The 115,343-nt window shown below is 66.9% G+C and carries 102 protein-coding genes and 3 tRNA genes (1 of these 105 cut by a window edge); 54 read left to right on the top strand and 51 right to left on the bottom strand.

Annotated features, from left to right (window positions below; genetic code table 11):
• Positions 1-67: the final stretch of a PadR family transcriptional regulator gene (locus HF877_RS09790; RefSeq protein ID WP_169620961.1), read on the top strand. Its footprint begins 491 nt before the window's first position; the window shows 67 of its 558 coding nt (coding positions 492-558); the start codon falls outside the window, past its left edge; its stop codon occupies positions 65-67.
• A complete protein-coding gene (locus HF877_RS09785; protein WP_169620960.1) occupies positions 60-1,160 on the top strand; it encodes an inositol-3-phosphate synthase in 1,101 nt (366 codons plus the stop codon). Before HF877_RS09790 ends, HF877_RS09785 begins: the two co-directional genes overlap by 8 nt.
• Positions 1,161-1,244: 84 nt before the next feature.
• Here the strand turns inward: HF877_RS09785 and HF877_RS09780 are convergent, their stop codons facing one another.
• Genes HF877_RS09780 through HF877_RS09770 form a run of 3 tightly spaced genes read right to left on the bottom strand, consistent with a single transcriptional unit; the run spans position 1,245 to position 4,323 of the window.
• Positions 1,245-2,003 carry an SDR family oxidoreductase gene (locus HF877_RS09780; protein ID WP_169620959.1) on the bottom strand — a complete coding sequence of 253 codons (759 nt, stop codon included), beginning with the start codon at positions 2,001-2,003 and terminating at the stop codon, positions 1,245-1,247.
• Positions 2,000-3,073 carry a phosphotransferase family protein gene (locus HF877_RS09775; RefSeq protein WP_169620958.1) on the bottom strand — a complete coding sequence of 358 codons (1,074 nt, stop codon included), beginning with the start codon at positions 3,071-3,073 and terminating at the stop codon, positions 2,000-2,002. The genes HF877_RS09780 and HF877_RS09775 overlap by 4 nt, the downstream gene beginning before the upstream one ends.
• Positions 3,070-4,323, bottom strand: coding sequence for an acyl-CoA dehydrogenase family protein (locus tag HF877_RS09770; protein ID WP_169620957.1), 1,254 nt, complete (start codon positions 4,321-4,323; stop codon positions 3,070-3,072). Before HF877_RS09770 ends, HF877_RS09775 begins: the two co-directional genes overlap by 4 nt.
• A 51-nt stretch (positions 4,324-4,374) precedes the next feature.
• Between HF877_RS09770 and HF877_RS09765 the strand changes: the two genes are divergently transcribed.
• Positions 4,375-4,989: a TetR/AcrR family transcriptional regulator gene (locus tag HF877_RS09765; RefSeq protein ID WP_169620956.1), complete on the top strand. Its 615-nt coding sequence runs from the start codon at positions 4,375-4,377 to the stop codon at positions 4,987-4,989.
• Here the strand turns inward: HF877_RS09765 and HF877_RS09760 are convergent.
• From HF877_RS09760 to HF877_RS09730, 7 genes are all read right to left on the bottom strand, one after another.
• On the bottom strand, positions 4,964-7,099 hold the full coding sequence (locus tag HF877_RS09760) for a transglycosylase domain-containing protein (RefSeq protein ID WP_169620955.1): 2,136 nt from the start codon (positions 7,097-7,099) through the stop codon (positions 4,964-4,966). The two genes, HF877_RS09765 and HF877_RS09760, sit on opposite strands and share 26 nt — an antisense overlap.
• Positions 7,100-7,193: 94 nt before the next feature.
• Entirely contained in the window at positions 7,194-7,388 is a 195-nt protein-coding gene (locus tag HF877_RS09755) for a hypothetical protein (RefSeq protein WP_169620954.1), read from the bottom strand.
• Positions 7,385-8,236: a carbohydrate ABC transporter permease gene (locus HF877_RS09750; RefSeq protein WP_169620953.1), complete on the bottom strand. Its 852-nt coding sequence runs from the start codon at positions 8,234-8,236 to the stop codon at positions 7,385-7,387. The genes HF877_RS09755 and HF877_RS09750 overlap by 4 nt, the downstream gene beginning before the upstream one ends.
• A complete protein-coding gene (locus HF877_RS09745; RefSeq protein ID WP_169620952.1) occupies positions 8,233-9,306 on the bottom strand; it encodes a sugar ABC transporter permease in 1,074 nt (357 codons plus the stop codon). The genes HF877_RS09750 and HF877_RS09745 overlap by 4 nt, the downstream gene beginning before the upstream one ends.
• A 17-nt stretch (positions 9,307-9,323) precedes the next feature.
• Positions 9,324-10,598, bottom strand: coding sequence for an ABC transporter substrate-binding protein (locus HF877_RS09740; RefSeq protein WP_169620951.1), 1,275 nt, complete (start codon positions 10,596-10,598; stop codon positions 9,324-9,326).
• Positions 10,599-10,753: 155 nt separating this feature from the next.
• Positions 10,754-11,827, bottom strand: a complete 1,074-nt coding sequence (gene ugpC, locus HF877_RS09735) for a sn-glycerol-3-phosphate ABC transporter ATP-binding protein UgpC (RefSeq protein ID WP_169620950.1) — start codon at positions 11,825-11,827, stop codon at positions 10,754-10,756.
• A gap of 46 nt (positions 11,828-11,873) precedes the next feature.
• Entirely contained in the window at positions 11,874-13,328 is a 1,455-nt protein-coding gene (locus HF877_RS09730) for an alanine/glycine:cation symporter family protein (RefSeq protein WP_169620949.1), read from the bottom strand.
• Between the two features lie 85 nt (positions 13,329-13,413).
• Here HF877_RS09730 and HF877_RS09725 point away from each other — a divergent pair, with 85 nt between their 5' ends.
• Positions 13,414-14,223: a DUF2786 domain-containing protein gene (locus HF877_RS09725; RefSeq protein WP_169620948.1), complete on the top strand. Its 810-nt coding sequence runs from the start codon at positions 13,414-13,416 to the stop codon at positions 14,221-14,223.
• Positions 14,220-14,744 carry a TIGR04338 family metallohydrolase gene (locus HF877_RS09720; protein WP_169620947.1) on the top strand — a complete coding sequence of 175 codons (525 nt, stop codon included), beginning with the start codon at positions 14,220-14,222 and terminating at the stop codon, positions 14,742-14,744. Before HF877_RS09725 ends, HF877_RS09720 begins: the two co-directional genes overlap by 4 nt.
• A 44-nt stretch (positions 14,745-14,788) precedes the next feature.
• Here the strand turns inward: HF877_RS09720 and HF877_RS09715 are convergent, their stop codons facing one another.
• Together HF877_RS09715 and HF877_RS09710 are read right to left on the bottom strand one after the other, a co-directional pair.
• Complete coding sequence (locus tag HF877_RS09715; RefSeq protein ID WP_169620946.1) at positions 14,789-15,925, bottom strand: acyl-CoA dehydrogenase family protein; 1,137 nt, start codon at positions 15,923-15,925, stop codon at positions 14,789-14,791.
• Positions 15,926-15,935: 10 nt separating this feature from the next.
• Positions 15,936-17,105 carry an acyl-CoA dehydrogenase family protein gene (locus HF877_RS09710; RefSeq protein WP_169620945.1) on the bottom strand — a complete coding sequence of 390 codons (1,170 nt, stop codon included), beginning with the start codon at positions 17,103-17,105 and terminating at the stop codon, positions 15,936-15,938.
• A gap of 137 nt (positions 17,106-17,242) precedes the next feature.
• Between HF877_RS09710 and HF877_RS09705 the strand changes: the two genes are divergently transcribed.
• From HF877_RS09705 to HF877_RS09690, 4 genes are all read left to right on the top strand, one after another.
• A complete protein-coding gene (locus HF877_RS09705; protein WP_169620944.1) occupies positions 17,243-17,887 on the top strand; it encodes a TetR/AcrR family transcriptional regulator C-terminal domain-containing protein in 645 nt (214 codons plus the stop codon).
• 49 nt (positions 17,888-17,936) lie between these two features.
• Entirely contained in the window at positions 17,937-18,716 is a 780-nt protein-coding gene (locus tag HF877_RS09700) for an LLM class F420-dependent oxidoreductase (RefSeq protein WP_169620943.1), read from the top strand.
• A gap of 78 nt (positions 18,717-18,794) precedes the next feature.
• The gene (locus HF877_RS09695; RefSeq protein ID WP_169620942.1) at positions 18,795-19,976 is read left to right on the top strand and encodes an alpha/beta hydrolase; all 1,182 of its coding nucleotides are present in this window, start codon (positions 18,795-18,797) and stop codon (positions 19,974-19,976) included.
• Between the two features lie 99 nt (positions 19,977-20,075).
• Positions 20,076-22,166 (top strand): PhoX family phosphatase, encoded by a 2,091-nt coding sequence (locus HF877_RS09690; RefSeq protein ID WP_169620941.1) that lies wholly within the window; start codon positions 20,076-20,078, stop codon positions 22,164-22,166.
• A 15-nt stretch (positions 22,167-22,181) separates the two neighbouring features.
• Here HF877_RS09690 and HF877_RS09685 read toward each other — a convergent pair whose 3' ends face one another.
• Positions 22,182-23,519, bottom strand: a complete 1,338-nt coding sequence (locus HF877_RS09685; protein WP_169620940.1) for a glycogen debranching protein — start codon at positions 23,517-23,519, stop codon at positions 22,182-22,184.
• 86 nt (positions 23,520-23,605) lie between these two features.
• Between HF877_RS09685 and HF877_RS09680 the strand changes: the two genes are divergently transcribed.
• On the top strand, positions 23,606-24,544 hold the full coding sequence (locus HF877_RS09680; RefSeq protein WP_169620939.1) for a fused MFS/spermidine synthase: 939 nt from the start codon (positions 23,606-23,608) through the stop codon (positions 24,542-24,544).
• Positions 24,541-25,566, top strand: coding sequence for a pirin family protein (locus HF877_RS09675; protein WP_169620938.1), 1,026 nt, complete (start codon positions 24,541-24,543; stop codon positions 25,564-25,566). Before HF877_RS09680 ends, HF877_RS09675 begins: the two co-directional genes overlap by 4 nt.
• A gap of 16 nt (positions 25,567-25,582) precedes the next feature.
• Here the strand turns inward: HF877_RS09675 and HF877_RS09670 are convergent, their stop codons facing one another.
• A complete protein-coding gene (locus tag HF877_RS09670) occupies positions 25,583-27,016 on the bottom strand; it encodes an NAD(P)/FAD-dependent oxidoreductase (RefSeq protein WP_169620937.1) in 1,434 nt (477 codons plus the stop codon).
• Between the two features lie 7 nt (positions 27,017-27,023).
• The gene (locus HF877_RS09665) at positions 27,024-28,034 is read right to left on the bottom strand and encodes a PHP domain-containing protein (protein WP_169620936.1); all 1,011 of its coding nucleotides are present in this window, start codon (positions 28,032-28,034) and stop codon (positions 27,024-27,026) included.
• 84 nt (positions 28,035-28,118) lie between these two features.
• Here HF877_RS09665 and HF877_RS09660 point away from each other — a divergent pair, with 84 nt between their 5' ends.
• A complete protein-coding gene (locus HF877_RS09660; protein WP_240952249.1) occupies positions 28,119-28,724 on the top strand; it encodes a YdcF family protein in 606 nt (201 codons plus the stop codon).
• Between the two features lie 57 nt (positions 28,725-28,781).
• On the top strand, positions 28,782-29,453 hold the full coding sequence (locus tag HF877_RS09655) for an SDR family oxidoreductase (protein ID WP_169620934.1): 672 nt from the start codon (positions 28,782-28,784) through the stop codon (positions 29,451-29,453).
• Positions 29,454-29,480: 27 nt separating this feature from the next.
• Here the strand turns inward: HF877_RS09655 and HF877_RS09650 are convergent, their stop codons facing one another.
• The 3 genes from HF877_RS09650 to HF877_RS09640 are packed head-to-tail and all read right to left on the bottom strand — an operon-like array spanning position 29,481 to position 31,939.
• Positions 29,481-30,539, bottom strand: coding sequence for a DUF6777 domain-containing protein (locus tag HF877_RS09650; RefSeq protein WP_169620933.1), 1,059 nt, complete (start codon positions 30,537-30,539; stop codon positions 29,481-29,483).
• Positions 30,540-30,575: 36 nt separating this feature from the next.
• Positions 30,576-31,556 (bottom strand): alpha/beta hydrolase, encoded by a 981-nt coding sequence (locus HF877_RS09645; RefSeq protein ID WP_169620932.1) that lies wholly within the window; start codon positions 31,554-31,556, stop codon positions 30,576-30,578.
• The gene (locus HF877_RS09640; protein ID WP_169620931.1) at positions 31,556-31,939 is read right to left on the bottom strand and encodes a nuclear transport factor 2 family protein; all 384 of its coding nucleotides are present in this window, start codon (positions 31,937-31,939) and stop codon (positions 31,556-31,558) included. Before HF877_RS09640 ends, HF877_RS09645 begins: the two co-directional genes overlap by 1 nt.
• Before the next feature lie 152 nt (positions 31,940-32,091).
• Between HF877_RS09640 and HF877_RS09635 the strand changes: the two genes are divergently transcribed.
• The 3 genes from HF877_RS09635 to HF877_RS09625 all read left to right on the top strand — a co-directional run bounded on the left by HF877_RS09635 (position 32,092) and on the right by HF877_RS09625 (position 34,343).
• Positions 32,092-32,916: an alpha/beta hydrolase gene (locus HF877_RS09635; RefSeq protein WP_169620930.1), complete on the top strand. Its 825-nt coding sequence runs from the start codon at positions 32,092-32,094 to the stop codon at positions 32,914-32,916.
• A gap of 100 nt (positions 32,917-33,016) precedes the next feature.
• Entirely contained in the window at positions 33,017-33,580 is a 564-nt protein-coding gene (locus HF877_RS09630; RefSeq protein ID WP_206036881.1) for a CsbD family protein, read from the top strand.
• 88 nt (positions 33,581-33,668) lie between these two features.
• The gene (locus tag HF877_RS09625) at positions 33,669-34,343 is read left to right on the top strand and encodes an IF2 family translation initiation factor (protein WP_169620928.1); all 675 of its coding nucleotides are present in this window, start codon (positions 33,669-33,671) and stop codon (positions 34,341-34,343) included.
• A gap of 62 nt (positions 34,344-34,405) precedes the next feature.
• Here HF877_RS09625 and leuS read toward each other — a convergent pair whose 3' ends face one another.
• Positions 34,406-37,288 carry a leucine--tRNA ligase gene (leuS, locus tag HF877_RS09620; RefSeq protein ID WP_169620927.1) on the bottom strand — a complete coding sequence of 961 codons (2,883 nt, stop codon included), beginning with the start codon at positions 37,286-37,288 and terminating at the stop codon, positions 34,406-34,408.
• 104 nt (positions 37,289-37,392) lie between these two features.
• On the opposite strand from leuS, the gene HF877_RS09615 reads away from it, so the two are divergent.
• Together HF877_RS09615 and HF877_RS09610 are read left to right on the top strand one after the other, a co-directional pair.
• On the top strand, positions 37,393-37,797 hold the full coding sequence (locus tag HF877_RS09615; RefSeq protein WP_169620926.1) for an SdpI family protein: 405 nt from the start codon (positions 37,393-37,395) through the stop codon (positions 37,795-37,797).
• 79 nt (positions 37,798-37,876) lie between these two features.
• On the top strand, positions 37,877-38,884 hold the full coding sequence (locus tag HF877_RS09610; protein ID WP_169621081.1) for a DUF1648 domain-containing protein: 1,008 nt from the start codon (positions 37,877-37,879) through the stop codon (positions 38,882-38,884).
• A 7-nt stretch (positions 38,885-38,891) separates the two neighbouring features.
• Here the strand turns inward: HF877_RS09610 and HF877_RS09605 are convergent, their stop codons facing one another.
• Positions 38,892-39,509, bottom strand: a complete 618-nt coding sequence (locus HF877_RS09605) for a YqgE/AlgH family protein (RefSeq protein WP_206036880.1) — start codon at positions 39,507-39,509, stop codon at positions 38,892-38,894.
• A 13-nt stretch (positions 39,510-39,522) separates the two neighbouring features.
• Positions 39,523-40,191, bottom strand: coding sequence for a TetR/AcrR family transcriptional regulator (locus HF877_RS09600; RefSeq protein ID WP_169621080.1), 669 nt, complete (start codon positions 40,189-40,191; stop codon positions 39,523-39,525).
• 143 nt (positions 40,192-40,334) lie between these two features.
• Here HF877_RS09600 and HF877_RS09595 point away from each other — a divergent pair, with 143 nt between their 5' ends.
• The gene (locus tag HF877_RS09595; RefSeq protein WP_169620924.1) at positions 40,335-41,615 is read left to right on the top strand and encodes an MFS transporter; all 1,281 of its coding nucleotides are present in this window, start codon (positions 40,335-40,337) and stop codon (positions 41,613-41,615) included.
• Here HF877_RS09595 and HF877_RS09590 read toward each other — a convergent pair whose 3' ends face one another.
• The 6 genes from HF877_RS09590 to HF877_RS09565 all read right to left on the bottom strand — a co-directional run bounded on the left by HF877_RS09590 (position 41,616) and on the right by HF877_RS09565 (position 50,432).
• Complete coding sequence (locus HF877_RS09590) at positions 41,616-42,695, bottom strand: ABC transporter ATP-binding protein (RefSeq protein ID WP_169620923.1); 1,080 nt, start codon at positions 42,693-42,695, stop codon at positions 41,616-41,618.
• Positions 42,692-43,489: an ABC transporter permease gene (locus tag HF877_RS09585; RefSeq protein WP_169620922.1), complete on the bottom strand. Its 798-nt coding sequence runs from the start codon at positions 43,487-43,489 to the stop codon at positions 42,692-42,694. Before HF877_RS09585 ends, HF877_RS09590 begins: the two co-directional genes overlap by 4 nt.
• Positions 43,486-44,220 (bottom strand): molybdate ABC transporter substrate-binding protein, encoded by a 735-nt coding sequence (gene modA, locus HF877_RS09580; protein WP_240952242.1) that lies wholly within the window; start codon positions 44,218-44,220, stop codon positions 43,486-43,488. Before modA ends, HF877_RS09585 begins: the two co-directional genes overlap by 4 nt.
• A 41-nt stretch (positions 44,221-44,261) precedes the next feature.
• Positions 44,262-44,666, bottom strand: coding sequence for a TOBE domain-containing protein (locus tag HF877_RS09575; protein WP_169620920.1), 405 nt, complete (start codon positions 44,664-44,666; stop codon positions 44,262-44,264).
• Between the two features lie 65 nt (positions 44,667-44,731).
• A complete protein-coding gene (locus HF877_RS09570) occupies positions 44,732-48,796 on the bottom strand; it encodes a bifunctional nitrate reductase/sulfite reductase flavoprotein subunit alpha (RefSeq protein WP_169620919.1) in 4,065 nt (1,354 codons plus the stop codon).
• Between the two features lie 181 nt (positions 48,797-48,977).
• On the bottom strand, positions 48,978-50,432 hold the full coding sequence (locus HF877_RS09565; protein WP_169620918.1) for a CCA tRNA nucleotidyltransferase: 1,455 nt from the start codon (positions 50,430-50,432) through the stop codon (positions 48,978-48,980).
• A gap of 75 nt (positions 50,433-50,507) precedes the next feature.
• Here HF877_RS09565 and HF877_RS09560 point away from each other — a divergent pair, with 75 nt between their 5' ends.
• The 5 genes from HF877_RS09560 to HF877_RS09540 all read left to right on the top strand — a co-directional run bounded on the left by HF877_RS09560 (position 50,508) and on the right by HF877_RS09540 (position 58,730).
• Entirely contained in the window at positions 50,508-51,104 is a 597-nt protein-coding gene (locus HF877_RS09560) for an NUDIX hydrolase (protein ID WP_169620917.1), read from the top strand.
• The gene (locus HF877_RS09555; RefSeq protein ID WP_169620916.1) at positions 51,101-53,521 is read left to right on the top strand and encodes a glycoprotein; all 2,421 of its coding nucleotides are present in this window, start codon (positions 51,101-51,103) and stop codon (positions 53,519-53,521) included. Before HF877_RS09560 ends, HF877_RS09555 begins: the two co-directional genes overlap by 4 nt.
• Positions 53,518-57,324 (top strand): murein biosynthesis integral membrane protein MurJ, encoded by a 3,807-nt coding sequence (murJ, locus tag HF877_RS09550; RefSeq protein ID WP_169620915.1) that lies wholly within the window; start codon positions 53,518-53,520, stop codon positions 57,322-57,324. Before HF877_RS09555 ends, murJ begins: the two co-directional genes overlap by 4 nt.
• A 133-nt stretch (positions 57,325-57,457) precedes the next feature.
• Positions 57,458-57,991 carry an RNA polymerase sigma factor SigM gene (gene sigM, locus HF877_RS09545; RefSeq protein ID WP_169621079.1) on the top strand — a complete coding sequence of 178 codons (534 nt, stop codon included), beginning with the start codon at positions 57,458-57,460 and terminating at the stop codon, positions 57,989-57,991.
• A 67-nt stretch (positions 57,992-58,058) separates the two neighbouring features.
• Positions 58,059-58,730 (top strand): hypothetical protein, encoded by a 672-nt coding sequence (locus tag HF877_RS09540; RefSeq protein WP_169620914.1) that lies wholly within the window; start codon positions 58,059-58,061, stop codon positions 58,728-58,730.
• A 17-nt stretch (positions 58,731-58,747) separates the two neighbouring features.
• Here the strand turns inward: HF877_RS09540 and HF877_RS09535 are convergent, their stop codons facing one another.
• Positions 58,748-59,302, bottom strand: a complete 555-nt coding sequence (locus tag HF877_RS09535) for a TetR family transcriptional regulator (RefSeq protein WP_169620913.1) — start codon at positions 59,300-59,302, stop codon at positions 58,748-58,750.
• 93 nt (positions 59,303-59,395) lie between these two features.
• Here HF877_RS09535 and HF877_RS09530 point away from each other — a divergent pair, with 93 nt between their 5' ends.
• From HF877_RS09530 to HF877_RS09515, 4 genes are all read left to right on the top strand, one after another.
• Positions 59,396-60,595 (top strand): NADH:flavin oxidoreductase, encoded by a 1,200-nt coding sequence (locus HF877_RS09530; RefSeq protein WP_169620912.1) that lies wholly within the window; start codon positions 59,396-59,398, stop codon positions 60,593-60,595.
• Positions 60,596-60,757: 162 nt separating this feature from the next.
• Entirely contained in the window at positions 60,758-61,726 is a 969-nt protein-coding gene (gene trxB / locus HF877_RS09525) for a thioredoxin-disulfide reductase (protein WP_169620911.1), read from the top strand.
• A 45-nt stretch (positions 61,727-61,771) separates the two neighbouring features.
• Positions 61,772-62,107 carry a thioredoxin gene (gene trxA / locus HF877_RS09520; protein ID WP_169620910.1) on the top strand — a complete coding sequence of 112 codons (336 nt, stop codon included), beginning with the start codon at positions 61,772-61,774 and terminating at the stop codon, positions 62,105-62,107.
• Between the two features lie 131 nt (positions 62,108-62,238).
• On the top strand, positions 62,239-63,417 hold the full coding sequence (locus HF877_RS09515; RefSeq protein WP_169620909.1) for an N-acetylmuramoyl-L-alanine amidase: 1,179 nt from the start codon (positions 62,239-62,241) through the stop codon (positions 63,415-63,417).
• A 39-nt stretch (positions 63,418-63,456) separates the two neighbouring features.
• Here the strand turns inward: HF877_RS09515 and HF877_RS09510 are convergent, their stop codons facing one another.
• From HF877_RS09510 to rpmH, 9 genes are all read right to left on the bottom strand, one after another.
• Positions 63,457-64,161, bottom strand: coding sequence for a GNAT family N-acetyltransferase (locus tag HF877_RS09510; protein ID WP_169620908.1), 705 nt, complete (start codon positions 64,159-64,161; stop codon positions 63,457-63,459).
• Positions 64,162-64,221: 60 nt separating this feature from the next.
• Complete coding sequence (locus tag HF877_RS09505; protein ID WP_169620907.1) at positions 64,222-65,427, bottom strand: ParB/RepB/Spo0J family partition protein; 1,206 nt, start codon at positions 65,425-65,427, stop codon at positions 64,222-64,224.
• The gene (locus HF877_RS09500; protein ID WP_169620906.1) at positions 65,424-66,395 is read right to left on the bottom strand and encodes a ParA family protein; all 972 of its coding nucleotides are present in this window, start codon (positions 66,393-66,395) and stop codon (positions 65,424-65,426) included. Before HF877_RS09500 ends, HF877_RS09505 begins: the two co-directional genes overlap by 4 nt.
• Positions 66,396-67,085: 690 nt before the next feature.
• Positions 67,086-67,766: a 16S rRNA (guanine(527)-N(7))-methyltransferase RsmG gene (gene rsmG / locus HF877_RS09495; protein WP_169620905.1), complete on the bottom strand. Its 681-nt coding sequence runs from the start codon at positions 67,764-67,766 to the stop codon at positions 67,086-67,088.
• A gap of 108 nt (positions 67,767-67,874) precedes the next feature.
• On the bottom strand, positions 67,875-68,423 hold the full coding sequence (locus HF877_RS09490; RefSeq protein WP_169620904.1) for a R3H domain-containing nucleic acid-binding protein: 549 nt from the start codon (positions 68,421-68,423) through the stop codon (positions 67,875-67,877).
• A gap of 22 nt (positions 68,424-68,445) precedes the next feature.
• Positions 68,446-69,552: a membrane protein insertase YidC gene (gene yidC, locus HF877_RS09485; protein WP_169620903.1), complete on the bottom strand. Its 1,107-nt coding sequence runs from the start codon at positions 69,550-69,552 to the stop codon at positions 68,446-68,448.
• Positions 69,553-69,620: 68 nt separating this feature from the next.
• Positions 69,621-69,905, bottom strand: coding sequence for a membrane protein insertion efficiency factor YidD (yidD, locus tag HF877_RS09480; RefSeq protein WP_169620902.1), 285 nt, complete (start codon positions 69,903-69,905; stop codon positions 69,621-69,623).
• The gene (gene rnpA / locus HF877_RS09475) at positions 69,902-70,345 is read right to left on the bottom strand and encodes a ribonuclease P protein component (protein WP_169620901.1); all 444 of its coding nucleotides are present in this window, start codon (positions 70,343-70,345) and stop codon (positions 69,902-69,904) included. Before rnpA ends, yidD begins: the two co-directional genes overlap by 4 nt.
• Positions 70,346-70,365: 20 nt before the next feature.
• A complete protein-coding gene (rpmH, locus tag HF877_RS09470) occupies positions 70,366-70,509 on the bottom strand; it encodes a 50S ribosomal protein L34 (RefSeq protein ID WP_169620900.1) in 144 nt (47 codons plus the stop codon).
• Between the two features lie 578 nt (positions 70,510-71,087).
• Between rpmH and dnaA the strand changes: the two genes are divergently transcribed.
• The 19 genes from dnaA (at position 71,088) to HF877_RS09375 (ending at position 93,826) form a co-directional block, all read left to right on the top strand.
• A complete protein-coding gene (dnaA, locus tag HF877_RS09465; RefSeq protein WP_169620899.1) occupies positions 71,088-72,770 on the top strand; it encodes a chromosomal replication initiator protein DnaA in 1,683 nt (560 codons plus the stop codon).
• 508 nt (positions 72,771-73,278) lie between these two features.
• Positions 73,279-74,463 (top strand): DNA polymerase III subunit beta, encoded by a 1,185-nt coding sequence (gene dnaN, locus HF877_RS09460; protein WP_169620898.1) that lies wholly within the window; start codon positions 73,279-73,281, stop codon positions 74,461-74,463.
• Positions 74,464-74,488: 25 nt separating this feature from the next.
• Positions 74,489-75,724, top strand: coding sequence for a DNA replication/repair protein RecF (gene recF / locus HF877_RS09455; protein WP_169620897.1), 1,236 nt, complete (start codon positions 74,489-74,491; stop codon positions 75,722-75,724).
• Positions 75,717-76,274: a DUF721 family protein gene (locus tag HF877_RS09450; RefSeq protein ID WP_169620896.1), complete on the top strand. Its 558-nt coding sequence runs from the start codon at positions 75,717-75,719 to the stop codon at positions 76,272-76,274. The genes recF and HF877_RS09450 overlap by 8 nt, the downstream gene beginning before the upstream one ends.
• Before the next feature lie 213 nt (positions 76,275-76,487).
• A complete protein-coding gene (gene gyrB, locus HF877_RS09445) occupies positions 76,488-78,524 on the top strand; it encodes a DNA topoisomerase (ATP-hydrolyzing) subunit B (RefSeq protein ID WP_169621078.1) in 2,037 nt (678 codons plus the stop codon).
• 366 nt (positions 78,525-78,890) lie between these two features.
• On the top strand, positions 78,891-82,910 hold the full coding sequence (locus HF877_RS09440; RefSeq protein ID WP_169620895.1) for an ATP-binding protein: 4,020 nt from the start codon (positions 78,891-78,893) through the stop codon (positions 82,908-82,910).
• Positions 82,907-83,323, top strand: a complete 417-nt coding sequence (locus HF877_RS09435) for a roadblock/LC7 domain-containing protein (RefSeq protein ID WP_072701130.1) — start codon at positions 82,907-82,909, stop codon at positions 83,321-83,323. Before HF877_RS09440 ends, HF877_RS09435 begins: the two co-directional genes overlap by 4 nt.
• 13 nt (positions 83,324-83,336) lie before the next feature.
• Entirely contained in the window at positions 83,337-83,711 is a 375-nt protein-coding gene (locus HF877_RS09430; RefSeq protein ID WP_072701132.1) for a DUF742 domain-containing protein, read from the top strand.
• A 13-nt stretch (positions 83,712-83,724) separates the two neighbouring features.
• Entirely contained in the window at positions 83,725-84,279 is a 555-nt protein-coding gene (locus HF877_RS09425) for an ATP/GTP-binding protein (protein WP_169621077.1), read from the top strand.
• Between the two features lie 26 nt (positions 84,280-84,305).
• Positions 84,306-85,073 carry an MHYT domain-containing protein gene (locus HF877_RS09420; RefSeq protein ID WP_206036875.1) on the top strand — a complete coding sequence of 256 codons (768 nt, stop codon included), beginning with the start codon at positions 84,306-84,308 and terminating at the stop codon, positions 85,071-85,073.
• A gap of 24 nt (positions 85,074-85,097) precedes the next feature.
• On the top strand, positions 85,098-85,874 hold the full coding sequence (locus HF877_RS09415; protein WP_169620893.1) for an MHYT domain-containing protein: 777 nt from the start codon (positions 85,098-85,100) through the stop codon (positions 85,872-85,874).
• Between the two features lie 178 nt (positions 85,875-86,052).
• Positions 86,053-88,557: a DNA gyrase subunit A gene (gyrA, locus tag HF877_RS09410; RefSeq protein WP_169620892.1), complete on the top strand. Its 2,505-nt coding sequence runs from the start codon at positions 86,053-86,055 to the stop codon at positions 88,555-88,557.
• A complete protein-coding gene (locus tag HF877_RS21290; RefSeq protein ID WP_169620891.1) occupies positions 88,558-90,021 on the top strand; it encodes a DUF3566 domain-containing protein in 1,464 nt (487 codons plus the stop codon). It begins immediately after the preceding gene.
• 74 nt (positions 90,022-90,095) lie between these two features.
• A tRNA-Ile gene (locus HF877_RS09400) sits at positions 90,096-90,169 on the top strand.
• A 138-nt stretch (positions 90,170-90,307) separates the two neighbouring features.
• Positions 90,308-90,380 (top strand) — tRNA-Ala (locus tag HF877_RS09395).
• 137 nt (positions 90,381-90,517) lie between these two features.
• Positions 90,518-91,021: a hypothetical protein gene (locus HF877_RS09390; protein ID WP_169620890.1), complete on the top strand. Its 504-nt coding sequence runs from the start codon at positions 90,518-90,520 to the stop codon at positions 91,019-91,021.
• A gap of 78 nt (positions 91,022-91,099) precedes the next feature.
• Positions 91,100-91,618 carry a copper chaperone PCu(A)C gene (locus HF877_RS09385; RefSeq protein ID WP_169620889.1) on the top strand — a complete coding sequence of 173 codons (519 nt, stop codon included), beginning with the start codon at positions 91,100-91,102 and terminating at the stop codon, positions 91,616-91,618.
• On the top strand, positions 91,611-92,783 hold the full coding sequence (locus HF877_RS09380; RefSeq protein WP_169620888.1) for a Dyp-type peroxidase: 1,173 nt from the start codon (positions 91,611-91,613) through the stop codon (positions 92,781-92,783). The genes HF877_RS09385 and HF877_RS09380 overlap by 8 nt, the downstream gene beginning before the upstream one ends.
• Before the next feature lie 65 nt (positions 92,784-92,848).
• The gene (locus HF877_RS09375) at positions 92,849-93,826 is read left to right on the top strand and encodes a R2-like ligand-binding oxidase (protein ID WP_169620887.1); all 978 of its coding nucleotides are present in this window, start codon (positions 92,849-92,851) and stop codon (positions 93,824-93,826) included.
• A 31-nt stretch (positions 93,827-93,857) separates the two neighbouring features.
• Here the strand turns inward: HF877_RS09375 and HF877_RS09370 are convergent, their stop codons facing one another.
• Positions 93,858-94,958 carry a hypothetical protein gene (locus HF877_RS09370; protein WP_169620886.1) on the bottom strand — a complete coding sequence of 367 codons (1,101 nt, stop codon included), beginning with the start codon at positions 94,956-94,958 and terminating at the stop codon, positions 93,858-93,860.
• Positions 94,959-95,260: 302 nt separating this feature from the next.
• Here HF877_RS09370 and HF877_RS09365 point away from each other — a divergent pair, with 302 nt between their 5' ends.
• Positions 95,261-96,556, top strand: coding sequence for a lipase family protein (locus tag HF877_RS09365; protein WP_169620885.1), 1,296 nt, complete (start codon positions 95,261-95,263; stop codon positions 96,554-96,556).
• 60 nt (positions 96,557-96,616) lie between these two features.
• Here the strand turns inward: HF877_RS09365 and HF877_RS09360 are convergent, their stop codons facing one another.
• From HF877_RS09360 to HF877_RS09350, 3 genes are all read right to left on the bottom strand, one after another.
• Positions 96,617-98,554, bottom strand: coding sequence for an acyl-CoA dehydrogenase family protein (locus HF877_RS09360; protein WP_169620884.1), 1,938 nt, complete (start codon positions 98,552-98,554; stop codon positions 96,617-96,619).
• Positions 98,555-98,804: 250 nt separating this feature from the next.
• On the bottom strand, positions 98,805-99,014 hold the full coding sequence (locus HF877_RS09355) for a hypothetical protein (RefSeq protein WP_169620883.1): 210 nt from the start codon (positions 99,012-99,014) through the stop codon (positions 98,805-98,807).
• Between the two features lie 27 nt (positions 99,015-99,041).
• Complete coding sequence (locus tag HF877_RS09350) at positions 99,042-99,464, bottom strand: hypothetical protein (RefSeq protein ID WP_169620882.1); 423 nt, start codon at positions 99,462-99,464, stop codon at positions 99,042-99,044.
• Positions 99,465-99,568: 104 nt separating this feature from the next.
• Here HF877_RS09350 and HF877_RS09345 point away from each other — a divergent pair, with 104 nt between their 5' ends.
• Together HF877_RS09345 and HF877_RS09340 are read left to right on the top strand one after the other, a co-directional pair.
• Positions 99,569-100,096 carry a peptidylprolyl isomerase gene (locus HF877_RS09345; RefSeq protein WP_169620881.1) on the top strand — a complete coding sequence of 176 codons (528 nt, stop codon included), beginning with the start codon at positions 99,569-99,571 and terminating at the stop codon, positions 100,094-100,096.
• Positions 100,097-100,106: 10 nt separating this feature from the next.
• On the top strand, positions 100,107-101,033 hold the full coding sequence (locus HF877_RS09340) for a rhomboid family intramembrane serine protease (RefSeq protein WP_169620880.1): 927 nt from the start codon (positions 100,107-100,109) through the stop codon (positions 101,031-101,033).
• Here the strand turns inward: HF877_RS09340 and HF877_RS09335 are convergent.
• Both HF877_RS09335 and crgA read right to left on the bottom strand, forming a co-directional pair.
• Positions 101,018-101,473: a PH domain-containing protein gene (locus HF877_RS09335; RefSeq protein WP_169620879.1), complete on the bottom strand. Its 456-nt coding sequence runs from the start codon at positions 101,471-101,473 to the stop codon at positions 101,018-101,020. The genes HF877_RS09340 and HF877_RS09335 overlap by 16 nt on opposite strands.
• 86 nt (positions 101,474-101,559) lie before the next feature.
• Entirely contained in the window at positions 101,560-101,826 is a 267-nt protein-coding gene (gene crgA, locus HF877_RS09330) for a cell division protein CrgA (RefSeq protein ID WP_169620878.1), read from the bottom strand.
• Between the two features lie 123 nt (positions 101,827-101,949).
• Between crgA and HF877_RS09325 the strand changes: the two genes are divergently transcribed.
• Entirely contained in the window at positions 101,950-102,675 is a 726-nt protein-coding gene (locus tag HF877_RS09325; RefSeq protein ID WP_169620877.1) for a DUF881 domain-containing protein, read from the top strand.
• A 20-nt stretch (positions 102,676-102,695) separates the two neighbouring features.
• On the top strand, positions 102,696-103,358 hold the full coding sequence (locus HF877_RS09320; protein ID WP_169620876.1) for an aminodeoxychorismate/anthranilate synthase component II: 663 nt from the start codon (positions 102,696-102,698) through the stop codon (positions 103,356-103,358).
• 66 nt (positions 103,359-103,424) lie between these two features.
• Here the strand turns inward: HF877_RS09320 and pknB are convergent, their stop codons facing one another.
• The 7 genes from pknB to HF877_RS09285 form a co-directional block, all read right to left on the bottom strand.
• On the bottom strand, positions 103,425-105,338 hold the full coding sequence (gene pknB, locus HF877_RS09315; RefSeq protein ID WP_169620875.1) for a Stk1 family PASTA domain-containing Ser/Thr kinase: 1,914 nt from the start codon (positions 105,336-105,338) through the stop codon (positions 103,425-103,427).
• Positions 105,335-106,891 (bottom strand): serine/threonine-protein kinase, encoded by a 1,557-nt coding sequence (locus HF877_RS09310; protein WP_169620874.1) that lies wholly within the window; start codon positions 106,889-106,891, stop codon positions 105,335-105,337. The genes pknB and HF877_RS09310 overlap by 4 nt, the downstream gene beginning before the upstream one ends.
• 1 nt (position 106,892) lies before the next feature.
• Positions 106,893-108,374, bottom strand: a complete 1,482-nt coding sequence (locus HF877_RS09305) for a penicillin-binding protein 2 (protein ID WP_169620873.1) — start codon at positions 108,372-108,374, stop codon at positions 106,893-106,895.
• A complete protein-coding gene (locus HF877_RS09300; protein WP_169620872.1) occupies positions 108,371-109,816 on the bottom strand; it encodes an FtsW/RodA/SpoVE family cell cycle protein in 1,446 nt (481 codons plus the stop codon). Before HF877_RS09300 ends, HF877_RS09305 begins: the two co-directional genes overlap by 4 nt.
• Positions 109,816-111,309, bottom strand: coding sequence for a protein phosphatase 2C domain-containing protein (locus tag HF877_RS09295; protein WP_169620871.1), 1,494 nt, complete (start codon positions 111,307-111,309; stop codon positions 109,816-109,818). The genes HF877_RS09300 and HF877_RS09295 overlap by 1 nt, the downstream gene beginning before the upstream one ends.
• Entirely contained in the window at positions 111,306-111,767 is a 462-nt protein-coding gene (locus HF877_RS09290; RefSeq protein ID WP_169620870.1) for an FHA domain-containing protein, read from the bottom strand. Before HF877_RS09290 ends, HF877_RS09295 begins: the two co-directional genes overlap by 4 nt.
• Before the next feature lie 155 nt (positions 111,768-111,922).
• Positions 111,923-113,263, bottom strand: a complete 1,341-nt coding sequence (locus HF877_RS09285; protein ID WP_169620869.1) for a DUF3662 and FHA domain-containing protein — start codon at positions 113,261-113,263, stop codon at positions 111,923-111,925.
• A 202-nt stretch (positions 113,264-113,465) separates the two neighbouring features.
• Between HF877_RS09285 and HF877_RS09280 the strand changes: the two genes are divergently transcribed.
• A tRNA-Leu gene (locus HF877_RS09280) sits at positions 113,466-113,551 on the top strand.
• A gap of 300 nt (positions 113,552-113,851) precedes the next feature.
• Positions 113,852-114,376: a VOC family protein gene (locus HF877_RS09275; RefSeq protein WP_169620868.1), complete on the top strand. Its 525-nt coding sequence runs from the start codon at positions 113,852-113,854 to the stop codon at positions 114,374-114,376.
• A 234-nt stretch (positions 114,377-114,610) separates the two neighbouring features.
• Here HF877_RS09275 and HF877_RS09270 read toward each other — a convergent pair whose 3' ends face one another.
• A complete protein-coding gene (locus tag HF877_RS09270) occupies positions 114,611-115,240 on the bottom strand; it encodes a DUF2510 domain-containing protein (RefSeq protein WP_169620867.1) in 630 nt (209 codons plus the stop codon).
• Positions 115,241-115,343: the final 103 nt, after the last annotated feature.

Genomic DNA, 115,343 nt, shown 5'->3' with positions numbered 1-115,343 from the left:
CGAACTGATCGCCGCCGAGCAGTCGACAGCAGCACGCAACAAAGAAGGAGAACCCGACCATGGGTGAGAACAGCACCGCGGTGCGCGTGGCCATTGTGGGCGTGGGGAACTGTGCCTCGTCCCTGGTCCAAGGCGTCGAGTACTACAAGGACGCGGACGCCACCGCTTCCGTCCCCGGCCTGATGCACGTGGAGTTCGGCCCGTACCACGTGCGCGACGTCCAGTTCGTCGCCGCATTCGATGTGGACGCCAAGAAGGTCGGATTCGACCTGTCCGAGGCGATCCTCGCGAGCGAGAACAACACCATCAAGATCGCCGACGTACCGCCGACCGGCGTGACCGTGCAGCGCGGCCACACTCTCGACGGCATCGGCAAGTACTACGCCGAGACCATCGAGGTCTCCGAGGCCGAACCCGTCGACGTCGTGAAGGTCCTGAAGGACGCCGAGGTCGACGTCCTCGTGTCCTACCTCCCCGTCGGCTCGGAACAGGCCGACAAGTTCTACGCACAGTGCTGCGTCGACGCCGGTGTGGCGTTCGTCAACGCGCTGCCCGTGTTCATCGCGTCCGACCCCGTGTGGGCCAAGAAGTTCACCGACGCGGGTGTCCCCATCGTCGGCGACGACATCAAGTCGCAGGTCGGTGCCACCATCACCCACCGCGTGATGGCGAAGCTGTTCGAGGATCGCGGCGTCGTGCTCGACCGCACCTACCAGCTCAACGTCGGCGGCAACATGGACTTCAAGAACATGCTCGAGCGTGAGCGTCTCGAGTCCAAGAAGGTCTCCAAGACCCAGGCCGTCACGTCGAACCTCACTGGTCCCCTCGCCGGCAAGGTCCACGACCGCGACGTGCACATCGGTCCGTCCGACTACGTGCAGTGGCTCGACGACCGCAAGTGGGCGTACGTGCGCCTCGAAGGCCGCGCCTTCGGTGACGCTCCGCTCAACCTCGAGTACAAGCTCGAGGTCTGGGACTCGCCGAACTCCGCCGGCATCATCATCGACGCGATCCGTGCGGCGAAGATCGCCAAGGACCGCGGCATCGGCGGACCGATCCTTCCGGCTTCCGCGTACCTGATGAAGTCCCCGCCGGTCCAGATGGCCGACGACAAGGCTCGTAACGAGCTCGAGGCCTTCATCATCGGCGCCGACGCCTGATTCTCACGCTCTACCGGATGTCACATTCGGGCAGTACGACGACTGCCCGAATGTGACATTCTGCTTTTTCGGATCGGAGGAGCGTCACACCATCCGGCGGACCACCGACAGCGGCAGCACCTTCATCGCGAAGCCCAGCGGCACCCAGGGCCACGCGGGCACGTAGGCGCGGGCAGGCTCTTTCTCGATCGCGGCCGCCAGTGCGCGACATCCCGTTTCCGTGTCGACGATGAACGGCACGTTCTTCACCTTCTCGTTGATCTCCGACCGGATGAAGCCCGGGTAGATCGTGCTCACACCGATTCCCGTGTTCGCCAGGTCCGCCCGCATCCCCTCGCCGAGCGACGCCACCGCGGCCTTCGAAGCCGCATAGGTGGTCATGTTCCTCGGCATTCCGCGGAGAGCGCTCATCGACGAGATGAGCGCGACGTGCCCGGCGTTGCGCGGTCGCATGAGTTCGAGCGCGGCTTCGCTCTGCGCGAGGGCACCGAGGAAGTTCGTGGTGGCCGTCTGCGCGTTCGCACGAAAATAGCCGGTGCCCAAAGGTTGTCCCTTGCCGAGACCCGCGTTGACGATCACCCGGTCGAGACCTCCGAGTTCCTCGTCGAATTCACGGAAGACGGTGAAGACGTCGTCGTGCCGGTCGACGTCGAGAGCACGCAGCGTCACCGTGATGTGCGGATGTTCGGCGAGCAACTCGGTACGCAGTGCCTCGAGCCGGTCGACGCGCCGCGCCGCGAGTGCGAGATTTCGTCCCCGCGCCGCGAACTCGCGCGCCATCCCGGCACCGAGGCCGGAACTGGCACCGGTGATGAGGATGTTGCGTCGTTCCGGTCGGCTCATCGCACTTCGCTTTCGATTCGGTCGATCAGCGCGTTGCAGCGCGTATCGAGATAGCCGACGATGACCCAGAAATCCTTGAACGCCGGGTTGGTGGTCTGGCCGTGGTGGTAGCGGTAATAGATCTGCTGCGCGATGACGGCGAGCCGGAACAGGCCGAACACCTCGTAGAAACCCCAATTGTCCACCGGCAATCCGGTTTTCTCGGAGTAGTAGTCGACGATCTCCTGCCGGGTGAGCATCCCGGGAAGGTCGGAGGGCTGCCGCTTGGTCGCGAGCAGCATCGGATCGTCGTCGGCTTGCACCCAATAGGCCAGGGACGAACCGAGATCCATCAGCGGGTCGCCGACGGTGGCCAGTTCCCAGTCGAGAACCGCCAGCGGTGTGCACGGATCGGTCTCGTCGAGCACGACGTTGTCGAGGCGGAAGTCACCGTGGACGACCGTTTGCGCCACGTCGGCGGGCTGTGCTCGATCGAGCCAGGTCCGCACCCGGTCGAAGTCGGGAACGTTGTCGGTGCGGGCCTTCTCGTACCGTGACGACCACCCCGCCACCTGGCGGGCGACATATCCGGTGCCGCGGCTGAACTCGTCCAGTCCGGTCGCGGCCGCGTCGACGCTGTGCAATTCGACGAGCAGATCGACGATCCGCAAGCAGAGGCCGCGGGTCTGTTCGGGCGTGAGTGCGAGATCCGTCGGCGGATTCGTGCGCAGGATCGTTCCGGGTACGCGTTCCATGACGTAGAAATCACTGCCCAGGACGCTGTGGTCGGTGCACAGGCCGATCATCGTCGGGACGTACGGGTAGACAGGGGCGAGCAGCGACTGGATGCGGTACTCGCGCACCATGTCGTGGCCGGAGGACGGTTTCGCGCCCACCGGTGGTCGCCGGAGCACGAGATCGCGGTCCGGGTACCGCAGCAGATAGGTGAGATTCGATGCGCCACCCGCGAACTGGTGGACCGCGGGAACGCCGTCGATGCCGGCATGTTCGGAGAGCCACGACGCCACCGCGGCGACGTCGAATGCGTCTTCCTCACGCACATCGCGCGCGTTGTCGGGAAGAGTCGTCACTTCTGCCGTACCCCGTCCTGCTTGTACTTGCCGAGTTCGCCGCGCGCGATCAATCCCTGATGGACCTCGTCCGGCCCGTCGGCGAGACGCAACGCACGGGCCGCCGTCCAGGCTCCGGCGAGAGGGAAATCGTCGGACAGCCCTGCGCCACCGTGGATCTGGATCGCGAAATCGACGATCTGCTGCGTCACGCGGGGCGCCGCGACCTTGATCTCGGAGACTGCCGACCGGGCACCGGCGAGACCTTGCGTATCGAGCAGCCATGCCGCGTGGAGAACGAGCAGCCGCAGCTGATTGATCGCGATGCGGGCGTCGGCGACGCGCTCACGATTACCCCCGAGGTCGATGAGGGGTTTGCCGAACGCGGTGCGCTCGAGGCCGCGACGGCACGCGAGTTCGAGAGTGCGCTCGGCGAGGCCGACGAGACGCATGCAGTGGTGGATACGGCCGGGTCCGAGTCTGCCCTGGGCGATCTCGAATCCTCGGCCGGGGCCGGCGATGATCGCGTCGAGCGGCAACCGCACATCGGTGAACGACACCTCGCCGTGCCCTGCGGGCTCGTCGTAGAACCCCATGGTCGGCAACATGCGTTCGATCGTCACGCCCGGGGTGTCCACGGGAACGAGGACCATCGAATGCCGTTGGTACTTGTGAGCTTCCGGATCGGTCAGCCCCATGAAGATCAGGACCTTGCAGTCCGGGTGCCCGATGCCGGTGCTCCACCACTTGCGCCCGTTGAGCACCACCTGGTCGCCCTCCACCACGGCGGTCGCCGCCATGTTGGTCGCGTCCGACGAGGCGACACCGGGTTCGGTCATGCAGAACGCGGAGCGAATCTCGCCGTCGAGCAGGGGGCGGAGCCACTGATCCTTCTGGGCTGCACTGCCGTAGTGGTAGAGCACCTCCATGTTGCCCGTGTCGGGCGCGGCGCAGTTGAACACCGCGGAGTAGAACGGCGAGCGTCCCATTTCCTCTGCGAGCGAGGCATATTCGACGTTCGACAGACCGGCGCCGAGTTCCGCGTCCGGAAGGAAGAGATTCCACAGTCCCTGGGCGCGGGCAGCGCGCTGGAGTTCGCGGAACTCGTCGCTCACCGCCCATGCGTCTGCACCGGAAGTGTCCTGGCGCTGGGCTTGGGCGACGCCGCGGGCGGCGTGCAGGCGGGCTTCCACCGGCGCGACCTCGTCGGCGATGAACGTGCGGAGCCGCTCGAGATAGTCGCGGCTGCGGTCGGACTGTCCGAAATCCATGTGCGCCTTCCGTAGGAACGGTAATGAGCAATGCTCAGTTAGGCTAACCGGATGAGCACCCCGCGACAAGAGGTCGGCAAACGCCGACGGCTGCCACCCGAGGAACGACGCCGGCAACTCGTCGCGATCGGTCTGCAGGAACTCGCGACGCGCCCCATCCACGCGCTCTCCATCGATCGTGTCGCCGACATCGCCGGAATCTCCCGCAGCCTGTTGTTCCGGTACTTCCCGACGAAACAGGACTACTACGTGGCGATCGTCGGTTCCGCCTCGCGCCGCCTGCTGCGCGCGGCGGTACCCGCCCCGGGCGACCCCGATCCGCTACGCGCGATTCTGCAGGCGTTCGTGTCGTTCATCGACCGGCACGGCGACAACTACCAGGCCTTCTTCCACGGCGGATACGGGTCCGATCCGCAGATCCGCGAGATCCACGGTTCGATGAAGAACACCCTGGTCGATCGCGTGATCTCCGCGCTCGGGTGCGCGGACGGCTCGCTCACCCGGATGCGGCTTCGGGGATGGTGGTCGCTGGTCGAATCCCTCGCAATCGACCGGCTGCACGAACCGGCGCTCTCCGTCGACGATGTGGTCGACTACGTCAGCACGCTCCTGCCCGCCGTCCTCACGCCGGACGACGAGCTCACAGCCCCGGAATCTGGATCGTGACCCCGGGGAACACCTCGATCTGCGGCGGGACGGGCACGGGTAGCTGAACCGGCGGTGCCGGAATCGTGATCGGCGGAAGATTCGAGAAATCCGGAAGCCGGAACCCGGGGACGGGGGCTTCCGACTCGGGCTCCTCGATTCCCGGGTCGGCCGGTACGCCGGCCTGACCGCCGATCGGTGCCGGCCACGGGAAGCTCTCCACCTCGGTACCGGCGAGGGCGCCGTCCATCGTGCCCTTCCAGATGTCCGCCGGCAGGCTCGACCCGTAGATCGATCCGCCCCAGCTGTTGGTGATGGGACCGGCGTCGGGTGTTCCGATCCAGACCGCTGTCGACAGGGACGGGGTGTATCCCACCATCCACGCGTCCTTGTTGAGCCCGGTGTCGCCGAGCTGCGTGGTGCCGGTCTTCGCCGCCGAGGGGCGGCCCCCGGCCAGTGCATGTCCGCGCGAGTGCGCCGCGATGGGCAGCATCGCCTGCGTGGCATTGTCGGCGACGGCGGGATCGATGCGCTGTTCGGCGGGGGAGGCGGGCCGATCGAGAAGTACCACACCGTCCGCCGTGACGACCTTCTGCACGAAGTACGGCGCGCGGTACGTCCCGGACGCGGCGAGCGTCGCGTACGCCGATGCCATGTCGATGACCCGCGACTCGTACTGGCCGAGCACGATCCCGCCTTCGGGAGGCCCGTTCGTCGTTCCGAGGGTGGTGCCTTCGACGCCGGGAATGGTCTCGGGGATTCCCGCCCGGTGTGCGATGTCGGCGATCTTCTGCGGACCGTCCTTCATCGACATCATGAGCCGGTAGAAGCTGGTGTTGAGCGACCGCTTGAGTGCTTCCGCGATGGTGCACCGCCCGCACGATTCGCCCTCGACGTTGCCGATCTCGAGGTTCCCGATCTTCAGCGGTGAGCTGTCGAACTTCGCGTTCAGACCGATCCCCTCGTCGAGCGCCGCGAGCAGGCCGAACACCTTGAACGACGAACCGGTCTGCAGGGGTGCCTGCGCATAGTCGAACCCGGCGCCGTCCTCACCGCCGTAATAGGCGCGTACGGCACCGGACCGGGGGTCGATCGACACGACCGCGGTGCGGAGGTCGGGGTTCTCGCCTTCGAGCGTGCGGCGCGCGGAGCCGACGGCAGCCTCTTGCGCGACGGGGTCGATGGTCGTGGTGATGCGCAGGCCCTCGGTGTTGAGAACCTGCTCGCTGATCCCGGCCTGAGACAATTCACGCAGGACGTGGGACCGGATCAGTCCCTCCGGTCCCGTCGCCTGGCTGGCGAGTGCGAGCGAGTTCGACGGCACGGTGTCCGGGAACACCTGGGTGGCGCGCTCACCTTCGTCGAGCACGCCCATACCCACCATGCCGTCCAGCACGTAGTTCCAGCGTGCCTCGACGGCGAGGCGGTTGTACTCGGGATCGAGAGTCGACGGGGTCTGGATCACACCCGCGAGCACGGCCCCTTCGGACACCGACAGCTCACCGACGGGCTTGCCGAAATATGCCTGCGACGCCGCTGCGATTCCGTATGCGCCGCGCCCGAAATAGATCGTGTTGAGGTAGGCCTCGAGGATCTCGTCCTTCGACCATTCGCGGGCCATCTTGGTGGAGATGACGAGTTCGCGCATCTTCCGGTCGAGAGTGCGGTCCGCGCCGACCAGGACGTTCTTGACGTACTGCTGCGTGATCGTGGAACCGCCACCGGCGCTTTCCTTACCCATGACGTTGTCGCGGGCCGCGCGGGCGAAGCCTGTGATCGAGAAACCCGGGTTGGTGTAGAAGTTGCGGTCTTCGGCCGACAACACCGCGTCGCGGACGTGCACGGGCACGTCGTCGATGGTGATCTCGACGCGGTTCCCTTCGGGCGGCACGACCCGCGTGATCTCGGTCGTGTCGTCGGCGGCATAGATCCGCGCGATCTGGTTCGTCTTCAGGTCGGCCGGACGCGGAACCTCTGTCGCCGTGTACGACGACATGAAGAACCCCGCGGGCACGATCACCAGAAGCGCGACGACGGCGAGCACTACCCACCGCGCGATCCGCCACCCACTCGAGCGCGCGGACTTTCTAGAACCGTTCCTGCCGGTTGTGTGCCTGTTCGAGGAAGTCACTCGTATCACTTTCTCCGGAATCCGGGCGGGCAGGGCAATCGCACCCGACTAGGAATGGTACGGAAGTGCCCGGCACAGATGATCTACGAGCAGATCAGGAGCCGGTGCGCCGCCACGCCCGGAACGCGAACCACCACGCCACCGCGAAGCCGAGGAGCACCAGCGACGGCACGATCCCCGGCGCCGAAGTACGCATCTCGGCCACCGCGCCGACCACCGCCAGCACGGTGAAGACGGTGAGAAAGCCCAGGAGCATCTCGAGTCGCTGCCGTTTCGGAAGACGTTTCACGACTTGACGCCACCTGCGGTCAGACCCGAGATGATCCGGCGCTGGAACAGCAGCACCATGATCACGAGCGGCACCATCACGAGTGTGCCGCCGGCCATGATCGACGCGTACGGGGTGACGTACGGGTCGGTTCCGGTGAAGCGGGCCATCGCGACCGTCACCGGTGCGGTGCGTTCGCTCGAGAGCTGCGACATCAACAGGAACTCGTTGACCGTCGCGATGAACGCGAGGATCGCGGTGGTGAACAGCGCGGGGGCCGCCAGCGGCAGCATCACGAGGCGGAAAGCCTGTCCGCGGGTGGCACCGTCCATCCGCGCGGCCTCTTCGAGTTCCCAGGGAAGCTCGGAGAAGAACGACGTGAGGGTGTACACGGTCAGCGGCAGCACGAAGGAGATGTTCGGGATGATCAGGGCCTGATAGCTGCCGATCCAGCCGATGTCGGTGAACAACTGGAACAGCGGCGTGACGAGTGCGACGACCGGGAACATCGACGCACCCAGGATGATGCCCGTGACGAAGTACTTGCCACGGAAGTCGAACCGTGACAGTGCGTAGGCGGTGAACACGCCGATGAGCAGGGCGATCGCGGTGGTCGCACCCGCGATGATCACGCTGTTGAGCAGTGCGCGCGAGAAGTTGACCTTGGCGGCGGGATCGAGTGCGTCCGCGAAGTTCTGCAACGTCGGGTTCGACGGCCACAGGGAGGTGCTGAACGTCTCCCGCGGATCCCTCAATGCCGTGACGATCATCCAGTAGCACGGAGCGAGGCCCCACACCACGATGATCGCGACCCCGACGTAGGTGCCGAACGAGCGCAACCGGGGCTTGGACGTGCGCGCGGCGGTCATGCGACCTCTCCCTTCCGCTGTTTCTCCTGGGTATCGACGGCGTTGGCCCCCAGGAACCGGACAAGGACGAATGCGCACGCGAAGATGATGAGGAACGTGATCGTCGACAGCGCCGACGCCGAGTTCGCACCCTGCCGCATCTGGTCCACGACGAGCACCGAGATCGTCGACGTCGCGGGATTGGAGCCCATCATGATCGCGGGCAGGTCGTACATACGCAGCGCGTCCATGGTGCGGAACAGGATCGCCACCATCAACGCGGGCTTGACCAGCGGCAACGTGATCTGCGTGAAGCGTTGCCACGCGTTGGCCCCGTCGACCTTCGCTGCCTCGTACACGTCCGACGGGATCATCTGCAGACCCGCGAGGATGAGCAGCGCCATGAACGGCGCGGTCTTCCAGACGTCGGCGACGATGATGGCGAAACGGGCCGGCCAGGGATCGGCGGTCCACATGAAGTCGGTGCCGAGCAGTTTGTTGGCGATACCGTCGTTGGCGAAGATGAAGAACCACAGCTTGGCGGTGACGGCCGTGGGAATCGCCCACGGCACCAGAACCGAAGCGCGCAGCAGGCCGCGGCCGCGGAACGACTTGGCCATCACCAGCGCCATCGCGAAACCGACGACGGTCTCGAGCGAGACGGTGACGACCGTGAAGAAGAACGTATTGAAGATCGACTGCCAGAACTGGGAGCCGAGCGTCCCCGGGGGACACGGGATCGTGCCGGTGGCAGTCCCACAGGTCTGGGTGATCCAGCGCGTGTAGTTGTCGATCCCCACGAAGCCGCCGGTGACGAATCGACCGGTCTCGGGATCGAGGGTCTTCGCGTCACCGTGTACCGACATCCACACCGCTCGTCCGAGCGGATACAGGATGATGACGGCCAGGACGATCATCGACGGAGCGACGAACATCCAGATCGGGATCGTGCGTCGCTTCTTCACCACGGGTACGGGCGCGTTGGGCCCACGATGCCGCCCACCGACATGCCCGCGGTCGGGACCTGACGTGGTCCCGACCGCGGTGTCGTGTGGCGGATCCGCGGGAATACCGACCTGCGGTTCTGCCATGTACTGCTCCTAGAGCATCAGTTGCCGGCGGTTGCGATGCCGGCCTGGGTGTCGTCCAGCGCCTGCTGAACGGTCTTCTCACCGCGGATCGCGGCGTAGGAGTTGTCCGAGATCGCCTTCGACACGGCCGAGTAGTACGGCGACGCCGGACGCGGCTTGGCAGCCTCGAGAACTTCCTTCAGCGTGGTGAAGTACGGGTACTGCTCGATGATCGCCGCATCGTCGTAGACCTCGGCGAGGACGGGAGCGCCGCCCGCTTCGGCGTAGTACAGCTGCGACTGGCGCGTCTGCATGAACTCGAGGAAGTCACGCGCGGTCTCCGGCGCATCGCTGAACGCGCTGATGCCGACGTTGTAGCCACCGAGCGTGGACGCACCCGGTCCGTCGACACCCGGGAGGACGGCGATGCCGTACTTGCCGGCGATCGAGGAGCTCTCACCGTCGGTGTAGAAGCCGGGCCACGTGCGCAGGAACATCGCCTCACCGTTGCCGAACGCGGTCTGCGACTCGCCCTCGGTGTAGGTCTGCGCCGCAGCCGGGATGATGTTGTCCTCGAACGCGTCGACGATGAACTGCAGGCCTTCGGCGGTCTGCTCGTCGATTGCCGGTGCGAGACCGTCTTCTCCGACGAAGGAGCCGCCGAAGCCGTTGACGATCTCGGTGACGTTGACCGTCAGGCCCTCGTAGTTCTTGAACTGGCCGATGTAGCACGCGATGCCGGCTTCTTCGGCCTTCGGGCACTCGGCCTTCAGGTCGTCCCACGTGGCGGGCGCCTGGTCGACGAGATCGGTGCGGTAGTAGAGGAACGCACCGTTCGTGTTCTTGGGCGCGGCGTACAGGGTGCCGTTGTAGGTGCCCGATTCGACGGTCGCGGGCAGCAGGCCCTCGGTGTCGATCGCGAAGTCGCCCTCGAGGGGGCGCAGCCATCCGTTGGCCGCGAATTCCGCGGTGTTGGTGACGTCGACGGCGATGAGGTCGTACTCGTCGCTGCGCGCCTGCATGCGCTGCGCGATGTCGTCGTACTGGTCGTTGGCCTCGGTCGCGAGCGGCTTGAACGTCACCTGCTCGTCCGGATGATCGGCGTTCCAGTCGGCGATGATGCTTTCGAGCGCCGTGTTCAGGGGATCCTGACCCTCGACGATCGTGATCGGGCCGCGGCCGCCTGCCGGCGCAGCACTGCTGTTGTCGTCGCTGCCGGCGTTGTCGTCGGACGAGCAACCTGCGAGGACGAGCGCAGTGGCCGCCGTCGCGGCGATCGCGGCTCTACGCATCGCCTTCGTGTTGAGATTCATCAACTATCTCCCCATTCGAGGTCGGAAAATATCGCCGGTAACGCGGAGGTAACCGACACCGGCCACTACTGTGGCACGCGCCACCCGGAAAAGTCGGCATTCCGCCCATCCTGGACGGCCGAGTGTCGGGGTTCGCCGGTGCTCACCTCCGGAGGTCAGCCGATGCGCGTCCCGTCCGACGTCCTGAAGATGTGAACCTGCTCGGGGTCGAACCGCAGGTGCACGCGTTCGCCCTTCTGCGGCGGACTCCGCCAGTCGCTGCGCGCGACGATCTGCTGGTCTCGGCCACCGACCACCGCGCGCCCGTAGACGTACGCCTCGGAACCGAGTTCTTCGACGACGTCGACATCCATGGGCAGGCCGTCGTTCGAGATCTCGAGATGCTCGGGACGGATGCCGAGGGTGACCTCCGACTCGGTGACCTGACCGACCACATCGCGCGGTACCGGCACATAGCTCTCGTCCAGCCGGACGCCCCGGTCGATGACCGGCAGCCGGAACAGGTTCATCGCGGGCGACCCCATGAATCCGGCGACGAAGACGTTGGCGGGCTTGTTGTAGAGCACGCGCGGCGACGCGCACTGCTGCAGGACACCCTTGTCGAGGACTGCGACGCGGTCACCCATCGTCATCGCCTCCACCTGATCGTGAGTGACGTAGACGGTGGTGGTGTTGAGCCGGCGCTGCAACTGTGCGATCTGCGTCCGGGTCTGGACGCGGAGTTTGGCGTCGAGGTTGGAGAGCGGTTCGTCCATCAGGAACACCTGCGGCTGGCGGACGATCGCGCGGCCCATCGCGACGCGCTGCCGCTGACCACCCGACAGCGCCTTGGGCTTGCGGTCGAGGAACGGTTCGAGGTCGAGCATCTTGGCGACTTCGACGACCCGCTCCCGGATGTCGCTCTTGGGGTGCTTCGCGAGCTTGAGGGCGAATCCCATGTTCTCGGCGACCGACATGTGCGGATACAGCGCGTAGTTCTGGAAGACCATCGCGATGTCGCGTTCCTTCGGATCCTGCGCGGTGACGTCGCGGTCGCCGATGAGGATGCGGCCGCTGTGCACTTCCTCGAGACCGGCGAGCAGGCGCAGCGACGTGGATTTCCCGCAGCCCGAGGGGCCGACCAGGACGAGGAATTCCCCGTCCTCGATCTCGAGATCCAGCGAATCGACCGCGGGGGTCGTCGAGCCCGGGAACAGGCAGACCGCCTTGTCGAAGGTCACCGAGGCCATCGCAGATCCTTTCCGAAGCGGAACACAGTCTGTGCGGTAGGGGAATCTACCGTGTTCGTGGCGTATTTCCGCTACTCGGTGTGAACTCGTCGTCCTCGCCCCAGACCTGGATCCCGCGGAGGCCGGGAACGTCCCCGCGATGGAACACCGGATCGCGTCCTTGCTTGCGCTGTGCGGTGTAGTTGTGGAACAGCGCGTAGGCGATGCCGGACAGCGGGATCAGTGCTATCAGGTTGACGATCGCCATCACGCCCATCGAGAGGTCGGCGAGCGCCCACACGAGGGGCACCGATCCGATCGCACCGAGAAACACGCAGAGCACCACTGCGCTGCGCAGGTACGGCAGTGCCCTGCGCGTCCCGGTGAGAAATTCGATGTTCGATTCGCTGTAGTAGTAGTTGCCGATAACGGAAGTGAACGCGAGAAAGAAGATCATGACGGTGAGGAAATGCACCGTCCAGTCGCCCAGTTGCAGCGACAGTGCGTTCTGGGTCATCGCGGCACCCTCGAGACCGCCGCCGAACTCGGGCTCGGACAGCAGGATGATGAACGCGGTGATCGAGCAGACGAGCCAGGTGTCGAAGTACACGCCCAGGCTCTGCACCAGTCCCTGCTTGACGGGGTGCGAGACGGACGCCGTGGCGCCGGCGTTGGGTGCCGACCCCATACCGGCTTCGTTCGAGAACAGGCCCCGGCGGATGCCGTTCATGAATGCGGCACCGAATCCACCGCCGACGATCTCCCGAATTCCGAACGCGTTCTCGAAGATCAGCCGGAACATCCCCGGCACCTCGCCCACGTTGAGAATCACGACCACCACACCGATCACCAGATATGCGGTCGCCATGACCGGAACCACGATCTGCGACACCGCCGAGATCCGCCGGACCCCGCCGAAGATCACGGCGGCCACGCACAACGCGACCCCTATTCCCACGACGACCTGCAGACCGAAGGTCTTGTCACCGACCGAACCGGCGACCGCATCGACGATCGAGTTGGTCTGCACCGCGTTGAACACGAACCCATAGGTGATCGTGATGATCACCGCGAAGATCATTCCCATCCAGCGCTTACCGAGCCCGTACTGCATGTAGTACGCGGGTCCGCCGCGGTATGCGCCTTTGTCACGCACTTTGTACAACTGCGCGAGGGTCGATTCCAGGAACGCCGTCGACGCTCCGATGAGCGCCATGGCCCACATCCAGAACACCGCACCCGGGCCGCCGAGGCTGATCGCGATGGCGACCCCCGCCACGTTGCCGGTACCGACGCGGGACGCCGCCGAGATCGAAAAGGCCCGGAATGCGGAGATGCCCTCTTCCCCGTCGGGGAGTCGCTCGGGCTTCTCCACGATCGAGCGCAGCATGTCCGGAATCAGCCTGATCTGGATGAACCGCGACCGGATCGTGTAATACAGACCGGATCCGATGAGCAAGGCGATCACGGCATACCAGAACCGGTCGTTGACCGCGGTGACAAAATCGACTGCGACGTCCATCCTGCCGATCTTGGGCTGTTCACGGAGATCCCGCAGCGCTTTGAGGTCAGCACCCCGCGTCGGTGCGACGGCCTACCCTTCTCTGGTGAGCTCGGACAAGATGTTGACCCGGATCGGTGGCCTGCTGAGACAGGCCGAGTCGACGGACAACGCGCACGAAGCCGACGCCTTCCTGGCGGCCGCGCAGCGACTCGCGACCGCCGCCTCCGTCGACCTCGCGGTGGCACGCGCGCACGCGGGCGCCAAGGAGCGTCGCGCCACCCCGGTGCAGCGACTGGTGACGATCGGGGAGGTCGGGAAGAAGGGTTTGCGCACCTACGCGCAGTTGTTCCTGGCCATCGCCGCGGCCAACGATGTGCAGTGCGACATCACGGCCACGTCGACGGTGATCTTCGCCTACGGCTTCGCCGACGATATCGACGTGTGCGAGGCGCTGTACTCGTCGCTGCTGGTGCAGATGGTCCGTGCGTCCGACGCGTATCTGCGGTCCGGCACCTACCGCAGCGAGTCGACGGTCCGCACCGTGATCGAACGGCGCGGCGGGCGCGACGTCAGAACGCGGGTACGCAAGCCGATCGCTCCCGTCACCGCGAGGCTGAACTTCCAGTCGGCGTTCGCTGCGCGTATCGGTGCACGACTCGCCGAAACCAAACAGGAAATCGAGAAGGACGCCGAGTCGTCGTCTCCCGGGACCGAACTCGTGCTGCGCGGCAAAGCCGTGGAAGTGCGCGACTTCTACCGCAGCACGTCCCAGGCCCGGGGAAGCTGGCGGGGCAACCGTGCTCCGTCGGCACGCTCGACCGATGCACAGCGTGCCGGCGACAAGGCGGGTCGCGCGGCTCGCTTGGGTACGGCACCCGAACTTCCGTCGTCGCCGAGGAGGCTGGAGAAATGACCCGGGTTCGTGACATCCGCAAGTCGGCGGTGTACGACGCGGAGTCGATGGTGCGCCGGATGTTCGATCTCGCCGACGAGCGCGGTCTGCGCACGGTCGAGGTGGCCGGATCGAGTGTGACGCTGCCCGTCGAGCGGCGGTTCGCGTCCCTCGATTCGGTGCAGCGGTACGTCGATGCCGTACTCGCGCTCGACTGGGTGCGTGCCCGCTGGCCTCGCGCCGCGGTGCCCGTCCGGATCCGTGTACGCGCCGGGAATACCGCTGCGCATTACGAAAATGATTGCGCCACGATCGCCCTGCCCGAGCATCGCGCGAATCGCGCCTGGGCGTTCCGTGAACTCGTGGTTCTGCACGAACTCGCTCACCACCTCGATCCCCAGGATCCCGACGATCCCACTGAAGCAGCTCACGGCGCCGGTTTCGTCGATCGCTTCCTCACGCTGGTCGGTGAGATCATCGGCGCGGAAGCAGTATTCGTGTTGCGTGCCACGGGGATCACCGGAGGCGAACAGCGCACCTGACAGGACGAGATCCGTCTCGTGCGCTGTCCGCCCGGACGCAGCGGTCACATTCCGGCGATCTCGACCCGGTCGTAGGACGTCACACCGCCGGCAAGCACCCGAAGGTGATCGTCCATGGTGCCGAGCGTGTGCTCGATCGCGGTGAGTCGGCTCAGGTAGTGGCCGATGGAGTGTTCCGCGGTGACACCGATGCCTCCGTGCATCTGCACCGCCTCCTGCCCGACCTTGCGTGCGGTCCGGCCCACCTGCAACTTCGCCCTCGACGCAATGATCGGATCGACGATACCGTCCGCCAGCGCCATCGTTGCGTACAGGCTCATGCTGGCCGCCAGCTCGTACAGGACGTACATGTCGGCGGCGCGGTGTGTCAGCGCCTGGAACATCGACAGCGGAACACCGAACTGCTTGCGCTGCTTCAGATATCCCGTCGTCAGCTGCACCGACGCGTCGATTGCCCCGACCGCTTCGGCGCACAGCGCGGCTTGCGCGCGGACGACGGCGGCGGTGATCGCGGCGGACGCGTCGACGGCGTCACCGAGGGGTTGCGCCGCCACGCCGTCCAGCACGATCTGCGCACCGCGGCGTTCGTCGTTCGTGCGGTAGACGGTGCGCGAGAGGCCGTCCGCTCCGGCGTCGACCAGGAACAGGCCCACGCCACCGTCGGGAAGCTTCGCGGACACGATGACGATATCGGCACAATCTCCGTGCAGCACAGGGTTCTTACGACCGGAGAGCAACCACCGGTCGCCGTCGCGGGCCGCGGTGGTGGCGACATCGACCGTGGGCCACCGGCTACCGGGCTCGTCGTGCGCGAAAGCCAGCCGGAGATCGCCTTCGGACAACCGCGGTACGAGTTCGGAACGCTGTGCGTCACTGCCGAGTTCGGCGACGAGACCACCCGGCAGGTACACCGCGGCGAGTACCGGTTCGGGTGCGAGCGTGCGCCCGAATTCGGTCATGACCGCCATGACCTCCACCGGGCCGGCGCCCATGCCTCCGTATTCCTCCGCGAAAGGCAGCCCGAGCACTCCCAGTTCGGCGAGCTGCTTCCACACCTCGGGGCTCCACCCCAGGTCGCTGCCGGAGACCCGGTTGCGGGCTTCCACGTCGTATGCCGCAGTGAGCATGTCGCGGACGGTCTTACGGAGCAGGTCCTGCTCGGTGTCGAGTTCGAAGTTCATGTCCTGGGCCTCACAGTCCGAGAATCGAAGAAGCGATGATCGAACGCTGTACCTCGCTCGAACCGCCGTAGATGGTCACCTTGCGGGTATTGAGGTAGGCCGGGGTGGTGAGTTGCGCCCATTCCGGCGAATCGATGTCCGAGGCGCCGGACGGCAGCGAGTCCGGTCCCGCAACGTCGACGAGAAGCTCGGTCGCCGCCTGCTGCAATTCGGAGCCTCGGAGCTTCAGCAGCGACGATGCCGGATTGGGCTTACCGTCCGCAGATCCGGCGACCACCCGCAGCTGTGTGAGTTCGAGAGCGAGCAGTTCGTTCTCGAGTTCGGCGAGACGCGAGGCGAAGATCGGATCCGAGAGCAGAGTGCCGTCTCCGACCGCGATGTCCGCCGCGAGGCTCTTGGCGCGAGCGAGCCTGACCTTGGTCGCGCCGACCCTGGCGATGCCGGTGCGTTCGTTGCCGAGCAGGAACTTGGCCTGCGTCCAGCCCGTGTTCTCTTCGCCGACAAGGTTTTCTGCGGGAACACGCACGTCCTCGAAGAACACTTCGTTGACCTCGTGGCTGCCGTCGATCAGCTTGATCGGCCGCCGGGTGACCCCGGGTGTATTCATGTCGATGAGCAGCATCGAGATACCGGCCTGCTTCTTCACGTCCGGATTGGTGCGGACGAGGCAGAAGATCCAGTCGGCGTGCTGGGCGAGTGTGGTCCAGGTCTTCTGTCCGTTGACGATGTAGTCGTCACCGTCGCGCACCGCGCGGGTCTTGAGCGAAGCGAGATCCGACCCTGCTTCGGGCTCGGAGAATCCCTGACACCACCAGATATCCAGGTTGGCGGTGGCGGGGAGGAAGCGTTCTTTCATGGCCTGCGAACCGAACTGCGCGATGACAGGACCGATCATCGACGCATTGAACGGCAGCGGTTCAGGCACCGACGCGAGTTGCATCTCGCTGAGCCAGATATTGCGCTGCATGGGGGTCCAATCCTGACCACCCCATTCGACAGGCCAGTTCGGGACGGCCAGGCCCCGAGCGTGGAGGATGCGCTGAGTCGCGATGAAGTCGTCCTTGCCGAGAGGTTTGCCGGCGGCGACCTTCGAGCGGACATCGGCGGGGATCTCGGTGGTGAAGAAGGTGCGCAGCTCGTCACGGAATGCGCGCTCCTCCTCGGTGAGCTTCAGGTTCATGGGGGCCTTCCGTCACGGGTGGTGGCAATGGCTCATGAACGCCCGGATCCACGTTTTGCGGATTGTGGCGCCCAACACAATGCAAAACTAACCTTACATCGTTAGTTCGTCCAGATCGGCGTCGAAAAGGACCTTCCATGGCACGACCCAGCACGCCCCTGCTCAACCGATCACTCATTCGCGACACCACGCTCGCGCTGGTGGACGAGTACGGCCTCGCTGCCGTGTCCATGCGCAGAATCGCTGCCGAACTCGGCGTGCGCGCACCCTCGCTCTACAGCCACTACGCGAACAAGGACGAGCTGTTCGACGACATCGCCGACGGCATCGCCGAGACGGTGGATGTGAGCGGATTCGAGGGTGAGGACTGGCAGGAAGGACTGCGGATCTGGGCGCGCTCGTATCGGGCGGCGCTCGCCGTCCATCCCAACCTCGTCCCCTTCCTTGCGTCGAGTCCACGCCAACGTCCCACCGCCCTGCATCATGCGGACGCCGTCCACGGAGGCCTGACCCGCGCGGGCTGGCCCCCGCGCACCGCGACGCTCATCGGAGCGTCGATCAAGTACATCGTCATCGGCTCGGCGATCACGTCGTTCGCGGGCAGCTTCGACCCGCACGCCGAGACCTACAGCACCCGATATCCGCATCTCTCTCAGGCGCATCGGCTGCGCGAGTACGCGGCCGAGATCGATGTGGACAGCTTCGAACTCCTCCTGGAATCGTTTCTCCGCGGACTCGAGGACGAATACCCCGGGATGCCGAAGATCCCGGCGCACGGTTGAGCACCCAGTTGACAGTGTGGAGTCGGCGATGCCGTCCTACGGTGGAACGATGACGCGCACCATTCGTATCGGACTTCAACTGCAGCCCCAGCAACAACCCGACTACAGGGTCATTCGCGACACCGTGCTCCGCGCCGAGGACGCCGGCGTGGACATCGTCTTCAACTGGGACCACTTCTTTCCGCTCTACGGCGATCCCGACGGCGCCCACTTCGAATGCTGGACGATGCTCGGTGCCTGGGCCGAGCAGACCGAACGCGTCGAGATCGGCGCACTGGTCACCGGAGGCGGCTACCGCAATCCCGACCTGCTCGCCGACATGGCCCGTACGGTCGACCACATCAGCGGCGGCCGTCTCATCCTCGGTATCGGCTCCGGCTGGTTCGAAAAGGACTACGACGAGTACGGCTACGACTTCGGCACGAAAGGCTCCCGCCTGGACCTCCTGGCCGAATACCTGCCCCGCATCACGTCCCGGTTCGAGAAGCTGAACCCACCGCCCACGCGGCACATCCCGATCCTCATCGGTGGTGGCGGACCGAAGAAGACCCTTCCGCTCGTCGCGAAGTACGCAGACATCTGGCACAGCTTCGGCGAGTTCGACACCCACGTCGAGAAGTCCGACATCCTCGCGCAACGCTGCGCTGATCTGGGCCGTAGCCCCGACGAGATCGAGCGGTCCACGGACTGGCCGGGCGTCGACAAGGCCGCACTCTACGTCGAGCAGGGCATCACCCAGTTCACCGTCGGCATCGGCGGGCCGGACTACGACCTCGCGCCCCTCGTCGAGGCGATCGCCTGGCGCGACGCGAGCGCCGGTCTCGCCTGAAAAACCCACGACCTGAAAAACCCACGGGTAGGTGCTGTTACGTGGCGCACACGTCTCAGCACCTACCATGGATGGTGCATGCCGTATCTACCGAATCTTCCACCGTGCACCTCCGACGACTGGGACGACGACCGCCGGCGCCGGCGCATGCGCGACACCCGGCTCGGCCACAGCGGGACCCGCTTCGGCCGCGCGCGCATCGTTCTGGCCCGGCTCGTGTACGTGCTCGTACCACTGATCGTGCTGGCCACCCTGTATTGGACGGGGGACGTCGCACCCGTTCGGGAAAAGCTTGCCCTGACACAACCGCAGATCCATCAGGTCTACGACGCGGCGGAGCGAGACGATCTCGATACCGCCGTGGTCGACCTGGTGGGCCTGGGCAACCTCGATGCGACCCCGACCGCCGAGGCGCTACCGGCATTGAGCGAAATCGGGCAGGTGTGGTCGGTCCAATACGACAACAGCGGTCTCGACACCGCTGTCGTCAGCGACCTGATCCTCGAGCGTGCCGGGTGGTCGGGTGTGGAGAACGTCGTCCTCGTCGGGCACAGCATGGGCGGCATCATCGCGCTGGAAGTCGCGCAGCACCTGTACGAGGAATCTCCGCTCGAGGTGACGGGCGTGGTCCTGGATTGCACTCCGGTGGACCTCCACGCGGTGCGGGCCGAAAGCCGCAATGCGGGTGAGGACCTGCTCCGCTGGATCGGCTGGCTTCCCGGCGCGCGCGAGAGCCGGCTGATGCGGATGGCGGTCGAGGTCGCCGCGCGGCAGGATCGTTTCGTTGTGCCGTCGGACCGCTGGTATCGGCGGATCGACACCACCGAACTGCGGAACGTGGTCGACGAGGTGCTGCGCGACAAGATCTTGTCGGACGATGCCGCGAGCAACGGACTGATCGAGGCACAGTTCCGCGCGATCGTCGCGTCGGGCGCCACCGACAATCTGCAGGCGCTCGCCGAACCCCGCGACGACAAGGTCCGTCCCGCCGTCGTCTTCCTGCGGCCCCGGCTCGCGCAGGACGACCCGGTCGTGGACGTCGACTACACGCAGCGGATTCTCCTCGACCAGGCAGGCGGACCCGGCGGAACACTGCTCGTGTCGAAGCTCGGGCACATCGGGCACGCCAACCCGATCCAGGCGCCGGCGGCGTACAACGAGGCAATCAACCGGCGGGTAGTGCCCTTTCTGGACACACGCCCCGGTGCGGTGGACACGAGCGACGGTGCGGCGGACGGCATCGCGCCGGACGGATCCTGAAGGCGCACAACGCTCATCACCCGTTCATCTTCTCGTTCCCTGCCGATCGTGTACGACTCCTACGGTGCTCGGAGCCCCCCGAACCGAGGAGATACACCCGTGGCCCGCACGCACCTGCCCCTGTTCCCGACGCACGACGGCAGTTCGTCCCGCGCGAACATCACCTGCCTGTACAAATGTGGCGACGCATGCTCGCAGAGCGTGCCGAACACCTCCGGCGGTACCTATTTCGGCGATGTCGTGCGCACCGCGCTCACACGCCGCGGGGTGTTGCGCGGCGGCGCGATGGCCGTTGTCGCGGTGGGTGCGGGAGGTGCACTCGCCGGTTGTGCGGACGACTCCGCGGCCGCGAGCACCGGTGCAGAACCCGCCACCGGCCCACATGCGGTAGATCTCGGACCCGCGGCCACCGGAACGGACTTCGCCGCGGTGGCACCCAACACCGACGACGCCGTGACGGTGCCGGCCGGGTACGAATCCGCGGTGGTCATCCGCTGGGGCGATGCCGTTCTGCCCGGCGCTCCCGCGTTCGACATCGATCGCCAGACGGCGGCAGCACAGGAAAAGCAGTTCGGGTTCAACAACGACTTCGCCGGGTTGCTCCCGGTGGACGGGGTACCGAATACGTATCTGCTGGTCGTCAACCACGAGTACACCACCGAGCCCTTCATGTTCGCCGGATACGACGCCGAGAACCCCACCGAGGAACAGGTGCGGATCGGCTGGGCCAACCACGGGCTGTCCGTCGTCCAGGTCCAGGGTGAGCCCGGAACCGGGCGTCTCACACCGAAATTCGGACCGTACAACCGGCGTATCACCGGAACCACCGAGTTCGTCCTCACCGGACCCGCCGCCGGAAGCGAGTTGCTGAAAACCGCTGCGGACCCGACAGGCACGCGCGTCGCGGGCACCCTCAACAACTGTGCGGGTGGCCTGACACCCTGGGGCACAGTGTTGTCCGGCGAGGAGAACTTCAACCAGTACTTTGCGAACGCAGAACGCATCACCGACCCTGTCGCCGCCGAACGACTGGCGCGGTACGGACTGGAAGGCGGCGAAACCGAACGGAAGTGGGAACGCTTCGACACGAGATTCGACATCGCATCCGAGCCCCAGGAGGTGAACAGATTCGGATGGATCGTCGAGATCGACCCGTGGGATCCGCTCTCCGTCCCGGTCAAGCACACCGCGCTCGGGCGTTTCAAGCACGAAGCGGCGACCGTGTACGTCACCGGCGACGGCACAGTGGTCGCCTACAGCGGCGACGACGAGCGTTTCGACTACATGTACAAATTCGTCTCCTCACGGAAGATGCAACCCGGGAACTCCCGGGCCGCAGTACGGCACAACATGACTCTGCTCGACGCCGGGACCCTGTACGTCGCCGAACTCACCGGCGATCACCCCGACGCGATCGACGGGTCGGGCACACCCCCGGAGGGCGGCCGATTTTCGGGCACAGGCCGGTGGATTCCCTTGCTGCGCGCCGAGGAAGACGGTCGGGGAGTCTCGCTGGTGGACGGCATGAGCGCAGACGAGGTGGCCGTCTTCACCCGGTTCGCCGGCGACAAGGTCGGCGCAACCAAGATGGACCGGCCGGAGGACTTCGAGCCCAACCCGGTGACCGGCAAGGTGTACGTGGCATTGACCAACAACACCAAGCGCGGCCCGGACGGTGCGGCCCCCGCCGACGAAGCCAACCCGCGCGTCAACAACAAGAACGGCCAGGTTCTCGAGATCGACGACGACCACGCGGGCACATCGTTCACGTGGAATCTGCTGCTCGTATGCGGTGACCCGAACGAGGCGGACACCTACTTCGGCGGATTCGACCCGGCGCAGGTCAGTCCGATCTCGTGCCCCGACAATCTCGCCTTCGACCCCCACGGCAACCTGTGGATCTCCACCGACGGTAACGCTCTCGGTTCCAACGACGGCCTGTTCGCCGTTGTACTCGACGGACCGCGCCGCGGCGAAACGAAACAATTCCTCACCGTGCCGATCGGCGCCGAGACATGCGGCCCGATCGTGGACGCGGACCGGGTGGTCGTGTGTGTTCAGCATCCGGGGGAGACCGACGAGGCATCGTGGGACAGTCCCGCATCGCACTGGCCCGACGGCGGCAACACCGCACCCCGGCCGGCGGTCGTCGCAGCATGGAAGTCGGACGGGGGACGGATCGGCACCTGACCGGTCTGCGGCGCGCTACCCCAGCCAATCCAGGACGGCGGCAGCGGTCCAGGACTGCTGCATGCTGCCCAGCGGTTCACCGGTGAACGGTTCGTAGTACTCCGCGAACGAACCGTCACTCGCCTGGCGTAAGCCCTCCGCCCGCAACATGTTCGAACGCTCCGCCCAACCGCGCCGGGCGAACGCCCACGAGAACAACCACGTCATCACGGGCCACACGGGGCCCCGCCAGTACTCGCGGGGCCGGAACGCGCCCGAGACGGGCGAGGCCGACGGTGGCACCGCGTAACGGAGATCGGGGTGGCCACAGAATTTCGGGCCTTCGAAGGTCCGGAGCAGCGCCCGCTCCGCCTGCCGGTCGAGACCGCCGCACAGAAGCGGAGCAAACATCGCGAGAGTGTCTGTGGCTACCCATTTTCCACTACGCAGGTCGAAGTCCTTCGCTGCGCCGCTGCGGGGATCGGTCGTCGCGACGACGCCGTGCCGAAACCGTTCGGCCCAGCCGTACAGGTCGCGGACATCGGCGTTGGGCCGGGAGTGTTCCTCGCCGATAGTGGCCAGAACTTCACACGCCAGGGAGAAGATCGCGCTGACGAACACATCCTCCACCGCGAAGCTCATCGTCTTGGCGAGCACGTCGTCCTCGTAGCGCGCCGCCTTCATCTCCTCGAGCAGCCACAGATAGCGGGCGTACTCGCCGTCACTCGGACGCTCGGCGGGATCGGCGACGTGGTTGAGATCCTCGCGGCGGAAGAGCGGAACGTTACCGGCGGTGACGTTCGAGTAGGCGAGATCCCACCGCGGCGAATTGTCCATGCCCGATTCCCACCCGTGGTAGAGCGCGATGCGGCCGTTACCGTCCAGGTCGCGGGCATGGGCGAGCCAGCGGTGCCACCGCATCAGATCGGCCCACCGGCGGTCCAGGAACTCCTCCGCGACCGCTCGGGTGCTGCGGCCGTGCCGCCGCGAGTTCTCGAGGATGCGTTGCACGGCGATCGCGTGCACGGGCGGTTGCGTGATGCCCGACGTCTCCACTCCCACCGGGGCGTTTTCCGCGAGTTCGGACACGGCCCATCGCGCCGGCCCGGGGAAATATCCGTCGACACCATTCGCGAACACGATGTGCGGGATCATGCCGTTCTTCCACTGCGCCGACAGCAGGGTGTCGAGTTCCACGACGGCGCGCTCGACGCTGAGCGGCGCGAGCCCGACCGCGACGAACGCGGCGTCCCAGCTCCACATGTGCGGATACAGCCTGGGTGCGGCACTGGTCATGGATCCCAGGTCGTTGCCGCGCAGCAGGTAGGCGGCGCGCGCGGCGAGCTGAGTCGGGGTGAATCCTCGGTCCGGCATCGTCTCATTCTCCGGCTTCCCCGCCGATCCGCACGCCGGGCACGCCTGTGTAACACGCGCGATACATGCGGGACTACGCTCGAAGTATGGGCAGGCAGCGAGGTGGCCGGGCTGCATCGACGCCGCGCCGGGTGAAAGCGACAGATGCCGCGAAGGGACCCGTGGAGGGTCTGTACGACATCGACACCGGTACATGTGAGCTGGTCAAGGACCGGTATCTGCCCGACGGCTGGGTGCTCGAGGTCAACGGGGTGCCGAGTTCTCATATCGACCTGAGCGATCCCACCCTGCTCGAGTTCGAGTACATGCGCTGGATCGCGCTGCTCGTGGAGAGCAGATTCTCCACCGGCACCCGGCTGCGCGCGCTGCATCTCGGTGGCGGCGCGTGCACGATGGCGAGGTATTTCGCAGCCGTGTATCCCGACGCGCGCCAGGTGGTCGTGGAGATCGACGGCCGGCTCGCCGAGCTGGTACGCGAGTGGTTCGATCTTCCGCGCGCACCGCTGCTCCGCATCCGGGTGGGGGAGGCCCGTGCGGTCCTGACCGGCCTCTCGGACGACAGCAGGGACCTCGTGGTGCGGGACGTGTTCGCCTTCGACCGGACGCCTGTTGCTCTGACGACGGTCGAATTCACGCGTCACGCGCGGCGGGTGCTCTCGCCCGGCGGCATCTACGTCGTCAACTGCGGGGACACCCGCGACCTGACCACCGCGCGGCGAGAAGCCGCCACGATCGGGTCCGTGTTCGAACACCTGGCTGTGATCGCCGATCCCGCGATGCTCAAGGGCCGAAGGTACGGCAACATCATCATCGCGGGAAGCGATACGCCACTGTCCGATACCCCTTCGCTGGCAAGGGAATTGCTCGGGGGTGCGGTCCCAGCCCACTTGTGGGACGACACCCAGGTACGGCGGTTCGCGGCCGGTTCGCGCGTGATCGACGACAGTGAGGCCCCGGTCCGGAAGTCCGGCACACCGGTGGACGCCGGAACAAACGGGAAGACGCAGGGGTTGCACGAATCATGACTTCCGTGGACTCGCCCGTATTGCAGGTTTTCCCTCTGGGCTCCCCTTGGCAGACGATCGATCCGTTCCTGTTCGTCGCCCATCACGTCGACGCCTACCCGGCAGGCAACCCCGACCTCGGTCCCGACGCTCCGCTCACCGGTCGTCCGCTCGGTCAGGACTTCGGCAATCCCGAGGGCTGGAACATGTACCACGGCACGACCGTCCCCGGATTCCCGCAGCACCCGCATCGCGGTTTCGAGACAGTGACGTTCGTCCGGACCGGCATCATCGATCATTCCGACTCCGTGGGGGCCACAGCGCGCTTCGGTGAGGGCGATACGCAGTGGCTCACGGCAGGCAACGGCGTGGTGCACAGCGAGATGTTCCCCCTGCTGCACCGTGACCGCCCCAACCCCCTCGAGTTGTTCCAGATCTGGCTCAACCTTCCCCGCGAGTCGAAAACCGCGGAACCTCACTTCGCGATGCTGTGGAACGAGGTCACGCCCACCGTCGTCGCGACCGACGAATCGGGTCGATCCACGCACGTCCGCGTCCTCGCGGGTGCGCTCGGTGACGCGACGCCTCCACCGCCACCGCCGGCGTCGTGGGCGTCCCGGCCGGACTCCGACGTCGCGATCTGGAACATCGACCTTTCTGCCGGATCGGAGTGGACACTTCCGCCCGCCGCGGGCCCCGACACCCGCAGGGTCCTGTACGTCTACAGCGGTTCCCCGGTCGCCATCGGTGGTACCGCAGTGGAATCCGGCCACGGTGCGCTGGTCGACGCCACGGCACCGGTGGTACTCCGGGGCGGACCCGACGGGACGCAGATCCTGATGATGCAGGGTCGCCCGATCGGTGAGCCCGTCGTGTCGTACGGGCCGTTCGTGCTCAACGACGAAGACGGCGTCCGGAAGGCTTTCGACGACTACCGGCGCACCGGATTCGGTGGCTGGCCGTGGGAGTCCGACGGCCCGGTGCATCCCGCGGAATCGGGGCGCTTCGCGCGTTACCCCGATGGCAGGGTCGAGACGCCCTGACCGGGCAGAATGCGGATCACCTGAACTGCATGGACCTGTCGACCCGGCCCCATCTCATGGTGGGCAGATCGAGCAGGTAGTTCTGGCGCATGAGCCATGGGCTGCGGGAACCCTGGCCGGGCAGCGTGTTTTCCGCGCGGTGGATATACCCCGAGTTCAATCCGAGCAGCGGTCTGCGTTGCCCGTCGCCGGTGTACGAGGGTACGGCGATGCGGTATCCCTTGCGGCGCATGTATCCGAGCACCCGGCAGACGTACAAAGATGTGAGGTCGGCACGGAGGGTCCAGGACGCATTCGTGTAACCGATGCACAACGCGGCGTTCGGGATGCCGTCGAGCATGGTGCCGCGATAGATGACCGTGGAGGAAAGATCGACCGGTTCGCCGTCGACGGCTATCGCGATCCCGCCGGCAGGTACCAGACGAAGGCCGGTGGCAGGGATCAGGATGTCGGCGTCGAGTTCGGTTCCCGAACGCAACCGGACACCCTTCTCGGTGACCGTGTCGATGTGGTCGGTGACGACCTCTGCCGCGCCGGTTCCCAGCGCCTCGAACAGATCGGAGTCCGGCACCACGCACAGGCGCTGGTCCCACGGATCGTACGACGGCGTGAAGTGAGGATCGACCTGCGCCTTGTCATGGAGTCGGCGCGCGGTCAGCGTGCGCAGCACGCGCTTCGCGAGAAACGGTGCCCGCCGGCAGAACTGGTAGAAACCGAGATTGGTCACCACGTTCTTCGCCCGCACCGCACGGTGGGCGACGGCGCCGGGCAGGTAACGGTGCAGGAGGCGGGCCCACCCGTCCTGCGCCGGAAGAGACATGACGTACGACGGCGAGCGCTGCAACATCGTCACGTGTTCGGCCCGTTCCGCGAGCGCGGGCACCAGGGTCATCGCTGTCGCGCCACTACCGATCACCACGATCCGCTTGCCGTGCCAGTCGAGATCCTCCGGCCAGAACTGGGGATGGACGACCGTCCCCGCGAAGTCGTCCAGCCCGGGAATCTCGGGTAGGTACCCGGACTCGTAGCTGTAATAGCCGCTGCACAGGTACAGGAACGAGCACGACATCTCGACCGTCCGGTCTCCGACCCGGGCACGCACCGTCCACCGCGCATGCTCCGACGACCAGGATGCCTCGGTCACCTTGTGCCCGAACCGTATTCGAGTATCGATTCCGTTTTCGGCGGCAGTGTCGCGTACATACTGCAGAATGTCCGCACCGTCGGCGATCGACTTCTCGCCTCGCCACGGCCGGAACGGGTAACCCAACGTGTACATATCGCTGTCGGATCGGATTCCGGGGTACCGGAACAGGTCCCAGGTTCCGCCGAGGGAGTCGCGGCTCTCGAGAATTGCGTACCGGAGGTCCGGGCACCGCGTCTGCAGGCGGTATCCGGCACCGATTCCGGAAAGACCGGCACCGACGACCAGCACATCGACGTGTTCCACCGGGTTCCTACCCTTCGGTCCAGGCGAGAAGGTCGTCGACGGACCACGTGTTGATCACCCGATCCGGTTCGACGCCCCGCTCGGCAGCGCGCTCACAACCGTAGCCCAGCCACGCGAGTTGCCCGGGTGCGTGGGCGTCGGTGTCGATGGAGAACAGGCACTCCGTCGCCAGCGCGAGATCGATCAGGCGTGACGGGGGATCGCGGCGCTCCGGCCGGGAGTTGATCTCCACCGCGGTGCGGTGGTCGCGGCACGCCGCAAACACCTTCTCGGCGTCGAACTTCGATTCGGGACGCTGCCCGCGACCTCCCGTGACGAGCCTGCCCGTGCAGTGCCCCAGCACATCGACGTGAGGGTTTTCGACAGCACGGAGCATCCGCTTCGTCATCACGTCACGGTCGGCACGGAGGTGGGAGTGCACGCTGGCCACCACCACGTCGAGTTCCGCGAGCAGGCCCTCGTCCTGGTCGAGCGTTCCGTCGTCGAGGATGTCGACCTCGATTCCCGTGAGTATCCGTGCGCCCTCGCCCTTCTCGTTGATCTCCGCGACCACCTCGAGCTGAGTGAGAAGGCGTTCGGCGCTGAGCCCGTTCGCGACCGTGAGCCGGGGGGAGTGGTCGGTGAGCGCGTAGTACTCGTGCCCGATCATCGACGACGCGGCGCGGTGCATCTCGTCGATCGAGCTGCCGCCGTCCGACCAGTCCGTGTGGGTGTGCAGATCACCGCGCAGCGCCGCGAGCAATTCTTGCCCGCCTCTCCCGATGGGTTCGGCTTCCTCGCGCAGCCGGGCGAGATACTCGGGAACGCCGTCGAAGGACTCGCGTATCACCGCTGCGGTCTTCGGACCGATGCCGGGCAGTTCCGTCCAGTTGTCCCGGCGTCGCCTCGAGGACCGCGCCACGTCGTCGAGTCCGGCGACGATGTCGGCCGCGTGCCGGAAGGCCTGGACGCGGTAGGTGGCGGCGTGCTCGCGTTCGAGATAGAACGCGACCTCACGAAGAGCTGTGACCGGATCCATCTCTCCATTGTGGCAACGCGGGTCCGTACGGTGGAGGCCATGCCGAAATGTCCGATTGCTCTTGCCGTCGCCGTCGCGGGCGGTATGTCCGCGTTCGCCTGGGTGTCGTCACAGGTGAGCGCGCAGGCGCAGGGCCGGATGGTGGACATCGCCGAAGCACCCCCTGCGCCCGTGGTGATCGTGCCCGGCGCCCGGGTGCGTGCGGGTGCGCCGATGACGTACCTGCGAGGACGGCTCGACGCGGCCGTCGAGTTGGTCCGCAGCGGCCGGGTGCGGGCGGTGCTGGTGTCGGGCGACGCGGCGGGTACGTCAGGCGACGAGATCGCGGCAATGGTGGGGTACCTCGTTGCGCACGGCGTCGACCGCGAGCAGATCGTCACCGATCCGTACGGCCTCGACACCTACGACACCGCTCGCCGGGCGGTGGAGACCTACGGAGTCCGGCACGCGCTGATCGTGACGCAGTCGTTTCATCTGCCCCGCGCCGTCGCGCTGTGCCGCCGGGCGGGCATCGACATCACGGGTGTCCGGGCGAGCGGGGACGTACGAACCCGTACCCGCGTCCGGAATCTTCTCCGCGAGCATCTGCTCTCGCGACCGAAGGCATTCCTGGAGTTGCGGTTCCCCCGTGACCCGGTGGTGTCGACGCCGCGCGACGGCCGGCTCGCCGACATCCTGGCGGTGCGCTGAGCAGGCGGTGTCCTGCCGCGATCGCCATGCCCTCCGCGCGGCTCATAGTGTGGACCCATGCGTCCAACAGCTCTCATCACCGGCGGAGGCCGCGGCCTCGGTGCCGCGATCGCCCGTGAACTCGCCCCCACACACGATCTCCTGGTCGGTGGGCGCAGTCGCGGTTCCCTCGACGCCGTGCTCACCGAACTTCCGGCCGCCACCGCGTGGCCGGTCGATCTCCTCGACCACGATGCCGTTGCACGATCCACGGGGAGCATCGAGCACCTCGACGTTCTTGTACACAACGCCGGAATCGCGGAACTCGGAACGATCGCCGACGGGAACGCCGGTCAGTGGCGCGAGACGTTCGAAAGCAATGTCGTCGCCGTCGTCGAGCTCACCCGGTTGCTGCTCCCTGCGTTGCGTGCAGCGAACGGGCATGTGGTGCTCATCAATTCGGGAGCGGGTCTCCGCGCGAATGCGGGCTGGGGTGCGTATGCGGCGAGCAAATTCGCGCTCCGCGCGTTCGGCGACGCGCTGCGGCTCGAGGAGCCGTCGCTGCGCGTCACCTCGGTCCACCCCGGCCGGATCGACACCGACATGCAAAGGGCGATCATCGCCACCGAAGGTCGGGAGTACGACCCGGAGCAGTTCTTGAAGCCGAGCACGGTGGCCCGGGCGGTGCGGCAGGCGATCGAGACCCCGCGCGACGCGCAGCCCACGGAGATCGTTCTGCGTCCCTGGTGACGCGGGTGCGCCCCGGAGCCGCAGGACTCAGAAGGGCAGCGGAATGACGACCGGGGGTCCGCCGGGAATCGGAATCTGGATCTGAGGGGGCGGCGGCGGAGGTGGCGGGGCCGGCGCACGAGGCGGAGCCGGAGCAGGCGCCGGCGGTGGCTGTGGAGCCGGCTCGGGTGCCGGCGGCGGCGGAGGCGGCACGAACACCGGGGGCCGGGCGGGTGGCGGTGCCACCGGCGGTGCGGGTTCGGGTGCCGGAGCGGGCTGCGGTCGCTGCTCCTGTGCACGCTGCTCGGGCGACGGAGACGGTTCGGGTTCCGTCGGCGCGACCTCCGGTGGCGGAGGGGGCGCGGGCGCCTGCTTGCCTTCTCCGATCCGGACGGGCAGGAGGCCACCGGTCATGATGTCGACGACCCGGAACTCCTCGATGGGCTGGGCCGCCGGTTGAACGACGAACAGCCGTTCGGGATTCAGGCCGGACCAGCTTCGGCCCTCGAGCTCGGCACCTTCTGTCAGCACCGGCGACGACAGGGGATTTCCGCGGGCACATCGGACCTTGGGGACTCCGCGGTTGTCGACGAGCACGATCGTTCCCGTCTCGAGTACGGACTGGACGGGTCGTGCCACGCCGTCCTCGTACTCGTGGAGGGTGACGCGCGTATCGGCGCGGAGCAGCACCGGGGTGAGCTTGGCGATATACCCCCGGATGTCGGGGACTTCGAGGACGTCCCGCCACGCGTCTGCCTTGGAGCGGTCACCTTCGAGCGTGTCTACCAGTGCATTCCGGTCACACAGATCTCGTTCGAGGCTCCCGCCGTAGAGAGCGGCCCGGTCACCCGACACCGCGGGCGTCGCGCCGTCCGCCGCCACCGGGTCGCCGGCCGTCTCGACGACATCGCGTGCGGGCGGGGGTACGGCCACGGGCGCTTGCGCCGGGAGCAGTCGGCCGGTCCACGGATATTCGCCTTGCGACGTCGTCACCTGGAGTCGCACGGTCGGGGGTTCCTCCGAACCGCCCGATGTGCACGCGCCCGCCACAAGCGTCGCGGTGAGCGCGAGCACCAGCCCGAATCCACGCACTGTGTCGGTGGCCACGTCGCCATGTTAGGGCGATGGCGTACGGAGATATGGCTATTCGGCACTTCCCGCGGGCGAGACGACGTCGGACACGAAGCGGAGGAGCAGAGCGTCCACCTCCGCCTTCCGTTCCATCTGCACGAAATGTCCGGCTCCGGGGAGAAGATGAATGCCCCGCAAGTCGGGCACAGCGGCGCTCATCCGCTCGAGCGCTCCAGGACCGGACATCGTGACGACCGGATCCCGGTCGCCCGCGACGAAGAGCGTCGGCACCGTGATCTCGGCGCCCTCGTAAGGAGCCGAGGCGAGCCAGTTCGCGTCGTACGCCCGGTACCAGCACAGTCCGCCGCCGAAGCCGGTGCGGTCGAATACCGCGGCGTACGTGTCGAGTTCCTCCTCCGAGAGCCACGCCCACGGAAGGGCAGGTGCCTGCGGGAGCACGTCGAGATAGCCGTTCCCCTCGGACGGGTGATTCCACACGTCGAGGTACCGGTACTCACCGGAAAGAGCGAAGAACAGCCGCTGCAGGAATTCTCGCGCCCGCGGATCGAGTTCGGCTTCCGCGACGCCGGGTTCCTGGAAATAGTGCAGGTGCAGAAAATGCTGTCGTGCCATCTTGCGGTACAACTCCGTCGGACGGGCACGGAGCCTGTCCGGCGCGTACGGCACGGCCAGCAGGACCAGACCGGCGACGCGAGAAGGATGACGCAGCGCCGTGGTCCACGCGGCGGGCGCACCGAAGTCGTGGCCGACGAACACCGCGCGGGCGATCCCGAGAGCGTCGAGCAGTCCGACGAGACGGTCGGAGGTCGCGACGGCTGTGTACTGCTCGACGGTGGCCGGACGATCGGTGCCGCCGTACCCCGGCATATCGGGCGCAATCGCCCGATATCCGGCTCCGGCAAGCGCGGCACTCTGGTGCCGGAAGCTGTAGCCCAGACCCGGGAAGCCGTGGCACAGGACGACGGCGGGGCCGTCGCCGCTGTCGTCGATGTTCCACGTGAAACCGTCGACGTCGACGGTGCGGGACGCCATCAGGACGCCGGAACGGTCTTCATGTCCTCCTGGCTCCAGTACGCCTTCATGCTCGAGATTCGCGCCTCGTCGTCGAACGTCATGACGTCGACGACCTCCATGACCAGATCCTGCTCGCCGAGGTGGGTGACGAGCCGGAAGAGGAACGCCGCGTTGTTCTCGGCGATCTTGAGTTCGAGTACTTCGCCCGTCTGCGTCATCGGCTCGATCACACCGTAGAACTCGCGGAGTTCGGCCTCGGTGGTGCGCACGGGCGTACCGATCGGGTCTTCGACCGTGGCGCCGGGCGCGTAGAGCGCAAGCACATCGTCGACCGTTCCCTTCGCGACCGACCGGACATAGTTCTCGACGGTGGCGCGGATCGCGTCACGGGTGGGTGCCATGGGTGAGCCCTCTCGATTTCTGGAACGTGTTCCACGTTGGAGGCTAGAGCACGACGCGCATTCCGACCAGGCTGTGATCACACAGTCCTGGGCCACAGTGGTGCCATGCTTACCCCACCACCGACGGTTCGACCCGCGACGCCAGGAGCACGATGCCCGAGACCCTCGCCTTCACCCTCGACGGACACGCCGGCACGCTCGCGGCCAGGCAATGGGAGACGGCGACGCCCCGATACATCGCGTTGTTGTGCCACGGCTACGGGGAACACGCCGGCCGCTACGACCATGTGGCCGCGCGACTCGTCGACGACGGCGCCGCGGTGTACGCCGTCGACCATGCCGGTCACGGACTCAGCGACGGCGAGCGCGTCTTCGTGCCCGATTTCGAGCTCGTGGTGGACGATTTCCGCCGCCTCGATCTCACCGCCCGGCGCGACCACCCGGGGCTTCCCGTCGCCCTGATCGGACACTCGATGGGCGGCATGATCGCCGCACGGTACGCGCAGCGATTCGGAGACGAACTCGCCGCCGTCGTTCTCTCCGGGCCGGTTCTCGGTACGTGGCCGGTGGTCGACACGCTGCTGGCGGCGGACGAGATCCCTGATACTCCTATCGATCCCGAGACACTCTCGCGCGATCCGGAGGTGGGACGCGCGTACATCGACGATCCTCTCGTGTGGCACGGACCGTTCCAGCGGGTCACCGTGCAAGCCCTGAAGGCGTGTCTGGACCTCGTCACGGCGGCCGGCCCGGTCGAGACCGTGCCCGTGCTGTGGCTGCACGGAGAAGACGACCGCCTCGTGCCGCTCGACGGAACCGCGAGCGGCTGGTCCACCTTCGCCGGCAGCACGTCGTCGTCGAAGGTGTACCCCGGCGCGCGACACGAGATCTTCAACGAGACCAACCGGGACGAGGTTCTCGGTGACGTGCTCGATTTCGTGCGCAGCCACCTGGGGGAAGCCCGCACGGGCGGGTGACGACACCGGGAATTCTCCGGTCGGTTCAGGATTGAAGCGTGCCATTCGCGGTTATCCCGCCGAAAGCCACTTTCTCGTGGACCCATCGGAAGGAGTTCCCGTGGCCGAAGAGGATGCATCGCACAAAGCCCGTGAAGGGTTGAGGAAATCCGTGGTCGGCAAGTTCAAGGAAGTAGCCGGAGCGCTCACCCGCAACGACTCCCTGACCGCCGAAGGCCGCCTCGAGCAGGAGGAGGCACGCAAGCGCAAGGAAGCGGACACGTCCGCACAGCTGGCGGACGCCGAAGCCAAGCAGGCCACCGACCATCTCGAGGCTGTGCACGAGGCCGGCCGCCAGGAACGTGCGGCGGCGGAACGCCGAGCCGACGCCACAGAGACCCGTGCGCACCAGGAAGCCGAGATGCGGAAGCACGAGGCCGAACGCGAGCAGCAAGAGCAGGTGGCGCGCGAGAAAGCCCAGGCGACGCGCGACGCGGCCCTCGCCGAACAGCGTGCCCGGGCTGGGGAGAACGCGGAGGCAGCCGACGTTGCCGCAGACGTGGGCGACGCCCACGCGGAACACGGAGAAGCCGTCACCGACGCCGAGCGCGCACGCCTCGAAGCGGAACAGGAACGCCGCCGGGCCGAGGCTCTCGGACAAGCGCTGGACGAGCACGACCGCTGACGCGGGCGTCAGCGGCGACCCCGCGAACCGTGTTCGACGAGACCCCGACTTCGTACGGCCCACAGAACCGGAGACTGGAGATGTGCCCATGAATCTGACCGCCTTACCCAAAAGCGTTCTGCGACTGCAATATCGCATCGCCCGATTCCCTCTGGGCGTGATCGAACAGCAGTTGCGGTTCCTCCCGTCCGACGCGGCACCGCGACTGATGTACGAGCGCGGCCTCGGCATGCTCGACGGCATTGTCGGCAGTGTGGTGGGAGACGAGGACATCGCCACACGCGGGGCGCTGGCCAACGAACGCGCGCAGGCCGTGATCCGCGCCGAAGAACTCGACCGGCAGGCGGCCGACGAAAAGCGGGCTGCAGACGAGGAACTGCGGCGCGCGCACGAACGCGCGGCGGACGAGCGCGAGGAGGCGCGACGGAAACGCGAACGCGACGTGGAGCAGGCGCGAGCCCAGCGCGACGAGCGCGAGAAGCAGGCCGCACAGGAAGCCGCGCAGAAGAAGGCAGCGCAGACCGCGCAGGCCACGAAGCAGGCCGAGAAGCAGCAGCAAACCGCCGAAGCGGCGAAGCGGAAGCAGCAGACGGCCGTTCGGGAGGCCGAGAAGCAGGCATCCGAACCGGCCAAGATCGCGCTCGAGGATGCCGTCGCCAAGAAACTCGAGTCGAAGAAGGCCGAGCAGGACGCCAAGAAGGTGGGGAACCTCGCCGACGCGGAGAAATCCTCGCGGCGTTCGGCTTCGAGGCAGTCCAAGTAGCAGAAACCGACAGTGCCCGGCAGCTCGTGCGAGCTGCCGGGCACATGTCTACGTGAACACGTCTACTTCACGACGTTGACCATCTTGCCCGGTACGACAATCACTTTCCGGGGCGCGGCGCCGCCGAGCATCTCGACGATCTTCTCGTCCGCCAGCGCGGCGGCTTCGATCGCATCCGGCTTCGCATCGGCGGGCACCGTGATGCGACTGCGCACCTTCCCGTTGACCTGGATCGGGTACTCGACGGAGTCCTCGACGAGCCACTTCTCGTCTGCGGTCGGGAAGGGCCCGTGCGCAAGCGATTCCGTGTGTCCGAGCCGGGACCACAGTTCCTCGGCGAGGTGCGGCGCCACCGGAGCGAGCATGAGCACGAGGGGTTCGACCGCACTGCGCGGCGCACCCGCCGGGTACTGCTTGGTCAGGTGGTTGGTGTACTCGATCAGCTTGGCGATCGCGGTGTTGTCACGCAGGTGTGCGTAGTCGTCCGTCACCCCGGCAACGGCCTTGTTGAGCGCACGCAGGGTCTCGTCGCCGGGCGTCTCGTCCGTGACCCGCACATCGCCCGTCTCCTCGTCGACCACCAGTCGCCAGGCACGCTGCAGGAAGCGGGACGCACCCACGACGTCCTTGGTCGCCCACGGACGCGACTGGTCCAGCGGGCCCATCGACATCTCGTAGACGCGGAGCGTGTCGGCACCGTAGTCGTGGCAGATCTGGTCGGGCGCAACGGAGTTCTTGAGCGACTTGCCCATCTTTCCGTACTCGCGGGCGACTTCCTGCTCGCCGTCGGGACCCGTCCAGAAGAACTTTCCGTCGCGTTCGACGACGTCCTCGGCCGGGACGTAGACACCGCGCGCGTCGGTGTAGGCGTACGCCTGGATGTATCCCTGGTTGAACAGGCGCCGGTACGGCTCGGACGAGGTCACGTATCCGAGGTCGAACAGCACCTTGTGCCAGAAACGCGCGTACAGCAGGTGCAGCACCGCGTGCTCGACGCCGCCGACGTACAGATCGACGCCGCCGGGATCGTTCGGCCCGTACAGATCCGGGCGCGGCCCGGTCCAGTACTGCTCGTTCTCCTTGGCGCAGAACTCCTCGTTGTTGAGCGGGTCGATGTAGCGCAGCTGGTACCACGAGCTGCCTGCCCACTGCGGCATCACATTGGTGTCGCGGGTGTAGCGCTGCAGACCGTCGCCGAGGTCGAGTTCGACGTTCACCCAGTCCGTGGCCTTCGCGAGCGGAGGCGAGGGGGCCGAGTCGGCGTCGTCGGGATCGAACGAGACGGGAGCGTAATCCTCGACCTCCGGAAGCTCCACGGGCAGCATTGATTCGGGGATCGCGTGAGCCTCGCCCTGTGCGTCGTAGACGATGGGGAACGGTTCGCCCCAGTAGCGCTGGCGCGCGAAGAGCCAGTCGCGCAGCTTGTACTGGACGGTTCCGACTCCCGCCCCGGACTCCTCGAGCTTCGCGATGATCGTCTTCTTCGCGTCCGGCACCGCCAGACCGTCGAGGTAGTCGGAGTTCACGAGCACACCGTCGCCGGTGTATGCCGCCTCCGAGATGTCGCCACCGGTGATGACCTCGCGGATCGGCAGCCCGAAGGCGGTCGCGAATTCCCAGTCACGCTGGTCGTGGCCCGGCACCGCCATGATCGCTCCGGTGCCGTACCCGGTCAGGACGTAGTCCGCGATGAAGACCGGCAGCTTCTCCCCGTTGACGGGGTTGACCGCGTAGGCGCCGACGAAGACGCCGGTCTTCTCCTTGCTCTCCTGCCGCTCGAGATCGGACTTGGCCGCGATCGACGCGCGGTACGCGGCGACGGCGTCACCTGGGGACGCGGCGCCACCGGTCCAGCGGGCATCGACACCCTCCGGCCAGGATGCGGCGACGATCTCGTCGACCAGCGGATGCTCGGGTGCGAGAGTGACGTAGGTGGCACCGAACAGCGTGTCGGGCCGGGTCGTGAAGACCTCGATATCCGAATCATGCCCGGCCACACCGAACTTCACCTGTGCGCCGTGGCTGCGCCCGATCCAGTTGCGCTGCATCGACTTGACCTTCTCGGGCCAGTCCAGGTATTCGAGATCGTCGATGAGCCGGTCGGAGTACGCCGTGATGCGCATCATCCACTGCTGGAGGTTCTTCCGGAACACCGGGAAGTTCCCGCGTTCGGAACGGCCGTCCGCGGTGACCTCCTCGTTGGCGAGCACCGTGCCCAGGCCGGGGCACCAGTTGACCAGCGAATCCGAGCGGTACACGAGGCGGTAGCCGTCGAGAGCGGACTGCTTCTCGGCATCCGACAGGGTCGACCAGTCACGGCCGTCCTCGAGGGAGCGGACACCCGCGTCCAGTTCCGCCTCGAGTTCGGAGATCCGGCGGGCCTTCCCTGCCGACCGGTCGTACCACGCGTTGTAGATGGTGAGGAAGATCCACTGCGTCCAGTGGTAGAACTCCACGTCCGTGGTCGCGATGGAGCGACGCTCGTCGTGCCCGAGTCCGAGGCGCCCGAGCTGGCGCTGCATGTTGGCGATGTTCGCCTGGGTGGTCGTGCGGGGATGGGTCCCCGTCTGGACGGCGTACTGCTCCGCCGGCAGCCCGAAGGCGTCGTAGCCGAGTGTGTGCAGCACGTTGCGGCCCTGCATGCGGTGATAACGCGCGTAGACGTCCGTCGCGATGTAGCCGAGCGGGTGGCCGACGTGCAGGCCCGCACCCGACGGATAGGGGAACATGTCCTGCACGAACAGCTTGTCGGCCGGCACATCGCCGGCGAGCGCGCCGACGGGATTGGCGGCGTGGAAGGTGCCGCGCTCGCGCCACAGCTCCTGCCAGCGCTGCTCGATCTGCCCCGCGAGTTCGGCGGTATACCGATGCTTCGGGGTGGCGTCGGACGACTGCTGCTGTGCGGCAGCGTGCGGCTGTGCGGAGGTCTGATCGGGACGGGTCACGGTGATCGCTATCTACTCGGCCGGCGTTTGTGGGCTCCTACCAGGGTAGAACGTGCCCGAACCCGACCTCACCGGCGCCTTCGGCCGACGCGTATCCTGACCGAGTGCTGATCGTCGCCCTTCTGCTCTTCCTGCTCGCTCTCGTCGTCGGAGCGGTCGGTGTCGCAGCGCTGGCCGGGAAGTTGCCGCGTAACCGCTGGGCCGGAGTGCGCACCCCCGACTCTCTTCGCGACGACACCACGTTCGCGCTGGCCAACAAGGTTGCCGCCCCCAGCATGCTCGGGGCTGCCGTCCTACTCGCCGTGGGCGGTATCGCCTGCCTGACCCTGCCGACCGTCGCGGCGATCATCGCGATCGTCGTCACCGTCGGGGCGGCGCTCGTCACCGCCGGTGCCGGTGGTGCGGTCGGTGCGCGGGTCGCGGCGGCGACGAAGCCCACGGAATCCGAGGGATGCGGCTCGTCCTGCGGTGCGTGCAGCCTGCGCGGGGCGTGCGAGCCGAGCGCCTGACAGATCCCGGCGCCGGCGTCGCCGGCAACGCAGAACGGCTCCGAGCCTCTACTGTGAGGCCGTGTCGCAGAGTGAGGCCGTGTCGCAGACCCGCGTGATCGATCCTGTCGGTGTTGTCTTCGGCATCGTGGTTCCGGTACTCGCCGCCGCCTCGATCGTCGTTCTCGCCCGTCTCTGGGAGCCACGGCTACCGGCCGAGGTGGCAACGCACTGGACCGGATCGCGCCCGGACGGCTTCGGACCGGTCGGCTCGTCGGCGTGGACGATGGCGCTGCTCGTCGTGATGGTCGGGGGCGGTTGCTGTGCGATCGCGGCGCTCGCCCGGTCGTTGCTGCTGATGCGGCGCTACATGCTCGTCATCGGTCTCGGGGTCACCGGGGTGATGGTCGCGACATTCGTCGCCGTGCTCGGCGCCCAGCTCGACGTCGCGGACGCGACACAGACAGCATTTCCCACCTGGTCGATCGCGGTCGGCACGGTCGCGGGTGTCGCAGTCGGATGGCTCGGTGCGGCCCTGCTGCGCGACGGACGCGAACGCACACCCGCATCACGGCCGCCCGCACCCGATCTGCCCCGCGGACCGGTCGAATCATCACCCCTGGTGGACCGAGTCGGTATCGGCGCCGGTGCCACCGTCGTCCTGCTCGGCTCGATCCTCGTGCCCACCGTCCTCGTGTGCGCAGCCACGGACAGCTGGTGGCCGACGGCGGTCGTCGTTCCGGTCGCCGTCCTCGCCGTGAGCCTGCTGCGCTTCACCGTGATCGTGGACGAGAAGGGCATCCGGGTGCGCAACCTCGCGACGGATGCGGTGGTCTACGACCTCGACGAGATCGTCGGGGCCGAGGTCACCGAGACCCGGCCCTTCCAGGACTGGGGCGGCTGGGGTTTGCGGGTGAAGGGGCGCGGCAGATACGGCCTCGTCACCACCACCGGACCGGCTGTGGCGGTGTCAACGGCGTCGGGCCACGTCTTCACGGTCACCTCGGCACGCGCCGATGAGCTGGCCGGGGCACTCAACACCCTCGCGGATCGACGCGGCGCCGCAGTATCCACCGACCCCACCGGGTTGACGGAACCGTCCACCTGACGGTCGGTCAGTTCCGCTCGATCTCGATCGGATGCGTCGCGAGCAGCGCGAGCGGGAGCGGCTGACGGCGCAGGACCCGCGCCCAGAGGTCGACGTGCGCGGGAGTGAAGATGTCGTAGGGGAGCGCGGAGACCACCATCCAGTCGTCGTTGCGCAGCTCCCCGTCGAGTTGACCCCCGCTCCATCCCGCGTACCCGGCAAAGATCCGCACGGCTTCGACGTGCCGGGCGATGACGGCCGGATCCGAATCGAGATCGATCATCACGACGCGCCCGTCGACCCGTCGGATACCGGGCACACCGTCGACGGACATTCCGACCGGGACCGTGCCCAGACACAATGCCGAACTCCGGTGAACCGGGCCGCCGACGAACAACGCCTTCGGCGCCGCCGCGAGCCGCGTCCACCGTGGCAGCATCGCGTCGACCGAGGTATTGCTGATGCGGTTGAGGACGACGCCGAAACTGCCCGCGTCGGTGTGCTCCACGACGTAGACGACGCTGCGGCGGAAAGTCGGTTCGGTGAGGTCGGTGGCGGAGACGAGGAGACTTCCGGGCCGCACCTTCGGAGTCACAGGTGCGGTGCGGTCCTCGGGTTCCTCCTGGTGCTGCGCCACGAGAGACATTCTGTCACCGGCGTCACCGCGATGTCGGCCGGAACCCGGCTGTCCGCGCGAGCAACGCGAGGTGGTGGTCGAACAACGACTCCGGGTCCGTGAAGGTGTCCGTGCCGTACTGGCCGAACACTTCGAAACTCACCGCCCCGAACAGCGCCGGCCACACGAACAGACCGCGCGCCAGAACGTCGTCCGGCAGGTCTGCGGAAATCTCGGCACGGATGCGATCGAGATCACCGACGAGCCCGGCGGTTGTGGGGACTTCCGTCGCCTCGTCCAGCGCCGCGGCCCGGTGGGCCTCGACCAGGATGCGTACCAGAGTCAGAACGACGCGGGTCCCCGGCTGGGTGGTCCGCTCGGCGGGTGCGTGATAGCCGGGCACAGGGGTACCGAAGATCAGGCCGTACCGGGCCGGCTCGGCACGCGCCCAGGCTCGCACCGCCCGGCCCAACGCGAAGAAGCGTGCCCGGTGGTCGGCGGCATCCACGGCATCGACGGCTGCGTCGACGGCATCGCCGAGTTCGTCGTAGGCATCGATCACCAGCAGGGTCAGAAGTTCGTCGCGGCTTGCGACGTACCGGTAGACGGCCGAGGAGACCACCCCGAGATCGCGGGCGACCGCCCGCAACGACAGGGCCTCGGCGCCACCGGCGGCGAGATGCTCACGGCCGATGGCCACGATGTCCGCCATCGTGCGGGCACGAGCCCGGGCGCGGGGTGTTGTCACGTCGCCCAGCCTGCCCTACCGGAAGCACCGCAAACAAATGTGAGCGCTGCTCCCTGCCGCGCCGGGCGGGACATCCGCGCAAAGTCGCGATCGATAGGGTCGCGTGTGTGCGGGACTCCCAGAAACAGGCGTGGCGATCGACCGCGACGGCGCTACGGCATTCCCCGGGACTCGCGCGACTGACAGCCGTCCGGTTCGCCGGGCAGTTCGGGGACGGTCTGTTCCAGGCCGCCCTCGGCGGAGCCATCCTCTTCAACCCCGAACGTCACACGAATCCGGTGGACATCGCCGTAGGGTTCGCGGTGCTTCTGCTGCCCTATTCGGTGATCGGACCGTTCGCCGGAGCCTTGCTCGACCGCTGGGATCGCCGTCTCGTCCTGGTATGGGCCAACGCGGTACGCGGAGTTCTCGTCGCGTCCGCGGCGGCGGTACTCCTCGTCGGCGGGCCACAACTGCCCCTGATGCTGCTGGCACTTGCCGCCGTGGGGGTGAGCAGATTCGTTCTCGCCGGAGTCTCGGCATCACTTCCCCACGTGACGAGGCAGTCATGGCTCGTCCCGGTCAATTCCGTTCTGGCGACCGCGGGTTCGGTGGTCGCCGCAGTGGGTGCCGCCGTCGCGGTCGCGACGATCGGTGTCGTCGGTGCGGGGGACACGGCTTCCGGCATCGCGGTGGCGGTCGGCGTGACCGGATCGATCGTCGGCGCCGCCGCAGCGGCAGGGTTCCCCCGCAACGCGCTCGGACCCGACGGTGCACGACTCCGTTCGCCCGCGAGCGCGGTACTCGCCGGCCTGCGAACCGGCGCGGGCGCGGTCGCCGAGAATCCCGGAGTCGCTGCCGCGCTGCTCGGTATCGGGGCGCACCGCATCGTGTTCGGCCTGAACACACTCATCACGCTTCTCGTCCTGCGAAACGCCGACAACCCGTCGGACCTACCCGGTGGGCTCGCCGGATTCGGTGCCGCGGTGGCCTGCACGGCGGCGGGAATGCTCCTCGCCGCCGCCCTCACACCGTTCCTCCTCCCACGGCTCGGGCGACCTCGTGCGGTCACCGCCGGATTGCTCGCCGCCGCGGTCGTGCAGTTCGCGTTCGTCACCTCCTTGACGACGGGATCGTTGCTGATCGCCGCTTTCCTCCTCGGGGTCGCGGGACAGACCATCAAGCTGACGGGCGACGCCGCCATGCAGATCGAGATCGACGACGCGCGTCGCGGGCAGGTATTCGCGTTGCAGGACACCGTGTTCAACCTGGCGTTCCTTGCCGCGATCGCCGCGTCGGCCTTCCTGATCGCGCCGGACGGGCGCAGCCCGGGACTTGCCCTGGCCGGCGGGCTGATCTACGTGCTCGCCCTGGCCGGCGTTCTCGCACTCGGGCGGTCGCGGACCTAGTCACGACCCCCGCAGGGCCGGAAGCGCGGCGCGATGAACGCGAATCTCCATGGCCTTGACGACGAACCACACGGCCGAGCCCGGCTCGAGACCGAGATCCGCAACCGCGGCGGGCGTCACTTCGGCCGCCAGACCGGCGACTCCGGTGCGCACCAGCACCGTCGAGCCCCGGGCCTCGACTTCGGTGACGGTCACCTCGAACGCATTGCGGGGACTCCCGTGTGGCTCGTCCACGTACACCGCGACCGCGGCGGGGGAGAAGACGGCCGCGGCCACATCTCCCGGTACGCACTCCTCGTCGACGACGCCGTGCACGGCACCGACCTCCGTCTCCACGCCATCCGCTGTCACCGTGCCGGCGATCAGGTTCATCCCGGCGATCTGTGCGGCGAAAGCGCTCCGTGGCCGGGTGAGGACGTCCCGCACCGCGCCGTGTTCCACGACACGTCCCGATTCGACCACCACGACGCGGTCGGCGAGGGCCAGGGCGTCGAGGGGGTCGTGTGTGACCACGAGCGCCGTGCGCCGGTCCTCACGCAGTATCCGGCGCAGCAGTGACCTGATCGCCGGCGCCGCAGCGACATCCAGCGCGGCCATGGGTTCGTCCAGCAGGAGCAACTGCGGGTCGGCAGCGAGAGCGCGGGCGATCGCGACCCGCTGAGCCTGCCCGCCCGACAAACGGTGCGGTTTGCGGTCGGCGAACGCCACAGCGTCGACGGCGTCGAGCCAGCGCAACGCCTCGGTATGCGCGGCGCGGCGGCTCATTCCGGCACTGCGCGGTGCGAAGGCTACGTTGCCCGCAGCGGTCAGGTGCGGGAACAGCAAAGCCTGTTGTGCCAGCAGGGCAACCGACCGGCGATGGGGCGGCACCGCGACACCCGCCGACGTGTCGGTGAGGATCCGGCCACCGAGCTCGATCCGGCCTTCGTCCGGAAGAACCAGTCCTGCAATCAGGTTCAGCAGCGTCGATTTCCCGGCACCGTTGGGACCGAGGATCGCGACCACGCTGCCCGATGCCACGTCCAGGTCGAAGTCGACGGACCGTGCGTCCACCCGTGCGTGCACGTGCAGTTCGCTCACCAGTCGCCACCTGCCCGGCGTCCGCGTGCGGCCACCACGATGAGCACTGCCACGACGACCAGGAGCAGCGACAACGCCACGGCGGCATCGGGATCGGTTTCCCGCTGCAGATAGATCTCGAGAGGGAGGGTGCGGGTGACGCCCTGGAGGCTGCCCGCGAAAGTGAGAGTCGCGCCGAATTCCCCGAGCGCCCGCGCGAACGCCAGGATCGCACCGGAGACGAGTCCCGGCAGCACCAACGGCAGGGTGACCCTGCGGAAGACCGTAGTGGGCCGGGCGCCCAGCGTCGACGCCACCGCCTCGTACCGTCGGCCCGCGGTACGCAACGCTCCCTCGAGACTCATCACCAGGAACGGCAACGCCACGAAGGTCTGTGCCAGCACGACAGCGGTGGTGGAGAACGCGATCCGGATCCCGAACGCCTCGAGGTGCTCACCGATGAGGCCGCGTCTGCCGAAGGTGTACAGCAGCGCGATCCCACCCACCACGGGTGGCAGCACGAGCGGCAGCAGGACCAGTGAACGGAGCACCGGCATCACGCGGGACGTGCTGCGTGCGAGCACGGCAGCCATGGGCACACCGCATACGATGCACAGCACGGTGCTGGTGAACGCGGTCCGCACACTGAGCGCGAGCGCCTGCATCGATGCCTCGGACGTGACCAGTTCCGGGAAGCGGTGCCAGTCGACGGAGAGCACGATCGAGACCAACGGCAGCACCACGAACAGGCCGCCGGCGATCGCCGGAAGATAGATCCACGCCGGCAGACCGGTCGGGGTGCGGGCCGCCGTCATGGACCGGCGAACCCGGCTTCCCCGAGAATCTCCAGTCCTTCGGGTCCGGCGACGAAATCGACGAACGCGCGGGCGGCGTCCGGATTCCGGGAATCTTCGAGTACGGCGATCGGATAGGAGTTGACGGAGTCCCCGGACTCGGGAAACGCCACGACGGTGACGGCGTCGCCCGCGGCGCGCGCATCGGTGACGTAGACCAGTCCGGCGTCGGCCTGTCCCGAGGTGACCTTGGCGAGCACGTCGGCGACGGAGGATTCCTCGCTGACCGGCGACAGTTCGGTTCCGGTCGCCTCCTCGGCGCGCACGGTGGCGGCGCCGCACGGCACCTGGGGTGCGCAGACGACCGCCGACACGCCGTCGCGGCCGAGGTCGTCGAACGAGGTGATGCCCTTCGGATTCCCCGGCTCGGTGACAATCGTGAGCGTGTTGGCCGCGAAGGGCACCGGATCACCGGCGACGAGACCCTCGTCCACGACGCGGGACATCGTGACGGTATCGGCGGACGCGAACACGTCGGCGGGTGCGCCCTGCGCCAGTTGGCCGGCGAGGTCCGACGACCCTGCGAAGTTGAACACCACGGCGGCGTCGTCGTGCACTTGCTCGAACGCGGTGCCGATCTCGGTGAACGTGTCCCTGAGCGACGCTGCCGCGAACACCGTGACAGTGCCCGTCACACCGTCACCCGACGGATTCCGATCACTCTGTTCCGAACCGCAGGCGACCGAAGCCAGTGCCACGGACGCCACCAGGATCCATCCTGCGCGCACGCGCCTCACGAGGACCCTCCGGGTGTTTCGATGATGACGGTTGTCGCTTTGACGACCGCGACCGCGACGCTGCCCGGTTCGAGGCCGAGTTCCCGCACCGCTTCGGTGCTCATGAGAGATACGACCCGATGCTGCCCGCACTGCATCTCGACCTGCGACATCACCGGGTCCGAGACGACCCGGGTGACGAGACCGACGAATTTGTTGCGGGCGGAACTCCCGACGCCGAGCAGATCCGGTGCCGCGTCGGCTTGGGCCCGCGAGAACGCCGCGAGTTCGCTGCCGTCGACCACTTTGCGGCCGGTGTCGTCCTTGCTCGCACGAAGGGCGCCCTGGTCGATCCAGCGCCGCACGGTGTCGTCGCTGACACCGAGCAGGCGTGCGGCGTCGCGGATACGGAAAGTCGTCACGATATGTTCCGCACACAAGTCACGAACTGGACGATACGTCCGCAGATGCGGTTGTATCAACCTTCTCAGTAGACGTCGCGCACGTACCGCTTCTCAGCACTCAAACGATCGACGTATGCCGCTGCCGCCTCCTGGTCGAGCCGGCCGTGGGTCTGCACCACCTCGCGGAGCATCGCGTCGACATCTTTCGCCATGCGCCCGGCGTCCCCGCAGACGGCGAAATGAGCGCCGTCCTCCAGCCATCTCCAGAGCTGGGCGCCCTGCTCACGCATGCGGTCCTGCACGTACACCTTCTGTCGCTGGTCACGCGAGAACGCGAGGTCCAGCTTGGTGAGGAACCCGTCGGCGTGCATCTTCTCGATCTCGTCGCGGTACAGGTAGTCGGTGTCCGACCGCTGGTCGCCGAAGAAGAGCCAACTGCGACCGGTGTGCCCGGATTCGCGGCGGTCGTGGAGGAAGGCCCGAAACGGCGCGATCCCCGTTCCCGGCCCGACCATGATCATCGGAGTATCGCCGGGTGGTGGCCGGAAGTGCGGATTCCGCTGCACGAAGATGGGGATGTCGACGCCCTTGCTGTGGTCGGCGAGGAAGCCCGAGCACACGCCGGCCCGGTCGCGGCCCTCGAAGCCGTATCGCACCACCGACACGGTGAGCTGCACCTCCCGCGGGTTGGACTTCGGACTCGACGAGATCGAGTAGCTGCGTGGCTGAAGCCGCGTGAGCACACCGAGCCACTCGTCGAGCGGTGCCTTGAACGGGTATTCGGCGATGACATCCATCGCCTGCCGCCCCCACAGCCACCGCTGCAATTCCATCTTGTTTCCGGGTCGCAGCAGCTTGGCGAGTTCCGGACTCCCGCTCTGGCGTTGCACGAAGCGCAGCAATTCGGGAGTGGTCCTGGTGATGTCGAGGTACCGAGCCGCGGCCTCCCGGAGAGGGACGGTGGGACGATCGACGCTTTCGACGGGCGCCTCCGCGTCGAGCGCGGTGACCTGCATCCATTCTTCGACGGCCTCGGGGCAGTTGGTCGGCATCACCCCGAGGGCATCTCCCGCACAATATTCGAATTCCGGGTCGAACAGCTCGAATCCGAACTGCCGCACATCCTTCGACGATCCGGCTCCACTGAGTGCGATGTTGCGTGTCAGGCGGGTGACGAGCGGGGACTTGCGGCTGTACACGGATGCCCGCGGCGGGACAGGTTGCGCGGGCGCGTCACCGGCCACCAGATTCTGGACCGAGCACACCCATTCGTTCGCGCGGTCCTCGAAATCCGGTTCACAGTCCACGCGTGGAACCATCCGGGTCGCTCCGAGATCGGCCAGCCGGTCGTCCACCTTGCGTCCGTACCCGCAGAAGTCGTCGTAACTGGAGTCGCCGAAAGCCAGTACCGCATAGCGGGTACCGGCGAGCGACGGTGCGTCTGCACCGTTCAAGCTCTTCCAGAACGCCGAAGCGTTGTCCGGCGCGTCGCCGTCACCGAACGTACTTGTCACCACCAGCAATTCCGGTATCTGCACGAGATCCGCGACGGTCAGCGTCCCCATCCCGACCGCGGTGGCCTCACGTCCCGCGGCACGAAGACGCTCGGCGCAGGTGTGCGCGAATCCTTCGGCATTCCCCGTCTGCGACGCCCACGCCACCACGACCGGCGGTTCCGGGTTCCGGTCCCCGGCCGCGGCATCGGAGCCGGCGTCGATCGCAGCGCTCTGCGAGTACATCCCCGCGAACAGTCCGTCGAGCCACGCCCGGGTCGCGGGAGGAAACGGCGCCGAAGCCGGCAGCGACGGCGCGGCGGTGACATCGGACGACCGCAGACCGGCGAGAAGACCTGCGAGATAGCGTTTCTCGTCGTCGCCGAACAGGGGAGCGGGGATACCGCCGACTCCGAGCGTCTCCGCGAGCCGTCCGACGACCGAATCGTCGGCGGGCAGGGAAGGGGATACAGGTGCTGCCGCGACTTTCGTCACGGCGACCGCGCAGAACTTGAATTCTGGCTGGAGCGACGCGGAATCGACGGCGTCGTTGGTCACGACGTTGATCGCGCGATCGTTCCCGAACAGGTCGTTCCAGTGGAACGGGGCGAAACAGTTTCCCGGCATCACCCGATCGGTCACCACCGCCGGAAGGACGGCGCGCCCCCGCCGCGATGCGATGTCCACCGCGTCACCGTCGACGATCGACAACCGCGCGGCATCCTCGGGACTGATCTCCACGAACGGTCCGGGGTCGAGTTTTCCGAGCTTGGCGATCTTGCCCGTCTTGGTGAGCGTGTGCCATTGGTGTTGTACGCGACCGGTATTGAAAACGAACGGGTAGTCGTCGTCGGGCAGTTCGGCTGTGGGCAGATGCGGACGGGGGAAGAACCGGGCTCGTCCGTCCGGTGTCGCGAAGGCCAGTTCCGGTACGGATCCGTCGTCGCGGACCACCAGCGTCCGGCTGTCTCCGTCGTTGAGATACCGGACCGGACTGCGATCGTCGGTGCGGCCGGGGCCACACGGCCATTGCACCGGGCCGTGCCGCAGCCTGTCGTATGTCACGCCGCGCAGGTCGTACCCCGTCTGCGGATTCCAGAACTGCGTGATCTCGTCGAAGATCTCCTCCGCGCACGAGTAGGTGAACGCGTCACCGAACCCCATCTCACAGGCGACACGCGCGATGATCTGCCAGTCGGGCAGTGCCTCTCCGACCGGTTCGACGGCCTGTTGCAACAGGTTCAGAGTGCGGTCGGATCCCACTGTCACGTAGTCGGACTCCGCCCACAGGGCACCCGGAAGGAGGATGTCGGCGTATGCATTCGTTTCGGTCTCGAGGAACACGTCCTGGGCGATGACGAGTTCCGCGTTCTCGAGACCCTCGAGAACGGTCGCCCGGTTCGCGACCGAGGCCACCGGGTTGGTGCAGATGATCCAGCACGCCTTGATCGTTCCTTGTGCCATTTCCCGGAACATGTCGACGGTGCCGGTGCCTGCTTCGGCGCGCAGCGTGCCGGGAGGTAGCGCCCACTGCTCCTCGACGAACACCCGGTCGTCGCCGGACAACACGCTGCGCTGGCCCGGCAGGCCGGGACCCATGTACCCCATCTCGCGACCACCCATCGCGTTGGGCTGACCGGTCAGCGAGAACGGGCCGCTTCCGGTGCGGCAGATCGCTCCCGTGGCGAGATGGAGATTGCAGATCGCGTTGGTGTTCCAGGTGCCGTGGGTGCTCTGGTTGAGCCCCATCGTCCAGCAACTCATCCACTCGCCGGCCTCGCCGATCCATCGTGCAGCCGTGCGGATGTCGGCTTCCTCGAGGCCGGTGATGCCGGCGACGAGAGCGGGCGGGTACTCGGCGAGGAACTCCTCCATCGCTTCCCAGCCCTCGGTGTACTCCTCGACGAAGTCACGATCGACGTGCCCGTTCTCGACGATCAGGTGGAGCAGGCCGTTGAGCAGTGCGAGGTCGGTACCCGGCGCGATCTGCAGGAACAGGTCCGCTTTGTCCGCGGTGGCGGTGCGCCGAGGATCGACGACGACGAGCTTGGCCCCGGCTCGGACACGTTCCATCATCCGCAGGAAGAGGATGGGGTGACAGTCGGCCATGTTCGAACCCGAGACGAAGAACAGATCGGCGTGCTCGAAGTCCTCGTACGAGCCGGGTGGCCCGTCCGAACCGAGCGACTGCTTGTAGCCGGTGCCCGCAGAGGCCATGCACAGCCGCGAGTTCGATTCGATCCGGCTCGTGCGCACGAATCCCTTGGCGAGCTTGTTCGCGAGGTATTGCGCCTCGAGCGACATCTGTCCGGAGACGTAGAACGCCACCGCATCGGGTCCGTGGGTTCCGATGATCTCCGTGAGACGGCGTGCGGTGTCGGCGACGGCCGCGTCCACCGGCACCGGCGAAGGAGCGCCGCCGCGGCGGTCACGCACGTACGCGGTCTCGAGACGGCCCGCCGCAGCCAGCATCTCCGCGCTTGTCGCACCCTTGGTGCACAGGCGCCCCCGATTGGTGGGGTGCTCCTTGTCGCCGTACGCCTTGACCACCCTGCGGGCACCGGTATCGGGATCGGTGGCGACGTCGAGCACCATGCCGCACCCGACACCGCAGTAGGAGCACGCGGTCTTCACCGTCGTGATGTCATCCCGCATCCGAATCTCCTACCCGGCACCGCGTCCGCCGGCAGTGAACCGAGGGGCACGCCGTTGCCGTCGCCGATACGACGACTTCCATGCTGCGGACTCGGTGTTTCGGACGCGTCACATGGGATGAGCACGCTGTGACATCTGGCTCACGGGTGACGGGAGGAGGTGTGAGGTGCCGGCAACACGCTCAGGACTTCGGTTGCTGCTCCCACCATTTCAGGAGCTCGGCCTCGGCGTCGTCGCGATCGAGTGGACCGCGATCGAGGCGCAACTCCTTGAGGAACTTCCACGCCCTGCCCACCTCGGGGCCCGGCGGAATGCCGAGAACTTCCATGATCGCGTTGCCGTCGAGATCCGGGCGGACCTTCGCGACGCCCTCTTCCTCCGCCAGTCGCGCGATGCGCACCTCGAGATCGTCGTAGGTGGCCTGCAGTGCTGCGGCGCGCCGTTTGTTGCGGGTGGTGCAATCGGCCCGAACCAGCTTGTGGAGCCGGGGGAGGAGGTCCCCGGCATCGTGCACGTACCGCCGCACCGCCGAGTCCGTCCATTGGCCCTTGCCGTACCCGTGGAAGCGCAAGTGCAGAAACACCAGCTGGCCGACGTCCTCGATCATCTGCTTCGGGTACTTCAGGGCCCGCATCCGCTTGCGCACCAGCTTCGCCCCGACCACCTCGTGGTGATGGAAGCTGACGCCGCCGCCGGCCTCGTTGCGCTTGGTGCCGGGCTTGCCGATGTCGTGGAGCAGCGCCGCCCAGCGCAGCACCAGGTCCGGGTCGCCGTCCTCGAGATCGATCGCCTGGGTGAGCACGGTGAGCGAATGCCAGTACACGTCCTTGTGCTGGTGATGCTCGTCGATCTCGAGTTTCATCGCGGGGATCTCCGGGATGACGCGCTCCGCCAGGCCGGTCTCCACCATGCACTCGATGCCGTCGACCGGATGGTCCCCCAGGATCAGCTTGTCGAGTTCGGCCCGCACCCGCTCGGCGCTGATGCGCAAGATCTCGTCCGCCATCTCGCGGATCGCCGTCTGGACCCGCTCGGTGAGCGAAAAGCCCAGTTGGGAGACGAATCGGGCCGCCCGCAACATGCGCAGCGGGTCGTCCTCGAACGAGTCCTCGGGCCGAGCCGGAGTGTCGAGAACACCTGCGAGCAACGCGTCGAGCCCACCGAGCGGGTCGACGAACTCACCGGCACCGTCCGGACCGATCCGAACGGCCATCGCATTGACGGTGAAGTCACGGCGTACGAGATCGTCCTCGAGGCTCGTTCCGTACTCGACGACGGGATGGCGGGTGACACGGTCGTAGGCGTCGCTGCGGAACGTGGTGATCTCGAGTTGTTCGGATCCCTTTGCCGCGCTGACCGTGCCGAAGTCGATGCCGGTGTCCCACTGATGGTCCACCAACCCGCGCAGCAGTTCCTGGACCTTCTCGGGGCGCGCGTCTGTCGTGAAGTCGAGGTCGGTACCCAACCGGCCGAGAAGCGCGTCGCGGACGCTCCCTCCGACGAGATACAGCTCATGGCCCGCCTCGGTGAACCGCGCACCGAGTGGGGCCAGGACATCGGACAACGAGCGCAGAGTGACGTCGGCTCCGGCGAGCAACCGGGTTCGGCGGTCGAGGTCTGCGGTGGGTGAGTTCACGTCTTTGCACCTTACCGAGCAGGGCGTTCGTGTGGTTGAGCCGGGACCGACGGCGGTACATCTACTATCTATTAGGTGTCGCCCGCCGAACGTGCCAATCGCAACCGCCGCAGCTCGCGGCGTCGTGGCACGAGCGCGAAAAAGGCTGCTCAGGGCGGAGCACCCGGCGCACCCGGCCCTCGACTGCGCACCGTCCGCGAGACCTCGGCCGGCGGGCTGGTCGTCGACGGACTCGGTGGTCCACCCGACAAGCTGTGTGCCGCGCTGATCGGGCGTACCGACCGTCGCGGCCGCCTGCTGTGGTCGCTGCCGAAGGGGCACATCGAGCGCGGCGAGACCGCCGAAATGACCGCGATGCGCGAGGTGCACGAAGAGACCGGTGTCCGCAGCACGGTGCTCGCCGAACTCGGCAGCATCGACTACTGGTTCGTCACCGAAGGCCGTCGCGTCCACAAAACGGTGCACCACTATCTTCTGCGTTACCTCGGCGGTGAACTGTCCGACGCGGATGTCGAGGTCACCGAAGTCGCCTGGGTTCCGCTCCGTGAACTCCGGTCCCGGCTCGCCTACGCCGACGAACGTAAGCTCGCCGACGTCGCAGACCAGCTCATTGCGGAGATGCATCCCGAATCGCGTCCCCGCACCGACGAACCGGGGGCCCATCTCGGATGACGGCGGTGGTTTCCCGAACGGGTGCCGCGGTTCTGGCCGTGCTCACGCTCGTTCTCACAACGATCGGTGTGGCGATCCCCGCACCCGCGGCGGCACAGCCGGACTCCGAAGACACCAAGTTTCTCGCTCTGAGCATCGACGAGGTCACCCCGTCGGTGGTGTCGCTCACGAGTGAATCGGTAGTCGAGGTCACGGGCACCGTCACCAATGTCGGCGACCGCGATGTCGAGGACGTCTGGGTGCGACTTCAGCGCGCACCCGTCATCTCCGACCCTGCTGCCCTGCGCACCTCGCTCTCCCTCGATCAGTCGGGTTTCGACACCGTGGGCGAATTCGAGCAGGTCACGGACCGGCTCGGCCGCGGCGACCGCACCGAGTTCACGATCGAGCTGCCCCTGCGTTCCGAACTCGAGCCGTCGCTCGGCATCGACACCCCCGGTGTCTACCCGTTGCTCGTCAACGTCAACGGCTCGCCCGAATACGGGGGCCAGGCCCGTCTGGACGATGCCCGTTTCCTGCTGCCCGTGCTGGGAGTGCCCGCGGGCGAGGACACCTCCGGCCCGCGAACGTCGGCGTCCACGCCCTCGGGCGGAACCGCCGGAACGGCGCCCAGGAGCGAGACCGAGAGCTTTCCCGCCGTTCCACCCGAGGTGTCGCGCCCCGTCGCCGTCTCGATGTTGTGGCCCTTGGCCGACACGCCGCGGCTGGCCTCGGGTGTTCCCGGATCCGCGACGGAACCCGCCCGGCTCGTCGATGACGTGCTCGCCACGTCGCTGGCCGAAGGAGGACGGCTCGACGGGTTGCTGCGCGCTGCCGAACAATCGCTGGAGACCGATCCGCGGGTCACCGAAGGCATGTGCCTGGCGATCGACCCCGACTTGCTGGTCACGGTCGCGAACATGACCCGGGACTATCTCGTGGTGGACGACCCGGCCGATCCGATGGGGGCCGCGAGCCCCGGAACGGGCACCGAGGCGGCTATCGCGTGGCTCGGCCGCATCCGGGCACTCGCGACCTCCATGTGCACGGTGGCGGTGCCGTTCGCCCAGGCGGACCTGACGGCGCTCGCGGAACTGGACGATCCCTCGCTGACCGTGCCCGCCTTGCGGTCCCCGAGCACGCTTGTCGACACGATCCTCGAAACCACGTCGCTTCCGGATGTCGTGTGGCCCGATTCCGGTGTCCTCACCGAGAACGCCGGGCTTCTCGTCGCCGCGGACGGCCCGGTCACGGCGGTACTCGCCGACACCGCGGTGGACGACGGACGCGCCGCCATGAGCGGCGCATCCCCGCGCAACAGTGTCCGGGTGTCGGGAGTCGACGGGCTGACGGCCGGCCTGTTCGACGCCGCGGCCTCGGCAGCACTCGCGGGCATGGGCGACGCGCCGTCGACCCCCTCGTTCGTGACCAAGGCCGCGCGCTACGACCTCGCCGACGACTCCGCGACCGCACGGTTCCAGGACGCGCTCGGTGCGCTGGCGTTTCCGGCGCTGGCCCCGTCGGTGGACGCGGCGTCGGGAGTGCCGCTGCCCGCACCCGGCCGCTCGGTGCTGTTCGCTCCGCCGCAGGTCTGGTCGCCGTCCCCGGACGAGGCGTCGGCCACGCTGTCCATGATCTCGTCACTCATCCGTTCGGGAACGGCGACGGCTCGTCCCTTCACCGAGTTCGTCGCCGCGGCAGCAGCCACCGCAGACGACCCGAATACCTCCGTGCTCGACTATCCGGAGCAAGCCGTCACCGACGGTGTGCCGGCAGAGGTGGTCCGGATTGCCGCCGAGCAGACGCCCCGGCTCGATGCTCTGCAGGCAGCGTTGATCGAGGATCCGCAGGCCCAGCTCACGCCGCAGGAATTCCTCACACCGCTGCGGGAGGATCTGCTGCGCGCGATGGCGTCGGCGGGGCGGCGGGGCGAAGACCCCGAACAGGCGGTGGACGTCGCGACTCTGCGCGCGGTGGAAGTCGAAGAAGCCGTGGACGGGATGTTCGCGGGAGTGACAGTGCTCTCACCGGGTGGTGTGTACACACTGACCTCCGAACAGAGTCCCCTACTGTTGGTGGCGCGCAACGATCTGCCCGTGGGCATCACAGTGCGGTTGCACGTGGACGCGCCCTCGGCGATGGAGATCACCGATATCGGGCCGACCCAGCTGCCTCCGCGCGGTAGCCGCACCCTGACGGTGCCCGCTCAGATCAGCGACTCGCGGAAGCTCGAACTGGAGTTCTCGCTCACCACGGAATCCGGCCTGTCTCTCGGCAGTCCGACGAACGTGACGGTACGTTCCAATGCGTATGGCCGGATTCTCGCCATCGTCACGGGCTGTGCGGGAGCGCTCCTGCTGTTCCTGGCGGGCAGGCGGCTTCTGCACCGGTTCCGCGGGGAACCGGATCCAGCCGACGAAGGGTACGAACGAGAATGACGGGGAACGCGACCCGCGACGACGTGAAGTCACCGACGACTTCACCGGACGTCACCGGTGCCGGTCCCACCGGCCGGAAGGTTCCGAGCCTGCTCGCGGCCACCGGCTCCATTGCCGTCGCCACCCTGGTCAGCCGGATCACCGGGTTCCTCAAGCAACTGCTGATCCTCACGTTGCTGGGTGCGAGCGTCGCGTCGTCGTTCACCGTGGCCCACCAGATCCCCAACATGATCTCCGAGCTGGTCCTCGGCGCGGTCCTCACCTCGATCGTGGTGCCGGTGCTCGTGCGGGCGGAACGCGAGGACCCGGACGGCGGCGAGGCATTCGTCCGTCGCCTGTTCACCGCGGCCGTCGTGCTGCTCGGCGGCGCGACGATCCTCGCGGTCGCCGCCGCGCCGCTGCTCACGACGCACGTGTTCCTCGACGACTCCGGCAAGGTGTCGACGACACTGACGACTGCCCTGTCGTACCTGCTGCTGCCGGCCATCGTGTTCTACGGGCTGTCGGGCCTGTTCACGGGCATTCTCAATACGCGGCAGGTCTTCAAGCCCGGCGCATGGGCACCCGTGGCGAACAACGTCGTCGTGCTCGTCGTGCTGGTCGTCTATTACCTGATGCCGGGGGAGATCACCCTCGATCCGGTGCGCATGAGCGACCCGAAGCTGCTGGTACTCGGCCTCGGTGTGCTTCTCGGCGTCATCACCCAGGCGATGTGCCTGATCCCCGCGCTCCGCCGCGAAGGCATCAACCTGAAGCCGCTGTGGGGCCTCGACGACCGCCTGCGCCAGTTCGGCGGGATGGCCGCGGCAATCGTGCTGTACGTGCTGATCAGCCAGATCGGCATGATCTTCGCAACCAACATCTCGTCGGGCGCCGATGCCGCAGGCCCCGCGATCTACAACAACGCCTGGCTGCTGCTGCAGTTGCCGTACGGCGTGCTCGGCGTCACCGTGCTCACCGCGATCATGCCGCGACTGAGCCGCAACGCCGCCGAGGGCGACACTCCCGCGGTCGTCGACGACCTGTCGGTCGCGACCCGGATGACCATGATCGCGCTGATCCCGATCGTCACGTTCCTCACGATCGCGGGCACGCACGTCGGGACCGCCCTGTACGGCTACGGCAATTTCGGCGCGGGCAACGCGTCCCTGCTCGGCCAGGCCGTGAGCTGGTCCGCCTTCACCCTGATTCCCTACTCGCTCGTGCTCATCCACCTGCGTGTTTTCTACGCGCGGGAACAGGCCTGGACCCCCACCTGGATCATTCTCGGCATCACCGCCGTCAAGATCGGCTTGTCGGCGCTCGCTCCGGTCGTGGCGAGCAACGACCAGCAGGTCGTCGTCCTGCTCGGTGTCGCGACCGGTCTCGCGTTCACCTGCGGTGCGTTCATCGGCGGGTTCCTGCTGCACCGCACCCTGGGCGACCTGCGGATGGCCAACGTGGGCCGCACGATTTGGCACGTGGTGCTGGCGTCGGCCGGCGGGGCGGTCGTCGTGCTCGTCGCCGACAGACTCCTGCAGTTGGACGCCCTCGCGGACCGCTTCGGCGGCCTCGGCTCGATGGTGCGTGTCGCGATCAGCGGCATCCTCATGCTGCTCGTCGCGCTCGTCGGTATGTATCTGCTCAAGGTTCCCGAGATCATGGCCATCGAGGCCGCCGTACGCCGCAAGATCGCCGCGGTGCGCGGTGGCGGCGCGGAAGAGAGCGAAGCCGAACTCGGGGAGTCCACGGCCACTTCGCCGGCCGATACCGGTGCCTTCCCGACCCGCCGCCGCTTCGGCTACGACGCCTACCCGGAGTCCGACTTCGAGAAGACCGTCGTACTGCCGCGCATCGACTACGGCGACTACGGAGTCGGACCGTACGACGCGATCACCGAAGTCATGCCCGCGATCAGAGACGTGCCCCGTCCCGTCGAGGCGCAGCAACAACTCCCGTACCCTGGTCAACAGCAGATTCGACACGGGCGCCGTGGTCCGCGCTACTTCGCGGCCCCCACGGGCGATCCTCGTCTCCGCACCGGAAGTGGACGAGTCGACAACGAAGGAGTGAGGGTGAGCGACGACCACGCTGCCGGCAGGTCCACGATCGACGCGTCACAGCAGGCAGGATCGACGCCGGCCGGAAACGATCAGCGGCCCACGCCGCCGAGTCCGCCGCGCGACACCCACCACGACACCGGGGTCATACCGATCGGCTCTCCTCAGCTTCCGCCCGTCCGGGTTCCCGGGTCGGCGCCCCGCCGCACCATGCGCGGACCGGAACTCATCGCCGGCGCGTCCGTGGCCGGTGGCCGGTACCGGCTGCTCTCGCCCCACGGTGGCGCACGCGGGCTCCGGTTCTGGCAGGCACTCGACGTCAAACTCGACCGCGAGGTGGCACTGACGTTCGTCGACGCCGACCAGAGCGCTGCCGACGGCACCGGGCCGGACTCTCCACAGGCCATCCTGTCCCGGACGCTGCGGCTCGGCCGGATCAATTCGCCCGGACTGGCACGTGTCCTGGACGTGGTCCGGGGTAGTTCGGGCGGCATCGTCGTCGCCGAGTGGACGCCCGGTCGTTCGCTGCGCGAGATGTCCGCCACGCAGCCGTCCCCGTTGGGCGCTGCACGAGCCGTCCGCGCCCTCGCGGCAGCGGCAGAGGCCTCGCACCGTGCGGGCAGCGCGTTGTCGATCGACCACCCCGACCGCATCCGGATCAGTGTCTCCGGCGACGCGGTCATGGCGTTCCCGGCAACCTTCTCCGACGCGGATGCCGTCTCCGATGTGCACGGTCTCGGAGCCAGCCTGTACGGGCTGATCACCGGCCGCTGGCCGCTCGCTGAACCGCCCGCTCCGGGACGGCCCCCGGCACCGCACCACAGCGGCGCGACCATCGGTGGCATGCCGGAAGCCGACCGCGGCGCCGACGGCAAACCCGTCGAACCCAAGGTGCTCCGCCCCGACGTTCCGTTCGAGATCTCGGCGGTCGCCGTGCGCGCTCTGAACACCGACGGCGGGATCCGCACCGCGGCAACGGTGCAGCACATCCTCGACCAGGCGTCGGTGGTGGATCAGAAGACCGACATGATTCCCGCGCTCCGTATCGGCCAGCGCGCGAACATGACCGAAAGCCATGCCCTGGCGGACCCCGAGGCGCTCGAACAGAAGAAGAAGCATTCCCAGCGCATGCTCGTCGCGCTGATCGGCCTCGGTATCACGACGGTCGTGCTGCTCTCGCTGATCGGTTGGTGGATCACGAATCTGCTCGCCGGCGACGCAAGCGATGCGCCGCTCACCAGCCAGGAATTCGGTCTCACACCGACCGCCGAAGCACCTGCCGCACCCGAGTCCGCGTCGGAGGAGGCGGCTCCCGCCGCAGCCGGGGGCCCGGTGCCGGCATCCGCGGTGACGGTGTTCTCGCCGCAGGGCACCCCCGATTCTCCGGCGTCCGCGTCGCTTGCGATCGACGGCGACCCTGCCACGGCGTGGAGCACCGACGCGTACTTCGATCCCTTCCCGTCCCTGAAGAGCGGGGTGGGCCTGCTGGTGACGCTCGAGGACGCAGCGACCCTCTCGTCGGCGAAGGTCACGTCCGAGTCGCCCGGGACCGTGCTCGAAATCCGCAGCGCGCCCTCGGATTCGACGTCCCTGGACCAGACGCAGGTGATCGGCCAGGCGACACTCGGATCCGGCGAAACCGAGATTCCGCTCGACGCCGACGGCCGCACCACGCACGTGTTGCTGTGGATCACCGGGCTCAGCTCCGACGGTGGCAGCAACAAGAGTTCGATCTCCGAGATCGAGTTCATCGGCTCGGACTAACCGGATCGCCCCGAGCGCAAGCCGGGGCAATCGCCGTGCGATCGGCTACCATCCGCGCGTGCGAATTTTCGGGGGGATCGCAAAAATCGCCGTGCCCGACGACTCTGTGCTCACAGAGGTGCCGGGCACGTTCGTGTCCGACGCAGCCCTGTTGTCGGCACACGCGGCCGGCGATCGGGAGGCGTTCGCGACACTGCTGTCGCGCCATTACGACCATTTGTGGCAGGTGGCGCGGCGTACCAGCTACTCGCCGGAGGACGCGGCCGACTCGCTTCAGGAAGCTCTCCTGTCCGCGCATCGTATGGCCGCGAACTTCCGTGAGGACGCCGCGGTCCGTAGCTGGATGCACACCATCGTCGTGAACGCGTGCCTGGATCGCATCCGGCGCAACAGGGTTCGGCCCACGGTTCCGCTCTTCCCCGACGATTCCGAAACTCCTCGTACGGGGCGGGATTCCATCCACGACACGGAACTCGCGCTCGATGTGAGGACCGCACTGTTCACACTTCCGCCCGATCAGCGCGCCGCGATCGTGGCGATCGACGTCGAGGGATATTCGGTGCGAGAAGCGGCCCGCCGGCTGGGAGTACCGGAGGGGACGGTCAAGAGCCGATGCGCGCGGGCACGTCGCAAACTCGCCGTCGTTCTCGGCGACCTACGGGAGTGAGGGAACCGAACACGAGTCCGGATCGTCTTACTCTGGTGAGGACAACCCACCCGCGAGGAGAATGCGCATGAACGAGGACGAGATGCCACGTCCGCCGTACTCGCACGACCTGCTCGCCGACCTGCACGCGGGCGTGCTGGACGACGCCTCGGCCGACAGGCTCTGGCCCCTCGTACACGCAGACCCGGAGGCCGCGGCCGTCCTCGCACGACTCGACGCGGTGAAGTCGCGTCTCGGCACGCTCCGCGACAGTGATCCGGCGGAACCGATTCCTCCGGCGGTGGCCGCCCGGATCGACGCCGCTCTGGCAACTGCTCCGCGACGACCTGCCCGAACATGGCTGGCGGGAGCCGGGGTTGCCGCGGCAGCGGCATTCGCCGGCGTGTTCGCACTCGTCCTGCTCCACTCGGCGCCCGGGGGAGACGACGACGCGGGTAGCGACGCCTACGCCGCCCACGAGAGCGACTCCGTGTTCGAGCCCGCCGAGCTACGCTCGATGGTCGGCACGACTTCGCTCGGTCCTCTCTCGGATACGGTTCGGCTCCGGAACTGCTTGGAAGCCAACGGTTTCGATTCGAATTCTCCTCTGCTGGGATCGCGGCAGACGGAATTTCGCGAACGTGACGCCGTCCTGCTGCTCCTCGGTGGACCGCACCCTCCGCAACTGACCGCGGTGATGGTCGGAACCGATTGTGACGCAAACACTCCCGCTACCCTGGCGGTTCATACCATCGGATAGGCGCTCGGCGTGCGTCGTCACTCGGCGATGGTCAGCAGCAGGTGAAGTATCCGTGCACGCAGCGCCGGGGTGTCGTCCTCCGCGGCGATCAGCCCGGTGAACAGCGCGGTCCCCGCCGCCATCACGAGCGCCGCCCGGGCATCGAGTTCCGCGTCCCCGTCACCGTTCTCGGTGAACAGCGCAGTACTCGGACCGCTGAAGGTTCGCCACAGTGTGCTGCGAAGGTCCTCGTGGTCACGCAGCGCCGCGAGGAGTCCGGGTAGGGCGGCGCGAACCTCGGGTCTCGAGAAGAGTTCGTTGCTCCCCGCGACAACCCATTCGATCCAGCCCTTGCGGTCGATTCCGTCGTACGGCGCCAGATCGGGTGCCGAGCCGAGCAGCGCATCGAGCATCAGGTGCGCCTTGCTCGGCCACCTGCGCGTCAGTGCGGCTCGCCCGACTCCCGCGCGCGCCGCGATCGCCCGCATGCTGAGGCCGTCCCACCCGTCCCGGACGAGCATCTCGCGGGTGACGGCGAGGACGTCACTGTCGATTCGAGGATCTCTCGGACGTCCCGCAGGTACAGCTGGCATGGGCTCTCGTGTGAGTGGGACCAGACAGTGCCTGGTGTGTGATCGGGGTTATAGTCGGCCTATTACGATACCACTGGCATCGAAAGTAGGGTCATGACTTCGCCGCGATCCACCGTCTTCGAACCCGCCCGCCTCGGGCCTCTCACGCTCCGCAACCGCATCATCAAGGCCGCGACGTTCGAGGGTGTCATGCCCAAGGGTGCGGTCACCGACAAACTTGTCGACTTCCACGCCGAAGTCGCACGCGGCGGTACCGCGTTGACGACCGTGGCGTACTGCTCCGTCTCGCCCGCGGGTCGCGTCCACCGCGACACCCTCGTCCTCGACCGCGACGCCGTGCCCGGGCTGACCCGGCTCACCGAGGCCGTCCACCGGGAGGGCGCACTCGCGTCCGCGCAGATCGGGCATGCCGGGCTCGTCGCCAACCAGCTGTCGAACGGGATGAGCACCACCGCCCCCTCCACCCGGATCAGCGCCCCCGCGATGGGTCTCGTCCGCGGCGCGACACTCGGGCAACTCGACGCGATCGTGGAGGACTACGCGTCGGCCGCGCGATACGCCGTCGAATCCGGATTCGATGCGCTGGAAGTACACCTGGGGCACAACTACCTTCTCAGCTCCTTCATGAGCCCCAACCTCAACAAGCGGACCGACCGGTACGGGGGAAGCATCGCCAACCGCACCGCTTTTCCCCGGCGTGTCCTCGCCGCCGTGCGCGCTGCGGCGGGGGATTCGGTCGCTGTCATCGCCAAGTTCAACATGACCGACGGCGTCCCGAAGGGACTGTGGCTCGACGAGTCGCTGCCCATGGCCAAGCTGATCGAGTCCGACGGCACCATCGACGCGATGCAGCTGACCGGTGGCAGCTCGCTGCTCAACGGGATGTACTTCTTCCGCGGCGACGTTCCGATGAAGGAGTTCGTGCAGTCACAGCCGAAGGTCATCGGCTGGGGCTTGAAGGTGTACGGACCCAAGCTCTTCCCGAAACTTCCGTTCGAGGAAGCGTTCTTCCTCCCGATGGCCCGGCAGTTCCGGTCCGAACTGTCGCTGCCGCTGATCCTGCTCGGTGGCATCAACCGCATCGACACCATCGACAACGCCCTGCACGAAGGTTTCGAGTTCGTGGCCATGGGCCGGGCGCTTCTCCGTGACCCGTATCTGGTCGACAAGTTCCGCAACCACACCGCGGACGAAGGGTTGTGCATCCACTGCAACAAGTGCATGCCGACCATCTACACCGGGACCAAATGTGTGATCCGGGAAACCCTCCGGGACGTCCCGGGCGCGGTCTGACACCTCCGGGCGGCGGGTGCGCACGCGCTGTGGCACGACGCACGCTGCGAGGGGAACAACACCGTTTACCCTGGTGTTGACATCTGTGTATGCTGCCGCGCCGGTCTCTCGGCACGTGGCATCTACGACAGCCCCGACCGCCGACCGGAAGGCCTCCGCCGAATGACGACCTCGCCCACCATTCACGACCTCATCATCATCGGTTCGGGCCCGGCGGGATACACCGCCGCGATCTACGCCGCCCGCGCGGAACTCTCGCCCATCGTCTTCGAGGGAACGCAGTTCGGCGGCGAGCTGATGACGACAACCGAGGTCGAGAACTTCCCGGGCTTCAAGGACGGCATCATGGGTCCGGAGTTGATGGACCAGATGCGCGAGCAGGCGCTCCGCTTCGGTGCCGACATCCGTACCGAAGACGTCGAGGCCGTCGATCTCGCCGGCCCGGTCAAGACCGTGGTCGCGAACGGCGAAACCTACAGCAGTCACGCGGTCGTGCTCGCCATGGGCGCCGAACCCCGTTACCTCGGTGTGCCGGGGGAGGAGCGGCTCCTCGGCCGCGGCGTCTCCGCCTGCGCCACGTGTGACGGGTTCTTCTTCCGGGATCAGGACATCGCAGTGGTCGGCGGCGGCGACTCGGCGATGGAGGAAGCCACGTTCCTGACGCGGTTCGCGCGCAGCGTGACCATCATCCACCGCCGCGAAGAGTTCCGCGCCTCGAAGATCATGCTCGAGCGCGCCGAGGCTAACGAGAAGATTCGTTTCCTCACCAACACGAGGGTCCTCGAGGTCCTGGGAGAGAACAGCGTCTCGTCGCTGACCGTCGAGAACACTGTCACCGGCGAGCGCAGCGATCTCGCCGTCACCGGACTCTTCGTCGCCGTGGGACACGACCCGCGCAGCGCACTCGTCGCGGGACAGGTCGAACTGGACGACGAGGGTTACGTGAAGGTCGTCGGCCGCACCACTGCGACGTCCCTGCCGGGTGTCTTCGCGGCCGGAGACCTCGTCGACCACACCTATCGTCAGGCCATCACCGCGGCCGGCAGCGGTTGTTCCGCGGCGATCGACGCCGAGCGCTGGCTCGTCGCACGCCACGAGGTACCGCCCTCGATCGTGCCCGCCCAGGTCTGACCGTCCCACCCACCCCCCGATAACACGCGACACCAGGAGATAGCCGTGGCCGTCAAGGACACCAACACCGTCACCATCACCGATTCCTCGTTCGTCGAGGATGTGCTGCAGGCCGACAAGCCCGTGCTCGTCGACTTCTGGGCCACGTGGTGCGGTCCGTGCAAGATGGTTGCTCCGGTTCTCGAGGAGATCGCGGGTGAGCACGGCGACAAGCTGACGATCGCCAAGCTCGACATCGACGCGAACCCGTCGGCGGCCCGCGACTACCAGGTCATGTCCATCCCCACCATGATCCTGTTCTCCGGCGGCAAGCCCGTGAAGACGATCGTGGGGGCGAAGGGTAAGGCGGCGTTGCTTCGGGACCTCGCGGACGTCCTGTAGTACGGTCCCGAGGATCGATTCTCGGATGCGCCGCCCCGGGCCCCGGCTCCCGGCGCATCTGAGATAATTCCGTTCGATGCTGCCCTGCCCCGTGCCGGGCGCAATCCGGTCAGCACGGAAAGGCCCAACGCATGCGCCCTCTTCGTCACGGCGACCACGGCCCGGCAGTCGCCGAGATTCGGAGCACTCTGGCCGGTCTGGGTTTCCTGCACGCCCGTCCCGACTCCTCCGACAGCTGGATGGGGTCCGACGTCGTTTTCGACCGCGAACTCGACGGCGCCGTGCGCGCCTTCCAGCAGCAGCGCGGTCTGCTCGTCGATGGGGTTGTCGGCCCGGCCACGTACCGCTCCCTCAAGGAGGCGTCGTACCGACTCGGCGCCCGAACCTTGATGTACCAGCTGTCGGCGCCGTTGTACGGCGACGACGTGGCGGCGCTGCAGACCCGGCTGCAGGACCTGGGGTTCTACGTGGACCGCGTCGACGGCTACTTCGGCCAGAAGACCCACGAAGGACTCAGCTCGTTCCAGCGCGAGATCGGTCTCGCCGCGGACGGAATCTGTGGACCCGAAACGTTGCGGGCACTCGAGTTGCTCGGTACCCGGGTGTCGGGCGGATCGCCTCACGCCATCAGCGAGGAGGAGATCGTACGACGGTCGGGCCCCCAGCTGAGCGGTAAGCGCATCGTCATCGATCCCGGTCTGGGCGGCACCCACCACGGCATCATCGTGCCGAGCGTGCACGGGCCCATCTCGGAAGCCGACATTCTGTGGGATCTTGCGCGCCGCCTCGAGGGCCGCATGGCCGCGACCGGCATGGAGACGTTCCTCTCGCGCCCGTACCACGCGGATCCGACCGACGTCGAACGCGCCGGCACTTCCAACGCGTTCGGTGCCGATCTCATGATCTCGCTGCGCTGCGATTCGAGTTCGAACCCGCACGCGAGTGGCATCGCCAGCTTCCACTACGGCAACTCGCACGGCTCCGAATCCATGATCGGTCAGGTACTGACCGGGTTCATCCAGCGCGAGATCGTCGCGCGAACCTCGCTGCAGGACTGCCGCAGCCACGGGCGCACCTGGGACCTGCTGCGCCTGACGAATATGCCCACCGTGCAGATCGATCTCGGTTACCTCACCAACGAGCACGACGCATCACTGCTCGCCGTCCCGCGCACCCGTGACGTCATTGCCGAGGCAATCCTCGTCGCAGTGAAGCGCCTGTATCTGCTCGGGCAGGACGATCAGCCCACCGGTACCTACACGTTCGCCGAACTGCTGGCCGAGGAACTCTCCATCACCGAAACTCGCTGACTCGCTGCCGGGGACTCGGCACCGCGGTCGCCGGCACCTTTACGGCACGCCCACCGCGGTGCGCCCCGTGACATCCTCCACGGTCAGTGAGGCCGCTTCGATCAGGCGCTCGAGAGCCGCTTCCACCTCTTCCTTCCATCCGTGGTCGCGGTCGAGTTCGAGCCGCAATCGGGGGAAGCGAGGATGCGGGGCGATCACCTCGAAGCCCATGTCCTCGAGAAAGTCGGCGCCGATCATGCATTCGGCGGGGGCGCATTCCCGCGCGGAGGTGGTGCTGGGCACGTCTCCCGCCGACGGCCTGTCGTCCTCCTGCGGTCGCACCCCGAACGCTTCGAGCGCCCGGACGTTGCGGCGGACCAGATCGGTCACGACGGCGCGAATGAGATCGGCACCCACATCCAGGTCGGACGCGTGAGGCTCGATACGCATCGTGGTGAGCAGAATCGCGTCGGCGCTGACGGGTGAGGTCGGGAAGAGTCGCGCCCGGGGAACCATGTTGGGTGGCGCGTAGAACGCCACCCCTGCCACTTTGTCGTCGGTGTCCCCGAACGTGGCGACCTGTGCGCACGACCCCCACTCGAGCATGACCATGGACAGCCACGCTTCTTTCTCGAATTCGGGATCGCAGAAGTTGCGGGCATCACCGGCGGGCGCCGGATCCATTTCCCAGAACACACACCGCCTCGGGTGCGCAGGCAACTGCTCGATCGCACTCAAGGACAGCGGCGTGACTCGCGTCGACACGGGATACCTTCGCCTCCACGTCTTTCTCTCACAGACTGTTGTCCGACCCCCCTCGGGAAGTCAAGACTGGCGGGCCCGATCGGTCGGATCCGCGCCGACCTCACGGTCGGTCTGCATCATGGTCACGATACGTTCGAGATCGTCCACAGACCCGAATTCGACCACGATCTTGCCTTTGCGCTTCCCCAGACTCACGGTCACGCGGGTGTCGAAGGAGTTGGACAGACGCTCGGCGACGTCCTGCAACCCCGGCATCTGGATGGGCTTCCGCTTCGAGGACGGCGACGGCGTGGGAGCACCACTGCGGTTCGCGAGCATGACCGCTTCCTCGGTCGCGCGTACCGACATCCCTTCGGCGACGATCCGCATCGCGAGCGCTTCCTGAGCGTCGGCACCGGCTTCGAGTGCGAGCAGGGCGCGCGCGTGACCTGCGCTCAGCACGCCCGCAGCGACCCGCCGCTGGACAGGGATGGGCAGCTTGAGCAACCGGATCATGTTCGTGATGACCGGGCGCGAGCGTCCGAGACGTGTCGCCAGTTCCTCGTGGGTGACGTCGAACTCCTCGAGCAACTGCTGATACGCGGCTGCCTCTTCGAGGGGGTTGAGTTGCACACGGTGGATGTTCTCGAGGAGAGCATCGCGCAGCATCGCGTGATCGTCGGTGTCCCGGACGATCGCGGCGATCGTGTCGAGTCCCGCTTCTTGGGAGGCCCGCCACCGGCGCTCGCCCATGATGATCTGGAAGCGGTCATCGTCGGCTCGCCGCACCACGATCGGCTGCATCAGGCCGAACTCTCGGATCGAGTGGACGAGTTCGGTCAGTGCCTCTTCGTCGAAGACCTGACGGGGCTGCTTCGGGTTCCGGTCGATTCGGTCGATCGGGATCTCGAGGTACACCGCCCCGGCGGGAGAGGGGAGTTGACCCTGATCGACCTCGGCGGGCGCAGCCTCGTCGCCTTCCGTGCCCGGCGCCGTGGATTCGGGAGAGGCAGGCTTTCCGTCGCCGATGATGAGGTCCGCCGCGGCGGATCCGAGTCCGGACGGCGACGAGGACATTCCCGGTGACGCACCGGCACGTCGACTGGGGGCAGGCTTCACGGGCGGCGCGGGAGCGGTCGGTGCCGATGCGCTGGTGGTCGATTCGGTGGTCGTCGATTCGGTGGTCGTCGAGGTGGGCGCTGTCGTGGCCGGCGCAGTTACCGGTGGACCGGTCGGGATGAGAGCAGCCAAGCCTCGTCCGAGCCCGCCCTTGCGTGTCGCACTCATTCGTTCCCCTGCTTCTTCTGTATCCCGCGTGCCGCCAGCTCGCGACCCGCATCGAGGTAACTCATCGCGCCGCGCGATCCCGGATCGTAGTCGAGAACTGTCATCCCGTAGCCGGGAGCTTCGGAAACCTTCACGCTCCGGGGGATGACGGACCGCAGCACCGCGGACCCGAAGTGTGCGCGCACCTCGGAGGCGACCTGATCGGCAAGCTTCGTGCGGCCGTCGTACATCGTGAGCAACACCGTCGAGACGTGAAGGTCGGGGTTGAGGTGCGACTGCACGAGTTCGATATTGCGCAGCAACTGCCCGACACCTTCGAGGGCGTAGTACTCACACTGAATCGGGATGAGCACTTCCTTGGCCGCGACAAGAGCGTTCACCGTCAGCAGGCCCAGTGACGGCGGGCAGTCGATGATGACGTAGTCGTACTCGCGCGGCCCGAGCGCGTCCTTCGTGAGTGCGTTCCGGAGACGGTTTTCGCGAGCCACCATCGACACGAGTTCGATCTCGGCGCCTGCCAAGTCGATGGTCGCCGGGATGCAGAAGAGGCGCTCGCTGTGGGGACTCTGCTGGACGGCGTCGACGGCGCGCACCTCGCCCAGGAGGATTTCGTAACTCGACGGAACGCCGGAGTGATGAGGTACTCCCAGCGCGGTACTCGCGTTGCCTTGAGGGTCGAGGTCGACGACGAGCACCGTCAGACCCTGGACCGCCAGCGCGGCGGCGAGGTTGACCGCGGTCGTGGTTTTGCCGACCCCACCCTTCTGATTCGCGATCGTGAACACGCGGCGCTCGTGCGGCTTCGGGAGAGCAATCGCATCGCTCGGGTGAAGCACCTGGCTCGCGCGATGTGCCGCAGCGCCGATCGGCGTATCGATCGCGGAGAAACCATCGAAGGGGACGGGTGAGAACTCGTCGTTCATCGCCTCGGTTTCACGTGAAACAGCGGATTCAGATCCACCCGTCATAGAACGCTCCTTAAACGTTTGATCCGCACGGTCCGCACGCTACATCCTCTTCGCTCCGGGGACACGGCGCACGGGACGCGGCCTGTTCGAGCAACGAGGAGGCGAGGCATGTCCGAGGAGTTGGTCGTGTCTTCGACGCGTCGATTCACGTCCACTTCCTCGGTCGGTTCAGTATTCCACCCGCATTCTATGTGGCTGCCACGCGATCACACCGCAGGACGTTCCACGTGAAACAACGCTTCTTTGTTTCACGTGGAACATTGCGGACCGGGGGAGTGGGGAATGTTTCACGTGAAACTACGACACGTGTCGCTCGGGTCGCTGAGCTACGGGTACTGATTACTTCCGAGTATCTGAACATCTTGGTGCGCAACGTGTTTGAAATTCTTTCTCCGTAAGACGTTGTGCCACAGAGTTTCCCTCATCCGGAGAACTTTTACACGGCACGGTCCCACTTCTGGCGTCACAGTGACGAAAAGAGAAGGGGTCCCCGGTACCCGCCCACACGGGAACAAAATCGACCCTTGACGCCGTCCGAACTCTTCCGGATGCCACTCAGTACTCGAGGGACTGCCTCGAGCTCGAGAGGCATCCCGGTCGATCGGTACTCGAGATGTCCGGCGCCGGCCCGAACAAAACAAGCCCCTCGACTCCGCGAGGGGAGTGAGGGGCTCGTTTCACGTGGAACAGTTACTTGTTCTTTCTCCGCCGCGAAGGACGTGGCATGCGCTCCGCTTTCACCACGAGTGTCGGAACCGGAAGCGCATCGCGGCCGCACTCGAGCACCTCGAGATTGCCGGCACCGAGGCGGGCAAGCTCGTCTCGGTCTCGCTCGATCTCCTCGTGCGCCGAGGAACCTTTCAACGCGAGCATGCGGCCGCCTTCGTGGATCAGGGGGAGGGACCACTTGGCGAGTTTCGCGAGCGGCGCGACCGCCCGCGACGTGACCACGTCGGCTCCGCCGGCTTCCTGAAGCACACTCGGCTGTTCCGCGCGGCCTCGCACCACCAAGACATTGTCGAGACCGTTGGCTTCCACAAATTCCGCCAGATAGACCGTGCGTCGCAAGAGCGGCTCGACGAGTGTGATTCTCAGGTCGGGTCGAGCGATCGCCAGCGGAATACCCGGCAAGCCCGCTCCGCTGCCGACATCGACGACGGCCTCGTCCTCCTGGATGAGTTCGCCCAACACCGCGCAATTCAAGATGTGACGCTCCCACAGTCGGGACACTTCACGCGGACCGATCAGTCCGCGCTCGACTCCGTCGACCGACAGTGAGCGATGGTAACGCTCGGCAAGCTCGAATCTCTCACCGAAGATCTGCTGGGCGGTGGCCAGCAATCCTGCCTCGTCTTGTTCCACGTGAAACATCCTCTCGTGCCGACGGCGTGCCGGCGGTGCCGGTCCCGCTGGCCTCCATCGAATAAAAAGAGGGACCCCGAGTGTTCAGGGTCCCTCTTCGAGCCGAAAGCGGACGGCTCAATCCTGCACGATCACAACGCGCCGATGCGGTTCGGCGCCTTCGCTCTCGCTGGAGACCCCGTCGACCTTCGCGACCGCATCGTGCACGATCTTGCGTTCGAAGGGAGTCATCGGGGCAAGTTCCTCACGACCGCCGCCGGCCAGGACCCGCTTCGCAGCGGAGGTACCCAGCTCGGTCAGCTCGGCGCGCTTGCCCGCACGCCAGCCCGCGATGTCGAGCATGAGCTTGCTGCGTTCCCCGGTGGCCTGCTGCACGGCGAGACGTGTGAGCTCCTGGAGGGCGTCGAGAACGTCACCGTTGGTTCCGACGAGCTTGCTCAGATCCTTGCCGCCGTCGATGCTCACGACGGCCCGGTCACCCTCGACGTCGAGGTCGATGTCGCCGTCGAAGTCGAGCACGTCGAGCAACTGTTCGAGATAGTCGCCGGCGATTTCCCCCTCTTCGATCAAGTCCTCGTCGTCGACCACGTCGGTGTCGAGTTCAGGCTCGCGCGCCTCGCCGGTCACCTCGATGTCCTCCTGTGCCTTGTCCAGGTCACTGGCCATGATCAGCTCTCTTCTACTTCGGTCAGCGCCGCTTGCGCTTGGAGTTCTTGGGACGGCTACCCGGCTTCGGGGCCGATGATCCGGGACCGGACGTGGGCGTCGAGTTGCCGTTCGCCTGAGCGTCTACGTCCTTGGTCAGCGAGACCTCGGGCGTCACGTCGGTGGCCGCACCGTCGGCAGGAGCACTCTCCGCCGCAGCGACGGCGCCCTTCTTCTTCTTCGCCTTGTTCGGACGGGCACCCGGCTTCGGGGCGTTCTCGTTGCGGCGTGCGAGCGCCGCTGCCCGCTTCTCTTCTTCTTCCTGATCGATCTTCCGGAAGACGAGATGCTGCTGGCCGTACGTCCACACGTTGTTGCTCACCCAGTACAGGATGATGGCGATCGGGAGGAACGGACCACCGACGAGCACACCGAGCGGGAACACGTAGAGCGCGAGCTTGTTCATGATCGCGGCCTGCGGGTTCGCGGCAGCCTGAGTGCTCTGGCGGGCGACGGAAGCGCGGGCGTTGAAGTGCGTGGCGATACCGGCCACGATCATGAGGGGAACGGCGACCGCCGCGATCTGCCACCGCGAAGGGATGTCACCGAACGGCGCGAAGGCCTCGAGCGAGGCGATCGGCTGAGTGATCCACGACGAGATCGGGGCACCGAACAGACGCGCGCTCAGGAAGGATTCGACGTCTTCCGGGCTGAAGGCGTAGTTGCCGACACGTGCGTTCTCTTCCGGCGTCAGGCCGAGCTGGCCGAAGCCGGTACCGGTGCGGTTGAAGGACCGCAGCACGTGGAACAGACCGATGAAGACCGGCACCTGCAGCAGGACCGGCAGGCAACCCATCAGGGGGTTGAAGCCGTGTTCCTTCTGGAGCTTCTGCATCTCCAGTGCCTGGCGTTGCCGGTCGTTGGAGTACTTCTTCTGAAGCGCCTTGATCTGCGGCTGAAGTTCCTGCATCTGCCGGGTCGTGCGGACCTGCTTGACGAACGGCTTGTACAGAATGGCGCGGAGGGTGAACACGAGGAACACCACCGACAACGCCCACGTCCAGCCGCTGTCGGGAGCAAGGACGAACGAGAAGGCTTTGTGCCAGACCCAGAGGATCCAGGACACGGGATAGTAGATGAAGTCGAGCACGGCTCTATGTACTCCTCGGGTCGTCCATGTCGCCACGGAGAGGCGTCGGTCTCAGGTCTTCGCTCCGGTCAGGTACCCACGTGGGACGACCGATGACTCCGCTCGGGTACCGGATCCCATCCTCCAGGATGCCAGGGAGCACATTTGAGCAGCCGCACCAACGTGAGCGCCGTGCCGACCACGAACCCTCGCGCGCGCAACGCTTCGACCGCGTATTCGCTGCAGGTGGGAACGAATCGGCACGTCGGCATCCGGGTAGGCGACACGTACGTGCGGTAGAGCTCGATACAGAAGATCAATGCCCTTGCCGGCGCCGAGCGGATGGTGTTTCCGCTCGCATTCGGGGCGGTCATGCGGGCTTCCCGGCATCGGCGTGGACGCCTGCACTCTCGGCAGGGACGCTGGAGGACGGCTCCTCGCCGGTGGGAGATGCGTCGAGAAGAAGTCCGAGCCTGGTCAGACCCGACCGGAGCTGCTTGTCGAGTTCCCGCGAATCCGCGGTCGCCGAGCCCGGAAGAGCACGCAGCACGAGGTCGGTGTTCTCGGGTACTCGCTCGACGAGGCCGGCACAGATATGACGAAGCCGGCGTGCGACTCGATGTCGAATCACCGCCGGCCCGACAGCCTTATTCACGACGAGCCCGAAACGGGGACCGTCGACACTCACCAAGAACTCGGACCTATCACGCTCGAGAGCGTGAATCACCAGGTCCCGCCGCCCCTGACGGCGACCGCGACGGACGGTATCGGAAAAGTCCGTGCGGCGCCGCAGTCGATACGGCTCAGGTAACACCCCGAGCTCCCGTTACGGGATCAGGCGGTGAGTTCGGCGCGGCCCTTACGGCGACGCGCCGTCACGATCGCGCGACCCGCACGGGTCCGCATCCGGAGACGGAAGCCGTGGACGCGCGCGCGGCGTCGGTTGTTCGGCTGGAACGTCCGCTTGCCCTTAGCCACGGTCAACACTCCTCGAGATATATGTGACGCCGGCAGGCGCCATCGGTCTAACGTGTACGGATTTTCGCACGACCCGTGCGCAATGAGTGCAGCACGGACCTATCACTTCTGCATGAGTGACTGTTCGAGGCTACGCGGATTCCGACGCGAAATCAAACTGCGGTCTCTGTGTCCGCGCGGTCCCGGTTGTGGTGCACATCCGTCGAAAGTCGGGCCCCGAACACCCCTGTGTCCCACGTCACGGTGGGTTACGCTCTCTCGCATGGCTTCGTCAGCGAACCCGCAGCGCATAGGCCGTCTTGCCCATTCGCCGCACGTCCATAGACGATGCGCGCGGCCGCCGGTCGCGTGCCGTCGCTCCTGACGCGCCGCACAGCGCCACCGCGCGGAGCCGATCTCGTGTGCCAGACTGATCACGAAGCGTCGGCACACCGACGGGCCCCTCGAATCAGGTCTTCCACTTCACCTGTGCACACAGTTGCACCACTTCTGCAGACATCCACCGGGTCGTCCCCCCCGGTTGTCCACACCTGTGGATAATCGTGTGGAAATCATGTCGACCTGTGGGAGGAAGCTACGTGAACGACGAGCCGAACGCGCTTGCCGATGTGTGGGCGGACGTCGTCGCCGAGCTGACAGCGGACGACGGAGTGCTGACCAAGAGCCAGAAGGCGTGGCTTGCGCTGGTCAAGCCGATCACGCTGGCCCAGGGTTTCGCGCTGCTGTCGGTCCCGTCCACGTTGGCCCAGCAATCCATCGAGCGTGACCTGCGCGAACCTATTCTCCGGGTGCTCACCCGCTACCTGGGTCATCGCGTGGAAGGACTGGGCGTTCGGGTCGAGCCGCGCGAACGCATCGACGACCCCGCGGAGGATCCGTACGCGGAACCCCGCGACACTCTGCCCCTCGAGGGCCTTCCCGAGGACCGGGGCGCCGGGGATACCCGCAGCGGAGAGAGCCGCGCCCGCGATGCACGGCGCGAGCCGGCGGGATCTCGAGACGGTGGTTCACCTCGAGACGGTCGCTCCTCCCGCGACGGCATGGCTCCCGGCGAAGGCATCGGGCACCTCCGGCGGAGGTACACCACAGCCCGCGACCACGACATGCTCGACGGCGAGCCCGGCGACCACGAGGAAGTGGACGACGACCGGGAGGCACTGACCGCCGTCCGCGAATCGTGGCCGTCCTACTTCACGCAGCCGCCACCTCCCGAGACGCCCTCCATGGGCAGCAGCAGCCTCAACGCGAAATACACCTTCGACACCTTTGTGATCGGCGCGTCGAACCGCTTCGCCCACGCCGCGGCCGTCGCGATCGCGGAAGCCCCGGCCCGGGCATACAACCCGCTGTTCATCTGGGGTGCGTCCGGTCTCGGCAAGACCCATCTGCTGCACGCCGCCGGTCACTACGCCCAGCGGTTGTTCCCCGGTATGCGGGTCAAGTACGTCTCCACCGAGGAATTCACGAACGATTTCATCAACAGCCTCCGCGACGACCGCAAGGTCGCGTTCAAGCGGCGGTACCGGGAGACGGACATCCTCCTGGTCGACGACATCCAGTTCATCGAGGGCAAGGAAGGTATCCAGGAAGAGTTCTTCCACACCTTCAACACGCTCCACAACGCGAACAAGCAGATCGTCGTCTCGTCGGACCGTCCTCCCAAGCAGCTGGCAACCCTCGAGGAACGCCTGCGCACCCGGTTCGAGTGGGGCCTGATCACCGATGTCCAGCCGCCCGAACTCGAGACGCGCATCGCGATCCTCAGCAAGAAGGCGCGCATGGACGGGCTCAACGTTCCCTATGACGTCCTCGAGCTGATCGCCAGCCGGATCGAACGCAACATCCGCGAACTCGAGGGTGCGCTGATCCGCGTCACCGCCTTCGCGTCCCTCAACCGCCAGCCGCTCGATCTGACGCTGGCGGAGGTCGTGCTGCGTGATCTGATGCCCGATTCGACGGCTCTCGAGATCAACGCAGCGACCATCATGGCGGTGACCGCGGAGTACTTCGGTACGTCCATCGACGACCTGTGCGGTCCGGGCAAGGCGCGTCCACTCGCGCAGGCCAGGCAGATCTCCATGTATCTCTGCCGAGAACTGACGGATCTGTCACTGCCGAAGATCGGGCAGACGTTCGGACGCGATCACACCACAGTTATGTACGCGGACAAGAAGATTCGCAAAGAGATGACGGAACGCCGGAAGGTGTACGACCAGGTCCAGGAACTCACCGCGCGGATCAAGCAGAGGTCCAAGCGGTAGTCCTCGCCGCAGAAAGCTGTCCACAGGGAGTGCCCACACGGGCGCTCCCTGTCCTGTTTCCGTCCCGCATCTCGAGAAAGTCCGGGTACTCACACTTGTGGACAAGGGTGTGTACAACATGGGATCTTTGTGGACGGACGGTGGACAGAGGACTAACACTCTCGAGGAGTCCACATTCCATCCTCGAGTAGTCCTCGAGTTCATCCTCGAGTGCGGCGCCTCGAGAAGGGCACCCCACCAGCCTAGACGTCGATCGGTCCACAGATTGCACAGGACCTATTACTACTTCTGTGAGTTCTTCTGAGAAATACTATTTAAAAACAGGTGTGTGGATGAGCTGTTCCACAGGCGTCTCGAGTGAGGTGCCCTCTCCCGGCCCCAGCTTTCCAACCAGCCAGGGAAGGCATACCGTGGAGCCGCATCCCCCGACGCCGCCCCGCGGAGTCGGGGCCTTGTGTCAGACTTCGTACGACTTGTCGGGACCACGATCGAAGGGATCCACCGGGCGATGGAGCTTGGAAGCATGAAGTTTCGTGTTGCTCGCGAGGACTTCGCCGACTCTGTCGCGTGGGTTGCCCGGAGTCTGCCGTCACGACCCCCGGTGCCCGTCCTCGGCGGTGTCCTCCTCGGAGCCGAAGAGCAGGGCCTGACCGTGTCGGGATTCGACTACGAGGTCTCGGCGCAGGTCCACGTGGCGGCCGAAGTCATCACCACCGGCCAGGCCCTCGTGTCGGGCAAGTTGCTCGCCGACATCACCCGTTCGCTGCCCAACAAGCCGGTCGACGTGGTTCTCGACGGCACGCGTGTACTCATCACGTGTGGCAGCGCAAAGTTCTCGCTCCCGACGATGCCCGTCGAGGATTATCCCCAGCTCCCCGAGCTGCCCCAGCAGACCGGCTCGCTCGCCGGCGACCTGTTCGCCGAGGCCATCAGCCAGGTCGCGGTGGCAGCGGGCAGGGACGACACCTTGCCGATGCTCACCGGCATCCGGGTCGAGATCGACGGCACCGACGTGGTGCTCGCCGCCACCGACCGGTTCCGCCTCGCGGTGCGCAAACTCGAGTGGATACCGACCACGGACACCACCACGGCCGCAGTGCTCGTACCGGCGAAGACTCTGTCGGAGGCTGCGAAAACCGTTGGCGGGTCGTCGAATTCGCCCGTGCAGCTCGCACTGGGTAGCGGTTCGTCGGTGGGCGCCGAAGGTCTGCTCGGCATCGTCGCCGACGGCCGCCGCACCACCACGCGGCTCCTCGATGCCGAATTCCCCAAGTTCCGCCAGCTGCTGCCGAACGAGCACACAGCGATGGCCACCGTCGAGATCGCTCCGCTCGTCGAGGCGATCAAGCGTGTCGCGCTCGTTGCCGAACGTGGCGCTCAGGTCCGACTCGAGTTCACCGACGGCGGCGTGCTCCTGTCCGCCGGTGGCGACGATGCGGGTCGCGCCGAAGAATCACATCCCGCCGAGTTCTACGGTGAACCGCTGGTCATCGCGTTCAACCCCGGTTATCTGCTCGACGGCTTGACGTCGCTGCACACCGACAAGGTCTCGTTCGGGTTCACCACCGCGAGCCGGCCCGCCGTGCTCCGGCCCGCACTCGAGGAAGAACCGTCGCCCGACGCTTCGGGTACCTTCGCTGCTCCCGAGAGCGATTACACCTATCTGCTGATGCCGGTGCGCCTGCCGGGCTGACCGGCGCGCCAGATTTGGACGGTCCGTGTACGTTCGCACCTTCTCGTTGCGCGACTTCCGCTCCTGGGAAGCCGTCTCCGTGGAGCTGTCGCCAGGAGCGACGGTCTTCGTCGGCCGCAACGGACACGGCAAGACGAACCTGCTCGAGGCTCTCGGATACCTGTCGAGCCTGTCGTCGCACCGGGTCGCGTCCGACACACCGCTGCTGCGCGCCGGTACGACACGTGCATTCACAGGTGCGCAGGTCGTCAATGCGGGTCGTGAGCTGGGCATCGACATCGAGATCAACGAGGGCAAGCCGAATCGCGCCCGCATCAACCAGTCGCCGGCTCGTCGCCCCAGGGAGATTCTGGGGATTCTGAGGACCGTGTTGTTCGCGCCCGAAGACCTGTCGCTCGTCCGCGGTGACCCCGGTGACCGGCGCCGGTACCTCGACGAACTTCTCACCACCCGTTATCCCCGGATGAGCGGCGTCCGGGCCGACTACGACAAGGTGCTGCGGCAGCGTTCGGCGCTGCTCAAGACAGCCGGAGGCGCGCTGCGCCGGGGCACGCGCTCGACCGACGGTACGAGTGCGCTGGCGACCCTCGATGTCTGGGACGGGCACCTCGCCGCACACGGATCGGAGTTGCTTGCGGCCCGGCTCGAGTTGTTGCACGCTCTGGCCCCGCACGTGTCGGAGGCATACCGCTCGATCGCGCCCGAATCCCGTCCCGCCCGCCTGCGATATCGCAGCAGCCTCGGTGATGCACTGCCCGACGAGTTCTCCGATCCGGCCCGCGTTCCCGCACCGGACGACCGTGAATTCCTCGAGACCGTGTTCCTGCACCGTCTGGCAGAAGCGCGGAACAAGGAGATCGAACGCGGTGTGTGCCTGGTGGGCCCGCACCGCGACGATCTCGAGTTGATCCTCGGCGAGCGCGGTGCGAAGGGATACGCGAGTCACGGCGAATCGTGGTCGTTCGCGCTCGCGCTCCGGCTCGGCGCCTTCGCTCTGCTCCGTACGGACGGTACCGACCCCGTGCTGTTGCTCGACGACGTCTTCGCCGAACTCGATCGCCGTCGCCGCGCTGCGCTCGCGGAGGTCGCTGCGACCGCGGAGCAGGTACTGATCACCGCGGCTGTTCCCGAGGACGTGCCGGACGAGTTGAGCGGCGCGCGGTTCCCCGTGGAGGTGGAAGACACCGACCACGGTCGGATCTCTGTGCTGGGATCGGTGCAATGGGCAGACGCACAATCGGTCGGGAGGTCCGATGAGTGACGAGTCACGGCCACAGGACGGTTCGCCGTCCGGCGAACCGGAACTGAAGGGTGTCGACCTCGCACGGCGCGCGCTCGAGGAAGCTCGAGCAGCGGCCAAGGCCAGCGGCAAGGCAGTGGGACAGGGTCGCGCGTCGCGCGGGAACCTGCGTCCTCGCCGGCGTCGCCGCGGCTGGTCCGGCCCCGGACCCGACGACCGGGATCCGCAGCCTCTGGGCGCTCTCACCGGCGCGGTAGCCAAGCAACGAGGCTGGTCGACGCACGTATCCGAGGGCACCGTCCTCGGCAGTTGGGCTCGTGTGGTGGGCGAGGACATCGCCGGCCACGCCCAGCCGACGACACTGCGCGACGGCATCTTGCACATCTCGGCCGAGTCGACGGCCTGGGCAACCCAGTTGCGGATGATGCAATCGCAGATCCTGGCGAAGATCGCCGCGGCCGTGGGCCACGGCGTGGTGAAGGAACTGCGCATCAGCGGACCCACGGCGCCGAGTTGGCGCAAGGGCGAGCGGCATGTCCGTGGGCGTGGTCCTCGCGATACGTATGGGTGATCCAGGTCGCCCGCGAGCATCACGAGCGCGGAATGAAGCCGACGTAGGAAATTACGTGTGTTGATGCGCGCGAGGCCCGCTGCGGGGATATCAGCGGGGTAAGCAACCGCATTCTGTGTCGCCCCCGGCATACGAGGGTCGGGCACGTAGGATGGATGAAGAATGCCGCGCGCGTTGTGCGGGGCCGAGGCGGAGAAGGAGAGCTACCCACCCGTGGCTGCCCAGAAGTCGAACAAGAGCAACAAAGACTACGGTGCGTCGTCCATCACCGTCCTCGAAGGACTCGAGGCGGTACGCAAGCGCCCTGGTATGTACATCGGTTCCACCGGAGAGCGTGGTCTGCACCACCTGATCTGGGAAGTCGTCGACAACTCGGTCGACGAGGCGATGGCCGGGTACGCGACGAAGGTCGAGGTCACCCTTCTCGAGAACGGTGGCGTGCAGGTCGTCGACGACGGCCGCGGTATCCCGGTCGGGATGCACTCGTCGGGCGTTCCCACGATCGAGGTCGTCCTCACCCAGCTGCACGCCGGCGGCAAGTTCGACTCGGATGCGTACGCCGTGTCCGGTGGTCTGCACGGTGTCGGCATCTCCGTGGTCAACGCGCTGTCGACCACACTCGAGGTCGAGATCGATCGCGACGGGTACCACTGGGAACAGACGTACACCTATTCCAAGCCCGGTGAGCTGGTCAAGGGTGAGCCGTCGACACGGACCGGCACCACTGTCCGGTTCTGGCCGGACCCGGACATCTTCGAGACGACCACCTTCAACTTCGAGACGGTCGCGCGCCGCCTGCAGGAAATGGCGTTCCTCAACAAGGGACTGACCATCACGCTCTCCGACGAGCGCGTGCTTCCCGAGGAAGTAACCGACGAGGTCGTCCTCGAGACCGCGGACGCGCCGAAGACCGCCGAGGATCAGGAACTCGAGGCCAAGAAGCCCGAGGTCCAGAAGGTCAAGACTCGCGTCTACCACTACCCCGGTGGTCTCGAAGACTATGTGCGCCACCTGAACCGCACGAAGTCGCCGATCCACAACTCGGTGGTGGGTTTCACGGCCAAGGGCACGGGCCACGAACTCGAGGTCGCGATGCAGTGGAACTCGGGTTACTCCGAGTCCGTCCACACCTTCGCCAACACCATCAACACCCACGAGGGTGGTACGCACGAGGAAGGCTTCCGTGCGGCCCTGACCACCGTGGTGAACAAGTACGCGAAGGACAAGAAACTTCTCAAGGAGAAGGATCCCAACCTGACGGGTGACGACATCCGTGAGGGTCTCGCGGCGATCGTCTCCGTCAAGGTCGCCGAGCCGCAGTTCGAAGGACAGACCAAGACGAAGCTCGGCAACACCGAGGTCAAGTCGTTCGTACAGAAGGCGTGCAACGAGCACATCTCGCACTGGTTCGAGGCGAATCCGGCCGACGCGAAGACGATCGTGACGAAGGCAGTGTCGTCCGCTCACGCCCGTCTCGCAGCCCGGAAGGCGCGAGAACTGGTGCGGCGCAAGAGCGCTACAGATATCGGTGGTCTGCCGGGCAAGCTCGCCGACTGCCGCTCCAAGGATCCGAGCAAGTGCGAGATCTACATCGTGGAGGGCGACTCGGCCGGCGGTTCCGCGAAGTCGGGCCGCGACTCGATGTACCAGGCGATCCTCCCGTTGCGCGGAAAGATCATCAACGTCGAGAAGGCCCGCATCGACCGGGTGCTCAAGAACGCCGAAGTCCAGTCCATCATCACGGCTTTCGGCACGGGCATTCACGAAGAGTTCGACATCGCGAAGCTGCGGTACCACAAGATCGTGCTGATGGCCGACGCCGACGTCGACGGCCAGCACATCGCGACATTGCTTCTCACCCTGTTGTTCCGGTTCATGCGGCCGCTCGTCGAAGACGGTCACGTCTATCTGGCGCAACCGCCGCTGTACAAGCTCAAGTGGCAGCGGAGCGAGCCCGAGTTCGCGTATTCCGACCGGGAGCGGGACGCGTTGCTCAAGGTGGGTCTCGAGTCCGGTAAGAAGATCAACAAGGACGACGGTATCCAGCGCTACAAGGGCCTCGGCGAGATGAACGCGAAGGAACTGTGGGAGACCACCATGGATCCGGCCGTTCGCGTTCTCCGTCAGGTGACGCTCGACGATGCCGCCGCCGCGGACGAACTGTTCAGCGTCCTCATGGGTGAGGACGTGGAGGCACGCAGAAGCTTCATCACGCGCAACGCCAAAGACGTACGGTTCCTCGACGTCTGACGCGGGGCTGCTCGGCGGGCGCTGAGCGAAATCTGACCACATCGGGATCCCTTTTGTGAGAGACATCACATTAGGGGTCCCGATGATGTGACATGTGACAGTGACACGCTGGTCGCGCTGGCTGGCTACCCGCTAGTACAGTCCATTGGGCCACCGCCATGTGTGGCAGCCGTACAGGGGGTCGGGTGCATTTCGCAGGAGCGTACGAGCGTGCGCCTTCCGTATTCCCTGTATGTACCGCTATGGTGCCCTCACCCAGGAACGTCTCGTTCGACTGCATCGATCGAAAACGCACTCAGTTTCGAGCGGTGCGCCGGTTGGCGCTCGTCGCCTGGCGCGAACGGGGTGGAAGGAGAGCTGTAATCCATGAGTGACAAATCGCCGCCCCGGCAGCGGTGGTGGAACATCGAGGGGTGGGGTCTTCGCACGAAGGTCACCGCCGTCCTCGCTGTCCCCGTGACAGTGGCGATGGTCCTGGGTGGTCTTCGCGTCGAGAACGAACTGTCCAATGCGGTGCACTTCTCCTCCGCGGCCGATCAGGTCGCGGTCGTGCCCGACATCGTCGACTTCTCGACGGCGTTTGCGACGGCGACCGGTAGCGCGGCAGCGGGAACGATCACGCCCGAGGAGATGGACACACTCGGGGAAACGTTCGTCACGATGAAGACGATCGCTGCAAGCCCCGAGTTCGACGAGGCGCTCGTCTCGGACCTCGACCGCACGATCGCCAGCGCCGAAACGCTTTACACCAAGATGCAGGCCGGGCCCGTCGCGATCGCTGAGATCGCCGCCGTCACCAGCGAGGTGCGCGACAACCTCAACAGGATCGTCGAAGCGGTCCTCGACGGTGTCGACGACCGCGAGATCCTCGACTACGGCAACCAACTCGTCAACGCCTGGTACTCGCAGCGATACCTGTTCGGACAGGTGCTCGGTGTGCTCGCGATCCTCGAGAACCCGGAACAGCCCGACACCGCGCTCGTGTCCGCGTCCGGCGGCGAGCTTGCGATGCTCGAACTTCTTTCCCGGTCGTACCCGATGGCCGACGCGCAGATTGCCGACCTGCGGTCCGGCGTCAAGGAACGCACCGACATGGTCGCGGCTGCCGGCGAAGGCCCGCTCCCGATCCTCAACGTCCGAGCGTCGCTGCTGCACAGCGTCGACGTGTACGGCGGCATCATCGACGCTGCGGCGCAGCAGATCACGACGACCATTCAGGATCGTGCCGCGGAGACCCGTGCAGCGGCCTTGCGCGACACCGCGATCGTGCTCGCCGCTCTGCTCGCCGCTCTCGTCCTCGCGCTGCTCGTGTCCCGGTCTCTTGTCGGCCCCATCCGCCGGCTGCGGTACGGGACCCTCAAGGTTGCCCGTCAGGAGCTGCCCGAGGCCATCGACCGCATCAAGGTCGGCGACAGCATCGAGGACATCGAGTTCACCCGCGTTCCCGTCCACACGACCGAGGAAATCGGTCAGCTGGCGCGCGCGGTGGACGACATGCACGGGCAGGCACTGCGTCTCGCGGGCGAGCAGGCCCACCTCCGTCTCCAGATCAACGACATGTTCGAGACGCTGGCCCGGCGAAGCAAGTCCCTCGTCGAGCAGCAGCTCGGACTCATCGAACAGCTCGAGTACGAGGAGAAGGACCCCAGCCGTCTCGAGAGCCTCTTCCGGCTCGATCACCTTGCGGCTCGTATGCGCCGTAACGGCGACAACCTGCTGATCCTCTCCGGCACGCGCATCCGCCGCGGTCACTCGGCGCCTGTACAGCTCGGCGACATCCTGCGTGCCGCGATGTCCGAAGTCGAGGACTACCAGCGGGTCCAGATCGGTTCGACACCGGACGGTGCGCTCAGCGGTGCGGTAGCAACCGACATCGTGCATCTCCTCGCAGAATTGGTCGACAACTCGTTGCGGGCCTCCCCGCCCGACAGCACCGTCACGTTCAGCTTCGCGCGCGCCGTCGACGGTGGACTGCTCGTCGAGATCGCCGACCGCGGCATCGGTATACCGCGGGAAGAACTCGAGATCATCAACGAGCGCCTGACGAGCGGTGGCGCGGTCGGTCCCGACACCGCCCGCCACATGGGTCTGTTCGTGGTGTCGCGGCTCGCCGAGCGTCACGGCCTCACCGTGCGGCTGCGCCCGACCTTCGACACCGCACGCAACCCCGGCATCACCGCGAGCGTTCACATCCCGGATGTGCTGCTCGTCTCGCCGCTCGCGTTGTCCCAGACGGGTCCGCAACCGCGAATCATCGACGCGGAGCCCGAGTCTGCACCCGAGGCACTGTCCTCGCCGTCGTCGCAGGAGACTCCCCAGCTGCCGCCGCCTTCCCGCGAGAAGGAATACGAACCGGCGCGGTCGCAGTCTCAGGCGCCCTCGCAGCCTCAACCCCGGCCGAAGCCCCAGCCCCGGCCGCAGTCCGATCAGCAGTCGCAGCCCCAGCCCCGGCCGCAACCGCAGTCCGATCAGCAGTCGCAGCCGATCCGTGTCGATGCGTACGACCGTTCCGACGCGGAGTCCAACCCGCCGTCGCAGCCGATCCGCATCGAGGCGCCCGACCGGTCGTACTACGCGCAGGACGAGCGGTCTTCGGAGAGAAGAGATCCGGGTCAGGGTGTCCGCCGTGATTCCGCACCGGGTCGTGACGAGCGTTCCCGCGACGACGAGCGTGCGGGCTTCGCGCCGGCCTCTCGTGGCGCGGTTCCGCGCGAGTCGACGGGTGCGCACGAATTGTCCGCACTCCGGGAATCAGGTGTTCCGGGCCGGCCTCAGCAAGGCCAGGGCGACCGCTCCGGTCTGCCGACGCGTCAGCCGGGCGCGGCACCGGGACTTCCTCCGCGCCAGCCGGGTTCGAACCAGCCGGCTTCGAACTCGGGTCTGCCCACCCGGAACCCCGGCGCAGCGGCATCGGGTCTGCCTACCCGCAACCCCGGCGCAGCGGCACCGGGTCTTCCGTCCCGTCAGCCGGGTACGACTCCCGGGTTGCCGACGCGTCAGCCGGGTGCCACTCCCGGTCTGCCGACGCGTCAGCCCGGCGCGACTCCCGGTCTGCCGACGCGTCAGCCCGGCGCGACCTCCGGTCTGCCGCAGCCGCAGCAGGCTCCGCGCAGGATCCAGCCCGACGCCGCGGCAGCATTCGTCTCGGCGCTTCCTCCCCGCGGCCAGCACGGTCAGAACCGTCCCGCTCAGGACCGCGTGTGGCAGGACGAACACGCTCGTCGTCAGGAGCGGGAGGCGCAGGCCGGACAGGAATCTCGTCAGGATCGTCCTCAGCAGGACGAGCGCGATCGTCGGATGGCACGGGACGAGCGTCCGGCCGAACGGACCGGCAGCCACGCGGCGGCCGAGCCGTCCACACATCGGCAGCAGCCGGAACCTGTTCGGGAACAAGAAGCTTCGAGCCTCCCGCAGCGTCAACCGGGTAATACTCCCGGCCTTCCGGTCCGTTCGGGACCTGCCCCGCAGGAGCAGCGTCCGGATGCGCAGCAGGGAACCCGTCCGTCGGGGCTCCCGCAGCGTCAGCCCGGTGCTACACCCGGACTGCAGGGACGCGGCGCAGCCCCGTCGCCGCAGCAGACGACTCCTGAGCGTGCTCCCCAGCATTCGCAGGCACAGCATTCGCAGGTGCAGCCGCCGCAGAATCTCCGGCCGTCGCAGCAGCAGCCGCAACACGAGGCTCCGAACGGGCTGCCGCAGCGTCGTCCGGGTGCTACGCCCGGCATTGCCGGTGGGCCGCAACCTCGCCCGGACAGCGCACCGGCCGGAGGACTTCCGCGTCGCCGGCCCGGGGCGACCCCCGGTCTTCCGCCGCGTCCTGCCACCGCGCAGGAACCCTCGGCTGCCGCACTGGCGGGTCCGACGCCAATCCCGTCGGCGAGTATTGCCGACGGCGGATCGGTGGCGCCGCAGAGCGACGCGCAGAACGCCGCTCGCCATCGCTACCGGACGAACTCCGCGAAGACGGCGTCGTTCTTCCAGCCCAGGCCGGATTCGGTCGGGCTCCGACCGCAGCCCGCACCGCACACGCCGATCTTCTCCAACATGATGTCGGATTGGCTTGTCGATCCGACCAGTCTTCCGGAGGACCGCCGGAGGAAGGAATGGCGTTCGGCTGCCGACGCAGGATGGGAAGCAGCACAGCGAGCAGCAGAAGTATCGGTGGAAGAACACACGACGGCCGGCCTTCCGAGGCGCGAGCCGGGTCACCGCCTCGTTCCGGGTGCGGTGAGGGCTCCCGCCACCGGGGAGCTGCCCAAGACGATCCGACGCCGGGACCCGGAAGCCATTCGGGCGAACCTGAGTCGCCACCAGCAGGGCGTCCGTAACGGTCGCACCTCGGCGAATACCAGCAATCGCGAGAACAATGAACAGGGAGTTCGATGAACATTGATCATGGATCCGACGTGGCCCGTCCACTGGACTGGTTGGTTTCCAACTTTGCGCGCGAAGTTCCAGGTGTCTCGCATGCCGTACTCGTGTCCGCCGACGGCCTGCTGATGGCTGCCAGCGCCCACCTTCCGGTCGACCGTGCCGAGCAGCTCGCTGCCGTCACCTCCGGCCTCGCGAGCCTGTCCAACGGTGTCTCGCAGTTGTTCGACGGCGGCGGAGTTCTCCAGTCGGTCGTCGAGATGCAGCACGGTTACCTGCTGCTCATGAGTGTCGGTGACGGTTCGCACCTCGCGGCTTTGACCGCGTCGGAGTGCGATATCGGACAGGTCGGCTACGAGATGGCGCTCTTGGTGGACCGGGTGGGTGCCTCGGTCGAGGCAACCCCGCGGGTCGGCCAGGGGTCCTGACGTCGAGGTGGCCATGGAATCGCGCAAGCCTGAGTCGGTGCCGGATCAGCCCAGCCTGGTACGGCCCTACTCGCTGACTTCGGGACGTACGAGTCCTGCGGTCGAACTGGCGTTGGAAGCACTGATCCAGGCGATCCCGGGCACGGACCCTCGGGCCCGTGACTTGGACAACATCAACGCCACGATCTTGGAGTTGTGCAAGGAGTCGCCCTCGGTTGCCGAGATCGCGGCGAGGGTGGGCGTGCCGCTGGGAGTGGCACGCGTCCTCGTTGCCGATCTTGTCGAAGCCGGACACGTACAGATCCTGGCCACGCTGAAAGACGATTCGAGCGACGCGGAGCGTCGTGAGCTGATTGAAAGGGTCCTCAGTGGACTTCGCGAACTCTAGCGCCACCAAGCGCGTGACCTCGACCAAGATCGTGATCGCGGGTGGCTTCGGTGTCGGAAAGACCACGCTGGTCGGGGCGGTGTCCGAAATCGTCCCCCTCCGCACCGAAGCGCTCGTGACGAACGCCAGCGACGGGGTCGACAATCTCACCGCGACGCCACAGAAGGCGACGACGACGGTGGCGATGGACTTCGGCCGTATCAGTCTGGCCGAGGACCTCGTGCTGTACCTGTTCGGTACTCCGGGCCAGCACCGATTCTGGTTCATGTGGGACGACCTCATCCGAGGCGCGATCGGTGCGATCGTGCTGATCGACACGCGTCGGCTCGACGAGAGTTTCGCGGCCGTGGACTTCTTCGAGGCGCGGAACCTTCCGTTCATCGTCGCGATCAACGAGTTCGACGACGCGCCGCGCTACCCGCTCGAGGACATCCGCCAGGCCATGGCGATCTCACCCGATGTCCCGATCGTGTCGATCGACGCTCGTTCCCGTGAATCGGCGAAGCAGGCATTGGTGACCGTCACCGAATACGCGCTGCGGAAGCTGCACCAGCCGGTGGCCCCCTAGTGGTCGAGGGACTCCAGCTTTTCACCATGGGTCCATGGGTGATCTTGCTGGCGTACCTCACCTCGGCGATCGGGGTGTTCGTCGGGGTCACCAGCGTCCGGAAGGTTCGTACCGCGGGCAGCGACCGCGTTCGCCGATTCTGGCTGGTGGTCGCATGCCTCGTCCTCGGTGGAGTCGGTGTGTGGCTCGCACAGTTCCTGCCGATGGCCGGGTTCGCGGTGGAGAACAGCATCGTCCGGTACGACCTGGTCACCATCGTGTTCTCGATGTTGCTCGCGCTGGTGACGGTGTTCATGGCTCTGCTGATCGCGTCGCCGTCGGATGGTTCCTCGTCGAGGACGGAGCCGGCTGCTCTCGTACTCGGCGCCGGACTCGCCGCTGTGCCCTACGTGATCATGTGGTCGGTCCGGACCCAAGGCGAGGTCTCCTTCAACCTCATCTTCGTCGGCGCCGGCGTGCTCGTCGCATTCGTGACGGCCGCGGGTCTGATGTGGCTGGTGCAGCACGCGGACACATGGCCCAAGCGGCTGGTCGGTGGGGTTCTCGGCGGCGCCGCAGTGATCGTCGTGCACTTTCTCGCTGCGGCGTCCATCCGGGTGACTCCCGACGCGACGGTGCCGGCACCCGCCGGCATCGAGGTGTTCGCGATTCTGTTCCCGTTGTTCGTCGCCGGACTGCTCATGCTGGTCGTTCCGATTGTCGCGGTGCTGCTCGCCCCGGACCGCGTCGCGGCGCAACTCGAGCGTGAAGCCGACGAGTGGAACGCGGAGACGTTCCGGACCCCCACGCGGTAACAGTCCGGCGTGCACCATTTCTCGATGGGGCCGTGGGTATTCGTGCTGGCCTACGCGACCGCTGTAGCCGGGTCCTACACCGGGCTGTCCTGCATTCGCAGGTCGCACGAGGACTCGGGACGCAACGGGGGCAACTGGTGGTTGCCCATGGCGTCCCTCGCCATCGGCGGCGTGGGGATCTGGCTCATGCACTTCATCGGCATGATGGGGTTCTCCGTGCCGGGAACCGTGATTCGCTACCACCTCGGACCCACGGTGCTCTCGGTGCTGGCGGCGGTGGCGACCACCATGCTCGGCATCTGGATCGTGACTGTCCGCTCCGCGGTGCTCGAGCGGCTTCCGCGCGGGGTCCGTCCGGGAATCGGCGGCCTGGTGATGGGTCTCGCGGTGACCCTCATGCATTACATCGGGATGACCGCGATGAGGGTCCAGGGCACCATCGACCACGATGCGAGGTTCGTTCTCCTGTCGGTGGGCATCGGTGTGGTCGCGTCGACGCTTGCGCTTGCTCTCGCGCGGAGCGCCGAAAGGGTTCACATCCGTCTGATGGCCGCGTTCGTCATGGCTTCGGCCGTGGTCGCGCTGCACTACACCGGAATGGCGGGGGTGCACGTGGTCGTCGACCCCGGAGCCCCGGAACCGAGCGGCATGAGCGTCCTGTCGTTTCTGTTCCCTGCGTTCATTCTCGGCATCATCGTGCTGGCTGTGCCGATCACCGCACTGGTGCTCGCACCGGAGGCCGAGAAGGACCGGCACGAGGACCTGATCGATCTCCGGACCGACGCGGGAAGTGGGACATGACGTGGTGCAGGACGGCGCTTTCGTGTGTGATCTACCTCTCCCTTGCGGAGACGTGAGCGGAAAGTGCCTGTCCTTCGCGGCGTGGGGTGACCTGCACCTATAGACTCGTGTGGTTGCGAGACGTCTGCCGGGCGGAAGACCGCGGGCGGACGTTCGAGCCGAGTAGAAGAAGGAGCTCATGACCGACACCACGTTGCCTCCGGAGGGGCCGGGGCACGACCGCATCGAGCCCGTCGACATCCAGCTGGAGATGCAGAACAGCTACATCGATTACGCGATGAGCGTGATCGTGGGGCGTGCTCTGCCCGACGTGCGTGACGGACTCAAGCCCGTCCACCGTCGCGTGCTGTACGCGATGTTCGACAACGGGTTCAGGCCGGACCGCGGCTATGTGAAGTCGGCGCGTGCCGTTGCCGAGACGATGGGCAACTACCACCCGCACGGCGACTCTTCGATCTACGACACCCTGGTGCGCCTGGCGCAGCCGTGGGCGTTGCGGTACCCGCTCGTCGACGGACAGGGCAACTTCGGTTCCCGCGGCAACGACGGTGCGGCCGCCATGCGGTACACCGAGTGCCGGCTCACCCCGCTCGCGATGGAGATGCTGCGCGATATCGACCACGACACGGTCGATTTCCAGCCGAACTACGACGGCCGGACCCAGGAACCGACAGTTCTCCCCAGCCGTATCCCCAACCTGTTGATCAACGGTTCGGGCGGCATCGCGGTGGGCATGGCGACCAACATCCCCCCGCACAATCTCCGAGAGGTCGCCGAGGCGATCTACTGGGCACTCGAGAACTACGAAGCCGACGAGGAAACGACCCTCGCCGCGGTCATGGAGCGGATCAAGGGACCCGACTTCCCGACCGCAGCCTTGATCACCGGATCCCAGGGCATCCACGACGCGTACACCACGGGCCGCGGCTCGGTGAAGATGCGCGGTGTCGTGGAGATCGAAGACGACGCCAAGGGCCGCACCACCATCGTGATCACCGAGTTGCCGTACATGGTCAACCCGGACAACCTCATCACCTCGATCGCCGAACAGGTTCGCGACGGCAAGATCGCGGGCATCTCCGACATCCACGACGAGTCGTCGGATCGTGTGGGCATGCGCATCGTCGTGACCGTCCGTCGTGACGCGGTCGCGAAGGTCGTTCTCAACAACCTGTACAAGCACACCCAGCTGCAGACGAGCTTCGGCTGCAACATGCTGTCGATCGTCGACGGTGTGCCGCGCACACTGCGCCTGGACCAGATGATCCGGCTGTACGTCGTGCACCAGGTCGAGGTCATCGTCCGGCGTACGCGGTACCTGCTGCGCAAGGCCGAGGAACGGGCCCACATCCTGCGCGGCCTCGTCAAGGCACTCGACGCGCTCGACGACGTCATCGCACTCATCCGCAGGTCGCAGACCGTCGACATCGCGCGTGGCGGCCTCATCGACCTGCTCCAGGTCGACGAGATCCAGGCCGATGCGATTCTCGCGATGCAGTTGCGACGCCTCGCCGCTCTGGAACGTCAGAAGATCATCGACGACCTCGCAGAGATCGAGCGCGAGATCGATGATTACAAGGACATTCTCGAGAAGCCCGAGCGGCAGCGCGCCATCGTCCGCGACGAGCTGAAGGAGATCGCCGAGAAGTACGGCGACGATCGCCGGACACGCATCGTCGCCGCCGACGGTGACGTCACCGACGAGGACCTCATCGCTCGCGAAGACGTGGTCGTCACGATCACCGAGACGGGCTACGCCAAGCGCACCCGCACCGATCTGTACCGGTCGCAGAAGCGCGGCGGCAAGGGTGTCAAGGGCGCCGAGCTCAAGCAGGACGACATCGTCAAGCACTTCTTCGTGACCTCCACGCACGACTGGCTGCTGTTCTTCACGACGAAGGGCCGCGTCTACCGGGCGAAGGCATACGAATTGCCGGAGGCGAACCGCACCGCACGCGGTCAGCACGTCGCGAACCTGCTGGCCTTCCAGCCCGACGAGCGGATCCAGGGTGTCATCCGTCTGCAGAGCTACGAGGACGCGCCGTACCTGGTGCTCGCGACGCGCAACGGCCTGGTGAAGAAGTCGCGGCTGTCGGACTTCGACTCCAACCGCAGCGGCGGCATCGTGGCGATCAACCTGCGCGGGGACGACGAAATGGTGGGCGCGGTTCTGTGCTCCGCCGACGACGACCTGCTGCTCGTCTCGAAGCTGGGCCAGTCCATCCGGTTCTCCGCGACCGACGAAGCGCTGCGGCCGATGGGACGCGCAACCTCCGGCGTCCAGGGCATGCGGTTCAACGGTGAGGACAGCCTGCTGTCGCTCAACGTCGTCAAGGAAGGCACCTACCTGCTGGTCGCGACCTCCGGTGGATACGCGAAGCGGACTCCGATGGAGGATTACCCGGTTCAGGGCCGCGGCGGCAAGGGTGTCTTGACCATCCAGTACGACCGCCGGCGTGGCACCCTGGTCGGTGCTCGGATCGTCGAGGACGATGACGAGCTGTACGCGATCACCTCGAACGGTGGTGTCATCCGTACTGTCGCCAAGCAGGTGCGCAAGGCTGGTCGGCAGACCAAGGGTGTGCGCCTGATGAACCTCGCCGAGGGCGACACGCTGTTGGCGATCGCCCGCAATGCCGACGAGCTGGACGACGCAGACGTATCCGGAGCTAAGGAGTCGTAAGTGAGCACTCCCCAGGGACCCAACGGAAACGGCCAGGGGCAACCCGGCCGGAAACCCGAGGATCGCAATGGGCAGGAGGTGTCGTCCGCTTCATCCGGTGCGGCGCCTTCACAGGGGCCGGCTCCGCAGGGGGCATCCTCGCAGGACCGGGCACCGCAGGACCGGGCTCCGCAGCAGGAACGGTCGCCCCAGAACACGGCGGCGGACAAGCCTGCCGGATCTCCGCAGAGCGGTGGCCCGGTTGGGCAATCCGCTCCGTCGAAGCCGGCGGAGGTTTCCGGGAAGGCCCCTGAGAAGGCCCGCGAGACGCCGAAGTCCGAAGGTAAGGGTCCGGCGGCCGGTACGGCGAAGCCCGCACAGCGCGAGGAGTCCGTGCGCAGCGAGTCGCAGGTACGCAGCGAGGAGCCTCGTCAGGCTGCGGCAGCGCCGCAACCGGAGGCTCCCAAGGCGAACCAGGGCGCCGGGAACCAGAGCGCGGGAAATCAGGGCACCGGGAACCAGGGCGGGGCACCGTCCGGAGCTGCGACAGCACAGTCGTCGCAGGGCGGCGATCAGTCCCGCTCGGCGAGGCCCGCCAACCAGACGGCGCGTCCGGGTGGCCAGACCCCGCCGTGGCAGCGCGGCCAGCAAGGGACCGCGCAGGGCGGTTCTTCGCCGCAGAAGACGCCGCAGACCAACCTGCCCGGAGTCGGCCCCGGTCTCGGCAAGTCCGGGCCGGCGGCAGGCGGCGGATCCTCCGCTTCGCGGCCGTCGACGGGTGGCCAGCCTCCCGCCGGCAAGCCTGCCGCAGCTCAGAATCCGGCACCGTCGACCCGTCCGGTCGTGACGGGTACGGCAGCGGCCGCGATGAACTCCGGTAACTCCGGTTCCTCGGCGTCGGCTACGCGCACCACCAACGAGCGCGCGAGCAACGACCGTGCTGCGGCGAAGGCGAAAGCCGCGGTCATCGACGGGCCCACGCGGCATATCGAGCGCAAGGATCTTGCGAAGGATCTGCCCGATCTCTCCGCCGTCAAGCATCCGACGCCTGTCGCGCCGGCAACGGGGGAGACCCCGAAGGTGGGTCCGACGGCGATTGCCCCGGCCCCCGCGGGTGTCGACACCGGTGATGCACTACGCGCCACGGTGCAGGTGCGGCGGATCGACCCGTGGTCGATGCTGAAGATCTCGTCCGTGATTTCCGTCTCGCTGTTTTTCGTGTGGATGATCGCGGTCGGTCTGCTCTACGCCGTGCTCGCCGGGATGGGCGTGTGGGACAGGCTCAACAGCGCGTTCACCGACATCGTGAGCGATGCGGGCAGTGAGGGACTCGTCACGGTGGGCCAGGTGTTCGGGTACGCGACCGTGATCGGCCTGGCCAACATGGTTCTCATGACCGCCCTCGCGACCCTCGGAGCGTTCATCTACAACCTGTGCACCGACCTCGTCGGTGGCGTTCAGGTAACGCTCGCAGACCCGGACTGACCTGCGGGAATGCTGCCCCGTCGAGGCGATTTGAATCATCCGGCGTCGGTGGGGTAGTGTTCCATCCGGTTCGAGGGCCTATAGCTCAGGCGGTTAGAGCGCTTCGCTGATAACGAAGAGGTCGGAGGTTCAAGTCCTCCTAGGCCCACTCCCCGTGCCCGAAAGGCAGCCAGAAATGAAGTTCCTGATCGCTGTGGGAGCTGGTTTTCTGGCGGTAGTCGGACTTGCTCGCATGCTGCGTAGTGAGGACGAGTGGCACGAGGTACCCAGTCGCTAGTCGGCGTACGGGGCCTTAGCTCAGTTGGTAGAGCGCTGCCTTTGCAAGGCAGATGTCAGGAGTTCGAATCTCCTAGGCTCCACAGCAACACGAAACCCACCTCCGTTCAGGGGGTGGGTTTCGTCGTACTTGCGTGTTGCGTGCGTTTCACGTGAAACCCGGCGCGACAGTGCTGCATCACATACGACGCTCTGTAGTACTAGACGTATCATCGGGGGCATGGCCGCCGACCCTCAGCTTCTCGCGCGCATGCGCGGTGGCTTCGTGGGTGGCACCTGTGGGGTGGTCGCGATCGTCGCGCACGCCGTTGCGGAGGGCGCATATCCGGGCACTACCGCCCTCACGGTTCTTCTTTCCGTCGCCGTGATCGCGGGCGCTGTCGCGGCGGGTACCCGGCTGGCGGTCGTACCGCTACTCCTCGCCGGGCAGGTCTTCGGTCATATCGCACTGTCGCTGGGCAGCGGCCACTTTCATCTCCCCGGTCCGGGCATGCTTGCTGCTCACCTGGCAGCGGTCCTCGTTGCGTCCGCCCTGATACGCGGCGCAGAACGGGGTAGCGCTCTCGCACTGAACGCGGTGCGCCGCATCGCCGCGATCCACGGACCCTCCTCCTCTCTGCCCGTTCGGGCCGCACTCCCCGTGGGGTACCGCCCCGCGGTGCGCCGGATGCAGGTCTTCGCCACGGGAGTCTCGACCCGTGGACCACCGCTCGTCACGGTCTGACCTCCTTTTCCCTCCCTGACCACCGTTCCTACGGCGGTCGGCGCCCTCGCGCGCCAACCCACTTTCCTGGAGTTACCGATGACGAGAAAAACTGTTCGTACCGTGGCCGTTGCGGGAGTTGCCGCTGCTCTGGCCGTGCTCACCGCCTGCGGATCGACCGATGCGCCGCCCACCGCCGCCGAGGCGCTGACGGTGTCCGATGCCTGGGTCAAGGCCGCCGACGCGGGCATGACCGGCGCCTTTGCCGAGTTGTCCAACACGGCCGATACGGACCTGCACGTGGTCGCAGTATCGAGCCCGAGCGCGAGCCGTACCGAATTGCACGAGATGGCCCCGGACGGGGGAAGCGCGATGGTGATGCGCGAAATGGCCGACGGTCTCGTGATCGGAGCCGGAAGCACCCACAGCCTCGCTCCCGGCGGCGACCACCTGATGCTCATGGACATCGTCGAACCGATCAGGCCCGGCAGTGACGTCACCTTCTCCCTGGAATTCGAGGACGGATCCGTGAAGGACTTCACCGCTCAGGTCCGCGACTTCGCAGGGGCACAGGAGGAGTACGAGCCGGCGACAACCGGGGCGGGTCACGGTGGCTGAGCTCAGCCGCCGTCATCTCCTCGGTGGCGGTCTGGCAGCCGTAGGGGCTGCGGGTCTCGCGGCGGTCGGTGGTGGCGCGGCCGTGGCATCCCGGACGCCCGAGCGGATGGGTGCGGCCACAATCGACCCCCACGGCCGTCACCAAGCCGGGATCGATACACCGCCGCAGGCGTTCGCCTCGTTCGCCGCACTCGATCTCGCGAGCGGTGTCGACCGTGCGGGCCTGGCCGGAATCATGAAGGTGTGGGCGGAGGACATACGGCGCCTCACTGCCGGACGGCCCGCGCTGGGGGACACCGAACCGGAACTCGCGGTGGATCCGGCCCGGCTCACGATCACCGTGGGATTCGGACCGGCGGTGTTCGACGCCGCGGGACTGGCCGACCGGCGTCCGGCGTGGTTACGTCCCCTTCCCGAGTTCGCGGTGGATCGCCTCGAAGACCGGTGGTCGGGTGGCGACCTGGTGCTGCAGGTGTGTGCCGACGATCCCGTGGTGGTTTCCCACGCCACGCGCACCTTGACCAAGAACGTGCGATCGCTGACCACCGTGCGCTGGGTACAGCGGGGATTCCGGCATGCCGTGGGCACCAGGCCCGACGGGATGACGATGAGGAATCTGATGGGCCAGGTAGACGGCACCGTCAATCCGGCGCCCGGCAGCCCGGACTTCGGGCGGCAGGTGTGGAACCCCGGTGAACCGGAATGGCTGCGCGACGGAACGTCGCTCGTGTTTCGCCGGATCCGGATGGAACTCGACACGTGGGACGAACTCGACCGGCCCGCACGAGAGCTCGCGGTGGGCCGGACCCTGTCGAACGGTGCTCCTCTCACCGGCACCGAGGAGCATGACGACGCCGATTTCGAGGCTACTGACCGGTACGGGATTCCGGTGATCCCACCGGAGTCACACGTGGCGAGGGCGCGGCCACGGACCGCCGACGAGCAATTCCTGCGTCGGGGATACAACTACGACGACGACGGTGCAGGGCTGTTGTTCGCGGCGTACCAGGTCGACGTGGACCGTCAGTTCGTCCCCGTACAGCAGCGCCTCGCCGAGCACGATGCGCTCAATCCGTGGATCACCCCCGTCGGATCAGCGGTGTTCGTCGTTCCACCCGGCTTCGGTCCGGAGGGCTATCCGGGAGACACGCTCCTGGCCGGGTGAACTCGCGCCGGACGTGCCGGTGACGAATGCTTCCGGGACGCCCGGGGTGGGGTTACCCTCGGGGTGTGACCGGAAGCACACAGACACGTCTCGGGTTCGCGTCGCTGCGGGAAGGCGGCCTCAACTGGGACGCCTTCCCGCTCCGACTCTTCGCGAAGGGCAACGCGAAATTCTGGGATCCCGCGGATCTCGATTTTTCGCGCGACGCCGCCGACTGGCAGGCGCTCACCTCCGAGCAGCGCCGCAGTTCCACGTTCCTCGTCGCGCAGTTCGCCGCGGGAGAAGAAGCCGTCACCCAGGACATCCAGCCGTTCGTGCGCGCGATGGAGGCCGAGGGGCGGATCGGCGACGAGATGTATCTGACGCAGTTCTGTTTCGAGGAGGCCAAGCATCTTCAGGTGTTCCGGCTGTGGATGGACTCGGTGGGGCTCACCTCCGACCTCCACCCCTATGTGGCCGACAATCCGTTCTACCGGCAGCTCTTCTACGACGAATTGCCGAACGCGCTGCGACTGCTCGAGTCCGATCCGTCGCCGGCCAACCAGGTACGCGCGAGCGTCACCTACAACCATGTGATCGAGGGGAGCCTCGCGCTCACCGGTTACTACGCGTGGCAGAAGGTCTGCACGACGCGCGGCATCCTTCCCGGAATGCAGGAACTGGTCCGGCGTATCGGTGACGACGAGCGCCGGCACATGGCGTGGGGCACCTTCACCTGCCGGCGGCACGTCGCGGCAGACGACTCGAATTGGGCTGTGGTGCAACAGCGTATGAACGAGTTGCTTCCGATGGCACTCGGCATGATCGGGTGGGTCAACGATCAGTTCGACGAGCAGCCGTACGGGCTGGATCCCGACGAATTCGTCTCCTACGCCGCCGACCGGGCCGAGCGGCGTCTAGGCGCCATCGAATCTGCTCGCGGTCGCCCGGTGGAGGAGATCGATCTCGATTACTCACCGGAATCGCTCGAGGAGAAGTTCGGTGCGGAGGACGCGGCCGAACTGGCGTCGATCGCCGACGGGGGAGACGGAAGTCCTCGCTAGATCCCGACCGTGATCGGGATTCCGCGCGGGTTCAGATCAGGATTGCGACGGCGACGACGACGACCAGCACCGCCAGCAGCACGACAGCGGCTATCCGCACGGTGTCGGCCTGGCTTCGCAGCGGCTGGGGAGGTTGGCGGGTTGCGGTGTCCGGTTCTACCGTCACCGCGACCGCAGCGGCGGAGTTCTCCGTCTCGTACAGATCCTCGATGGCTTTCAGACGTGCGAGGCCACCGGTGAGCACGTCCGTTTCATCGTAGGAGGGCGGCAGACCGATCCGGGTCTTCTTCGTCTCGCGCGCCGGAGTGAAACCAGCGGCGAGAATCGCCGCGCCGAGCGCCGCGGTCTGCTCGGGCCCCGGTCCGACGAGACTACGCACCATCAGCTTGGTCGCGAGGCTGTTGGCGATCTCCTGGATATGCGAGCGATCACGCGCGACGAGTCCGTCACCCATGACGACCACGGCGTCGAGATTGTCCGACAACCATCCGAACGAACCGAGTGCCGACGCGAGTTGGGCTGCGGGTGACGGTGCGTTCTTGACGGGAACCCGGAATGCCTTGCCGACGGGGACACCCGAGCGCACCAGCGTCACAGTCGAACCCACGTCGTCGACGTGATAAACCCCGACGAGCTGACCGGGCGTTTCCGAGATCTCGGAGGCATACCAGGTGGCCGCAGCCTGCGCGTCCGACACCAGATCGACGTGCCGGAGATCGGCGAAGTCGAGCGCGGATCGGAGGGTTGCGACGGTCGCGGGGTCCCAGTGGGAGGGGTAGGTGGCGGTGTATCCGGGGTCGCTGTCCCTGTCCATACCGCCGAACGTCGGCAGGGGATGGCACTCGGTGAGCAGGCAGTGGATGGCCGTCGCCATGGCGTCCTCCGCGCGGTAGACGCGCCCGTCGCTCGCCGAGAGTCCTGCGGGGTCACCTACGCGGGAGAGGAAACCGCTGAGCGTCCGGACCTCGTCGTCGGCCCGCGCGGAGCCACCGAGAAAGGTCGAGTCGTCCCGGCCGATATGGAGAACGGTGTCGCGGGCGATGACCACCGGGTCGGGAGTGCCGGGTTCGTTGGACGCGACCACCGCTGTGGACACGACCCTTCCGATTCGGAGCCCCACCCCGATTGCCATGACTCTCCCCTCGTCTGTCGATCCGGGTCCATCTTGCTACCGGCACCACTCCGTGTGGTTGTGCCGCGCCGCGACCCCGATCGTCATGATCAGGACATACCACATACCGGTCGTCGCGCAACTGTCATCCCTTCCTGCGGGTGCAAACCGAGCACGCACCGAGCTTCCGCGACCGGGTTTCCGGGGCCGTCTCACCTCGTGTCCTGCGCCCGGGCATCGCCTTACCGGTCGGTAATGTACGTGTTACAGTCCGTACCATGTGACCGAAGGCACGCCTAGGTCCGGGATGTGGTGGAGGAAATATGGGAACGAGCAGCACCCGGAAGTGGGCGGCAGCGGCGTTGACATCCGCAGCGCTCGTGGGGGGACTTCTGGCGGCGCCGGCGACGGCACACGCCGAGGGCGACTTCTACACGCCGCCCGCGCTGGAGCAGGGGGGAAGCCCGGGAGACATCCTCCGGAGCGAACCGTCCGATCTTGCCATCCGGGTTCCGACCGGGGACGGTGTGTTCCCCGCGCAGGGGACGCGGTTGCTGTACCGCTCGAACAATGCGAAGGGCGCACCCAATGCGGTGAGCGGCACGTACCTCGAGCCGTCGACCGTGTGGAACGGTGAGGGACCTCGCCCTCTCGTCGCGGTGGCGGTCGGCACGCACGGACAGGGCGACCAGTGCGCTCCGTCGCGCAATCTCGGTGCGCTGGTGCAGTACAACCCGCCGCTCGATCTGTTCACCGAGTACGAATTGCTGTCGATCAATGCGTTGCTGCTCCAGGGCATCGCGGTGGTGGTGACGGACTACGACGGACTCGGGACTCCCGGGCACCACACGTACGTGAACAGGGCTGCCGAGGCGTACGCGGTGCTGGATTCGGTCCGGGCGGCGTTGAATCTTCCCGGGACGAGCCTTACCCCCGACAGTCCCGTCGGGCTGTACGGATACTCCCAGGGTGGCGGTGCGAGCGGGGCCGCAGCCGAACTCGCTCCCACGTACGCCCCGGAACTGAACCTCAAGGGCGCCTACGTCGGTGCGCCTCCCGCCGATCTCTTGGCCACGCTGAAGCAGATCGACGGCACGCTCCTCACCGGCGCCGTGGGCTACACGATCAACGGGCTGATCGAGGCATACCCGGAGATTCGCTCCGAGGTCGAGGCCGAGATCAACGACCGCGGCCGCGCCATGCTCGCCGCGGTGGCGAACCAGTGTGTTCCGGAAACCGTTGCCACTGTTGCGTTCCAGCGGACCGAAGACTTCACGCGCACCGGTGAACCTCTCGACGTGGTGGTCGGCCGGCTTCCCCAGGTCCAGAAAGCGATCGACGAGCAGCGCATCGGCCGCCTGACCCCGCAGATCCCGGTGCTTCTCCAGCACGGCACGCAGGACGACACGGTTCCCTACGGGCAGGGTCGCCAGCTTGCGCTGGACTGGTGCGACAACGGCGCCACCGTCCAGTTCGACGCGAACCTCACGCCGCCGATCCTGCCGGGCTTCGTGATCAACCACGCGGTACCCCTGCTCACCGGGCTGCCCACCGCGGTCCAGTACCTCGACGCGCGTCTGCGTGACGCTCCCGCGCCGTCCAACTGCGGCGCCTTCTGACGCGACCCCGAACGCAACGGCCCGCCCTCGTCACGAGGGCGGGCCGTTGTGGTTCTGCGCCTACACGACGTTTCTGGTGTCGATGATCCGGCGAGCCACGTTCTCTTCCGTGGACGGGCCCGGTGTCCATTCCGCGATCCACGGGCCTGTTCCTTCACTCGCATCCAGGATGCCGTTCTCGAGCCAGCTGTAGCGACCGTCGAGGACACCGCGGGTGAGCTTCCGGTCGGAATCGTCGGTGTTGCTCCACAATCCGTCGAACAGTGCCTCTACCCGTAGCCGGGACTGCCGGCAGAAGGCGTCGGCGAGTTCGTATGCGGCATCGGCACCCGGATGGCCGTCGGCGCGTTGACGTTCGGCGCGCACACAACTGGCCGACATCGCGAACAGTTCGGCACCGATGTCGACGATGCGGCCGAGGAAGTTCTGACGCTTCTCGAGACCGCCCTGCCACCGGGCCATGCCGTAGAACGTCGACCTGGCGAGTTTGCGCGAGCTACGTTCGACGAACCGGAGATGTGGTGCGAGGATGCCGAATTCGGTGAAAGCTCCGGGAAGGCGGCCCTTTCCTGCCACCAGCGAGGGCAGCCACTTGGCGTAGAAGCCGCTCGCCTTCGCCGCGGCGCGCGCCTTGGTCTCGAGAGACGCCTTCGGGTCGATCAGGTCGCCGGCGGCACGGAGATGTGCGTCGACTGCCTCTCGGGCCACCAGTAGCCGCATGATCTCGCTCGAGCCCTCGAAGATGCGGTTGATGCGCAGGTCCCGGACGAGTTGTTCTGCGGGCACGGCTCTCTCACCGCGTGCGGCGAGCGACTCGGCTGTCTCGTAGCCGCGGCCCCCGCGGATCTGGATCAACTCGTCGGCGATGGCGCAGCCCATCTCGCTGGCCCACAACTTCGCGAGCGCGGCCTCGATGCGAATGTCGTTGCGCTCCTCGTCGTTCATCTGGCCGGACAGTTCGACCACGGACTCGAGTGCGTAGGAGGTCGCCGCGATGAACGAGATCTTGGCGGCCACCGCCTCGTGTTCGCCGAGTGCTTTGCCCCACTGCACCCGGGCTTCCGACCACTCGCGGGCGATCTTGAGCGCCCACTTGCCGGCTCCGGCGCACATCGCCGGGATGGCAAGCCGTCCGGCGTTGAGTGTCGTGAGGGCGATCTTGAGGCCGTCACCTTCGCGTCCGACGAGGTTCTCGGCGGGCACGCGCACCTTGTTCATGCGGGTCAGGCCGTTCTCGATGCCTCGCAGGCCCATGAAGGAATTGCGGCGTTCGACGGTGATGCCGGGCGAATCGGCTTCGACGACGAACGCGGAGATACCGCCGCGATGCCCGTCGCTCTTGGGGACCCGCGCCATGACCACGAGCAACTCGGCGACCACACCGTTGGTCGTCCACAGTTTCACGCCGTCGAGTTCGTACGCCCGGCCGTCCTCGACCGGAACCGCACTCGTGGCGAGTCGTGCGGGGTCGGAACCGACATCCGGTTCGGTCAGCAGGAACGCCGAGATCGCGCCGCGCGCGCAGCGCGGCAGGAACCGCTTCTTCTGCTCCGGGGTGCCCGCCAGTTTCAGCGGTTCGGGTACACCGATCGACTGGTGTGCCGAGAGCAACGCTCCCAGGCTGGGGTGTACGCACGCGACGAGCATGAGCGCCCGGTTATAGGCGACCTGCGACAGGCCCAGGCCGCCGTACTCCTCGGGGATCTTCATGCCGAAGCACCCGAGTTCCGCCAACCCGCGGATGTAGTCGTCGGGAATGCGTGCCTCGCGCTCGATGGTCGGGCCGCTCATGTCCCGGCACAAGTTCCGCAGCGAGGTGAGGAATTTTTCGGTGCGGGCGTCTTCGTCGGGTGTGGGACGGGGGAAGGGATGGACGAGATCGAGGGTGAACCTGCCGAGGAAGAGGTGTTTGGCGAACGACGGTTTCGTCCAGTCCGCTTCTCGTGCTTCTTCGGCGACCTCACGGGCTTGCTGTTCGGTGACGCGCGTTTCTGCCATGTCTGCCTCCAGAAGGGCTTGCCTACCGGCGAGTATTCACCCTTCTGTGTCGCACGTCACAGGATTGGACGGACCGATACCGGTGAGTAATCGCAGGACGTGCACCGCAGGTGTGAAACAGATCACCCGGGGCTGCGGTGTCTCGAGATGCCGGGTGCGCGATACAGGCCTACTCTCGAGTAGTCACCGCCGACGCGTCCGCCCGTCAACCCTCGTCGATCTTCGGATCGAACTGGAGGCGACCATGGCCCTACTTGCGTCCGTACCCGTTCTTCTCGCACTCGTCGTGCTTCTGTACTTCGTCTCGTGCCGCATTGTCGATCACGAGATACGCAGCGCCGAACGCGAATACGGTGGCATGCCCGCTGACCCGCCGGTCGTGCCGGATATCCCTGTCCCGGGGATGCCCGCCCACCGGTGAGCCGGGCTCCCGCACGAGTGCGGGACTCCGAGCGGGCACTCGGCAGAGAGGTGCCCGCCGACAGGATCAGTCGGTGGCGGGAGTGGTGTCGCCTGCCGCCGGACGTACGCGCGGGGGTTCCGGCGCGATCGGCGGGTGCGCCGGCCGACGACTCCGGTACAACGCGAGTGCGCCGAGCACGACCGCGGCGAGCGCGCCCGTCGTGACGAGTGCCTTGCGTCCCGGGCGGGGCGCTGTGCGCCGACGAGGTGCGGCGGCGAGCGCGGCCTTGTCCCGACGTGCATCCTGCACCCGCTCGACGGCATTCTTCGTCAGTTCCAGCCCTTGGCGGGAGAGCACGAGGCCTGCCGCCGCGGATCCCTGCGCCAGGGTGACCGCGCCCTCGCCGGCGACATGCAGGGCGTCGCTCAGGCTTCCCGTCTGTGCCAGGGGATATACGAGGTCGGGGAGGGAACCGCTGCGGGTGCTGGAGTCGCTCACCTTCGTCATACGTCCCACTCTTCCATACCGCAGCACGTGTTCCCGTCTGTCGTGCGGTGCCGACAGGGGAAGGACCGCGTAGGCCCCGAAGCCAGGAATGGCACCATAGGGGAATGACGTCACCGAATCAGACAGCAACCGCCACCCTCCACACCAACCGCGGAGACATCGTGATCGCGCTCTTCGGCAACCATGCCCCGAAGACCGTGGAAAACTTCGTCGGACTCGCCACCGGCACCAAGGAATACAAGTCCGCGAACGCGAAGGGCGAGTCCAGCGGACCGTTCTACGACGGTTCGGTGTTCCACCGCGTGATCGACGGCTTCATGATCCAGGGCGGCGACCCCACCGGCACCGGTCGCGGCGGCCCGGGCTACCAGTTCGGTGACGAGTTCCACCCCGAACTGCAGTTCGACCGCGGCTACCTGCTCGCCATGGCAAACGCGGGCCCGGGCACCAACGGCTCGCAGTTCTTCATCACCGTCGGCCCGACGCCGCACCTCAACCGTCGCCACACGATCTTCGGTGAGGTCGTGGACGCCGACTCGAAGAAGGTCGTCGACGAGATCGCCACGACCAGCACCGATCGCGCCGACCGTCCGGTCGACGAGGTCGTCATCAACAGCATCACCATCTCCTGAGAGAAGTGCCATGACGAACCCCGGCTGGGGTCCTGCGGCCGAGGGTGGTGGCCGGCAGCCCCAGCCGAGGTGCGTCCGCCACCCCGATCGCCCCACTCTGCTCACCTGCACTCGATGCGGGCGTCCGTACTGTCCCGAGTGCCTGCGTCCGGCCGCGGTCGGCCAGCACTGCGTGGACTGTGTCGCCGAGGCCGCCCGGTCCACCCCGCAGGCCCGGACCATCGCGGGTGCGCCCGCACGTTCGGCGAAGACGACCCCGATCGTGACGTACACGCTCATCGCGCTGAACGTCCTGGTCTTCCTCGTCACGGCCGCACAGTCCGGCAGCGTGATGAACAACGAGCGGTCGTCACCGCTGTTTCTCGACTGGGCTCTGTGGCCGCCGGCGATCGCCGCCAACGGTGACTACATCCGGATTATCGGCAGTGGATTCCTGCACTTCGGCCTGATGCATCTCGCGATCAACATGTTCGCGCTCTGGATCATCGGCCGCGACACCGAGTTGGTTCTCGGCCGCGCCCGTTACCTGTCGGTGTACGTGATCTCGATCCTCGGCGGTTCCGCCGCGGTGATGCTCCTGCAGACGGGGGCCGTCACGGCCGGCGCGTCCGGTGCGGTCTTCGGATTGCTCGGCGCCCAAGCGGTGATCCTCATGAGGCTCCGCCGCAGTCCCGCTCCGGTGCTGGCGGTCGTCGCGCTGAATGTGGTCATCAGCATCACGATCCCGGGGATCTCCCTGTGGGGACATCTCGGCGGGCTGGTGGCAGGTGCGGCCGCCACCGCGGCACTGCTGTACGGGCCGCAATCGCTCCGTGCGGGCAACGATCGCGCGCGGGCGACTCGCACGGGATGGGTCGCACTCGGTGCGGTCGCCATCCTCGTCGTGGCGGTGGTCGTGGTCGCGGTTCTTCGCTTACGGGCTCAGCTGGGCTTGTGATCGGGTGCCAGCCCCCGCGCGCCGAGTGCTTCGTGCACCTCGCGGGGGTCGGCTCCCAGATCCCAGCGACCGAAGATCATCAGGCTCTCGGAGCCGTCGCGAGGATCAATAGTGTCGATTTCCAGCATGGGCACCCGCCTGCCCATGCGGGGATACTCCACGAGTCGCACGCGGTGCAGCGCCGCGGCCGGGTACTCGCGTCGTCCCGTCAGCCGGGTCACGGCGAGTCCCGAGGATTCGGGTAGAACCTCGAGGCGGGGACGCTGGCGCCAGGCGGAGGCAGCGAATGCGAGCACCAGTGCGGCCGCGACCCCCACGAGGACACGTCCGGCCGCATCGACCGCCGTCGCAGCCGCCACCGCGAGCGCGACGCCTCCGGCAGCAAGGGCCACGACGGCGCCGGGCGGAGTGGACCACCGTGGTGTGTTCTCGGCGCTCACGTCAGCCCTCACATCGCTTTGTACACAGGGTTATCCCCAGGTGGGGATGAATAACAAAGATGTAATCCACAGAACGAGGCGCGATTTCAGCGCCATCTCATCGTCATGACGAGCCCGGCCACCATGAACCCGAATCCGATGAGGAAGTTGTAGGCACCCAGCGAATTCATCCACGAAATCTGTTCTGCGGCCAGGTAATACACCACCAGCCACAGCAAACCGATGATCATGAGGCCGAGCATCACCGACACGTAGAGGGTGCTCGACGGCGCAGCTTTCACCTTCACCGGTGTGCGGCTCACCGTCCTGGGGGCCGCGCTGTCGTCCTTCTTACGTACCTTCGACTTGGGCATCGTGTCCTCGTTCTTGCGACTCCGCCCGTGCCGGACGAGCGGAGTAAGTTGGGCAGCTACCTGTGCTGTATACGCTAACGCTGTCCTGTTCACGCTAACGTAAGGCCGGAACGGAGGGGTGAGGTGTCCGAGTGGCGGCCGCGTCGAGTGGCCTGGGGTTCCGCGACCCTGGCCGTGTGCCTCGTGGGCGGTCTGTTGATCGGTACCACCCGCGGCGTCTCCGACGGCAACGAACTCCGCGTCGGTGACTCGCCGCGCCTGTCCGATCTGGTCCGGGCCGCACAATCCGGAACCGACGACCTCGCGACCACCCGTGACGACCTCGCCCAGCAGGTCGCGCAGGTGCAGGCCCGCGTCGCCGCGACCGACGGCGACGTCGCGTCCGTGCTCGACGAACTTTCCGCCGTCGCGGATCCGGCGGGGCAGACGGCTCTGCGCGGACCGGGGATCACGGTGACCCTCACCGATGCGTCGCGCGACGCCGACGGTAAGTATCCGTCCGGTGCGTCGCCGGACGACCTCGTGGTGCACCAGCAGGACGTCCAGAGCGTGCTCAATGCGATGTGGGCCGGCGGCGCCGAGGCCATCTCGATGCAGGACCAGCGGATCGTCGCGACGTCGGCGCCGCGCTGTATCGGCAACACTCTGCTGCTCCACGGCCGCACGTATTCCCCGCCCTACGTCATCACCGCCCTCGGCGACCGCTCGCGTCTCGAGGCTGCCCTCGGGGCCGAACCGGGTATCCGGCTGTACAAGCAGTACGCGACCCGCTACGGGCTGGGCTACACGCAGACCGCGGGTGACGACAAGTCCGTTCCCGCCTATACCGGGGGCGCGCCCGCCCGCTGACCTGTGGGTACTCTCGTGGCATGCGCATCCTGGTCGTCGACAACTACGACAGCTTCGTCTTCAATCTGGTCCAGTATCTCGGGCAGCTCGGCACGACGGCCGACGTGTGGCGCAACGACGACGACCGGCTCACCGCGCCCGGCGCCCTGGCCCGTGTCGCCCAGGACTTCGACGGTGTGCTGCTGAGCCCGGGACCGGGCACCCCCGAGCGTGCGGGCGTGAGCATCGACCTCGTCAAGGCGTGCGCCGACACGAGCACTCCGCTGCTCGGCGTATGTCTGGGACACCAGTCGATCGGGGTCGCCTTCGGCGCGACGGTCGACCGGGCCCCTGAACTGCTGCACGGCAAGACCAGCGTCGTGCGGCACAACGACACCGGTGTTCTCGCGGGCCTGCCCAGTCCCTTCACCGCCACGCGCTACCACTCGCTGACCGTCCTTCCCGAAACCATGCCCGCCGAGCTCGAGGCGACCGGTCACACCGAGAGCGGCGTCATCATGGCGTTGCGCCACTCCGAGTTGCCGATCCACGGCGTGCAGTTCCACCCCGAGTCCGTGCTCACCCAAGGTGGTCACCGGATGCTCGCGAACTGGCTCGGGATGTGCGGCGAGGCGCCGGAGGAGACTCTCGTCGCGCAGCTGGAGGCCGAAATGGCACGCGCGCTCGACGGTGGCGCTGCCTGACCCGCACGCACTACGACGAAGGTCCCGGACATGATGTCCGGGACCTTCGTCGTCAGGCGGGAGCGATCAGCGGATACCGAGAACTCCGACACCGATCGTGATCGTCTGGGTCTTGGAAATCTCCGAGCCCGGAGGTTGCGCCTGGGTGATCACGGTGCCCACCAGGTCCGGGGACAGCGTGGCTTCACGAGTCTGCACGAGATCCGACGCGGAGCCGGTCCACCCGGCGCTCCGCAGCGCCGACAGCGCCTCCGACACCGAGCGGTTGGTGACCACCGGCATCTCGACGCGGTCACCGTTGGAGACCTTGATCGTCACCGTCGACCCTTGTGCTGCGGACGCGCCGCCCGCGGGGCTCGTCGACACCACAGTGCCGTCCGGCTCGCTCGAGTCGACCTGCTCGACGACGACCTCGAAGCCGGCACCTTCGATGTTGCCGGTGGCCACGGCGGTGGCCTGACCGACCACGTTGGGCACCCGAACCTGTTCCGGTCCGCTTCCCAGCGTGATGGTGACTTCGCCGTCACGCTCGATGCTCGCGCCCGCGGCCGGGCTCTGTCCGACCACGAGATCCACATCGTCGGCGTCCGACGGCGCTCGCTGCACGTCCGAGCCGAGACGCAGACCCACGGCGGCGAGCTCCTGCGCGGCCCGCTGCTGCGACATTCCGGTGAGGCGGGGGATCTGCACCTGCTCCGGCCCGCTCGACACCTCGAGTGTCACGGTCGATCCCTCTTCGACCTGCGTACCCGAGACGGGCCGGGTGTTGATGACGTTGCCACGTGCCACCACCGGATCGTTCTTCTGCTGGATCGACACCCGGAAACCGGCGTCCTGCAGCTGGTTCTCCGCCACATCCGAGGTCAGGTTCCGGACATCGGGGACCGCCACCTGTGCGGCGGTCGAACCGGGACCGAGCGACCACAGGAACACACCCACGATGCCCACGACCACCAGCGCGACGAGACCGAGGAGCACGCGCTTGGTGACCGACCCGCCGCCTCCACCGGAATCACTGCTCCCCGCAGCACCCGCCGGGGCGGCCGGCGCCACTCGCGCGTGCCGTCCCGGATTCGTATCCGCGGAGTCGAGCAGGGTGGTGCGGTCCTCGTCGGTCATCACCATCGGAGCGCTGGGTCGCTGACCGTTGAGTACCCGGATCAGGTCGCTGCGCATCTCGGCTGCGGACTGGTAGCGGTTGGCGGGATTCTTCGCCATCGCCTTCAGGATCACCGAGTCGAGCTCGTGCGGAATCGACGGATTCACCGACGACGGCAGCGGCGGATCCTCCCGGACGTGCTGGTATGCGACCGCCACGGGAGAGTCGCCCTTGAACGGCGGTTCGCCGGTGAGGATTTCGAACAGCACGCAGCCGACGGAATACACGTCCGACCGCGCGTCGACCTGCTCGCCGCGCGCCTGCTCGGGCGACAGGTACTGGGCCGTACCGATCACGGCGGCGGTCTGCGTCATGGGGCTGGCGGCGTCCGACAACGCACGGGCGATGCCGAAGTCCATGACCTTCACGGCCCCGGCCTTGTTGATCATGACGTTCGCGGGCTTGACGTCCCGGTGCACGATCATGTTGCGGTGGCTGAAGTCCAGCGCCGCGCAGACGTCGGCGATGACCTCCATCGCGCGCTTGGGTGCCATCGGGCCGTCGCGGCGAACGATGTCGCGCAGGGTGTCGCCCTCGACGTACTCCATGACGATGTAGGGCAGCGGCCCGGCATCGGTCTCGGCCTCGCCGGTGTCGTAGACCGCGACAATCGCGGGATGATTGAGCGCCGCGGCGTTCTGTGCTTCGCGACGGAAACGCAGATAGAACGTGGGATCGCGCGCGAGATCCGCACGCAGAACCTTGATCGCCACGTCCCGGCCGAGCCGTGTGTCCCGCGCGAGGTGTACCTCGGACATGCCGCCGAAGCCGAGGATCTCACCCAGCTCGTACCGAGAGGAGAGCTTGCGCGGTGTGGTCATGACGTTCCTTGGGTGTCCGGCGGTGCGTTGTTCGTACCGTTGCTGGCTTCGGGATCTGGGTCCCCGCCGTCTGCGTCTCCGTCCGCCTCACCGTCGGTCTCGCCGGCGTCCGGCGCCGTCACCGTGGTCGTGGTGGGTGTGGTTGTCGCGTTCGTGGTTGTGGGGACGGTCGTGGTGGGAGCATCCGTCGTCGGCGGCACCGTGGTGGTCGGCGGGACGGTCGTGGTGGGTGCGTCGAAAGTCGGTGTCTCGACCGGGGCCGGGGCAGGCACGGTTTCCTGGGTGATCGTGGTGGTCCGAGGGGGCCGCGTCGTCGTGGTCGTCGAGGGACGGGTCGTCGTGATCTGGGTCGTCGGCGACGGTCCGGGTGTTCGCGTTCCCTCGTCGTCCCCGCCGAACAAGACGATCCCCAGCGTCACCAGGGCGAGCAGGATCGCCGCACCCGCGGCCCACGCCAAGGCAGTCGGGCTCGGCCCGCGTTTGCCGCCGTCACCGTCGCCGGCCGGCCCACCCGTCGTCGGCGGTCCCGAGACGGGCGGCTGTCCCGCTGTCGGGGGCAGCGCACCGGTCTGCGGCTGGGTGTAGGCGGTCGGGGAGTAGTACTGATTCGGATCGAGCGCGCGCGTGGCGGCAGTCGGCGCCGAGGTGCCCGGAACCCCGGGCGGCAGGACGCGATTCGCGCTGGTCACCGGCGGCACGTTGCCGGGCGGAGGCGCAGCCCGGCCCGAGCGCACCGCGGCCACCGCGTTCGCGAACTCGCCGCCGTTGGAATAGCGCTGGAGCGGGTCCTTCGAGATCGCAATGCTGATGAGTTCGCGCACCTCGGCCGGGAGATCGTTCGGCAGCGGAGCCGGTGTCTCCTGGACGTGCTTCATCGCGACCGTCACCACGCTGTCGCCGAGGAACGGGCGGCGACCCGACAGCACCTCGTAGCCGACGATGCCCAGCGAGTACACGTCACTCGCGGAGGTCGCCTCCTGCCCGAGAGCCTGCTCCGGGGCGATGTACTGGGCGGTTCCCATCACCATGCCGGTGCGGGTGACCGGAGACGCGTCGACGGCCTTCGCGATGCCGAAGTCCGTGATCTTCACCTGCCCCGTGGGCGTGATGAGGATGTTCCCGGGCTTGACGTCGCGGTGCACGACACCGGCATTGTGCGCGGCCTGCAGCGCACGCCCGGTCTGCTCGAGCATGTCCAGGGCGTGGGGAAGCGAAAGCCGGCCCACCCGCGAAAGCACCGCGTTGAGCGGTTCGCCGTGGACCAGTTCCATCACCAGGTAGGCGATGGACTGGCCTTCGGTGTCGGTGGTCTCGCCGTAGTCGAACACCCCGGCGATGCCCGGGTGGTTCAGCTGTGCGGTGGTGCGCGCCTCGAACCGGAAGCGCGCGAGGAAGTCCTCGTCGCCCGAGAGTTCGGCCTTGAGCACCTTGACCGCGACGCGCCGGTCGAGCCGGGTGTCGAGTCCCTCCCACACCTGTCCCATGCCGCCGGTCGCGATGAGGCGCTGGAGTCGATATCTGTCGGCGATCATGGCGCCGTTGCTCAAAGCCATGTCAGCCTCCCTGTAACCCGGCCGAGATCACGGCTCGTCCGATGGGCGCGGCCACTGAGCCGCCGGTCGCGGCGAGTGCACGGTCGCCACCGTCCTCCACGATCACCGCGATGGCGATAGTGGGTTGCTGCGCCGGCGCAAACGCGATGTACCACGTGTGCGGCGGGGTGTTGCGAGGATCGCTGCCGTGCTCCGCGGTCCCGGTCTTCGACGCGATCTTCACACCGGGGATGCCCTGGCCTCCGGCGAAGTCCTCGGCACCCACCATCAGGTCGGTGAGGGTCGCGGCGACCTCCGGCGCAATGGCCTGGCCGAGCGACTCCGGTGTGGTCTCCTCGAGCACCGCGAGATCGGGGCCCTGCAGACGCTCGACGAGATACGGCTCCATCCGGACACCACCGTTGGCGATGGTCGCGGCGATCGACGCGTTCTCGAGCGGGGTGAGCGCCACGTCGCGCTGCCCGATGCTCGTCTGGCCCAGAGCGGCCCCGTCCGGGATGGGCCCGATGGTGCTGGTCGCGACCGGCAGTGGCACTTCCATGTTTTCGTCGATTCCCAGCGCTTCGGCCTGGTCGACGAGGGCTTCCCGCCCGGTGGCGATGCCCATTTCGACGAAGGCGGTATTGCACGACCGCGCGAACGCCTCACGCAGCGTCACCGTAGGTGCGCCACCGCACGCGGCACCACCGTAGTTCTCGAGGGTGGTCGCCGTGTCGGGCAGGGTGATGTTCGGGGCAGCGGTGAGCTGGGTGTCCGGGGTGACGCCGGACTCGAGGGCCGCGGCCGTGACGACGACCTTGAAGGTCGACCCCGGCGGATAGGTCTGCGAGATCGCACGGTTGAGCATCGGCTTGTCGGGATCGGCGTTGAGTTCGTCCCACGCCGCCGACGTCGCCGCCCCGTCGTGTCCGGAGAGACGGTTGGGGTTGTAACTGGGCGTGCTCACCATGGTCAGGATCCGGCCCGTGCTGGGTTCGATCGCGACGACCGAACCGGTGTAGCCCCTGCTCGTCAGTTCGTCGTAGGCGACCTGCTGCATGACGGGGTCGATCGTCGTGACGACGTTGCCGCCACGGGGATTGCGTCCGGAGACCAGATCGAACAGTCGCTGGCCGAACAGCAGGTTGTCGGACCCGTTGAGCAGCGCATCCTCGGAGCGCTCGAGTCCGGTGCTGCCGTACTGCATCGAGTAGAAGCCGGTGACGGGCGCGTAGGCGAGCGGGCTCATGGGCTGATTCGGCGGCGCCGGATATTCACGCAGGTACTTGTAGCGGCTGTCGGTCGGGATCGAGACGGCAAGCGCCTGCCCGGCTGCGGCGATCTGACCGCGCTGACGGGAGTACTCGTCGATCAGCACGCGGGAGTTGCGCGGATCGGTGCGCAGGTCATCGGCCTCGATGACCTGCACATACGTGGCGTTGGCGAGAAGAGCGACGACCATGAACATCACCGCCATCGCAACCTTACGAAGCGGACCGTTCATTCGCGCCCCAACATTTCCGTCGGCGCGTCCGCGATCGGCGTGGCCTTCTTCCGCGGAACCACAGGCTCGCGGGCAGCATGGGAGATCTTCATCAGCAGTGCCAGGAGTAGATAGTTGGCGAGCAGAGACGAACCGCCGTACGACACGAACGGTGTGGTCAGGCCCGTCAGGGGGATCAACTTCGTCACGCCTCCGACCACCACGAAGAGCTGGACCGCCAGGGTGAACGACAGGCCGGCGGCGAGGAGCTTGCCGAAGCTGTCACGGATCGCCAGGGCGGTGCGAAGGCCCCGGATGACCAGAATCAGGAACAGCAGCAGGATGGCGGCGAGCCCGATGAGCCCGAGTTCCTCACCGATGGTGGCGACGATGAAGTCGGTTTTCGCGAACGGCACCTGGATCGGCCGTCCGCTTCCGAGACCGGTACCCGCGACACCGCCGGTCGCGAGACCGAACAGCGACTGGGAGATCTGGTAGCCGGTGTTGTTGTAATCGGCGAACGGGTCGAGCCACGTCTCGACACGCACCCGGACGTGGCCGAACATCTGGTACGCGAAATAGAACCCGACCGCGAGCAGCGAGAAGCCGATCACCAGCCAGCCGACGCGTTCGGTCGCGATGTACAGCATCACGAGAACGGTGGTGAACAGCAGCAGCGACGTACCGAGGTCCTTCTCGAACACCATCACACCGATGGAGAGAACCCAGGCCGCGAGGATCGGGCCGAGATCACGAGCCCGGGGGAAGTCCATGCCGAGGAAATGCTTGCCGGCGGTGGTGAACAGATCGCGTTTCGCGACGAGCACCGACGCGAAGAAGATGATCAGCAGGATCTTGGCGAACTCACCCGGCTGAATGCTGAATCCGGGCAGCTTGATCCAGATCTTCGCGCCGTTGACCTCGGAGAACCGGGACGGCAGCAGCGCCGGAATCGCGAGCGCGACCAGTCCGATCAGGCCGAGGGTGTAGCTGTACCGCGCGAGCAGACGGTAGTCGTGCAGGAACACGAGGACCGCGATGAACAGCACGATTCCGAGCGCGGTCCACAGCACCTGCTGGGTGGCATCGGGTGACGACGCTTCCACCCCCATGTAGCGGGCGTTCTCCTGGTCGGCGAGGTCGAGCCGGTGGATGAGCACCAGGCCCAGTCCGTTGAGCAACGCCACGATCGGCAGCAGGAACGGATCGGCGTACTTGGCGAACCGGCGCACGGCGAGATGCGCGACGAGGAACAGCGCCGCGTACGTCACGCCGTACTTCAGGAGATCCGGGGTGATCGTCTGCTCGAGGCTCGCCTCGACGAGTATCAGCGACACCGTGGTGATGCCGATGGCACCCAGGATCAGGAGAAGTTCGGTATTACGACCTGTCGACTGAACCGGTGCCGGAGCGAAGCCACCCGGGGGACTTGGGAAGGCCCCCGCGCCATGGGTCACCGACATCAGGCGCCCACCCTGCAGTTCTGGCCGGGTATCTGGGGCGGCGCAGGAGGTGCCGCCGGTACCTCGGGCGCGGTCGTCTCGGGCGCGGGGAGCGGCTGACCGTCGACCCCGGGTGCCGGTGGTGCCGGCGCAGAAGCTTCGGCGGGAGGAACGCCGGGTGCGGCAGTGCCGTCCGTTCCGGGTGCCGGAGTCGCCGGCGGTGCCGGAGTGGGTTCGGTCGGGGGTGTTTCCTCGACGGAGCACACGGGCAGCAGATCCATCTCGGCGAGACGTTCCATCTGAGCGCTCGTGTCCTCGAGCGAGCCCGACGGCAAGCCCGCGCGAACCTGTTCACGCGCGGCAGGCCACAGATCGTCGACGAGCATGACCCGGCACTGCGCATCACCGGGTGCGGTGAGGGTCAGCGTGCCGTCGTCGGTGAGGCATCCGACGAGGGCGGCTTCCTGCAGCGAATACCCGAAGACGTTTCCGGGCAGGCCGCGCAGGACGGTCACCGCTCCGCTGTTGTCGCCCACGTAGTAGTTGTTGCGGACGAGTTGGCGGCCGACGACCAAGCCGGCCGCGAGGAGCGCGACCAGCGCGAGGATGACGACGGGCCACCACAGTCGGCTGCGCTTCTTCGGGGGCGTCTCGGGCGCCTGGACGATCACACGCTTCGGAGCGGCGCGCGGCGGGCGCATCGCGGCGGCGCGTCCGGCAGCGGTGTTCGGAGGGGGAGTGTCCTCGTCGTTGTCGCCCGACGCGGCGCCGGCGACAATCGGCTTGCTCTGCCCGTAGTCGAGGTCGATCACGTCGGCGACGACCACGGTGACGTTGTCGGGGCCACCGCTGCGCAACGCCAGTTCGATGAGCCGGTCGGCGCACTCGTCGTGGGTGCCCTCGCGCATCGTGTTGGCGATCGTCTCGTCGCTCACGACATCCGACAGGCCGTCCGAGCAGATCAGGTAGCGGTCGCCGGCCCGCGCTTCGCGGACGGTCAGCGTCGGCTCGACCTCGGCGCCGGTCAGGGCGCGCATGATGAGCGAACGCTGGGGATGGGTGTGGGCCTGCTCGGCAGTGATACGACCCTCGTCCACCAGCGACTGCACGAACGTGTCGTCACGGGTGATCTGGGTGAGCTGGTCGTCGCGCAGCAGATAAGCGCGGGAGTCGCCGATGTGCGCGAGTCCGAGCTTGCTTCCGGCGAACAGGATGGCCGTGAGGGTGGTGCCCATCCCGTCGAGTTCGGGTTCCTCGTCCACCTGATCGGCGATAGAGGCGTTGCCTTCACGGACCGCGGAATCGAGCTTTCCGAGGAGGTCACCACCGGGCTCGTCGTCGTCGAGATGCGCGAGCGCGGCGATCATCAGCTGGGAGGCGACCTCACCGGCCGCATGCCCGCCCATACCGTCGGCAAGCGCGAGCAGACGTGCGCCGGCGTAGACGGAGTCCTCGTTGTTCGATCGGACGAGGCCGCGGTCGCTGCGGGCGGCATAACGCAATACAAGGGTCACGGGCGGAGCTCGATCACGGTTTTACCCACTCGGACAGGCGTACCGAGAGGGACGCGGACAGCGGTGGTGACTTTCGCACGATCCAGATACGTGCCGTTGGTCGACCCGAGGTCTTCGACGTACCAGTCGGATCCCCGCGGCGACAACCGGGCGTGCCGGGTCGAGGCGTAGTCGTCGGTCAGCACCAGCGTCGAGTCGTCGGCGCGGCCGATGAGGACGGGCTGGGTGCCCAGGGTGATCCGGGTGCCTGCGAGCGCACCGTGGGTCACCACGAGATATTTGGCGGTCTTGTTGCGGCCCAGCGACGGGAGCATCGACTGCTTCGGCGAATACCGAGGCAACGGTCGAGCAGTTCCCGCATAGATGTCCGACCGCAGACTGCGCAGCACGGACCACACGAACAACCACAACAGGAGGAGGAAACCCGCCCGGGTCAGTTGCAGAATCAACCCCTGCACGGCTCATCCTCCTTCGGCTCGGTCGACCGGCATATGCCGTCCGGTGCGCTGCGGTCACTCACAATACGGACACGGCCGACTCGATACAGCGTCCGACGCGCAGTACACGCGTCGGACGGTGTCGACGGACCCCGTAGGCCCTGGATATCCGCAGCTCAGAGAATGCGCACAAGGATTTCCGAGTGGCCCGCCCGGACGATATCGCCGTCGGCCAGCTGCCAGTCCTGGATGGACGCGCCGTTGACGGTGGTGCCGTTCGTGGATCCGAGATCGGAAAGCATCGCGACCTGCCCGTCCCAGCGGATGTCGATGTGACGACGCGAGACACCGGTGTCGGGGAGGCGGAACTGTGCGTCCTGCCCGCGACCGATGATGTTGCTGCCCTCACGGAGCTGGTAGTACCGGCCGCTGCCGTCTTCGAGCTGCAGGGTGGCCGTCAGCACACGACCGGCGGCGGGGGACTGGTAGCCACCTCCCGCGTAACCCTGGTCGTACGCCGGCTCTGCTGCCGCGTAGCCCTGGTCGTATGCCGGCTCGGCGTAGCCCTGCTGGCCGTACGGCTGAGCCTGGTAACCCTGGTCGGCGTAGCCCTGGTCGTATCCGCCGCCCTGCGGCTGCGGAGCCTGGTAACGATCGTCGTAGCCGGGCTGCCCGTACTGCTGAGCGCCGTCGCGGCCGTAGTCCTGGCTGTATGCCTGGGGCTGCGCGCCGTAGGCCTGCTGGTCGTAACCGCCCTGCTGGTCGTAGCCGCCTTGCTGGGAATAGCCTTGCTGGTAGCCCTGCGGATCGTAGTTCTGATCGCTGTAGGCCTGCTGGTCGTATCCGCCCTGGGCCGGGTCGCCGTAGCCACCCTGGGGCTGGTTGTCGTAACCGCCCTGCTGCGGGTCGCTGTAGGCCTGGCTACCTGCGTAGCCCGCGCCGTTGTTGTAGCCCTGTGCGTAACGCTGATCCTGGCCGACGTGCGCGTGACCGTTGCGTGCGTACTGCGGTTCCGCCTCGGCGGGGTCACGGCTCGGTTCGTAGCCGGGGTTCTGCGTCATGGGGCCAACTCCTGGTTCGGGTGTCACTGTTGGGCGGATCTGCGGGTTCCGCGGAGCCGGGGCGCGCGCCGCTGAGCGCCCCACATCTGGATCAACCGAGCCGCGAGTCCGGAACTGCCCTGTGTGCAGTGCCGACGACGACTCGAAGACGACCTGGATGTCACCGTACGTCTGCCATCCCTGTTCACGGATGAAGTCATCAAGGTGACGCGCGAAGGCCTTGACAGTCAAGTCCCGGTCGGCAGCGAGGGCCTCATGATCGGATTCGCTGATGGTGATCACGTATTTGTTCGGGGCCAGGGTATGGCCTCGATCGAGCTGCTGGACGCCGTCGGTCGCCTCTTGCTGCAGCGCAGCTTCGACTTCCTGAGGAACCACGCCGCCGCCGAACACGCGGGCGAAAGCGTCGCCGATAGCGGACTGAAGCTTGCGTTCGAATCGTTGGGCGATGCCCATTGCGACCCCCTTTCAGGTCTCCGCGTGTCGTGATGCAGATCGTGCAACTGCATGGTATCCACTTTTTCCACGTTTGGACCGGGCGGCACCCCGCGCGTGTTCCGATCGGTACTGCGCAGGGGTCCCGTGAGGCTCCGTTTTCGCCCTGACCAGGCGAATCGTTGTTTGATTAGGAGCTGTGTTACTGTTTTCTGCGTTGCTCGGGCGAGTGGCGGAATGGCAGACGCGCTGGCTTCAGGTGCCAGTGTCCTTCGGGACGTGGGGGTTCAAGTCCCCCTTCGCCCACCAGGAGCAGTTCCAACGAACTGCACACGAACGAGGTCACGAACTCGAAAGAGATCGGGGCCTCGTTTTTCGTTCGGAAAGGGCCGCGGAGTGCGTGTATCGGCATCTCGCGGGCTGCGCCCCCGGTGACCCCGGTCTCTCGACGACTGCCGACCCACGCTGCGATGTCCTGACGTTCCTCGTCCTCGCGCAGTCTTTCGGATCGCAGATTCCGAAACCGCAGCATCGAGGACCGAATCCGACCTCTTTCGTACATAGCGTTGCCCACGACCGCAGGGAAACAGCGTCGAGGGGGAACCGCCCATGTCCGAACAGCGCAACTCCGCCCCGGCCGGCTACACGAGCGTCGCCCCTTGGGTGGTCACCGACGACACCCGCGCTTTCCTGGACTTCGTCGCGCGGGCCTTCGACGGCGAGGAACTCGCCCGGGTCGAGACCGAGGACGGGTCGATCGGGCACGGAGAGATCCGGGTCGGTGACACAGTGGTCCTGGCCTTCGACCGCCGCCCGGAGTGGCCGACCATGCCGAGTCTGCTGCGTGTGTTCGTTCCGGATGCGGACGAGACGTTCGCCAAGTCGGTCGCCGCCGGGGCCGAGGTGGTCACAGAGCTGAGCGACAGCGCGTTCGGTCAGCGAGGGGGACGCATCAAGGATCCGTTCGGAAACATCTGGTGGGTGACATGCCACGTCGAGGACGTACCCGAGGACGTGATGTGGCAGCGAATGCAAGACCCGGTGTACGCCGAGCAGATGCGCGCGGCGCAAGCGACGCTCGATGCCGAGTTGAGCGGACGAAAGCACGGACGCAGCAGCGCTCCTGTGCGCTGACCACGCGGGTCACCCCGCCATAGCGTGAGTTCATCGCAGGGTCCGTGATCGGCACGGGATCGTCTGGCATCCAGGCGATCCGTTCATCGCCGAGTTCGGCGTAGCCGGTCTTCCGCTCGCCACAGGTGGATCTCCCTCGCGCACATCCCGAGTCGGTCCTCGAGGCACACACCATCCAGTGGCTGGTCGATGCCGACGAGGTGTGTCCTGAGCTCGCCGACCGCAGGAACCCGATCAGAAGGCGTCGTTGATGGTGATCCGGTCGTACGTCGCCGGAAAGTCGTCGGCACCAAAGCAGTTCAGGGACGTGGTTTGCCCCACCTGAATCTGTTCCGTCGTGCAGTTGACCAGCGCCACCACTTCGCTTCCGTTCATGAACTTGATTTCTACGATCGCGCTGTCCGTCTCGTCCCGCGCGTTCGTGACTCGAAGACCCTCCACCTGTGCGTTACCGAGCGTGTCCTGGGTAACGGACCATCCGGGCGCATATTGAAATCCGGAGACCTCGAACGGTTGCCCCTCGGCAATCGTCAGCGGGTTGTCGGGGCCGCCCGGAGCAGCGTCGTCCACCTCTGCTGACTCGATCGCCTCGTTGACCTCGTTTCCCGCAAACGCCAGGAGAGCGACGCACCCGCCGATTGCCAGCACGAACACCGCGATCAGCGCGAGCAGGACATTGCGCAGCGTGTGCGACTTCTCCGGCGGCCGAGAGGGTGGTGGCTGGGGCGCAGACGGGGACGGACCGCTGTTCTGGACGCTATCGGTCCACCGGGCTCCGTCCCACCAGCGCATCACTCCCGATGGGTCGCGGTAATAGCCGGGGCCGGGTGATCCGGTGTTGCCTGGATTCGGATTATCGGACATCAGCGTTTCCTTCCGGCCGATGTGGATCCGGTTTCTTCAAGGTAGTGAGCCGAGGCACGTATCCGCAGGCCTACTCCGCGGAAACGAAAACAAACCGTAGGAT

The organism is Rhodococcus sp. BL-253-APC-6A1W (assembly GCF_012843405.1).
GTDB lineage: Bacteria > Actinomycetota > Actinomycetes > Mycobacteriales > Mycobacteriaceae > Rhodococcus.
This window is presented reverse-complemented; position numbering and strand designations above follow the sequence as displayed.

Bases quoted from the DNA above. Each gene is read 5' to 3' on its own strand.
- pknB (WP_169620875.1), bottom strand. From the start codon at position 105,338: ATGACCACACCGCGCAAGCTCTCCTCTCGGTACGAGCTGGGTGAGATC.
- HF877_RS09450 (WP_169620896.1), top strand. From the start codon at position 75,717: ATGAGTGACGAGTCACGGCCACAGGACGGTTCGCCGTCCGGCGAACCG.
- HF877_RS09360 (WP_169620884.1), bottom strand. From the start codon at position 98,554: ATGGCAGAAACGCGCGTCACCGAACAGCAAGCCCGTGAGGTCGCCGAA.
- HF877_RS09320 (WP_169620876.1), top strand. From the start codon at position 102,696: ATGCGCATCCTGGTCGTCGACAACTACGACAGCTTCGTCTTCAATCTG.
- HF877_RS09750 (WP_169620953.1), bottom strand. From the start codon at position 8,236: ATGACCGCCGCGCGCACGTCCAAGCCCCGGTTGCGCTCGTTCGGCACC.
- HF877_RS09390 (WP_169620890.1), top strand. From the start codon at position 90,518: ATGGCCGCCGACCCTCAGCTTCTCGCGCGCATGCGCGGTGGCTTCGTG.
- HF877_RS09710 (WP_169620945.1), bottom strand. From the start codon at position 17,105: ATGAACCTGAAGCTCACCGAGGAGGAGCGCGCATTCCGTGACGAGCTG.
- HF877_RS09740 (WP_169620951.1), bottom strand. From the start codon at position 10,598: ATGAATCTCAACACGAAGGCGATGCGTAGAGCCGCGATCGCCGCGACG.
- HF877_RS09300 (WP_169620872.1), bottom strand. From the start codon at position 109,816: ATGTCGGTGACCCATGGCGCGGGGGCCTTCCCAAGTCCCCCGGGTGGC.
- HF877_RS09655 (WP_169620934.1), top strand. From the start codon at position 28,782: ATGCGTCCAACAGCTCTCATCACCGGCGGAGGCCGCGGCCTCGGTGCC.
- HF877_RS09430 (WP_072701132.1), top strand. From the start codon at position 83,337: ATGGAATCGCGCAAGCCTGAGTCGGTGCCGGATCAGCCCAGCCTGGTA.
- HF877_RS09720 (WP_169620947.1), top strand. From the start codon at position 14,220: ATGACCCGGGTTCGTGACATCCGCAAGTCGGCGGTGTACGACGCGGAG.
- HF877_RS09605 (WP_206036880.1), bottom strand. From the start codon at position 39,509: ATGTCTCTCGTGGCGCAGCACCAGGAGGAACCCGAGGACCGCACCGCA.
- HF877_RS09490 (WP_169620904.1), bottom strand. From the start codon at position 68,423: ATGGCCAGTGACCTGGACAAGGCACAGGAGGACATCGAGGTGACCGGC.
- murJ (WP_169620915.1), top strand. From the start codon at position 53,518: ATGACGGGGAACGCGACCCGCGACGACGTGAAGTCACCGACGACTTCA.
- rsmG (WP_169620905.1), bottom strand. From the start codon at position 67,766: ATGTTTCACGTGGAACAAGACGAGGCAGGATTGCTGGCCACCGCCCAG.
- HF877_RS09535 (WP_169620913.1), bottom strand. From the start codon at position 59,302: ATGCCAGCTGTACCTGCGGGACGTCCGAGAGATCCTCGAATCGACAGT.
- HF877_RS09515 (WP_169620909.1), top strand. From the start codon at position 62,239: ATGCGCCCTCTTCGTCACGGCGACCACGGCCCGGCAGTCGCCGAGATT.
- crgA (WP_169620878.1), bottom strand. From the start codon at position 101,826: ATGCCCAAGTCGAAGGTACGTAAGAAGGACGACAGCGCGGCCCCCAGG.
- HF877_RS09705 (WP_169620944.1), top strand. From the start codon at position 17,243: ATGGCACGACCCAGCACGCCCCTGCTCAACCGATCACTCATTCGCGAC.
- HF877_RS09680 (WP_169620939.1), top strand. From the start codon at position 23,606: ATGGGCAGGCAGCGAGGTGGCCGGGCTGCATCGACGCCGCGCCGGGTG.
- HF877_RS09730 (WP_169620949.1), bottom strand. From the start codon at position 13,328: ATGGACGTCGCAGTCGATTTTGTCACCGCGGTCAACGACCGGTTCTGG.
- HF877_RS09695 (WP_169620942.1), top strand. From the start codon at position 18,795: ATGCCGTATCTACCGAATCTTCCACCGTGCACCTCCGACGACTGGGAC.
- HF877_RS09625 (WP_169620928.1), top strand. From the start codon at position 33,669: ATGAATCTGACCGCCTTACCCAAAAGCGTTCTGCGACTGCAATATCGC.
- HF877_RS09785 (WP_169620960.1), top strand. From the start codon at position 60: ATGGGTGAGAACAGCACCGCGGTGCGCGTGGCCATTGTGGGCGTGGGG.
- gyrA (WP_169620892.1), top strand. From the start codon at position 86,053: ATGACCGACACCACGTTGCCTCCGGAGGGGCCGGGGCACGACCGCATC.
- HF877_RS09415 (WP_169620893.1), top strand. From the start codon at position 85,098: ATGGGGCCGTGGGTATTCGTGCTGGCCTACGCGACCGCTGTAGCCGGG.
- HF877_RS09500 (WP_169620906.1), bottom strand. From the start codon at position 66,395: ATGACGGGTGGATCTGAATCCGCTGTTTCACGTGAAACCGAGGCGATG.
- HF877_RS09365 (WP_169620885.1), top strand. From the start codon at position 95,261: ATGGGAACGAGCAGCACCCGGAAGTGGGCGGCAGCGGCGTTGACATCC.
- HF877_RS09540 (WP_169620914.1), top strand. From the start codon at position 58,059: ATGAACGAGGACGAGATGCCACGTCCGCCGTACTCGCACGACCTGCTC.
- HF877_RS09275 (WP_169620868.1), top strand. From the start codon at position 113,852: ATGTCCGAACAGCGCAACTCCGCCCCGGCCGGCTACACGAGCGTCGCC.
- HF877_RS09770 (WP_169620957.1), bottom strand. From the start codon at position 4,323: ATGGATTTCGGACAGTCCGACCGCAGCCGCGACTATCTCGAGCGGCTC.
- HF877_RS09305 (WP_169620873.1), bottom strand. From the start codon at position 108,374: ATGAACGGTCCGCTTCGTAAGGTTGCGATGGCGGTGATGTTCATGGTC.
- HF877_RS09635 (WP_169620930.1), top strand. From the start codon at position 32,092: ATGCCCGAGACCCTCGCCTTCACCCTCGACGGACACGCCGGCACGCTC.
- HF877_RS09780 (WP_169620959.1), bottom strand. From the start codon at position 2,003: ATGAGCCGACCGGAACGACGCAACATCCTCATCACCGGTGCCAGTTCC.
- HF877_RS09715 (WP_169620946.1), bottom strand. From the start codon at position 15,925: ATGAACTTCGAACTCGACACCGAGCAGGACCTGCTCCGTAAGACCGTC.
- HF877_RS09700 (WP_169620943.1), top strand. From the start codon at position 17,937: ATGACGCGCACCATTCGTATCGGACTTCAACTGCAGCCCCAGCAACAA.
- yidD (WP_169620902.1), bottom strand. From the start codon at position 69,905: ATGACCGCCCCGAATGCGAGCGGAAACACCATCCGCTCGGCGCCGGCA.
- HF877_RS09420 (WP_206036875.1), top strand. From the start codon at position 84,306: ATGGGTCCATGGGTGATCTTGCTGGCGTACCTCACCTCGGCGATCGGG.
- HF877_RS09660 (WP_240952249.1), top strand. From the start codon at position 28,119: ATGTCCGCGTTCGCCTGGGTGTCGTCACAGGTGAGCGCGCAGGCGCAG.
- HF877_RS09685 (WP_169620940.1), bottom strand. From the start codon at position 23,519: ATGCCGGACCGAGGATTCACCCCGACTCAGCTCGCCGCGCGCGCCGCC.
- HF877_RS09340 (WP_169620880.1), top strand. From the start codon at position 100,107: ATGACGAACCCCGGCTGGGGTCCTGCGGCCGAGGGTGGTGGCCGGCAG.
- HF877_RS09585 (WP_169620922.1), bottom strand. From the start codon at position 43,489: ATGACGGCGGCCCGCACCCCGACCGGTCTGCCGGCGTGGATCTATCTT.
- HF877_RS09675 (WP_169620938.1), top strand. From the start codon at position 24,541: ATGACTTCCGTGGACTCGCCCGTATTGCAGGTTTTCCCTCTGGGCTCC.
- dnaN (WP_169620898.1), top strand. From the start codon at position 73,279: ATGGAGCTTGGAAGCATGAAGTTTCGTGTTGCTCGCGAGGACTTCGCC.
- HF877_RS09270 (WP_169620867.1), bottom strand. From the start codon at position 115,240: ATGTCCGATAATCCGAATCCAGGCAACACCGGATCACCCGGCCCCGGC.
- HF877_RS09285 (WP_169620869.1), bottom strand. From the start codon at position 113,263: ATGGGCATCGCCCAACGATTCGAACGCAAGCTTCAGTCCGCTATCGGC.
- HF877_RS09350 (WP_169620882.1), bottom strand. From the start codon at position 99,464: ATGACGAAGGTGAGCGACTCCAGCACCCGCAGCGGTTCCCTCCCCGAC.
- HF877_RS09530 (WP_169620912.1), top strand. From the start codon at position 59,396: ATGACTTCGCCGCGATCCACCGTCTTCGAACCCGCCCGCCTCGGGCCT.
- HF877_RS09645 (WP_169620932.1), bottom strand. From the start codon at position 31,556: ATGGCGTCCCGCACCGTCGACGTCGACGGTTTCACGTGGAACATCGAC.
- HF877_RS09555 (WP_169620916.1), top strand. From the start codon at position 51,101: ATGACGGCGGTGGTTTCCCGAACGGGTGCCGCGGTTCTGGCCGTGCTC.
- ugpC (WP_169620950.1), bottom strand. From the start codon at position 11,827: ATGGCCTCGGTGACCTTCGACAAGGCGGTCTGCCTGTTCCCGGGCTCG.
- HF877_RS09370 (WP_169620886.1), bottom strand. From the start codon at position 94,958: ATGGCAATCGGGGTGGGGCTCCGAATCGGAAGGGTCGTGTCCACAGCG.
- trxB (WP_169620911.1), top strand. From the start codon at position 60,758: ATGACGACCTCGCCCACCATTCACGACCTCATCATCATCGGTTCGGGC.
- HF877_RS09570 (WP_169620919.1), bottom strand. From the start codon at position 48,796: ATGCGGGATGACATCACGACGGTGAAGACCGCGTGCTCCTACTGCGGT.
- HF877_RS09745 (WP_169620952.1), bottom strand. From the start codon at position 9,306: ATGGCAGAACCGCAGGTCGGTATTCCCGCGGATCCGCCACACGACACC.
- HF877_RS09345 (WP_169620881.1), top strand. From the start codon at position 99,569: ATGACGTCACCGAATCAGACAGCAACCGCCACCCTCCACACCAACCGC.
- HF877_RS09505 (WP_169620907.1), bottom strand. From the start codon at position 65,427: ATGAGTGCGACACGCAAGGGCGGGCTCGGACGAGGCTTGGCTGCTCTC.
- HF877_RS09600 (WP_169621080.1), bottom strand. From the start codon at position 40,191: ATGGCGGACATCGTGGCCATCGGCCGTGAGCATCTCGCCGCCGGTGGC.
- HF877_RS09310 (WP_169620874.1), bottom strand. From the start codon at position 106,891: ATGGCTTTGAGCAACGGCGCCATGATCGCCGACAGATATCGACTCCAG.
- HF877_RS09440 (WP_169620895.1), top strand. From the start codon at position 78,891: ATGAGTGACAAATCGCCGCCCCGGCAGCGGTGGTGGAACATCGAGGGG.
- HF877_RS09665 (WP_169620936.1), bottom strand. From the start codon at position 28,034: ATGGATCCGGTCACAGCTCTTCGTGAGGTCGCGTTCTATCTCGAACGC.
- HF877_RS09435 (WP_072701130.1), top strand. From the start codon at position 82,907: ATGAACATTGATCATGGATCCGACGTGGCCCGTCCACTGGACTGGTTG.
- HF877_RS09640 (WP_169620931.1), bottom strand. From the start codon at position 31,939: ATGGCACCCACCCGTGACGCGATCCGCGCCACCGTCGAGAACTATGTC.
- HF877_RS09765 (WP_169620956.1), top strand. From the start codon at position 4,375: ATGAGCACCCCGCGACAAGAGGTCGGCAAACGCCGACGGCTGCCACCC.
- HF877_RS09385 (WP_169620889.1), top strand. From the start codon at position 91,100: ATGACGAGAAAAACTGTTCGTACCGTGGCCGTTGCGGGAGTTGCCGCT.